Source organism: Shewanella sp. DC2-4, assembly GCF_013248875.1.
Classification (GTDB): Bacteria; Pseudomonadota; Gammaproteobacteria; order Enterobacterales; family Shewanellaceae; genus Shewanella; species Shewanella oncorhynchi.
Genome location: NZ_JABRVR010000002.1, coordinates 1 through 115343, shown reverse-complemented (window position 1 = coordinate 115343; position 115343 = coordinate 1). Strand labels below are relative to the sequence as shown.

The following is a 115343-nucleotide window of genomic DNA, read 5'->3' as shown; positions in this document are numbered from 1 at the left end:
TGGGTGTAGGCTTCGGTGGTGCAGGATTTAATGGTACGGGATTCAGCGAAGCTTCTGTAACAACATTTTTGGTTGCGACAGTGCTAGTCACTGGGGCAAGTGTGTCTGCCACCAGTGACTCATGTTGCTGTAAAGCGCCTCTGTCAGTATTGCCTAGGCTGACGGCTGATTCGGTCACTTGCGAATAACCTACTTCGCCATACCTAATAGACTCAAGAAGAAGGCATATTCTTGGGCTGTGTCTTGGTATTGGCGATAGCGACCACTCTTACCGCCGTGGCCAGCTTCCATATCCACATTGAATAACAACACTTTATCGTCCATCTTGTACCACTTATTCTGTACATCGCGCAGTTTAGCGACCCACTTGGCGGGTTCAAAATACTGCACTTGGGAATCATGCAAACCAGTCGTCACTAACATGTGTGGGTATTCTTGCTCGGTGACATTGTCGTAGGGCGAGTAACTCAACATGTAATCAAAGTAAGTTTTCTCGTTCGGATTGCCCCACTCGTCGTACTCATTGGTCGTCAACGGAATCGACTCGTCCAGCATAGTCGTCACCACATCAACAAAAGGTACATGGGCTGCAAGGGCGAAATACTTGTCCGGCGCTTGGTTAGCAATCGCGCCCATTAGCAAACCACCCGCGCTGCCGCCAGAGGCAACAACCTTGTTTTTGTCGCCATAACCTTGCGCCGTTAATGCCGTTGTTACGTCAATAAAATCATTGAAGGTATTCTGCTTATTCAACAACTTACCATTGTCATACCAAGGGCGACCTAGCATTTCTGAGCCGCGCACATGGGCGATGGCATACACAAAACCGCGGTCAAGCAGACTGATAACGGATGAAGAAAAATCGGGTTCTACTGTGTAACCGTAAGATCCATAACCGTATTGATACAGAGGGTTAGTGCCATCTTTCTTGAATTTATCTTTGCGATACACCAAAGAGACGGGCACTTTCGCACCATCGCGGGCCGTCACAAATATCCGTTCGGCACGATACTGGCTGGCATCGAAGCCGCCTAAGACTTGATCTTGTTTCAATAAATCACGTCTATCGGGATTCACCAGTGAATATTCGTATACGGCTTCTGGCGTCGTTAGGCTGGAGTAAAATATGCGTAACTTATTGCTGTCTTGCTGGGAATTAATCTCTAAACCCATCACATAAGCAGGCTCATCAAAGCTCAACTCGAAGGGCTTTTGACCATTGAGCGGCATCACTTTAATCCGCGTCAGGCCATTTTCACGGGTCTGAATAATCAGATAATCCTTGAGCACTAACTCATCTTCGATACGGGCATTGGAATTATGCGCAACCACTTCTTGCCACTTCGATTTATCCGCCGCATCTTTGATGGCAACTTTCATCAAACGGAAGTTAGTCGCCTGCCAGTTGGTGAGAATGTAATAAGTATCACCCAGCTTAGACACACTGTATTCGTGACCTTCTTCCCGCGCTAACACTGGTTTGAATAAACCTAAAGGCTCGCTGGCATCGAGAATAGACACTTCACTCGTCGTGGTGCTTTCTTGGAACAACACAATTTGCGACTCATCTAAGGTTTTGCCAAGTGAAATATAAAATGAATCGTCTTGTTCTTCATACACTAAGACATCGCTCGATTGCTTAGTGCCCAGCTCGTGGCGATACACTTGATAGCCCAGCAAGGTTTTTAGATCTTTGGCGATATAGAACACATGCTTGTTGTCGTTCGCCCACACTACACGACCTTCGGTATTTTCAAGCACGTCGGTGATCATGTCGCCCGAAGCCAAGTCTTTAAAATAGATGTGATATACACGGCGGCTGAGGACGTCTTCACCAAAGGCCAACATGGTTTCATCTGGGCTCACACTCGCGCCGCCTAAACCATAAAACTCATGGCCCTTAGCTCGCTCGTTAACATCGAGCATCACTTGCTCAACACCATCGGCACCCTTACGGCTGATCAGCGGATATTCGCTGCCCTCTTGGTATCTGTGATAGTAGCTGTGCTGGTGCCATTGGTACGGCACGCTCGACTCATCGGCGACTAAACGCTCGGTTAACTCTTTATAAAGACCATCTTGCAGCGGCTTTAATGGTTTGAAATAAGCAGCGGTATAGCGATTCTCAGCGTTGAGATAGGCCAACACTTTAGGATCTTTGCGCTCATCATCACGCAGCCAATAGTAATCATCGGTACGCGTTACGCCATGTAAAGTCATCACATGGGGAATTTTTTCAGCAACCGGGGCAGGTACTTGCCCTTTGGAGGTCGAACAAGCGGATAACAGCATAGCAATACCTAAAGTGAGTAGCAGAGAGCGCATTTATACGTCCTTGTGACGTCCATAACGACCGTCGAAGAATGCGACGGCAAGTCAATTAGCTTATGTGTTCAGTATGATAGTGGTCAGGTGTGCACTAGCGCAAACATTGAACGCGAGAAGTTGCCATTCGCGGTAAATAAGAGCAACATAACCGCGTTTTTGAGCGCAAATGGCTCAAAAGCAAATTCTCAGGGCGGGGTGAAACTCCCCACCGGCGGTAAATGGGTAACGACTAAGTGATTATTTTGCTGAGCGACACCCAAAGCCCGCGAGCGCCCGAAATCACTTTCGGGGTCAGCAGATCTGGTGCCTTAGATTTTGCCTAGTGCAAAACTGACTATTCCAGAGCCGACGGTAATGGACTGTTTGCTTCAATGGCGACAGTGCTGAGTCCGGATGGAAGAGAATGTAAGACAACACCTTGCGGTATTTAAGTGCAACGCACTTATGTATTGCAGTGTTAGCCTCATGTTTTGCAATAACTTCACCCCAAGTGAAGTGATATTGCTACAGCAAAATCGAGCCTTTTGGTTTGATTACGTTGTATTTCTGCACGCCCTGATTCTGGATATTCCAATGTCGTTTATTTAAGGATATTAACCATGAATCAGTCTTTACTTGCTCCTTTTGGTACTGCTATCGAACGCGTTGAAGCGGGTCTTAATGCCCTGCGTCAAGGCCAAGGTGTGTTAGTTGTCGATGACGAAGATAGAGAAAACGAAGGCGATTTAATTTTCGCTGCCGAGACGCTGACTAACGCTCAAATGGCCATGCTCATCCGTGAATGTAGCGGTATTGTTTGCCTGTGTTTACCCGATGCAAAAGTCAAAGCCCTCGAGTTGCCCCCTATGGTGGAAAACAACTCGAGCCAATACGGCACTGCGTTTACTGTGAGTATTGAAGCTAAAGTCGGTGTGACTACAGGGGTTTCTGCCGCTGACCGCGTGACCACCATTAAAGCGGCGATTGCCGATGGCGCTAAGCCAAGTGATCTCGCTCGTCCTGGCCATGTGTATCCACTTCGCGCCCAACCGGGTGGGGTATTGACCCGCCGTGGTCACACTGAAGGCACTATTGATTTAATGCAACTCGCGGGTTTAAAAGCCGCTGGCGTATTGTGTGAAGTCACTAACACCGATGGCACTATGGCGCGTTTGCCCGAAATTATTGCCTTCGGTGCTCAGCACAATATACCCGTATTAACGATTGAAGATATTGTCGTTTATCGCAAATCATTGCTGGCCAATGTCGGCTAGATAACACGCCAATCGCCTGAATCTAGGGCATTGATTTAAATAGAAGGACGTTTAGCTGCCGCAAACGTCCTTTTTATTTAAGTAGATTTACCGTTAACAATCGCGTTCCACCTAATGCACTAAAAAACCAATGAAAGGTAAAGTTAAACAAGTCATTCTTTCGAATGATGAAATACTGCTTCACATCACAGACAAGGCAAATGCTTGTTTGATAGGTGCTAAATAGGTTAATAAAAATAGTCTCTTAGCATGATATATAACAATTTGCTTAATTTCGTGACCTAGATTAGATATCCATAAACTAAAGGTCGCGGAGACTGGCCGCCTATGTTAAATATCCTCACCCTGTGCCTAGTCCTATTTGTTGTAACTCGGATTCAACGTTATTACGTTGAATTTTCTGCCTAGGTGAACGAGTGGAGTGATCTTTAATGCCGTCAGCGCTACACCATCTCAGTTTGAAGCAAAAGCTCATTCTGTTTTCGTTAGTCCCATTATTAATGATGAGCTTTTTCATTCTGACGCGCATGCATGACTTGATAAAGGAATCACACTCGGCCAAGCACAATCATCTTGCGGTACAAACGACGGTACAAATCACTGAGCTACTCTATCAGTTGCAAAACGAATATGGTCTAAGTACAAATCAGCGACCAACCGATGAAGTGCTATTACAGCAACAAGCGACTAGATCAAAAGCACTCGATGCATTACTGAACAGTGAGCCTTTAGAGCATCTTCTGGAGGCGCTCGACCCTAAAAGTATTGAAGCAAACAAAATGAACGCATTGTTGGATGCACTCAAACTCACAGGCAACAAACTCGCTAACGTTCACCAAAACCACACCGACGAAACACTGAGTCAGTTTACGGAACTCTATAATCAATTCCACACTCAGCTTTTGCAGCTCATCCAGTTATTACAGTTACAAACCAACGAAATCAGTCAGTCCCGTGCCTATACCGATCTATTGAACCTACTTATGGTGCAGGAGTTGGCCGTAAAAGAACGAAGTGCCATCAATCAATTACTGCTCAGCAAATCACTCAATATTAATGATTACCGCACCATAATCTCCTTTATGTATGAATATGAGCGAGCCGTGATACACGCGAGTAATGCATCAATTTCCGATAGAAGGTCCTTACTGCAAAACCTACAAGATTCGCCAGAAAATCAACGCATTCTGCAAATCAGCAAGCAAATTGAACAACAAACTCGCATTAGCGCTCTGGCACAAAATATTAATGCCTACTTAGGTTACGGTGGCTTAATGGGCAGTTTTCAGGACTATTTGCTTAAGGGCGATGAGATTTCACTGCAAAAATTTAATGCAGCACTTGCGACGATTCATCTTAATTTGGATGAACTCAGTCACGAGACTCGTTCTCTGCCCGAATTTAAGGCGGCACTGAAAACCATTGAGGACAGCATAAATCAATACCAATTCAGCATGGTCAAGTTGCAGCAACTGCAGCAGCAAGGTTTGCCGATGACAGAGATCAAAGCCATTGCGCAAGTCCCAGCCAGTGAGGACAAATTAAGCCAAGCGATGAGCCAACTTTTAATGCCGCCACATCCAATTGATAGCCAGGAGTGGTGGGATCTCACCACTCAGCGTATCAATCAACTACATTTGCTGGCGCAAAATATCACCAAGAACATGGCGCAGCAGAGCGAATATCAACAAAACCACACCTTAATCTTACTCGGCTTATACTTATTCTCGGCTTTGTTCACCGCGACCATCACACTTTGGCTTGGACAAAAGATCATCCGCAATTTTATGGATAAGATCACTAAGATTGCCAATGACATGCAGCAAATGGCAGCAGATCCACAGCTCAATATTAATATCCAAGTCTCAGGCACAGATGAACTCGCCCGCATGGCCCGTGCCATGAACCGTATGATTAGCGAACGGCAAAAAGCGAACCATGCCCTAAGCCGCGCTGCAGCTGTGTTTGACTATTCTGCCGAAGGCATAGTGGTGACAGATGCCGACAACCATATTGAACTGGTCAACCCCGCGTTTTGCCACATTACGGGCTATTCATTGGAAGAAGTAAAAGGCCGCAGTCCCTCCCTACTCAGCTCTAGCCGTCATCCTAAGCACTTTTACACCGCCATGTGGGAATCACTACAAAAAGAAGGGAAATGGGAGGGTGAAGTTTGGAATAAACGCAAAGATGGCCAAGTATATCCCGAGTATCTAGCGATCACTGTGGTGCGAAATGAGCAAGGTAAAATAATCCAACATATTGGTTTATTTATGGATATCAGTAAGCGTAAGCAATATGAGCAGGATCTTTGGTATCAGGCCAACTTCGATGGGTTAACTGGGCTGCCTAATCGTAAGCTGTTCAATGAACGACTACAGCACGAAATCCATGTGGCGCAGCATGACTCTCGCAAGCTGGCTATCTTGCTGATTGATTTAGATCAATTCAAATATATCAATGATGTACAAGGACATGCCACTGGCGACTTATTACTTAAAGATGTCGCAAAGCGCTTAGAAGGCATTGCGGGGAAAACCGATTTTATCGCACGTATCGGTGGCGACGAGTTTGTACTTATCTTGCCACGACTGACTAACGAACTCGCCATCGAACACATGGCAACCCGAATCATTGAAACCTTAGGTATGCCGTTTAACTTAAATGACCGCGAGATCCAGATTTCGGCCAGCTTTGGTATTGGCGTCTATCCCGAAGATGGGTTAGATACCGGCTCACTCACCCGCAATACCGAAACCGCCATGTATCAAGCCAAAGACGCAGGGCGGAACAATTTTAAATACTTCACCGCGGGTATGAATCAAGCCATGTTCGCCCGGATGGAGTTAGAACAACGTCTACGCCGTGCCGTGGCACAAAATGAATTTGCCCTGCATTATCAACCTATCGTGGATATGCAAACGGGAAGTGTCTGCAGCGTCGAAGCCCTTATCCGCTGGCAAGATCCCGAGCTTGGGTTGATCCCGCCGGATCAATTTATCCCATTAGCCGAAGAAACCGGACTGATAGAGCCTATGGGCGAATGGGTGCTCAACCAAGCCATGCATGATCTGAGGCAATGGCAGAAAAGTGGCTTAAATATTAATGTCGCGATTAATGTTTCCAGCCGCCAATGTATCAATACACGCGGCATGGGGTTCGACCAAGTGTTGCAAGAGTGCTTCAACCGCCACCACGTCAACCCACGAAATGTGCATATTGAGATCACTGAAAGCATGCTGATGGGCGATGCCAGCCATTGCTTGAGCACGCTCGAGTCTATTCGTCATTTAGGCTCGCAAATCTATATCGATGACTTTGGCACGGGTTATTCTTCCCTGAGTTATCTAAAAAAATTCCCGATTTCAGTGATTAAAATCGACCGCAGCTTTGTGGAAAATGCCCTCGAAAATAACTCGAACGCCAACTTAGTCAAAGCGATTGTCATGATGGGGCAAAGCCTAGAAATGGAGTTAGTTGCTGAAGGCATAGAAACCGAAGCACAGTGGCACTTCCTACGAGATTTAGGTTGTCACTTCGCTCAAGGGTATTTGATCTCCAAACCGCTCCCCTTCAACGAGATCACTCCCTTGCTACGCATCAAGCACACAGCGCTGTTGAATGATGGCTATCAAGATAAATGCGTGAATATCTAAGCTTATAAAAAATAAAACAATAAAGAGCAAAAAAGCAGCCTAGGCTGCTTTTTTGTGGCAAATAAAACGGACTTAAGCCTGTGGTTGGCCTTGGCCGTTCATTATGCTTTCGCCACCCTTAGAGGCTAGCTTAGCTAAATCTTTATCGATAAAGAACAGTGCCTTACCATCTTCGCCCACTAAACGTATCTTATCGACAATCGACTTAAACAGCTTTTCTTCTTCGTGCTGCTCAGCGACATACCATTGTAAGAAGTTAAAGGTTGAGTAATCTTGATTCGAAAATGCGGCATGGGCCAAGGCATTGATCTGACGGGTAATCAGCTGCTCATGCTCATAGGTTAATTCAAACAACGCCAGTAAAGAATCGAACTGTGACTGCGGCGCCGCAATCGCACCTAACAAAGGTAAGCCACCGGTTTCACTCACATACGTGAACAGACGACGCATATGGCCCATTTCTTCATCCGCGTGCTCACGCATAAACTTAGCTGCGCCTTCAAATCCCTGATCTTCACACCACGCACTCATTTGCAGGTATAAATTTGAGGAGAAGAACTCCATATTAATTTGTTCATTCAACTTTTCGATCATAGTTGCAGACAGCATAGTAAATCCTCTTTTGCATTCGAACTGAATCATGGGGGACATTGTCATCAAGGGGGTCGACAAAAGCAACAAAATTTACCTTTGGATTTCTTGCTAAGTTAATGATTCATTGATAAAAATGATTTTCATTTGTTCATCGACTCGCGTTCAACCCTCGAATTAGCGCAGTAAATTGTGTGACTTCTAGCGAGGTTATCGCCCAAAGTGGCAGAAAAAACTGACTGGCCTATCACAGAAACTCACATGCAAATCATAGCCATCCCAGATCACCGTGGCATAATAGCCAGTCATAATCAGGTGGAAATTCATTCAGCGTCATTACGACCCATTGCATATAAGGCAGACCCTAATGTCCGTAACAGCCGATCCTTGTTCGCAACCTAGCTTAATGCATCCAGATCAAGCTATTCCCCTTTTGCTCGAGCAAGTTAGCCCAGTGTCAGACACCGAAGTCGTATTGCTTCCCCATGCCCTTGGCCGCGTCCTAGCAGAAGATTTAGCTTCCTGCATCGATCTGCCGCCCTTTAACAACTCCTCTATGGACGGCTATGCCTTCCGTTTTGTCGACTTAAATACGCAAACCAATCAGACCGCATTGCGCCTTATCGGCAGTTCCTTCGCTGGCCATGGTTTTAAAGGTGAAGCCAAACCTAATACCTGCGTGCGGATCATGACAGGCGCGCCTGTGCCTACAGGTTATGACACAGTGCAAATGCAGGAAGAAGCCGAGGTTGAAGGAGAGATTATTCATATCCGCCACCCTAGGGCGCAAGGCGCCAATGTGCGTTGCCGCGGTGAAGAACTCACCCAAGGCACTAAAGTGCTCAGTGCTGGCATTCAAATTGGTGCCGCCGAACTCGGGGTGTTAGCCACGATTGGCGTTAGCCAAGTGCGAGTTTATCGTCAGCTTAAAGTGGCATTTTTCTCCACTGGCGATGAACTGCGTCCCGTTGGCAGCGAATTAGCCCTAGGACAAATTTACGATTCAAACCGTTACTCGATCCAAGGCTTACTCAGCCGCGCTAATGTGGAATGGCTCGATTTAGGCGTGATTGCCGATGATCCTGAAGCCATACGCCAGGCATTTCGCCATGCTGCCAGCCAAGCCGACATGGTATTAACCTCGGGTGGCGTGTCGGTCGGTGAAGCGGATTTCACTAAACAAATTCTTGATGAGGAAGGCAAAATTACCTTCTGGAAACTCGCCATCAAACCAGGCAAGCCCTTTGCCATGGGCCGTATCGGCAAAGCGATATTCTGTGGTTTACCGGGGAATCCCGTGTCTTCTATGGTAACGTTTTACAAACTCGTTTGGCCAATACTGAACAAGATGCAGGGGTTAACCCCAGTTGCACCTTTGATGTTAGACGCTACGCTCACCACGCCTGTGCGTAAACAACCGGGCCGCGTCGAATATCAACGGGGCATTTTAAGCCGTAATGCACAAGGTAAACTTGAAGTTGCCATTACTGGTAGCCAAGGTTCTGGCATGTTGACTTCGATGAGCTTAGCAAACTGTTTCGTTTTATTGGAGCAATTCCAAGGTGATACTCCCGCTGGCACCCAAGTGACTGTCGAGCCATTTAACAGCGTGCTTTGCTAGGAAAATCCCAATGAATGTGCCAAAAGATATTCTCAGCGACAGCGAACTCTTAAGATACAGCCGCCAAATATCCATCAAGGCTATGGATATCGACGGTCAAGAACGCTTAAAACAAGCCAAAGTGCTGATGATAGGCGCTGGCGGTTTGGGCTGTGCCGCCAGCCAGTACCTCACGGTTGCGGGTATTGGTGAGCTGACACTGGTCGATTTTGATACAGTTGAATTATCCAACTTGCAGCGCCAAGTGCTGCATCAAGATGCCAATGTCGGCCAGCCTAAAGTCGAATCGGCTAAACAGAGCCTCATGCAGCTCAATTCCTTTATTAAGATCAACATTATCAATGCAGTATTAGATGATCATGAGATTGACGCCCTAGTCGCCGATCACGGCCTAGTGCTCGACTGTACCGATAATGTCAGTGTGCGCGAGCAACTTAATCTCAGCTGTTTTAAGCATAAAGTGCCCTTAGTGTCTGCCGCGGCAATTCGGATGGAAGGCATGGTCACTGTGTTCGATTATCACAGCGAAACGCCTTGTTATCATTGCTTTAGCGCCCTATTTGGCGAGCAACAACTGAGCTGCGTTGAATCGGGTATCCTAGCCCCTGTGGTCGGTATGATAGGTTGTTTGCAGGCGGTTGAAGCTATCAAAGTGATTACTGGCATGGGTAAAACCTTAGCGGGACGCATTTTGATGATCGATGCGATGACGATGGAGTTTCGCGAGATGAAGTTACCGAAACAAGCCCGCTGCAATGTTTGTGGCACTGAAAAGGCTTAGGTTGTTCTCGATTGAAAAATGGCTTTATTTACAATAGCTTAATTGCCACCGCTTAATTTGCCGTCATATAGCTCAACACTGATGACGCTTAATGGCCCGTTAAAATAAGGAAATCATAAGGAAAACATATGGATTCGGAAAACAGTGTATTTGACCGCATGACCACAGACGACCCCATAGTTGGCGCAGGTATTTATAACCTCGTTATCGGCCTCACGCTGATTTGGGGTTTTGCCGTTAACTATTGGATGGTCACCAATATCGACCCAGAGGCGATTGCCAGTGTTAATCCTTGGATTTTCTTTATCGGCTATTTCGCCTCCTGTTTCTTTGGGATTTATCTGTTCCAAAAATCGACTAATCCCGTTGTCAGTTTTATTGGCTACAACTTTGTAGTCGTGCCCTTCGGCTTAATTATCAATATGGTGGTCAGTCAATACGATCCCGAATTGGTGACTGAGGCCATTCGTATCACAGGGTTAGTGACCATAGCCATGATGTGCTTAGGCACACTCTTCCCCGCCTTTTTCCAAAAAATTTCCGGCGCACTCACGATTGCTTTATTGCTCGTTATCGTCGTCGAACTGATTGAAGTGTTTATCTTTAATACTCACCACGGCATTTTAGATTGGATAGTCGTGCTGATTTTCTGCGGTTATATTGGTTATGACTGGGGAAGAGCGAATCAAATCCCTAAAACCATAGATAATGCTATCGATAGCGCCGCCGCTTTGTATATGGATATCATCAACTTGTTCCTACGGATCCTGCGGATTTTAGGGCGAAAATAACTCACCAAGGAGTGTCTATGAAAATCAAATTCCTACTTGTTACTGCTCCACTTCTGGCGAGTGTGGTATTAGTCGGATGCAGTGATACTGAACAAGTAAAAATAGCCAATCCCGCCTCTGAGTATTGTGTCTCCATTGGTGGCAAATTAACAATTGAGAAAACCGCTGAAGGTGAACATGGGATCTGCACCTTACCCAGCGGTGAAGCAATTGAAGAGTGGGCGTTATTCCGTCGCGATCATAAGGAAGAAAAGCCGCAGTAACAGTGGCTATTTTTACCTTTAATAAAAACAGGCGCCATTAGCGCCTGTTTTGTTAATAGTACTTAATTGGGTCATACCCAACAGTCTTAACGGGCTAAGTGTTCACCGCGCCAGATTTTGCGCTTAACTGCTGACTGGAAGCTCCACGCTAAAACCCGCGTAATTTTATTGCCCTGCTGCATCTCAATCGTTTTCACAGTATCGACTTTCAACTGCGCTAAGGCTTGATAACAAGGTTTCAGGTTTTCCTTCTTCGACACTAGACTGCTAAACCATAAGCATTGATCTGCAAACATTTGGCTCTCACGGATCATAGTCGCTAGAAACTGTCGTTCACCGCCTTGGCACCAAAGCTCAGCCGCTTGACCGCCGAAATTCAGCTTAGGGGAAGACTTGACCAAGCCACCCCGATTGAGCTGCAGATTATTCACCTTACGCTTTGTACCTTCGCTCGCCTCAGCCATAGAGGCATGAAATGGCGGATTGCACAGGGTTAACGCAAAACATTCTCCGGCTTGAATGATTCCCTTGAAGACCGCCTTGTCATTTGGCTGTAATCGTAAACCTATCTGCCCTTGCAGCACTGGGTTTTGCTCAATAATACTCTGCACATTACTGAGTGAATGGGCATTAATATCCGAGGCGACAAATTGCCAACCGTATACTTGGCAACCCAATATGGGATAAATACCGTTCGCGCCAGTGCCAATATCTAATACCCTAGTTTTATCCAAAGCAAATACATCATCGCCTTCGGCTAGAAGGTCTGCTAAATAATGTAAATAATCGACTCGACCGGGAATAGGAGGACATAACGCTCCATCAGGAATATCCCAAGATTCAATCCCATAATGGTGTTTCAGTAGCGCCGCATTAAGCATCTTAACCGCTAACGGATCGGAAAAATCGACCGATAAAGCCCCATAAGGCGTGGGTCGAACAAAGGCTTTTAGCTTAGGGAATGAACTCATCAGCGCCGGAAAATCATAGCCGTTCAAGTGTACATTTCGAGGATGCAAAGCTTTTTTGATCTCAGCACTGCGCCTGTTTTTGACCGACTTGGCTTTGCCTTTCACCTCAGTTCTAGCCTGCTTTGGTGCTTTAGTTTTTGCATGACCAATGTTGGCTGTACTCGTTAGGCGTTTCGCAGTCACTAATTGGACGGGTTTAACGGCAGGTTTTGACATAATAGCTCTTGTAACGCAATGGGCCGACCTGAGTCAGCCCATGGAATGGGGCAGTAAATTAATCGTACAGATAAGAGGTGAACAATAAGTTTACGATCAAGGGTTTACCAGCTTCTTTGGTGATCAAATTGTTGACCATTTCAAAGCACTCACGACGAATCTCTTCACGACCCGTGAGTGACTTAATCTTCTCTTCCGATTGATTGCCTAACACTTCAACAATTGCGGCTCGTAATAATGGATTATGGAGCTCAATTGTCACTAGATCATCTGGACTCTTTACCATTAACTCAACGCTAATCTTCACAAAACCCAATTTCTTGCGATTAGAAATGTAGTTAGTGACAATTTCGGGTTCGAAACCATAGTAGGCATACTCACCCGTAGGTGGGGTTGCTGCTGCAGGTGCAGCTTCTTTTTCATCGGCCGCATAAACACTGAAAACACTTGTAAACAGGATAAGACAGACTGAGAGTAATTTTTTCATAGCGACTTACGGCTCCCTAAAACAATAATGATAATGGAAGAAACTTCCCAATCTATATAGCCAAACAACCTGAAGATGCAGTATCCGTATCTGGAAGTAGCTTGGGTATATATGCTCGCGTCGCGACATGCTAGACTGCCGACGTTTGTTTATATTGTAACGAGTATTTAATGAATGTGACTAGCTTAAGCTTTCCCTATGGTGAATCTATTCAGTGGTTTTCAGCCGATCTAGCCGACAAACTCCCCAAATCGCCCTTGAAAGAATGGTTGCTTGCCACTGGCAGCCTAACGCAAAAACTCAAAACTTGCTGCGCTCAATTTGAAGTAAAGATACTAGGCGAAGGACTGCATGCTCCCTTAGAGGGCGAATATCCCCAGCAAGGTGCTGTATGGATCCGTGAAGTCTTGCTTTGCCTCGACTCGATACCTTGGGTATTTGCCAGAACCTTAATCCCTGAAAAATTAATGGCCGAGCGCAAAATGGATTTCCTTAGTTTGGGTACTCGCCCCTTAGGTGAATTACTGTTTAGCCAAGATAACTTCATCCCCGGTAGAATCGAAGTGGCCAGTTTCGAAACCTGTAGTCGCCTTGCCCACTTAGCTGAAAGTTTAGATCAAAGTGTCGAACATGCACTCTGGGGACGCCGCCGCTATTTCCATCACGGTGAGCATGAAATGATCGTCAGCGAAATCTTTCTTCCAGCGGCCGAGCAAGCTATCCGTCAGTTGTAAACTTTAGACTTCATCCAAAGCTTAGTCAGATTTTAGCCTCAAGACAGATAAAAAATGCCTCTAGATCAGAGGCATTTTTGTTCGGGTTTCAAACAATCAACTTAGTGGACATTTAACTTAGTGCACATTTAACTGGCGGCGCCAAGTCAATAAGCCAAGGAAAGCAAGGCTTAACCAACCTAAGCTGCCGCCACCTGAACTCTCACTGGCCGGCGGAGTTACTGGAGGCGTAACAGGTGCAACAACCGTTACCGTCGAACTGCTAATCGCCTTAGTATTTTGCGCATCTGTCACTGTAAGCTTCACAGTATAAGTGCCAGCCTTCGCATAGGTATGGGTTGGCGCCGTGACAGTGCTTGTCGTGCCATCACCAAAATCCCAAGCGTAGGTTAATACTCCCATACCACCATCAACGTTACTGGTGAAGTTCACCGCTAATTGACTAACTGTCTTACCAAAACTGACAGTTAACGGCGCTATAGCATCAGAGTTCGCATTAGCAAGACGAATAACCGCAGTACTATTGTTGCTGGCTTGAGATAGTACCTGCATTGTCAACCCTAGCTGCTGCAACACCATACCTGACTGTGGCTGTAGTGGCGCGCTGTAATCAAAACTGTCATCGAACAGGCTGACAGCATCGCGATGATTGTCCTCCAAATAGAAGGTTTGATTTACTGTACTAAAGGCCGCATCACGAATTTGTACGTCGGTAGAGCGAGTGCCAATCATATTTTGGTCAGCATCAATCACGCCAATCAAGCCATGGCCAGCGTGGTCTGAAACGTTATTGTCACTGTAGCTAAAATTTTCTAACCAGAGTAAAACTCCGGGATCAAAGCTTTTTGCTTTCAAACCCGCATCGACACCATTATGGCTACGCAGCTGGATAATATAACGAGACTGAGATTTGGGATCCGGACGAGAATCCTTAATCCGGCTATAGCCGTAAAACGTCATTTTATCCGCGACTTCAGCGTTATCACTATATAACTCAGTGGTATTTTGTTTAATGCTGATGTTATCAATAGCGATCCCTGACTCAGAGGTATAATCATCAGTGACATAGTTGATTTCGACAGCAACAGATTTTCCAGAATATGCTGATAAATCATATTCTAATGTTACCCAAGCATCACGACCTTCCGCCAGAGCAAGCGCAGACGATTCACCAGTGATGATATGACGAGCACTATTCATTGCATTGTTCGACTTAGTGTAATTACCCGCAATGGCCACACCATCCACTTTCACCTGCATGTAGTCATAGTTAGGCTCAATACTCCAACTAGCCTTCATACTCAGAATCAGTTTATCTGTTGTTACGGCAGGTAAATTAACATTAAAATTCATGCTGTTATTCAGCATATTTCCTTGGCCAGAATAGTACTGATAACTGCCCTGATAAGGTGTTTTAAAAGGAATTAACACAAGAGGGAGCGGAATAGAGATCTGATTAACCGCCTGATGATTAACCGCCTCATTCAACGTCACTTCCATGCCTGATTTGGGAATGCTATCTAAGGTGATTTCACGTTCATTCAACCACTTACCTTTGTATCTTTTCTGTAGATAAGATCGAGCATAAGGACTAAAACCACTCGGCTGAGCGCCAGGAATAGCACCAGCCCAACTACCACCAGACATTAAAGACCATAGCCCCACAGGCGAGCCGTCTTTCTTATCATTTTCAGAGGTATCGTACTCATCAGGCAGACCTAGATCATGGCCAAACTCGTGGGTACACACGCCCGTTGCCGCATCGATAGGCTGGATTGTATAACCGAATACTTTTTTGTTCGTACCAGGAAGCGCATAACCATTGGTTGCTTGGTCGACATAATATCGATGCGACCATATCGCACTCGATCCTAGTTTTCCGCCGCCGACCTCTTCGCCTACGCTAGAGTGGAAAATCATCACATGGTCGATAATGCCATCGGGCTCATCGTAATTACCGTTATTGTTCAAATCATTTTGGTCTTCAACATCATAACTCGCCAACTCAGCTGCAGACATATTTGCAACAGCTTGAGATACGGCTTCTTTTACCAATTGTTCGACCTGTGAATCACTACGGGTATCTGGATCATTAACACCATAGTATTCAGCATTTTGCGAGGCGGTATACCAGCCCTTCACATCCCCAGTAAAGGAGAAGGTCTGCCCAGAAACCGCTTGATAATATTGATACCCCGAATCTAACGTCTGCCCCTGTGGACCTTTGAAGCCCGTAGGCGAAAAGAGTAATTGCTTGTAGTGGGACGCAGGATAACTCGGGTAATACATGTCTGTATCCCCCGCTTTTAAGCCATTGTCATCATGTTTTAGATCAGCAAAATCCACTAATACTGTGAGCACTTTAACGGTTTTCTTTACATCCGCATCGGCCTGTAAACGCTGTGCAGGTGAGCGCATCATTTGCGATGACTTAGCTCTTTGTAGACGCGCATGTTCAGCTTCAACTTCGATGCGCGGCGCTTTGGGTTGTGCCAAAGTGGCGCGATGAATATAAGCTTCTATCGCCTCCTGCTTTACGCTATCACTGGCATCGGCGGCCACTTCGCCACGCTTAATCAACCAATATAAAATTCGATCTTTATTAATCACACCCGCATCTGCAGGCGTATGATTCGGAGCGGCAATACTCGCGCCGCTAATCAATGCCAACATCAGTCCAAACGCTGTTACGCCTTTTGTACTTCGCATTTTTAACATCCTTCTGTAACAGCTAACGCCGTTTACGCCATTCTATTTATTGAGACTAGTGTCTCTTTGTATTAAGACAAATTGCCTTTAATTAGTAACCTACTCGGGGTTTATCCGTCTTCAAGTGATAGAGACAGAGTTTTCGACATTAGCAGCACTGCACCTCAGTAACAACTTGATACACCTGTTCGCAGGTAAGATTTGCACTTTTGTCAGCAAATATTCAGCAAACCTCTGTGCTGACTCAATTCCAAGCCAAATCTCAGCCATAAAAAAAACCGCATTAACAACGTTAATACGGTTTCGTTTTGATCAAACTAGATAAAGTTAGCCAGCGGTTTTCAGATAGTTTGAAATACCGTCGAGGAACATTTGCACTGAGATCATGACCAGCACCATACCCATCAAACGCTCGACTGCTGTGAGCCCCTTTTCCCCCAGCACACGGGTGAAAAGTTTATAAAACATTAAGATCACCGCACTCGCCCCCCAAGCTGACACTAACGCTATGGTCCAATCGCCCATACGTGAGCTATCGGTATGCGCCAGTAAAATCAAGGCTGCAAGAATCGATGGGCCAGCCATCAAGGGAATAGCCATAGGCACGATAAAAGGCTCTTCTCCCGCGGCTAATCCAACGACACCACCGGGTTGGGGGAAAATCATCTTAATCGCGATCAAAAACAGAATAATACTGCCTGCAATACTCACAGATTCGGAACGAAGATTTAAGAAACTTAAAATGGCTTCACCCGCATAAAGGAAAGACAACATGATCACTAAGGCGAAAAGTAATTCGCGGATCAGTACCTTACGACGTTTCTTGGGATCGATATGCCGTAGAATCGACGCGAAAATCGGCAAATTCCCCAAAGGGTCCATGATCAGAAACAACATTACCGCAGCAGAAAATATATCCATTTAACGTATCAACACCCAAGCCAACATAAGCCGATATTATATACCCAAACAATCTGAAGATGCAGGATTCAGCGGGAATGTAACGCACTTTAGGCAAGGCGGTTATTTGCGGACCTAGTGGGCTAAGTTAAAAATAACCAACACGGCATAAAGTACGTTACAACCCGCCGGAACGGAGCGCCTAGGGAGCTCCACTTCCGTGTTGCAACAATTCAAAAGGTGGCCGACATTCTGTCATTGATGCGCCTTGAATTGAAGCACCCTAGGCGCTCTGAAACTCATATCTTCAGGTAGCTTGGGTATAGTACCTTTTCTCGAGTTAGATCTGAAAATTTCTCCGCAGAATGGCCAAAGTGAATAAAATTCTCCCCTTCAAAACACAGTATAAAATGTCAGTTGAGTAAATTGCCTGCAAGTCACTGCTCACTTTGCTTTACAGCTGGTATACTATGGCGTTTTTTCAGCAAATTTTCCGTGGAATCCATGCTCTATCTTCTTGCTAGCTGTATCGCACTCTTAATTGGCCCTCTGTTTTATCGCTACTTCTCATCGAGTAGTGGCTTACAAAAGGGGCTCGATGGTTTTATATTCGTCTCATTAGGCGGATTAGTGCTGATCCACATCTTGCCAGAATTACTCGAGCATGGTGGCATGCTTGCGATCGTCTTTGTACTCCTCGGCATCTGGGGGCCTACCGCCAGCGAACGCCTATTTCACCGTTATTCAGAAGTCACCCATAATTTTACGCTTTTCTTGGGTATTGGTGGCTTATTACTGCATACCATCACCGATGGCACCGCTATGGTTTTGGCGCAGCAAGACGATAACTCCATTCTGCTAGCTCTTGGTGTCATACTCCACCAATTACCCGTCGGTTTTGCAGTATGGTGGATACTTAAACCCCATCTCGGAACACGTTGGACACTTATGATCTTTGCAGCCCAGATGCTATTTACAGGCATAGGCTATTTCGCCGGTGAGCAACTACTTCCTTATTTAAATATCGATGACACTGTCTACTTACAAGCCTTTATTACAGGCACAATTCTGCATGTGGTACTACATCAACCCCATGGTCAGCATGAAAGTGATACGCAAGGCAAATATGAATACCAAGCTGGCATAGGTAGTTTGCTCGGCATCGGTTTACTCGTGATGCTGCTATTAATGGATTCAGGCGGCCACGAACATGCCCACCATGATCACAGCACAGAGCAATTAATAACTTGGCTATTAAAGCTCGCACCCGTGTTGCTGCTGAGCTATGGTGCGGCTGCGCTGCGCTTTAAATTAGGTTTGACGCCGCAGGATAGCAGTTTAGCCCGTCGCTGGTTCCAACGCTTAGCTGGGCCTGAAGCCTTAGTGATCACAGCTCTACTTCTTGGTCCTTGGTTAGCATTATTCCAATTGCTTGTAGTGTTTATTCTGAGTGCGTATTTAAGCCATGCTAACGTCACCATTACCGATCCACACACTAAATTACCCAGCAATTCACTGCGTTTCGGCTTTGCTCATTTAGTCGATCGCAGCGCACCTTGGATTTTACTTAGCCTAGTATTAGTGAATTTAATTGGCCACCCTTCAATGCCCTTAAGCAATCCATTGCTACAGGTTGTTGTGCTATTACTTGTATTTTTACCTATGCGTTTCTGCAACTTAGGCGCCGCCGTACTCGCTCTTGCACTGGCTTATAGTGGCTGGAGTCCTATTGCGATTATGATGCCGCTGATTGCAGCACCTGTACTCAACATAGCTCAGCTTAAGTTAATGACATGGACGCAAAGGGCAATATTACTGAGTATTATTGCGCTGAGCTTAGCCGCAGCATTACGCTTGCCACTATGGTTCTCCTTATTTACCTTGCCTGAAGTCGTGAACTTAATTGCTCTACTGATCCTCTCAGGGTTGTTTGCCGCCAGCTTACTGCGCTTAGGTCCACGTAAATTTTTACGCCGCTTAATGCTCAGCAAACCTGCAGTTCATGCGCATAGTCACGCCCATAGCCATTCCCACGAGAATACACATACTCATGAATCTAGCGCTTCGCACACAGACGAGCAGAAACCTGTTGTGACACCTAGTGCCGATAAACATGCACATGAACACGCAAAAACAGATAAGCACTCGCACCACTAACGCTGTTCATTTGTGAGCAGACAGGCTAAGTTAATCTACCTTTGGATTAATTTAGCCTGCTATGTGCATACTATTTGTCGCCATTAATGCCCATCCTAAGTATCCCTTAATCATCTGTGCCAACCGCGATGAGTTTCATCATAGACCAACTGCGCCAGCGCATTTTTGGCCGCCGGAAGAAAACATACTCGCGGGTAAAGATCTGCAGGCCAGTGGCACTTGGTTTGGCATCAATAAACAAGGACAAATCGCAGGCGTAACCAATCTGCGCGTTCCGCAAAAGAACCCTGAAGCCATGCGTAGTCGTGGCGAGCTGATTACTATGACGCTCAACTCAGGGTCGCTCGTGTGCCCTAATTGGCTCGTTGAACATAGCGACAATTATCAGCCGTTCAATCTCATCTTCGGCCAAGGTACTGACTTATATTGTTTTAACAGTATCAATAAAGACACAGTAAAACTTGCCGATGGATTTCATGCCATTAGCAATGGTGCACTCGATGATATTTGGCCGAAAATGGCGAAGGGACAGCAGGCGTTAGAAGCGGCAATCAGCCAGTCCAGCAGTATAGAAGTGCAAGTACTGTTACAACTAATGAAAGACGATTCCCAGCCGCAAGATAATGAGCTGCCTAATACGGGAGTAGGGATCGAGTGGGAACGGCGTTTAGCTGCGATTTATATTCGTCACCCCGACTATGGCACCCGCTCCACCAGCATTCTGCTCGAAGATGCTGAGGGCGGTATGCATTTCACCGAAGTGAGATACGATGGCAAAGGTAGACAGCTTGGACAGCAGGATTTCCATTTAACTCTGCCTGCCGAGCCGCCCACCAAACCAGACTGTTTATTATCGCAAATCTAATTTGAACTGCAGTGCAACACTGAGTGCAAAGGACACGGTTTAATCTGAACTGTGGTCCATGGTGATCACCCAACGATCGTCGATTTTTTCAATCAACAGAGTAAACACGCCCGTTGGGGCATCTTTTATCCGCCGTAAATCCCAGCGCCCAACAACCATAGCGGCGTAATTACTGAGCATTTTGATTTCTTTGATAGTAAACTTCAGTTCACCAAGCGCTTCTTTATTTGGATAATTTTTCTTATAGGCAGCGAGAGTTTCTTCCCAGCCAAAACGAAACTTACCATTAGAGACAAAACGCAGTTGATCACTCTTCCAATAGCCTTGCATATAAGCATCGAGATCACCGCGATTCCAGGCGTCTTCTTGGCCTTTGAGCATCTGCGTAATCTCATCCGTCGGCACCGCATTAACATGACAAGTCAGCAGGAGTAACAGTGCCGCAAAAACACGCTGCCAGATAACCTTGTTTAATAGTCCATTTTTCAACATAGTATCGTTCCCCCACAATCAATCAGGTTAAACTGTACTATACCGAATTCAGTACAGACTATCTTGTTTAAGCCAGTTTAAAATCTAAAAAAGCTGATGATATTATTAATTTTTCGACTCTGGGCACCGAACTATGTTTACACCACTTTGCCGTTGGCTACTTAAAACTTCAGGCTGGCAGATAGAAGGCCAACTGCCCGACTGTGCTAAATACATCATCATAGTTGCACCGCACACTAGTAACTGGGACTTCATTGTCGGCATTTTAGCCCGTGGCGCCCTAGGTATCCGCATTCACTTTCTCGGCAAACACCAACTCTTTATCCCGCCTTGGGGCTGGTTTTTCCGCGCCATTGGCGGCAGTCCGGTGGATCGGCGCAAGAACAACAACTTAGTCGATGCCGCCGTGCAGCTGTTTGAGTCAAAATCCGATTACAAGTTAGCGCTAGCGCCAGAAGGCACCCGCGGCCCAGTGACGCGCTGGAAGTGCGGCTTTTATCATATCGCCAGCAAGGCCCAAGTACCCATCACTCCCGTTGGCTTAGACTTTAGCCGCCGCACTGTCGTTATCCGCACACCACTGCAACCCAGTGACGATATCGTGACCGACATGCAAGAGATTTTGAGCTTCTATCGCACCATTAAAGGCCGTCATCCCAAGGTGATCCCTGATTTTATAGCGAGTGCTAAACATTAACATTTATTCCATTTAGAGCAGCAAATATGCAACCCGAAACCTGGTTACTCTATTTATTTGCCATTGTATTGATTGGGATTTCACCCGGCCCTATCGCTATGTTATCTATGTCCCATGGGATCCACTTCGGCAAGATGCGTAGCATAGCCACAGGCCTTGGCAGTGTTAGCGCCGCTTTAATCTTAATGATGGCGTCAGCGGCAGGATTGGGGGCGATTATTAGCGCCTCAGAATACGGTTTTACCCTGCTCAAATGGTGCGGCGCAGCCTATTTAGTATTTTTAGGTATTAAGCTGTTATTGACGAAAAACCAAGGTCAAACCCTTGAAGTTAGCCCGTCAGAGGGCAAAGGTACGCCTTGGCAGCTTTATAAACAGGCGTTTCTAGTGGGGATCAGTAATCCGAAGGATTTACTGTTTTTTGCCGCCTTGTTTCCGCAATTTCTCAATCTTGCCGCGCCGCAATTACCGCAACTGACCATTCTTGCAGTCACTTGGGCCGTGGTGGATTTTAGCTTTGTGATGATTTATGCCTGCATGGCCAATGTACTTGCGCCCAGCCTAAAGGCGAGCAACAAGCTGCATTGGTTTGACAGAACCAGCGGCGGTGTATTTATCACCTTAGCCGCGATTCTTGTCTCTCGAAACTAAATCGATAATCATCGACAGTCATCGACAGTCATCAAACTAGTCGACCTTAACAGACTTTAAACTGCGAATGTCATTGCCGGTGGGCGCTTGGAACGCCTGCAGACCAAACTCAGGCAATATTGCAAAAACATGGTCGAAGATATCCGCTTGTATCGCCTCATAAAATGCCCAACGAGTATCATTGGTGAAGATATAAATCTCAATCGGTAACCCTTCAGTGGTCGGCGCTAATTGGCGTACCATTAAGGTCATTTCCTTGTGGACTTTATCGTGACGCTGTAGGTATTCCTGCAGATAAGCGCGGAAAGTGCCGACGTTAGTCAAATGGCGGCCGTTCACTTTCATATCGAGATCCGACACTCTGGCATTCGACTCACGAATTTCGTTTATTTTTGCGGGAAAATATTCTTTTAAGCAATTGATCTTACTAAGACGTTCGCGCTCTTCCTCGGTCAAAAACTTTATGCTGTTGATATCGATATTGATCGCGCGTTTGATCCTGCGACCGCCCGACTCAGACATACCCCGCCAGTTGCGAAACGCATCCGACACTAAGGCATATGCAGGGATCATAGTGATGGTTTTGTCCCAGTTGCGCACTTTCACTGTGGTCAGCGAGACTTCTTCTACCGCACCGTCGGCGCCGTATTTATCCATCTGGATCCAGTCGCCTTTACTCACCATACGGTTAGCCGCTAACTGAATGCCCGCCACAAAACCTAAGATAGTGTCGCGGAACACTAACATCACAAAACCCGTTGCCACACCTAAGCCGCTGAGGAAGTACACAGGTGATTGATCGGCCAAGATTGAGATAGAAACGATAATCCCAACAAAGAATAAAAATAGCTTAGTTAACTGTACGAAACTCTTAACAGGCAAGCGCCGACTCACCAGATTCACATCTGAAATTTCATCAACCGCATCCATACCTGCATACATAGCGCGGATAATCAGCACCACTAACCAAATACTCAGTAATCGGTCGACTAGCCCGCTTAGCAGTGGATGCTCAGTCAGCGCGATTGGCACCAATAGATTAAGTACGATAGCGGGCACAAGCATGGCCAGCTTTTCAAGTACCTTATAACGCATGAATACATCGTCCCACGTCGCCTTAGAGCGCAGGATCACCATATTCACCGCACGAATCACCACGCGTCGGACAATAAAATAAGCGATGCTCGCTAACAGTAAGCAAGCAATGACCATAACTGTGGTCGATATTCCATCAGAGGGTTGGCTATCAATCCCAAAGCCCGCTAACCATGCCGAAATTTCGAGCCTTATTTCCTGATCCACAATTTCACTCCAACGTAGGCGCTAGCGCAACAAACCCATACAAAGGTAACTGCCGAGTTGACCTCGGTTAAATGCCACCCTAGAAAACACTCAAATCAAAACACAAAATATTTACAAATACTTATTTTAAAAGAGATTTTAGCATTTTGAATTGACCCCGCACACAGGAAAATGAACAATATTTCCCCTATCCCTAAGGAAACCATCCCATGTGTCGTCATTCATATACGCTAGCCTGTCTTAGCATTGGACTCCTGAGCCTATGCCAACCGCTTCAAGCGGCCGAATATAGCACTTCTAAGCAATTAGTTAGGCCAGATAAATCAGACGAAACTGCCAATGCACCTTATATCGCCCTTATGCTCGATTATATTCCCGCCACAGATAATCTCTATGGCATTACAATCGCCCCCTATCATTTCGATAATAATTACCAACAATGGGGTTATTACCTAGGCTATGCCCGCAGTCGTGAAACCGATATTATCGTGCCAGAACCCGCGGAATCCTATCGCCAAGAAAGCCTCTTCCGCTTAGGCTTAAGCTACAGCTTAACGGCAGATTTAAGCTTTTATGCCGGCGGCAGTGGCTATATCAGCACAGTATCTTACACGAATAACATTTCACCCAAAATTGTCGATGGCAAACCCACATGGGAAGAAGATAAAACGACCCGTTGGGGCGCAGAAGCTGGGTTAAGATATCGAATCACTGAGCACTTCATACTGAGTGCCGGTTATAACTCCAGCACAGAATCCACTATTTTAAGCATAGGTTACGCGGGCTAAGCTCCTAGCGATTGGGCTTGAGCTATTTATTGCGTTAGCTCGGCTCGCGCCTTAGCAAGATCAGCCTCGACTTCGGCGACTTTATTGCGTTTCTTGTTGATTTTATCCATAGAACGACCTTCTTCTATGGCTTTGGCCAATTCGTTTTGGCGCTCGGTGAGTTTTTCCTCTAAAGCCTCAACTTTAGCGACTCGCTCGGCGTATAAGCTATCATCGTCGCAATGGGTTGAAACTTCGTCATAGGCCTTTTCAAGTCCCGCGACTTTATGCTTATTACCTGCCGCTTTTGCTTGGGCAAGTTCGGCACTAATGGCATCTAATTTCGCCGCGCAACCCACTTTCGGTGCTTCAGCAGCCAAAGTGACAGTGCTAAATGCCAATCCAATCACTAAGCCATAAATTCCATGTTTCATCTGCATCTTAATCTCCTGTTACTTTATTCATTGAGCATACCGCTCATGTACACCTATCTAATAGTGCCACAGTCAGCTAGCTCAATCTGTACTAGCGTTAAAATCTCGCCATTAATCCACTTTATTCATCAAAACACGACTTAGACAGTGACTAACATGCGGCAAATTGTTTATGTTAGGGCAGAATATTGACTCAGACGGATATCGGAGCCAGAAAATTAATGCACACTTCATTACGCCTTAGCGCACTTAGCTCATTGTTATTGCTAACATCATCGGTTATGGCGGCCGACGTAGCCAATATCACCCTAGAAAATGGCGCCCAAGTCAGACTCAAAGACGACTTTACCTGGGAATACGTGATCACTGAAACCAAAGCAGCGCCCAATGCCTTAGCCACTGCAGCCGTAGCAAGTGCATCGAGCAATATTGCCAGTGTCCCAAGTGCCGCAGTTACCACTCAAACTGTTGCTGCGCCAGTCACCACCTTGACCGCCACTGCGATTACCCAACCTGAGCTATTAGGCTCAACGGCAAAAGATGGGATCAAAGTCAGCTTTGCTGAAGGTCAATGGAAAGGCGACAAACTCGGACTCAGCTTCGATCTCGCCAGCACCAGCAATGAACACGTTACCTTAGTTGAAGTTGAAGCTAGCTTCTTCGCCGATAATGGTACTTTGCTCAAAACCGAAAAACTCGAAGTGTGGGAAGCCATTTTCCGCATGCCTGAGACCTATCTACGCAAAGGCGAACAGCGTAAAAGCAGCGTCATTTGGGTCGAAGGCATAGATAAATCCCAATGGCAGAAGCAGCTCATTAACCTCAAAATAACCGAAATTAACTCACGCTAACAGGCAAAGAAGTAAGGGATTGCGAACCCGTTTTCAATCCCTTATCAACACTTTTATCAAATGTTATTGCTTTGTAGAGCCTGTGTTCGAGTAGAATGACAACACTTACTCTCCCTTTATTTTGAGCCCACGAGCAAGATGCATAATCTGATATCCAATCCAGCATTGTACCTTGTTGCTACGCTCTGTAGTGTCAGCCCCTTGTGTTATGCCGACACAGTTTTTTTGCTCAATGGCGATAAAATTAGCGGTGAAATTAAAGAGTTTAACGATCAAAATCTCATCATCAACACCAGTTATACCCCTAAAATTACCATTCAACGCAGTGCCATTCTCAGCCTCGAAGTCACAGATACTAGACCTTGGAGTGTCAGTCGTTCCATACAGGACATAAGTATTCAAGCCTCTAATGAACATGGCATGGTATTAATTAATAACCAGCACACTCCCGTGAGTGAGTTGAGATTCTCGCAGCACTATGCAAACTCAGATTGGAATTTTAACGGTAGTGTAGAAACCACACTTGATGTCACCAAAAACAAGAAAAATAGTCAGAAGCTACATATCAAAGGCGATATCACAGCGGAAACCTTGCAATGGCGACATAATATCAAGACCGAAGTGCGCTACGAAACCGAAGATGACGTGACTAAGCGCAACACCCTCGAAGGACATTATTCATTAGACTATCTGCTCAATGAGCATTGGCTGTTACGTCAGGAAGATTTTTATGAAGAAGATAAACTCGGCATCGATAGCCATAGTTATTATGCGGGGCTCGGTCCTGGTTATCGCTTTTGGGGTGCTGGGCGCGATAAATTAGACTTCGTCGTAACCTACAACCATTTTTGGCTTGAACAACAGTCCTTTAAACTAGAACTAAATGCTTGGGCGGCCTCACTTAACTATAAACAATATTGGTTTGGTGGCATTTTAGAGTCCTATGCCGATCTGCAAATTGCCTTCCCAGATATGCCTTCGATTGATTACATCTCAAACTCGACAGTAGGACTTAAATATCTGCTAACTCAGCGGATTTATTTGTCATTTAAATATGACTTCAATGACACTAAAACAGTGATAGGCAATACGAGAGATACCAGCTACACCTTAGGATTAGGGGTTAACTTCTAATCCTGGCTCCCGATACGCTAACCTGTGAGCCATAGGATGTTCATCATTCAATTGCAGTAAATCCCATAAGTTACCGTAGAGATCTTTAAACACAGCGACTGTGCCATAGTCTTGTTCTTGCGGCTCGCGCGCAAACTCCACGCCATCGGCGACCATACGTTGACAATCCCGCCAAAAACCACCGGTATTCAAGAATTTAAACAGGGATATCCAAACAATTTGAGGATTCAGCTAGCTTAGCGAGCAACGGTTTTCCTCGCATTATATCAGCCCCTCGATTGAGGGGCTTTCTATCATTGATTAGAGACTTCCAGCATTATACAGCGGCGCCCAAGCGCACATTGTACGATTGTTACTTACATCAAACAGATTGAAACGACTACAGTTATTGTCATAGTTGTAACTACCAATGTTGATTCTATATTGTCCCAAATGTACATCTTGCAACGACACATGGCGCCCATCCTTTAATAAAGAAAAATGCAAATGTGGCCCAGTTGAACTCCCACCTTCACACAAGGCTGCATTTTTATTATTTGCATAAATGCCCATCACGGTATTCTGGTTTACATATTGACCATTACGCACTGTAATTTGATCCATATGATAATAGTTAGTCGCCCAACCGTTAGCATTTGTCACCCGTACTTGGCAGCGAGACAACACATTGACAGTCCCAGCATGTGCGGAAGCAACCGAATAAGTCGGACTCCCCCATTGTGGCCAATCGTAGGATACATCGATTGATGATAGCGGATAGCCAGACCCAGTATGCGAATGAGCACCATTGGATTGCCATGAATATCCCTGTCGCCAAGGCATTTGCAGCATGTTACTGGGTGGCAGACTACTCGCGGTAATATTCGCCAATGGGACGACTTGTTGCATCGACTGAGTTGAATCAGCTACAAGCGGATTTTTAGCAACTGAACTCATTAACAACTCACGTTCAGTATTGCCAAATAATAATCTAAACTGCTCAATAAATGGGGCCAATCCCAAAGCGTGCTCACCCGTCATAACGGCATGTTGCTGTTGCTGTTGCTCTATCCTACGACCGTTTAACAAAGCCAATAATGCAAAACTCGATGCATTAACTGCGTCGGTGCTTGGCGGGTATAGGCCTTTTAATTGAGACTCTTCATAGGCATAAAAACGTTGTGATAGCTGAGCCAATACATCTTGGAGTTGTTCCTCAAAACCCTGTTTATCCGATAATGTTCCCAAAGGTCGGTTAAGCGCTTCAGCTGTCGGAGACGAAATTAACTGAGATTGCATTTCCATCAAAGTCAGTATGACTTTGGGGTTAATACTATAATATCCAGCCCAATGCGTAATCGCCTCTTCTTTATCGATTAAATTAGGAACATTGACGTAAATAAAGTCAGCTAAATCAAACTGCGATGCATCTACGCCATATAAAAACATCAGATTATTAAATGGCAGTAACACACTAGGCATATCTACCATTTTCATTTCTTCTGCATCAATATGATACTGACTGGTTGGCATATCAGATGCGAACGATGGTAACGCTATTATCGCGGAGACACTTAACGCGCGGCCTATCCATAATGCCGTGCAACGTATTTTAAAAAAATTCATACTTATCAGATTCCTTTAGTAAGTCACTCAGATTAAATATTATTTTCAAATGCCAGCTTGCTTTAGACGTAATGATATTCACAACTAAATTTTTATAGCTAGAGAACATTAAAGAAGCTAAGTGACAATAATCGCCTATGCAAATAAGTGACGTATAAAACTGTCAACAAAAACTGACGCTCATTAATTTAAATGTGAGTTAAATACTAAAGTACGAAAAAAGTGAATGGGTAATTATAAAAACCAAAGAATAATTTATTCGATAGATATTTAATTTTGAATAAAAACATAATGGCATTGGCCGATCCATTATAAAATCTATCCGTTCCACAAGAATAAATTGAAATTTACAGTGAATTCCCAATAAAAATGATCAATAACTGAGAATTTTAAACGAACTTAACAGAGGTAAAACACAAAGAGTATTCCCAGTGTTTGACCCCATTAAATAGCTTGCGCGGTAATTCATACGAAATACTGAATCTTAACTCATTCGCTTAGCCATGACATGATTCGGGTTCAATTGCAGTAAATCCCATAAGTTACCGTAGAGATCTTTAAACACAGCGACTGTGCCATAGTCTTGTTCTTGCGGCTCGCGCGCAAACTCCACGCCATCGGCGACCATACGGCGATAATCACGCCAAAAGTCATCGGTATTTAAAAATAAAAACACCCGCCCACCCGCCTGATTACCGATAAAATCGAACTGCTCAGGCTTAGACGCACGCGCTAACAAGATAGAAGCGCCCTTAGAACCCGGTGGGGCAACAACGACCCAGCGCTTATCTTGCTCGGCTTGATAAGTGTCTTCGACTAATTCGAATTTTAATTTATTCACATAAAAATCAATCGCCTCATCGTAATCTCTTACGACTAAGGCGATATGCACGAGAGCTTGTTTCATGGCGACCTTAAATCAATCCTATTTGGTCACCAGTTTACAGGTCATTTCTGGTGCTTCGTAGCCCCAAACCACTTTCGCTTCGCTTTGATGTTCCCATAGGCTTTCATTGCGGCCTTGATACTTAGCGCCGCTGCCGCTGGGTTGCACAAACATTAATGAAGTACTATCACCATGTTCAGCAATCAGGGTGGCAGGTTCGGTTTTAAAATAAGTCACCACTACTTCGTTAGCTGGATTGCCGTCACAGGCATAAAACACTGGGCCGGCCATGTCGACTAAACGATATTGTGCCTGCAGTTCGGCAATGCGGGTTTGATAGCTAGATTCAATACACGCGTGCTTATCGTCGCTCTTCCAGCATTCATTACGGCCTTTCACCCAACCACGTTGCATCGCCTTTAAAGTAGGAGGTTGTTCATTCTTCGCTTTTTCAAGCGCTTGGCTATAGACCTTAGCTAACTGATTATCAAGTTGGTTCAGCCCCGCATCCTTACAGACCATGTCTTCAATACTGCCAGCATTCACTTTCGTGCAGTCAAAAGAAGGTGCATTAGCCGCCATTACTCCCGCACTTAACGCGCTAACCATCACGCCTGCGGCACAGTACCATTTGAAACCCAATCGATTACTTATCATCTTATTTGTTAACTTAGCCATCTCAATTCCTTTGTATTTCTGTGGTTTGTTTCAACGCTTGCCATAGCTAACCCTATATAGGCTTAACCGAGCCTGACTCAAAGCACTATGCCTTGAAGAACCATGCCTTAAAGTGCACTCATAGTAATGTAATTTACTTTTATCTCGGTTCTAACTTAAGACTTAACCCTCAGCCAATATGCTGCGAAAACACCTAATTCTAGTGCGCTGCGAGGAAAATGCCCAGAGACTAAGAGCCACTTACCAACCTGTGTCCGCCTGCATAATCGGACTCTTTAACGCTAAAAAGCCACAAAATCTTGACGAAATCGACCTACTACAATTTGTGCATAGCTGATTAAACTAATGACAAAACGGTTAATTTTTTGCTTTGCACGCGATAGTGGTTGAATTTTCGAGTAAAATTGACTACTTTCACGCCGTTTGTCTCTTCACAAGGAAAAGGATCAACATGGAACAAGTTATTACCGCAGGGAACGAGAATCCCATTCAAATGACAGATATTGTCTATTCGAAGGAAAAATCGCTGTTCACTCTGTTAGCTATTATTTCTGGGATCGTCTGGGCGGCATTGATCATAGGCACTTTTGGCATGGCGCTGCTCTATGTGTTGATGTTTTTTATTATTTATCTCTTTAGCCACTCCGCCTTTATCAGCTACTTAAAAGGCACGGCTGTCGAAATCAATGCAGAGCAGTTTCCTGAATTACATAAACAATATTTAGCGTGTTGCGAACGTTTAGAAATACGCGAGCCACCACGCGCTTACTTATTGGCAGCCGATGGCATGTTAAACGCACTGGCGACACGCTTCCTCGGTCGCAACTATATAGTGCTGTTTTCATCGATTGTGGATGCGCTTGAGTCAGATAAAGATGCGCTCAACTTCTATATCGGCCACGAGTTAGGCCATATTCGCCGCAATCATATAGGTAAAGCGCCCTTCTTAGTCTTCGCCACTTGGTTACCTTTAGTCGGTGCGGCTTATTCTCGCGCCTGTGAATATACCTGCGATCTCCACGGATTACGTTGCTGCAACAGCTTACGTTCAGCCACAAATGCCGTTGCTGTGTTAGCCGCTGGTGTCGAGCAATGGAAACGTATGAATGTGGATCAATATATCCGCCAAGCCAGTGAGTCGAGTGGTTTTTGGATGTCGCTGCACGAGCTTAATGGCAGCTATCCTTGGTTGACCAAGCGCATGGCGAGAGTCCAAGCCAAAGCACAAGGAGTGGAATATGCACCGCCATCACGCAGTGCATGGGCCTATTTACTCAGCTTCTTTATGCCACGTTTAGGCACAGCGGGCGGTGGATTGATAATCTTCGCTGCGATTATTGGTATTGCTGCAGCTGTCGCGTTGCCAGCGTATAAGGACTATCAAGAGAAGATGGGTGCCGCCACGAGTTATGAGGCGCCAACCACGACCGAAGCCACACCAGCAGCATTGAATGTACCCGATGCGGCACTGGCCATTGACAGTATCGACCAGCAACATCAAGCACTGGCACCGATCACTGACATCTTAGTCGGTTACTATCAAACCAACAAAGCTTGGCCAACCGAATTGGATGTGCTTGGACTCACGGACGAGCAGATTGCGACATTTAATCTGTACACAGATGGCATAGTCGGTTTTATAGGAAGCGAAGCACTCGGGGATTATCAAGGCTATGAAGTCTATCTATCGCCTCAAGTTGATGAGCAAAATAATATCACTTGGGTTTGCAGCAGCAACGGTATTCCGGATGAATATCTGCCAGTAGATTGCCAAGGCTAAGATCAAAAAGCGCTGCAAATGCAGCGCTTTTTAGTTGAGGACGAGTTAGCCCTTTTGAATCGTCATAGTCCAAGCAGCATCGCCCTTCTGGGCAAAGTGGGTCACCTCATGCCCGGCTTCAGCCGCCCAGCGGGGAATATTCTCAGTTGCTTGGCCACAATCGTAATCCAGTACCACTTTATCGCCAGTCTCAAGACTCGCAATTAAGCGTTGTAACTCAATTAAAGGAAAAGGGCATAGCTTACCCGTTGTGTCGAGATACTGTTCCATATACAGCTCCTTTATAAACGTTAAATCTGCGCAAGACGCATTGGCCTCAGTAGCGCAAAATAGTTAAAGCACCAACTGCCAAATAAAATAGCAGGGATAAATAGCCAGCCTTGCCACGACAAATAAGCCGTGCCAACGAGCGCATTACCAAGCATGCAACCTCCGGCAAGCCCGCTCCCCACGCCCATCAACAGGCCACCAACAAACCCAAATAACACCACTTTATGACCTGGGTAGCGCCAGCGCTGCTCAGCACTGCCCTGGGCAGCGATAAAGGCGCCTATAAATAATCCCAAGAGAAAATACCCAGGCCAACTAAAGAACTTAGTGTTACCTGTGGTGACAAGATCCCATAACTGCGCACTCGGGCCACTGATCCCAACACTGCCTACACGGCCACTTTCAAGACTTGCAGGCCATGCAAGTAGCGCCAGTAAACCAATCAGCAAAGCACTTACAAATGGATGCCAGCGCGCTTCAAACAACCAATGAGCTAAACCCGTTTTACGGGGTGCCATCAGTGCAACCGGACGTTTGCGGCGTTTGAGATAACCCAATGCCAACCACAATGTGAGTAATACGAGGACAAGCACGATCACCCAAGGGGAAACGCCCAGAGTTTGATAGAGCGTTTGGTCCTCAAGTTGATGCTGCTTAAAAGGTTTAAGTAGACCTTTCAACTCATCGAGACGCACTAATTTACTGGCAGCAATAAAACCGAGAACGGCCATCACACTGGCAGCCAACCCTTCGGCAGCGCGGTAATAGGCGCCAGTGGAGCAGCTTCCCGCTGCTGCCATACCCACACCAAACAATACACCACCGACTAAGGTTGCCAACCAAGGGAAATGCCCTTCTGGCAATTTAACCCAACCCCATTCGTAAAACAGGAACAGCCCTAGACTTTGGATGCTGATGGCAATCAAAATAGCGATCACCATGGTAAAGTCCCGTTGCAGATAGGTATCGCGAAGCCCGCCCGCCATACAAAATCTACCCCTTTGCATCACAAATCCCATGGCTAAGCCAATACCTAAGCCACTGAGAATAGTCAACATAGTCCTATCCTCAACGCTGGATCAGATAACGAATAGTCGGACCATTCTGCTCAATTTCCAGCACTTTATAACCATGATTTTTAGCGTCGAGGGGAATGTTGTTAATAGACTGCGGGCAGTCACTAATCACCTCGAGAATTTCACCGGGCTTTAACTTTGGCATAGCCTCAAGGGTAGCCACTGCGGGATAAGGGCAAGGTTCACCCACCATATCGAGTTGATAATCTGGAATATATTGAGCCATTACGCCGCCTCCGCTAGCAATTGTTCATCACGCTTCGCCTTACGGGCAAAGAAACGTTTTTCCCACAGCAACATAGCGCCAAAGGAGAGCCCCAGCAGCACATAGGTCAGCAATAATCCGCCTTTATCGCCAAAGCTGGTCAGTAAATTAACTTTGTCCCAGTTCGTTGCTAATGGCTGAGCGATATCATCCCAGTAATACGCCAATAAGGTTGAACCCAACACGTTACCTAAGCCCACCCACCAGAAATGCACTTGACCTTCGACTGCACGATACATCCAACCCGTTTCACAACCACCAGCCAGTACAATACCAAAACCAAACAATAAGCCGCCGATCACCGCATTAGGGCCAGCCCACATGATCTTAGGTGGCACACCCAGTTGCACATAGCTGTAAATGCCTATCGCACTGACCGCCATGCCTAAGATAATCGCCTTCGCCATGTGAGTACGACCAGTGATCCACATATCGCGGAACGCTGAGGTAAAACAGATTTGGGCCCGTTCGATTAATAAACCAAAACCAACACCACAGAGCATAGCAATGCCGAGTTTTGGCGCATTGAACATAGTCAATAACCCCCAACCGACGATGCCTACAAACACCAGCATACCGATACGGAAACGACGTCTAGCTTGGTTTTCGTCCTGCTTGATTGAAGTCGCTTTATTTACCTTTTTCAGTTTTATCGGAATACGGAACATCGGCAGTAAGGTAAATCTTGCACCAAAGTAAGAACCTGCCGCAGTCGCCAAAGCAAAGAACCAAGCATGTAAAGAGAACTGCGGAATACCCGTGAAGAAGGCGGCAAGGTTACAACCCATAGCTAAACGGGCACCAAAGCCAGCAATAATGCCGCCGATCAGTGCCTGAGCAATACGGATACGGCTCTGTGGCATACGCAGTTTGACGTTATTGGCCCAAAGCGCAGCAGCAATACAACCGCCAAACATACCGATAATCATCATGCCGTCGATACGATCTAGAGGAGAGCCCTGCAGACCTATCACTTTGAAATAACCCCAAGTTTCTGGTTCTGCACCTAAAAACTGCAGTAAATGACCACCCCAACGAGTGAATTCCCCAGTAACGGCCCAGAAGGTTCCGGTCAAACCAAAATAGTAAGTAGAAAGGATACCTGCAGCGATAACCGCTGGCATAGGCGCCCAAAAACGGACTAAATATTCTTGTTTAAATTGTTGCCATGTCATGTCATTACCCTAATGAACGAGACTATAAAAAATAAGCGCAATGCGCTTATAACCTGTGTGCCAGAGTGATTTAAGTCGTTCGACAACTTCAATCACAAGTGGCCTCACGCTTAAATGGCTTTAGCTAAGCTGACACACTGCTGCCCCAACAGGCGATAACCGTGGGTGTAAAGCGTTGCCCTGCCATTACGGCAAAAACCGATAAGCGTGATATTGCTTTTCTCTGCTAATTCCAACGCCAGTGAAGTCACGGCGGACATAGCAAACAGAATTTGGATATTGGCACTAGCGGCCTTTTGCACCATCTCAAAACTCGCGCGACTGGTGAGTAACACAGCCACTGGACGCTCCACATTGTGGGCACAAAAAGCACCAATTAGCTTGTCGAGTGCGATATGCCTGCCTATATCCTCATAGGCGGCGATGATCTGTCCTTGATGGTTAAGCCCCATGGCCGCATGAGTGGCGCCCGTCAGCTTAAAATGTTGTTGATTATCTTGAATTTGCCCAAGTGCAACCTGTAAGTGTTCGATATCGAATCTGGCATCTGAGTCCACCCGCATCACAGGCTTGACGGCCTCTTCGAGCTGGGCGATGCCGCACAATCCACAACCTGTGCGCCCTGCCATATTGCGCCTTTGCTGCTTGAGTTCCATAAAGCATCGTTGGTTGATTTCCACTTGGATCAACACACCTTCACTGGTGAACTCGAGCTCCACCCCTTTGATATCATTGATATGGGAAACGATACGTTCAGATAACGTAAAACCAATAGCGAAGGCTTCTAAATCTTGAGGGCTCGCCAACATCACGGTATGCGCTATGCCGTTATAGACCAGTGCAACCCGCACTTCATTAGCTAAGTAGTCAGTCAGCTCAGATGCGTGCCCATGTTCTAACAAGATCACGTTTCTTTCTGTCACCACTTCATGTGAATGATATTCCATAGCGCCCCTTTAAAACTATAAAACCAAATAAAAACAATTAGTTTGATGACAATTTAAGACTTGTATCACAAACCCATAAACTAAATAAGAATCGCCTTGAATCATCTTTACGCATTTTCTACTATCACTAGGTCTTCTATTGGAAGAACGTCGTCTCCGGTGAGGCGTCCGGATTTCAAATCCGGGTAGGGCTGCCAGCAGTCCTGGGTAGGTTCGACTCCTATGTTCTTCCGCCAATTCTCATGGGAAAAAAACAACTCCGCATCCCGAACTTCTCGGCTATTACTGCGATACTTCCTACGGGTAAAACCACTTCTGTCAAAGAACTCAAGCAGTTGAATACTCACCTTACGCCCAAGCCCAACCATATCTTTAAATTCTGCCGTTTCGAGCTTGCCGTGTTCTGCAATATGAGTACGTACTAAGCTGGCGTAGTAACAGATTTGCTCGCTGAGCAAATATCTGTCCTTCACCACAGCAGTAATAAACCCCTGCTGCACCAGCTGGAAACACAACAACCTTAATTTGGCAGGTTCAAGCTCAAGGTATTCGCCCATTTCGGTGACCCATACAGGAGCGGTTTGCTCGGCAAGCCAAGGCGCAAGTGCCTGCCAACAATGCTGCGCCTCAGCATCTAGCACTATTTTGTGCTCGGCCAATTGCAACAGGGCGCCACGCAATACCATGCGTCCCTCTTGGCAAAGCGTGTCGAGCACTTTATTGGCTAATTCGGGCGGCAAAGCGCTATGGCTCATGCGTTGCAGGCGATTACGTCCCAGCCCAAGTTGGTCGGGATGCTGTTGATGGAACTCGCTAAGTAAAGTAATAAACTGTTGTTTTTCTTGCTCAAGTAAACTTGTCGCTATAGCAAATGCCCCAAAACGAACTAAACCCGCTTGGGCTAACAGCATTGCCAGCCCTTCGTCGGTTAATTGCCAACGCCACGCGATTTCATCAAGCTCTAGCGCCTGAGTTTGGCCGAGTAAAGCCACCACATGGGCAGGATTATCCAAGCGTGCTAATTGCAGTAATCTCGCGACTCGTTCAGGTGTACGTTTCTTACGATTAGGGACTTTCAGCGCCAACACTCGCCCCGCACCTAAAGTCTGTTTACCTCCAATGTGTCGCAGGACAATTCGATCGTCTTGGCATAGGAGTAGTGGCTTTTCGAGTACCAACTCAGCCAGACAGAAGCCTTCTTCATCAGCTTCATTTAAAAGGGAAACTCGACCTAAAGTATGATCGGCGCCATGGTGACAGTGGACATTTTGCCAATGCACTAATGAATCACGGCCTAAAAAATCGAAGGCTCGAATGTGCACTACAGGGCGGCTACAGAGCTCGGCTTGAGGCAAACTGCTCAGCCAATCGCCACGCTCTGGCTCCCTATGGTTATCGACACCCGTTAAATTGAGTGCTACGCGTGTACCTGTGACAGCCCTTTGTGCTTCTTGTCCCTGACAATGTATGCCTCGCACTCTGAGTTTGGCCTTTTGCCCTGAGCTAAAAAGACTATCCCCCACACATACGCTGCCGCTGATCACTGTGCCAGTCACGACACAACCCGCACCTTTAACACTAAAGGCGCGATCGAGCGTCATCCTAAAGCTGCTGGCATCCTCCGCCCGCTTTGACTCTTGCTCACCTAAATCAAGAATATGCGCCTTCAGCGCCGCCACGCCATGAGATGCTAAGTCGGCGGTGCCATTCGCCGACACTTCAAAAACACCACTGGCCTCAATGCCATACTCGGCGAGCAAAGTGAGCCCATCGGCGACAAGCTGTGCCGCCGTGCCACTATCAACTAAATCCCGCTTAGTTAGCACTAAGGTCAAACTGTGCAACGGTAAGAGCGCAAGAATTTGCAGATGCTCACGGGTTTGCGGCATTACGCCATCGTCACAGGCCATCACCAACAGGGCGTGTCGAGCATGACTCACGCCCACCAGCATGTTGTTGATAAATTTTTCGTGGCCGGGCACATCAATAAAAGCAAGCCGCGAACCATCTCGAAGTGGCATAAACGCATAGCCAAGATCGATCGTCATACCACGGCGTTTTTCCTCCGGCAGACGATCGGTATTCATCCCAGTCAAAGCGCGAATAAGCGTACTCTTGCCATGATCGACATGACCCGCAGTAACAATGATCACAACTGCACACCTAAAGTGCTCAACTCGGCGAGGAGTTCGGCTTCACTATCAAGACCGCGCAGATCTAACCTGAGTTGGTCTTGGCTCATGCGACCTATGATAGGCCGTGCCGCCTGCTTAAAATGTTGCTCTAATAGGCTTAAACTGCCGCCATTCAGTGCGGTAAAACACAACGCCACTGAGGGTAAAAAAGTATCGGGCTGCGAGCCACTGCCGACCTGTGTTTGGCACTCGACTAACTCAATGCGATAACAAGGTTCAAAGTGTGGAACCAAAGCTTGCTGTAAGCGACGACCAATCTGCCATAACGTCTCTTGGCTACGGGCAAATTTCGCCATAATAGGCAGCTCAATGTCTAAGGTTTCAGGGTTAAGATAGTGGATCAATGTCGCTTCTAACGCCGCCAAAATCAGCTTATCGCAACGCAGGGCGCGCTTTAGTGGATGACTCTGTAACTTCTTAATCAGCGACTGTTTGCCAACGATCAAACCAGACTGAGGGCCACCCAATAGTTTGTCGCCGGAAAAACTGACTAGATCAACCCCATCGACTAGCATGGCTTGGGGCGTAGGTTCTTGCTTTAGACCAAAGCGGCGCAGATCCGTCAGTGAACCACTACCAAGATCCGAAATGAGTGATATGCCACGCTCACGGCATAACTGACCCAGCCTTGCCTCCTCCACTGCGGCAGTAAAGCCACTGATATGATAATTACTGGTGTGGACCTTCATTATCGCAGCGGTATTTTCAGTAATGGCCTGCTCATAATCCTTAAGGTGAGTCCGATTGGTGCTGCCGACCTCGACTAAGGTGCAACCCGCTTGGCGCATAATGTCAGGGATGCGAAACGCGCCGCCAATTTCCACCAACTCACCACGGGAGACTATGACTTCTTTCCCCGCAGCCACCGCTGACAGCATCAACAACACAGCTGCGGCATTGTTATTCACGACACAACAAGCCTCGGCACCCGTTAAGCGCTGGATTAAAGCACTGATCGCATTATCCCTGTGACCACGTTCACCAGCCGCAAGCTCAAACTCCAGCGGTGTTGGGTAGCGCATAACAGAAGTCACGGCTCGAATTGCCGCTTCTGACTGCTGCGCTCGGCCAAGGTTGGTATGCAATATGGTGCCAGTGAGATTCCACACGGGTTTTAAGCTGTGGCTGTAATCGTTAGACAGTTGATCAACCAAACATCTGTGCAATTGCGCAAGCTCGCCACACCATGTCGGCAAACAGTGCTCGCGGCCGATTAAGCTGCGCGCCGCCTTTAACTGGGTATCCAGTGCGGCCTTTACTGCCGCTTTGCCGTAGGACTGCTGCAATACCACAAAACTAGGCTCTGCAAGTAGGCTATCCATTGAAGGCAAAGCTCGGTACAGAACTTGTAGTGTTTCAGGTGCTTGGGTCATCATCTGTGTCATTTTGTTTATATTATTGCCATTGGTTTATAAAAAGCAGGAAGGGATCAGCAACCCGACTCCCTCCCGCATTTGTTTAAGCTATGTGGCTTACGTGGTTTCGTGGGCCAGTAGCAGTGGGTTCAGTGTTGTTGCCCCAAAGCCCTTAGCATTTAGCTCACTGTCTAACATCAAGGTTGCGAGATCATCTGCCGCCACATCCATAGAAGGCGAGTTTTCGACGAACATCATCTTGGTATAGCCATGACATTCATCGCAGCTTTCGATCCGCACTTGAGCCTTGGCATCATCTAGCGACCAAATCGTCATCTCTTTGTCCTGACCGCAACTGGTGCAATGGGCGCGAATGTAATGCCATTCGCTCTCGCACAGACTGCAATGCAAGTAGCGCAAACCAGCTCGGGGCTGATCGACAATCACACTCGCCACTGGATGACATCCACACACGGGACACATACTCTGCTGCGCCACCTTGCACGGATCCATCCGCTTGATGACCATAGGTGCCCAATGCGACCAATAAACGCCCATCGCTGCCCAGATGAATAAGCTAAAACGGGCAGGCACTTCACTGACATGCCCTTGGCGTAGTGAACGCCCCCAAGAACTCAGTTGCTCGGGCGATTGCTGCATCAGCAAACGCACTATCCGAGCTATGGATTCATCCACCTGCGGCAACAAATCACTTAACAGTTGCTGTAGCAGTCCCTGCCAATAGCTATCTGCCTCTGAGCCCAACAGGGAAAGCGGAGTCGCCTCATCTTCCCCCCAAGCGAGAAGCTTACCGAAGTCAGCCTCCTGCGCTAACCTGGCCTGTATAGAGACCAAACGGCGACAAAGCTCAAAGTAATCAGCCAGCGGCGAGTCCTTGGCCAATGACAGCAAACGCTGCGCCCTTCTGTGATACACAGCTTGGGGATCTGCCGCTTTTAACGGTTTAAGTTCCAGCGGCGATTCGCTGCCTTGGGCCAGAGGTATCTCGGCTGTATGACTCATTAATGTTTCTCCACGTCCGAATGTTCATCCAACATCACAGGGTGATGTTTGCGGCACCAAGCCTTAGAGACTTTGCCGTAAAGCATGCCCTTAACCGACCCTTCCACCCATGTCGCCATCCAAAAATGTACCATCACAAAAATCAACATGATGAGCGCACAAATGGCGTGCAACAGAATGGCCCAACCCACCACAGTGGCTGAGAAATAGGGCGCAAAGTAAGGCTGCCACATGATGATTCCCGTCACCGTTAAAGTGATAGATGTCAGCACGAAGGCGCGAAACAATACCTTTTGCCCAGGGTTGTAATGGCCGATAGGCGGGATTTTCTCCTCGTTCTCGAACATCACATCCTTAATGGCGAGCATCCAAGCGAGGTCGTGCTTTTCCCATTTGTTGTGTTTGTAGTAACGCACCAACATCAACATCAAAGGTAAGCACATCATCAAGCCAGCAATGGGATGAATAAACTTCGCCAATTGCGGTGTGCCCGCTATCGCCCCCAGCCATTGAAACGACGGATAGAAGAAGGAAAAGCCAGTGAGAAATGTCACTAGGCCAACCGCCACAATGAACCAATGACAGATGCGATCGAACAGCTTGTGACGCACTATCATTTCTTGCTTATCATGCTTGCTCATTTGTCGGCCCCCTCTTCCTGCTTAGCCTCTTCCTCTGGCGGTTGATAACCCGGTTGGTCTTCTTCAACTATGTTGCGACCGACGGTGATCTTATGCAGACAAGCGACGGCGGCAGTGGCAAGAATGCCCATAGTGCCTAAAGGTTTGACCCAGTCCTGCCACAGAGTGAGTGACAGTGGGATCTGCGGGTTATCAGGCATGTTGTAGCTTTCGGGCTGATTGATATCGTGTAATATCATCATCATACCAGTGCCACCTACACCCTCAGGGTTATACAGTCCTGCCTTAGCAAAGCCCTTTTCCTTCAGTTCTTCGACCCGTTTTTGCGAGTAGAACAACATGTCCTCACGGGTGCCAAAACGCAGCGCCCCTGTGGTACAGGACTTAACGCAGGAAGGTTCCAATCCCACAGCCAAACGGTCAGAGCACATAGTGCACTTGTAGGCCTTGTTATCCTTAGGATCGATTTTGGGCACATCAAAGGGACAAGCACTGGCGCAATAACCGCAGCCGATACATTTGTCCGAATCGAAGTCCACCACACCATTGGCGTGCTGGATAATCGCGCCAGAGGTCGAACAGGCCGTTAAGCAGGCAGGGTCGGCACAGTGCATACAGGCCGAGTGGGTAAATTGCCAACGCAGCTTGTTGCTTTCCATCACCTCATGGAACTCCATCAGGGTCCAACATTGGCCCGATAGCGACATAGGGTTTTGGTAACTGCCTTGGAAAGTACCTACCTCTTCCCGTAAATCATTCCACTCAGAACACGCCACTTGGCAGGCTTTACAGCCATTACACTTAGTGGCGTCGAACAGCTTGGCGACCTTTTCTGACGAATTACGCCCCTTTGCCGCAGGCGTCACCGCTGAAGTACCGGAGCGGCGGATAATGTCTTGTGATGCCATAATCAGATCCCCTCCGCTTTAGTGATGTTAACCAAAAATGCTTTGAACTCAGGCACCTGTGTATTTGCATCCCCCACTTCCGTGGTGAGTACGTTACAGGAGTAACTCTTACGAGTGAGTGCATTATGGCTGCCGTGACGGGGTAACCCGACGGTATGGACTAACTGGCCATTTACCTTTAACGGCTGTAGCCGTTTAGTCACTAAGGCTTTGGTTTCAATGCTGCCGCGTTTAGAGCTGACAGTGACCCAATCCCCATTGGCGATACCTTTTTCTGCCGCTAACATTTCATCGATTTCGACGAAGGTTTCAGGCATAGAAATCGCAGCTAAACGAGCATGCGTAGACCAGAAGTTAAAGTGTTCAGTTACACAGTAAGTAGTTGCCACATAAGGGAAGTCCTTATGGGAACCTAAGGTTTCCTTCACACCCGGTAACATACGTACCGCAGGGTTACTGGTGACCTTGTGTAACGGGTTCAATCCAATAGGCGACTCCATCGGCTCGTAGTGCTCAGGGAACGGACCTTCGGCCAATAATTTAAGGGCGAAGAAACGACCCACACCTTCGGGTTGCATGATGAAGGGGCCAGCGGATTCCTGTGGTGTTAACTTCATATTGAAGTCGCCCACATCGATACCGTGCCACTTACCGTCAACCCACTCGACGATAGTGCGTTTTGGATCCCAAGGTTTGCCGTTGATATCGCAAGAAGCGCGGTTATACAGCACACGACGGTTTGCTGGCCAAGCAAATGCCCAACCCGGAGTAATACCTTTACCCGAAGGATCATGGTTGTCACGGCGAGCCATCAAGTTGCCTTCTTCGGTCCAAGAACCCGCATAAATCCAACAGGCGCTGGCGGTACTACCATCGGCTTTCAGTTCAGCAAAACTACTGAGCTGACGTTGAGTCACGAGATCCTTACCGTTAAGCTCGCGAGCGATTTCTTCAGCGTGCGGTGAGTGAGGATTGTGGTAATTCCAGCTCATCGCATGTACAGGCTCAGGCAACTTACCGCCCTCTTGTTTGTACAGTTCACGCATTGCCATTAAGACGCCAGAGAGAATCTCAGCATCTGGCTTAGCTTCACCCGGCGGGTTAGCCCCCTTCCAATGCCACTGTATCCAACGGCCAGAGTTGACGATGGAACCTTCTTCCTCGGCAAAACATGTCGTAGGTAAACGGAACACTTCCGTCATAATTTCAGCGGGATTGACTTCATTGAAGCCATCGGCATTTTGCCAGAAGGTTGCGGTTTCCGTTGCCAAGGCATCCAACACCACCATGTACTTAAGATTACTCAAGGCTTTGAGTACCTTATTACGGTTTGGCATAGAGTTAATGGCGTTAACACCTTGGATAATGTAGCCATTCACTTCGCCGTGGAAAGCCATATCTAAGTGTTTAGTAAAGTCGTACTGCTTGTCCCATTTCGGCAACCAGTCATAACCAAAGTCATTTTCAACCGTAGCGTTATCGCCCCAAAAGCTCTTCATTTGTGAAACAAAGAATTTAGGGTAATTTTGCCAATAGTTGGTTTGACCCGGACGCAGAGCGACAGGGGTATAGTTGTGGAGATAGGTTTTAAGATTAATGTCTTTTTCGTTCGGCAACTTGAGGTAACCGGGCAAGCTTTGACACAATAAACCCATATCGGTCGCGCCTTGCACGTTCGAGTGTCCGCGCAGAGCGTTAACACCACCGCCCAACACCCCAATGTTACCCAGCAGCAACTGCACCATGGCCATAGAGCGAATGTTCTGCGCCCCTTTACTGTGGTGAGTCCAACCTAAGGCATACATAAAGGTCGCGGCTCTATCGTGGGTATGAGTGCTACCAATTTGTTGGCAAACGATCTCATAGTCCGCAATCGGCGTACCGGTAATATTGCTTACTGTTTCAAAGTCATAGCGTTCTACATGTTGCTTCATTAAGTTCCACACACAGCGTGGATGTTCGAAGCTAGGATCGATTTTCGCGTAACCCTGTTCGTCTAACTCGTAGTACCAAGACTCTTTATTGTAGCTATCTGTTTCTTCATCGAAACCGCTGAACAGACCTTCACTAAAAGAGAAGTCTTCGCGCACTATGTAACTGGCATTGGTATAAGCCTTCACATAGTCGTAGTTCACTTGTTTAGTTTCAATAAGATAGCGGATCACTCCGAGCAGGAAGGCGATATCTGTACCCGAGCGGATCGGCGCATAGTAATCGGCCACAGCGGCGCTACGGGTGAAGCGAGGATCGACCACCAAAAGTTTAGCGTTGTTATGTTGCATAGCTTCTGTAACCCAGCCGAATCCGACAGGGTGAGCCTCTGCAGCATTACCGCCCATAATAATGATCAAATTAGAGTTTTTAATATCGATCCAGTGGTTGGTCATGGCACCACGTCCAAATGTCGGAGCAAGACTTGCTACCGTTGGAGAGTGTCAGTTACGCGCAATAGTATCGATTGCAACTAGGCCCAGTGCCCGTGCAAATTTCTGGGTGATATAGCCGCCTTCATTCGGCATCGCCGACGAGGTCATCATCCCAGTGCTAAGCCAACGGTTAACCGTCATCCCAGCAGAATTCTTTTCAATCAAGTTAGCATCACGGTCATTCTTCATCAGACGGGCGATGCGTTGGTAAGCTTCAGTCCAGCTGATACGAGTCCATTCATTACTGCCTGGCGCACGGTACTCAGGATATTTAAGACGATTAGGGCTGTTCACATAATCTACTAGACCAGCACCCTTAGGACACAAGGCCCCGCGGTTAACTGGATGGTCTGCATCCCCTTCGATATGGAAAATACTTTGTTCGGCGTTTTTGCCGTTACTTCCTTTGCTGTACATCAGCAATCCGCAACCCACTGAGCAATAGCAGCAGTTATTGCGGGTTTCTTTCGCGCTAATGAGTTTGAATTCTCGAACGGCCGCATAGGCCTTTTCGGACATCAATCCCAACGCTGAAATTGCTGAGGTGGCAGCTCCGGCAGCACACAGTCTAAAAAACTGGCGTCTGTTCATTGCGTCCTCTCACACTCTTGTCGTTATGAGTCTAGTGGTTGCTGTGGTAAAAATGGCAACCGATTGAGTGAGTCCTACTAAAGACCACACTTAATTTAAGATTATCCCCAAAGAAGAAATAGATAACAAATAATGACATGAGATCAAGATCCCAAATAAACAACCACAGAACTTAACTCCAAAAAACATTTCAAATAAAGCACCAAAGACCAATAAATGATAATAAAAGCACAATTTAAGGAATTAAAAACCAATAAACCACAAAAGACATTTTGTCCAACATGGCAACCCCATATTGTCCCACATCATATGGTTGTGGTTATTAAAAATGATTACATGCATTCAAATATGCATAATGATGGCGGATAAAAACACAAAGGTAACGGTTTCTAGAGGGATAGATAGCCACAAAAACTGACAATGTAAAGATTAGGGTAAAAAGTGCAGAGTCTGCGGTGTTAAACACACCAAAATGGCAAAGACAAAGATCGAGGAAAAGCAGATAAAAACCAAAGAAAAAGGCACAAGCAATCTGCCTGCACCTTAAATTTTGCCTTTTAACGCTTATTTTTAGCACATTGAGGTGCAAAATCTGGGCGCGATAACAAAAGCGCCTCAGTGCAGCCTATTCCCGCGGAGTAAACACCTGTTCAACCATTAAACTAAAACAAACGCCTAAAAGCTGGCTAGCGTTCCTGCAGGCAGATAAGTGTTAAAGCTCGCTGTATACAACAAATCGGTCGCGGCTTCGATATCTGGCGCGAAGTATCTGTCTTTATCGTAATAGGCGACGACTTCACGCAATTCGGCTTTAGCCTTAGCCACTGCAGCACTTGGGGCTAAAGGAGCGCGAAAATCTAAACCCTGAGCCGCCGCTAACAATTCAATTGCCAGTACACCACGGGTATTTTCGCTCATATCGCGCAAGCGGCGGGCAGCAAAGGTCGCCATAGAAACATGATCTTCTTGGTTAGCCGATGTTGGCAAGCTGTCAACTGATGCCGGATGTGCGTAGGTTTTGTTCTCGGACGCCAATGCCGCCGCCGTCACTTGGGCGATCATAAAGCCTGAGTTAACGCCACCGTTTTTCACTAGGAAAGGGGGTAATTTCGACAGGCTAGAATCGATTAGCAGTGCAATACGACGCTCGGCAATGGAGCCCAGTTCAGCAATTGCAATCGCCAGATTATCCGCCGCCATAGCCACGGGTTCGGCGTGGAAGTTACCGCCAGAAATGATATCGCCCGTGTCTTGGAACACCAGTGGATTATCGGTTACGCCATTGGCCTCAGTGCCTAACACATCAGCCGCGTGACGAATTTGGGTCAAGCAAGCACCCAGCACCTGTGGCTGACAGCGCAGTGAGTAAGGATCTTGCACCTTTTCACAGTTAGCATGACTTAAGCTTATCTCAGACTCTTCACCCAGTAGATGACGGAAGACCATGGCCGAATCGATTTGACCTTTCTGACCACGCGCCGCATGGATGCGAGGATCAAACGGGCTACGACTGCCCATAGCGGCTTCGACGCTCATGGCACCGATCACAGAACTTGCTGCGAACAAGTCTTCGGCGTGGAATAACCCTTCCAGCGCCAGCGCTGTCGACGCTTGAGTGCCGTTCAACAGGGCCAGCCCTTCTTTGGCCGCTAAATCGATTGGCTTGAGACCAGCGATTTCTAAACCTTCGGCGGCAGAAATTAACTCGCCTCGATAGCTCATTTCGCCTTCACCCAGCATAGGCAAACACATGTGCGCCAGTGGCGCTAAGTCACCCGAGGCGCCGACTGAACCTTTTTCTGGCACGCAGGGATAAACTTCGGCGTTTACTAAACTGATTAAGAAGTTAATCACTTCTAAACGAATGCCCGAGAAGCCGCGGCTTAATGAGTTGATTTTTAAAACCATCATCAAACGCACTGTGGCATCTTGCATGTATTGACCTGTACCTGCGGCATGTGACAACACGATTGAGCGTTGCAGCAATTGCAGATCTTCGGGCGCTATCTTGGTATTGGCCAACAAGCCAAAGCCCGTGTTGATGCCATAAACGGTGCGGCCTTCATCCAACACTTTCTGCACGATTTGCGCACTGGTGTTGATATCAGTAATCGCCTCTGGTGCGAGTTCCAGTGTCAACTTATGACGGCTGATTTCGCGCAATTGCGCTAGGCTCAAGCTGCCCGGCGTTAACACTAAGTGATTCACAGATTTCATATTTTTAGCTCCAAGCTTTTAGTTATTATTGTTATTGAGTCGTTAGCATCGGCTAGTCTTGCATAGGTAAATCGAGGCCCTGCTCCTTGGCGCAGTTTTCCGCAATCTCGTAGCCCGCATCGGCATGACGCATCACGCCTGTCGCTGGGTCGTTCCACAGCACGCGGCCAACACGTTTTGCCGCCGCATCTGTGCCGTCACACACAATGACCACACCCGAATGTTGGCTAAAGCCCATGCCGACGCCGCCGCCGTGGTGCAAAGACACCCAAGTTGCACCGCTAGCGGTGTTGAGTAGTGCATTCAGCAATGGCCAATCGGATACTGCATCTGAGCCGTCCAGCAGAGATTCAGTTTCCCGGTTCGGGCTAGCCACGGAGCCAGAATCTAAGTGGTCGCGACCAATTACCACGGGCGCCGACAACTCGCCATTTTTGACCATTTCGTTGAAAGCTAACGCCAAGCGAGCGCGATCTTTTAAGCCAACCCAGCAAATACGTGCTGGCAGACCTTGGAAGGCGATACGCTCGCGCGCCATGTCTAACCAATTGTGCAGGTGTGGATTATCTGGGATCAGTTCTTTGACTTTAGCGTCGGTTTTGTAGATATCTTCGGGATCGCCAGATAACGCCACCCAGCGGAACGGGCCAATGCCTTCACAGAACAGTGGGCGAATATAAGCAGGTACAAAACCAGGGAAATCAAAAGCATTTTCAACGCCCATTTCAAACGCCATTTGGCGAATGTTGTTACCGTAATCGAGCGTGGCTGCACCCGCGGTTTGCAGGTCGAGCATGGCTTGTACTTGCACCGCCATCGAGGCTTTCGCCGCTTTCACTACGCCCGCTTCATCAGTTTTACGCATGGCCGCAGCCTCAGCCATAGTCCAACCCTGCGGCAGATAACCGTTTAATGGGTCGTGTGCAGAGGTTTGGTCGGTCACGACATCTGGGGTAACGCCGCGTTTAACTAATTCAGCAAACACATCGGCGGCGTTCGCTAATAAGCCCACTGATACTGGCTTGCCAGCTTGGTTCGCTGCTTCAATCATGCCTAATGCTTCATCGAGCGAAGTGGCTTTTTTGTCAACATAGCGAGTACGCAGACGGAAATCGATGCGGGTCTCGTCGACTTCACAGGCTAACACTGAGAAGCCAGCCATAGTGCCCGCCAGCGTTTGTGCGCCGCCCATGCCGCCTAACCCGCCAGTGAGGATCCACTTGCCTTTAGAGATACCCTCAAAGTGCTGTTTTGCGACCGACACAAAGGTCTCGTAGGTGCCTTGAACTATGCCTTGAGTACCAATGTAGATCCAAGAACCCGCCGTCATCTGGCCGTACATAGCCAAACCTAGCTTATCTAACTCGTTGAAATGCTCCCAGTTCGCCCAGTGTGGCACTAGGTTTGAGTTAGCAATCAGCACGCGCGGTGCATCAGCATGGGTGCGAAATACGCCCACAGGTTTGCCCGATTGCACTAATAAGGTTTCGTCGTCTTCGAGGCGTTGTAAGACTTCGATGATTTTGTCATAACAATCCCAATCGCGGGCGGCGCGGCCAATACCACCATAGACGACCAAGTCTTCTGGGCGCTCGGCGACATCTGGATGTAAGTTGTTCATTAACATACGCATTGGCGCTTCTGTGAGCCAACTCTTACAGCTTAATTGTGTGCCATGCGGTGCAATAATACGGCGGCTTGGGTCGTGGCGCTTATCCATTGAATTTTCCTCTTTCAACCTGTGGTGCTAACTCGTATTCGCTAAGTCGCTAATACGGGTTAGCACTATTGTTTTTATTGTGTTTTTATCTTTTAACTTATAAGGGTGCAGCTATTTAAGTTACTGATTTACATCTGTTGATCACGCCACTGGCGTTACTTACTAAAAGTTAAGTGGCCGCCGAGTTTAAAGCGGCTACCTGGGTGAACTAATTTTGCGAAACTCACGACGCCTTGGCGTGACCAAGTGCGGCGTAAAATCTGTAAACAGGGCTCAGTGGCGGGGATTTCGAGCCTTTGCTGTAATTCTTCACTGGCGATAATCGCTTCAATCGTGTGATGCGCCTCGGTCAGCGGTGCCACTTGGGACAAATATTCGTGGGGTGTCTGCTGGGTAAAATCCTGCAATAAATAATCGGGCACCAACTCGGGATTCACATAACGCTCTTCAACTTGCAACGGTAAGCCCTGCTCGCAATGCACTAAGATCGAATGGAAGACTGTCGCACCGTGCTCAAGCCCAAGGGAAATTGCGATACTCGTACTCGCCACGACTTGTTCTAACACCCATTGCTGCACGCTATAGCCGTGGCCGCGGTCTTTTATCTCATCGGCAATATTGCGGATCGCCAACATAGACGACTGGGATTTACACCCAGCGACGAAGGTGCCTAGCCCTTGAGAACGCTCAAGCACACCGCTATCCGTCAGTTCGGTTAACGCACGTCGCGCCGTCATTCGGCTGCAGGTAAACAAATCGGCAAGCTGGTTCTCAGAAGGCACGCGAGCATGCTCTTCCCACTCACCCGACTCGATAGAGGAGATAATGTATTGCTTAATTTCTGCAAACTTAGGAGTAGCCAAAACATTTCCTCAATATAAAGCGCTAGAATCTAGGTGCTATTCACTCTTTCAAACGTTCAAAATTGCGGCTACAATCCTAGCTTGTATATACAAGCAAATACAAGCCAGCTCACATAAATTTAATAAAACGTTAATCACTTGGTTAACATCTGCCAGCACAGCGAGGGGAATACATGTCTTGGGATCAGGTTTGGATAGATGTTAACTTAGCCACAATGGACCCTTCCGTATCAGCACCTTATGGTGCGATCACCAACGCGGCCATCGCAGTAAAAGATGGCAAAATTGCTTGGCTTGGCCCCCGCAGCGAACTGCCCGCCTTCGATGTTTTGTCAATTCCCGTTTACAGGGGCAAAGGCGGTTGGATCACCCCAGGATTAATTGACGCCCACACCCACTTAATCTTTGCCGGTAATCGCGCCAATGAATTTGAGTTACGCCTACAGGGCGCCAGTTACGAAGACATTGCTCGTGCAGGTGGCGGCATTATTTCGACCGTTAAGGCCTGCCGCGAAGCGGATGAAGCAGAATTATTTGAACTCGGCCGCCAACGCTTAAACGCGCTCGCCAAAGAAGGAGTTACTACGGTTGAGATCAAATCGGGTTACGGCTTAGATACTGAAACTGAATTGAAAATCCTGCGTGTCGCCCGCGAGCTCGGCAAACATCACCACGTAGATGTGAAGACCACATTCCTTGGCGCCCATGCAATTCCGCCTGAGTATAAAGACAATAGCGACGGCTATGTCGACTTAATTATCAATAAGATGCTACCCGCAGTGATCGCCGAAAATCTTGCCGATGCAGTGGATGTGTTCTGCGAGAATATCGCCTTTAACCTTGAGCAAACAGAACGCGTACTCAGCGCAGCCAAAGCAGCGGGATTAGAGATTAAGCTCCATGCCGAGCAGTTAACTAATATGGGTGGCAGCGCACTAGCCGCACGTCTTGGTGCTAAGTCTGTGGATCATATCGAATATTTAGATGAGGCAGGCGTTAAAGCCTTAAGTGAAAGCGGCACCTGCGCCGTACTGCTGCCAGGCGCGTTTTACTTTTTGCGGGAAACCCAAAAACCACCTATCGATTTATTGCGCCAATACGGCGTACCTATGGTGCTCGCCAGCGATTTCAACCCAGGTTCATCCCCCATTTGCTCAACCCTGTTAATGCTGAATATGGGCTGCACCTTGTTCCGCTTAACGCCAGAAGAAGCCTTAAAAGGCCTCACCTTAAATGCCGCCAAGGCACTCGGGATTGAAGATAACGTCGGCAGTTTAGTCATTGGCAAACAGGCCGATTTTTGTCTGTGGGATATCGCCACGCCTGCGCAGTTGGCCTACAGCTACGGCGTCAATCCCTGCAAAGATGTGGTGAAGAATGGCAAGCTAGTTCACCAGTAGCCTAAATGCATCAATAATAGGTGCATCAGCAGCAAAAACGGCATAAGCGAAAGGTTAGATAAGGTCGCTAAATCAAACTTGGCGACCTTATCTTGATTTAAACACTGGCCCCATTTTCTAACTGTTCATCTTCTTGTTTTACCAGTTTATGCTCACCTTCGTTACAACCTATTTTCCAATAGCTCGAGGTATAAAAATGGCTCTTAAGCAATGAATGCGCTTGCTTAAAGTATCTTCTTAGCGCGCGCATGCTATTAAATTCACAGGCAATCCATACGGCGGGCTCGCCAGCAAGCCAAGGTAATTGGGCAATTCGCTCGACCAAAGGACGGCCTTCGGGATCGGCTTCAGGATTGATCACCCAACGCAACTCGACATGTTCAGGATGCACTAAAGGTTGAATATCTGCTTCACTTAGCACTTCTATCACAGCGTAACCCACGGCATTGTTTGGTAATTTTGCCAGATTCACGCTAATTGCGGGTAAGGCTGTCATATCACCTGCGAGTAAAAACCAATCCGCCTCAAAGTTGATCAGTTTTTTAAGTCCGGGTCCGCCAATTTGAATGAGTTCGCCCACCTGCACCGTTTTCGCCCAACTCGATGCGGGGCCGTCAGTATCGTGCAGCACAAAATCCACATCGATTTCATCATCGCGTTGCTGGCGGATAGTGTAAGTTCGCATTAATGGACGCTCACCCGCTTGTGGGAATAACAACTTGATATAGGCACTCTCTTGATCGACAGGAAATCCAGCCAATCCCGCACCGCCTAAGGTGATGCGTAACATATGCGGAGTGATATAAGTCGCGCGGATCACTTCTAGCTCACGTGGTGCAGGTTTATTCATTATGATTTTCTCCTATGGCGTGTTCTTCCGTTAAGCGCAACTCAATGGCTCCGTTTCCAGCCGTATCTTTTGGCTTACTAGATGGTCTTTTTTGAGTAAGGCAATCAGTTTCACTTTTGGCGGCAGCGGCATCATCCACACTTTTACTGATCCTATTGGCAAGTTTAATAAAAGTATCAACTTCGTCTGAACTGAGCGCCTGCGTCATGCGCGCCACGGTTTTACGTTCTGATGCATTGATCTGAGTCATGATCTTTTCCCCCTCAGCCGTGGGTCGCAGTAACTGGCTGCGGCCATCCTTAGGGTTATCGATTTTAGTGATCAACCCGCTCTGCTGTAGCTCATTAAGAACACGGGTAATTTGTGCTTTATCCCGCTGCATACGCAGGGCGATAGACTGGGCTGTCGATTCAGGATTGCGACACACGCCCTTCAAGGCTCGGATATGAGTGACAGGTAAATCAATCTCTTGTGCAGCAATATCACTACGCAATTGCTTTTTGTAGGCATGCACTAATCTGTGCAAAGTTTCACTGAGTGACAATGACGACATAGAAGGCTCTCGATATAGTTGACTGTATCAACAATATCGAGATTAGTTGATTGTGTCAACTAAGTAACCCTGTACTGAGTGTGCGGCAATGTGCAAATAATCAGAAAATGATTAAGCACTGGCTTTCCAGTGACGCGCCATAAACTCATCCTTGAGGGCTCGACCGTAACATCCCTGTCACGAACGGTCCCTTACATGCCAGTGCTTAATCTCATCAACTCCCGCGCATATTAACGATCTAATTTAGCCATTAGCATTATGCAATTTACGTTTCAGGAAACTGCGCCGCCATCACAAACTCGTTATGTTGATAATGTGGCATCATCAAGATGGCTTGAATCAGTTCTTAAGGAATTTGATTCATTTTAGGGTAAAAAAATGCCCTCCAATACCCGATAACAGGGCTTAAGGGCATGTTTTGGCGGTGTGATGAATCAGTCTGGGGTTGAGTGATTCACTGACATGAACCAGAAAACTTAGTGAATCAATCCGCCAGCTCTTGCGATCCCTACAATACCAATCAAAATCCAAAAACCATTGAGTAACGTGTAAGCGGCATCTTTGCGTAAAGCGGCACACCATGTTAGCAAAACAGCATCTATCGTGTTGAAAATCCAAACAAACATAAAAGGACTTTCAGGGCCAAGCCAACTGACAAGTGAGAAACTAAATATGCGCATTAGAACACCAACCATTTCAAAGGTCCGCATGTTTGCGTTCAAGAATGCATTAAATTTTTTATAAGACAATTTATTACTACTCTTTTATTTATAAGCAAATTCTTATCATGTAGAACGACATATAAGAACGACTGTTACCAACGCAACCCCTTTGACACGGGTAAATTGCGTGAAATTTTAGTATGTAAACCAGACGAGGTAAATCTGATTCACGGATTTTAACGAGGCAAACATGTATACGCAGGTCTTACCTAGATTAATCACCAAGTTTACATCTCAATATTTTGATTTTTATCCACAAAAAAATCAAAATATTGAATAAACAACAAAACATAGACAGGCTTAATCTGCGATATTGTGCGCTTCTGGGATAAGTAATTTATTTATAATGTCGACTCACTAGAACATGTTAAATATTAAACATAAGAATAGGATAGAAGGTATCACCATCAGCACACTCACTGCCGAATATACCCAACCCAATGTTTAAAATAGTGAAAGATTGCGATACCAATAAAATTGGCGACGATACTAAATCGAGTGAACCAACTTAACGAGCTATCTATTATTACACTTTGAAGAAAGCTCAATGACAAACGACCCGACATAGGCGCAGCTCGGAAACTTGAAATAATCAATGTATTTATTGCTTTATGGATAATAACAACTGACTCACCAGCTCAAAACATTGCACGAATGACTAACCGTCAACCTGAAACGCTGCTAAATTACAGTCCTACACTCGCACGATTAAGGAAGCTGCATGCTCAATCCTGAACACAGTTACTGGCATGACACGCTTAAAGCCATTCGTCGCTGCGGTAGAAAACTCATTGAATTTGAACTGTTATTCACCTTAGTGTCGGCGGGTATTATCGTCCCGTCTTTTGGTTGGTTACTGCGCCATCTGATTGCCAAAACGGGCAATGTCACCATCACCAATTACGACTTAATCGCCTTTGCCATGTCTCCCTATGGCTTGCTGTTTATGGTCATTACTCTATTCAGCAGCTTTACCGTGTTTTTTACCCAACGTGCTGGAGTCACGATTCTCGCAGCATCTGGCTTATACGATATTCCCATTGGCCCAGTGCGGGCGCTGATTTTCGCAACTGCGCGCTTACCCGTATTTATTCGCCTTGGTAGCATTTATGCGGCTTGCTTATTGCTGCTCAGCGTACCTTTTATCGGGTTAGGATATCTGATTTTCAGCGTGTTTCTACAGGGACACGACATCAATTACTACTTGTATTTCAAGCCTATAGACTGGTATCTCGCCTTAACGAGTATGGCGTTCTTAGCGATAATCTATGTCCTTGTTGCCTTATATCTGTGGGCCAAAGCGGCCTTTTCACTGACGATTATTGTGAGTGAAACGACCGATGCTTTGACGGCACTCAAACGTAGTTGGCAATTAAGCGCAGGCAATGAACACCCGATTATGTGGCACGCTGCGGGTTGGTGGTTGAGGATAGGTGCTTTGGTGTATCCCTTAATGCTGCTGATCTCCTGGGGTGCCGATAGCTTACTCGATAGGGTTACGCTGACACTTTCGACAGAATTAGCCATATTGGCCCTCGTCTCCGCACTGATTTTTATGCTCAGCGCGGCATGGTCCTTACTCGGAATGTTTGGAGAAGCCTTTATCATATTGCTGTTATACCGCCAACTGGGAGAAAAACCCGCAGTGTTAGAACGCCTTGGGCGACAAACGGTAAAAAGAACGTCTGAACTGTCGATTTATACGATAAGCGGGGTGTTGATCGGCACTTTTTTAATCATGTTGGGGTTAGGGGTATATGCCCTCAATAGTGAACCACAAAGGGATGACATCCTGATTACTGCCCACCGTGCTGGCGCTGCTAGGGCACCAGAAAATACCCTTGCGGCTTTGCGTTTAGCGATTGCAGAAAAGGCGGATTATGCCGAAATCGATGTGCAAACGGCATCCGATGGCACCTTAATGGTATTGCACGATGCTGATTTAATGCGCATAGCGGGCGATCCAAGGCGAGTTGCTAACCTCAGTGCGAGTGAAATACAACAGCTTGATGCAGGGAGTTGGCACAGTGCCGCCTTTGCAGGTGAATCCGTACCAACACTACTAGAGATGCTTAATGAGGCACGCAACAAAATCGGTTTGAACATTGAGCTTAAATATAATCAAGCCGATCCCAGCTTAGCGCAGGCCGTTGTCGCCTTATTGCAACAAGAGAAAATGACACAACAAGTGGTGATTACATCGCTCGAAGCAAGAGCCATTGAAGAAGTTCAACGACTCGACCCTTCCATTCACACTGGCCTTATCGTCACTCAATCCATTGGCGATCCCATTAAGGCGAATACACAATTCTTAGCGGTCAATCAATCGATTACTAACGAAAAGTTTATCGCCCGTGCACACAAAGGAGGTAAGCAAGTGCATGTATGGACTGTTAATAATCCACGGCAAATGCTGCGCATGTTGGCGCTGGGAGCCGATGTACTCATTACCGACTATCCGCAGGAAGCAGTGGAAATCCGAGAACAGTGGCTCGCGTTATCCCCTGTTGAACAAACGGCACTGCGCCTACGCTATGTTCTGTAAATTCTGCTTATTTACTAGGCCTCGCCTCGAAGCGCTTAGCTCTGCGTTGGAGCAACCAAAAGAGGCTGAGCACCCCAAATGAAGCGGCTAAAGTGGTCAGCGTGAGTGCAAGAAATCCGGCCACCCAAGTTAAAACAACATCATTCACTCGGAGTTTAGATTCAAGCAACGACAAGTCATTAAGTCGCAAATAAACCGACAAGGTATAGTTCAAGTGGATGATGGCTAAATAGTGCTATTTAACTGAAAAATAGTGATTTTTAGTCAGAGTCACACAGCCCATTGTTTGGTTGGCGGTGTAGAAAGGTAAAGCCAATGACTAAGTTTGAAGTCAGCCACTTTGAGGTACTGGCAACAAAGCGCAAAGTGTCATCGTCACTTTTCTAAGTGTTCGCAATGATTATCTGAATCTGGGGTAAATTCTTGCAAGGTTTCAACAGGGCCATGAAACAACTTGCCAAGCTCAGCGATGGTCATAGTTTTTAGCCGAAAAAGCATCATTACCCCATACTCTTTATCTACAAAAGAGTGCACGCCAAACGACACGACTGCAGTAATAATAGAAATGGGGGATATTAAAAAGCAGTTCGACACTCATCTGAGTTCTTCTTGGGCGCGGCATAGCAAGTCCTCCACATCAAGACTTTTGTTGAGTCGAGGATCCTAAATAATGCGATTTAAGCTGAGTAGCTCGATTTTCGGCGCGGACACAGTCAGATAACTGCGCACACATAAAAAACCCCGCAACAAAGGCGGGGTCAACAATAGAAAGCTGCCAGCGACTAAAACTGTAATTTGCCAGCAGTTAACAAGATCAAAAATGCCACTGAATACCGACAGCGGTCAGATTACTGACTTGTGGTGATGTCTGATAGCTACCATAACTAAGCTGAACGGACCATTGTTCTGACAAGGTCCAGCTTAGACCCGCGGTGTAGGCAGCTTGCCAATTTTGCTGCGAGCGTGATTCAGCAGCAGTATCAAATAACTGCTGCCGCTGCATTAAATACCAGCCACCAGCAGTGCCAAACACGGACACCGGGCCAGCCAGAGGATAAGACAAGCGCACCGCCAATGTTGGACCATAACCTGAACCGCTGACCAGTCGTGCAACATCAGGCAACTCAGTCTGTTGCAACACACCAGGCAGGCGCACCGTTAACTCACCAGCATCCAACCAACCGCCTTCCAGCGCCAGGTATGTATTTAACTGATAGCCCCCATGCAGTTGCCAGGCCAGCCGCTGCTCCTGCTCCGCGCTGAATTGCTGACCTTGTAACTGAAAACGGCTGTCGGTATCCATCTGACCAACAGTCGCACGCAGATATATCTTATCCAGCGCCATGGGCTCTGCGACCACAGGTGCAGAACCCGCCACTAGCAACAGCAGTCCTACCCGACGCCGCAGCACCAATGCCAACAAACCTACCAAAGACCACCAGCCGGTGCTGCCACCCGCAGTGTTATAGACTTTATCGGTCCGTACTACCTGCGCCAGTACTCCTGGATCAACAATGACACCATTGGCTTTACCATCAGCATCATTTGGACCGCCATCTTCAATAATAAGCCGCACACATTCATCCTTCGCAGTTAAACCCGGTGTCCACACCACATCTGACACCAACGGACAACGGCCTTCACTATTTTTGCCTGCACTAAACAACTGATTACGGCTGTTTTGCACAAAATCAAACCAGCGGCCATTGTGATGTTTACGCCAGACACTTTCAGTATTGATCTGACGGCCTTGCGGCAACGGGATCACAACAGGCACACTTTCACCCTGATTATTCAGGTTTCGGATCTCAAAATCGACCAACTGGCTTTGTTGCTGGTAGCCTTGATCAGGTAAAGCGCCGTCATTCAACGCCACGCCAAACTGGCCACTGGCCCAGGAACTGGCCTCACTTTGTTGACCCAGCGTCAGTTGATATTGCGCCGGAATTTCCAAATAACTAACGCCTGCTTCGGCCGGGGTACAGCTACTGACTCGGCCATTCTGGTCCTGTTCAACTTTTGGACAAAGCGGTAACCGGCCAGGCTGGGCAGTGAATAAATTCGCTGCCGCTGGCAAACCGCTCTGGTCAAGCTCGCTGCCACAATGATCATGCGCGCAACCAGCCACCACCAACAACACCAGATCCGTTTCCAGAGTTTGATTATTGTCAGTCGCTTGCAGCTTAAACTGATAACGGCCTTGTAACTTGGCAGGATCCAGCATCATCACATCAGCTTCCACCACAGCAGCGACAGCTAACTCGCCTAACTCCCAGCGATAATCCAGCACTTTGTCGTGACTATTGCCAGCCTGCAACCTGATCAAACCAGCTTCCTGCCTGACGGCATAACCAGATAAACCGTCCTGTTCTATGCTGACCTGCAACGCAGCAGTGCTGGCCATAGCACCAGTCTGCAGTTGATGGATCGCCGGAGTGCCCAAAACCGCATTGCCTGAACTGACTGCGGTCAGCTTGATCGTGGCATTATTACTGGTTTGTTCCGATAATTGATAACTGCGACGCCGCTCGTCCTGCAGATCAATCAACAGCTTCTCTTCGCTAAGCTGAACGCCTTCAGCGCTAAACTCTACCGTCACCGGATAGCTGATCGCTTCATCACTGAGCCAAATACTGATTTTGGCTGCCGTTTGCTGTGCAACCTGTTGTGAGGCGGCAGTAAAAGCAACAAATGGATGCACTTCCAGCGTCAGTATCTGAATTTGCTGGCTTTGTTCATCCTGCAACTGCAACTGATAACGACCGGTTTGCTGACTGCTAAAGATAAATTCAGTGGCGGAAACCGCCTTGAAGAGAGTGCTGACTTGTTCTGGCGATAGCTGCTGCAGCTGGTTCGCTCGCAACACCTCACCACCCAACCAGCGGAACTGGCCACTGCCTCCGCTGACAGTTACCGCAACAGACTGATTGGCAGTGACCAGATTCGTCTGGACGGCTGCTTGCACCGCAAAAGCAGCGAAACTTTGCAATTCGACTATACAATCTGCCGTAATGGCGGCAGTGTGGATGGTTTGTTGTCGCAGCACAGCACCGCAACCATGCACTTGCAGATAAAGCGCCGGATCGGTTTGCGTCAAACTAAACACCGCAGATTGGCCATGGGGAATTGCTTGTTGCGCTGGGCTGATCGTCACCCCTGCGACCGTATTGACACTGACCTGATACAGACGATCTTTATACTGGGCCTTTACCGTTAAGGCGGCAGTGATTTTGCTAAAGTCCGCATCCCAGCCAGTGAAGGTATAACCTTCCCGCTCTGGTGCCGTTGGTGCAGTCGCAGCCCGGCCATGAGTAATTTGCTGGGTCGATAACACCTGACCTTCGGCATCGACAAAGCTTACGACATACACATTCTGGCTGTATTGCGCTGTCACTGTTAAAGCTGATGTCACTTTAGCAAAACTGACATCCCAACCGGTGAAAGTATACCCTTCCCGCGCTGGCACAGCTGGCGCTGTTGCCGACTGACCATGAGTAATTTGCTGGGTCGATAACGACTGACCTTCGGCATCGACAAAGCTTACGACATACACATTCTGACTGTATTGCGCTGTCACTGTTAAAGCTGAAGTGATATTAGCAAAACTGACATCCCAACCGGTGAAAGTATACCCTTCCCGCGCTGGCACAGCTGGCGCTGTTGCCGACTGACCATGAGTAATTTGCTGGGTCGATAACGACTGACCTTCGGCATCGACAAAGCTTACGACATACACATTCTGACTGTATTGCGCTGTCACTGTTAAAGCTGAAGTGATATTAGCAAAACTGACATCCCAACCGGTGAAGGTATACCCTTCCCGCGCTGGCACAGCTGGTGCTGTCGCCGCTTGACCATGAGTAATTTGCTGGGTCGATAATGGCTGACCTTCAGCATCAACAAAGCTTACGACATACACACTCTGGCTGTATTGCGCCGTCACGGTTAAAGCTGAAGTGATATTAGCAAAACTGACATCCCAACCAGTGAAGGTATACCCTTCCCGCGTCGGCACAGCTGGCGCTGTCGCCGCTTGGCCATGAATGATTTTCTGGGTCGATAATAACTGACCTTCGGCATCAACAAAGCTTACGACATAAACATTCTGGCTGTATTGCGCCGTCACTGTTAAAGCTGAAGTGATATTAGCAAAACTGACATCCCAACCGGTGAAAGTATACCCTTCCCGCGCTGGCACAGCTGGCGCTGTTGCCGCTCGGCCATGAGTAATTTGCTGGGTTGATAACAACTGACCTTCAGCATCAACAAAGCTGACGACATACACATTCTGGCTGTATTGCGCCGTCACTGTTAAAGCTGAAGTGATATTAGCAAAACTGACATCCCAACCGTTGAAGGTATACCCTTCCCGCGTCGGCACAGCTGGCGCTATCGCCGCTTGACCATGAATGATTTGCTGGATCGATAATGGCTTGCCATCGGCATCGATAAAACTAACCTGGTAAGCAGGAGCAGTCACCTGAATAGAAAATGGCGCCAATGACGCACTCAATAAACCATCACTGACGCTGATTTTTATAGTGCTATAGTCACCAACTGCATCAAAACCAGGATTACCAGATAGACTGCCAGTGGCTGTATCAAAGGTTGCCCATGCTGGTTTATTGACAATTGAAAATGTAAGTTTATCTCCCTGAGCATCGAATGCTGTTGGGGTAAAACTATACAAACTGCCTGCAGACACCGCTGTTGCTGGCTTACCTGAAATAGTCGGCGCTGTATTGACTGGTTTAAAAATAATACCAAAACCTTTTAAATAAACTTCGGCGCCCTGATTAAACTTAATCGATAATTCGCCTGTATACCCATGGGCAGCGTCCAAACTCAGTCCATTAGTCCCGGGCTCAATCGTAAAATTTTCATGAAAAATTTCAGTATTATCTTTGTCCAGAGAGGTAACAGTAGCAACGAGCGGCTTATTTGCTTTGTTAACTAACATAATATTTTTCGGGGTAAATGTGGCCCTGAGATTTCTGATGAGAAATCCAGTTGTATTGAACGCATTTGAATGACTCACCAACCCTTCTTCATTGATTGCACAATAACCGCCTGGTCCCGATAGCGCCAAAATTAAAACCCCGCCGCCCGGGATCGAAGGATAAAAACCGCTGGAACAGTAACCGTTTACGGCGGCCGGACCTTGAAAAAGGTAACTATCAGGCAACAGCATGATTAATTTACTGTCTTTGCCAATGTTGTAATCAGCTAAAGTGTAAACGTCGTTTGCCATTTTAGTTTGCTTAAAAAACAAAGCATAACTGTCAGACGGATAACCTTCTTTATCTTCAATTTTAGCTTTCACATTTTCAGTTGTGTCAGACCCTTCCACATCTAGCGTAATAGTTTTGCCAGCCGGCGTTTCAACAAAAATTTGCATCGCCCAGCCGGGCCATGCGGTCAGGGCAATACACAAAATAGCTAACTGCAAGAGGCGAATCATATCTGCTCCATAGCAAAGTAATAATCAGTGGTGAGTCATTCACCAGAATAAAAAATCGCCGGATGCTAACATGTTGGTTCCAATTTCTGAACAAAAAGGCCAGATGCTGTGTAACGTCATGTAACAGCTGTCGATGATGTAGCAATCGGGAAAGTAGAAAAGTAACGGCAGCGCTGATTTGTTATTAAACCCGCAATAGGTACGAAAGTTACCCTATGATTCCTCACTAAACAGGGTAAAATAGCTAGGTTGTAGTAGTCAGAGATGCCGATTGAAGGCATTCCAGGTGTGGTAATGTTGGATCCGCTCGCGCATTCGTTAGCTTCGGTCATGGTGACTTTGGCCTGTGCTTTATTTATCTGGCCGTTATATCTGCTGAATAAAGATTTTGCTGGCCCGAAACAGTGGGCGATTGGCAATAGCCTGCTGCCGCTAGGGTTGTTATTACTCAGTACTCAAAGCAAGACACCGGTTTGGCTGGGAGTGGTGTTAGCCAACCATATTTTGCTGGCCGCAGTGTTAGCCATTTTATGGGGCACCCGCTTATTCTTCGGCTACCAGCGCAACAAAAGCTTGTTAACCGTACTCACGCTCAGCTTTAGCCTGACTTTTTTGTATTTCACCTATATCACGCCTTATACCGATGGCCGCATTATCCTGGTCAGTCTGATGTTTTCCCTTTGTAGCTTGCTGAGTATCCGGGTGCTGAGAGCCAAGCAAAAAACAGGGTTTTCGTTAGGAGTCAAACTGTTTCAGGCGGTCCTGATGTTATTAATCATGCTGATGAGCTATCGTATTGCATATATCCTGTTGGTCGGTGACTTAGGCGGCATCTTTCGCCTCAACCTGTTAAATGTGGCGGTGGCGGCTTTATCATATTTTGTGGTCTATGGTTTGACACTGAGTTATTTTCTGCTCTGTTCCGAACGACGCATTCAGATGTTGGATACTTTACAACAGCAAAGCAAAGCCGAAGCCGCGTTAAAAAGCCGCTTTCTGGCGTCATTGAGCCACGAATTACGCACCCCGTTAAATGCCATTGTCGGCAAAGCACAACTGATGAAATTGCGGCAACAGGATCAGCAATTACAGCAGGACTGCAGCATTATTATTGACGCAGGCATGGCATTATCGACGATGGCGCAACAAGTGCTGGAGCATGCCAGTCTGGAGCATGGTCAGGTGCAAATCCAATCAAAGGACACCTTATTAATTCCCTGGTTGCACAGTATCGTCGACAGTATGCAGCCACTGGCGCAATCACGGCAATTACACTTGAGTTTGCAAACAGAACAGCTGAGTTCGCAGCAAATCTATAGTTTTGATCAGGGCAAAGTACGGCAGGTGCTAATCAATTTGCTGGGGAATGCCATTAAATATACTGATCATGGCTTTGTCCGGCTGCAGGTGCAACTGACGGATCAGACCGGACCACAACACAGCATCCACTTTGCGGTCGAAGACAGTGGTATTGGCATCAACCCTGACGACCAGCGCGATATTCTAACGCCTTTTATCCGGGCTTCGCAGCAGGAACTGCGGGAAGGTACTGGCCTGGGTTTATCTTTATGTCAAAAAGCACTGCAGTTATTGGGGGCGGAATTAAAATTTACCAGCCAGCCCAGTGTTGGCAGCTGTTTTTACTTTCAGTTGCCGCTGACACCGATCAGCGCTTCGGATTCCATAGCGACAGTCGCCAGCAGTACCATACCACCTCTGCATATTTTGCTGGTAGAAGATGTTGAATTAAATCAGCAGATCATTAAAGCACTGCTACAACACGATGGTCATCTGGTTTTGGTGGCCGCCACTGCGGCAGAAGCGCTTGGTCTCTGTCAGCAACACAGCTTTGAGCTGATATTGCTAGATATGAATCTGCCAGACAGTGATGGCCTGAGTTTGTTCCGTCAGTTGCAACAACAGCTGGCTGGCCCCCTGCTAAGCACACTGCCACCTGTGCTGGCATTAACCGCCGATACCAGCCGGCAATTGCAGCAGGATTGTTTGGCTGCAGGCATTAAACAAGTGCTGACTAAGCCGGTAGAGCTGGCACAGTTACAACAAAGTATTCGTCAATTGTTGCCCTGGCCGTTAATAGCCAACAGCCTGACCTTTCAAAGTTTCGCCTGTTATTTACCGGCGCAACTGGTGCAACAAAAATTAGCCGGGCTGGCTGCCGAATTACAGCAGCAGATCAGCCAGTGGCCCAGTTTGCATGGCGCTGAACTGCAGGCCAATCTGCATCAATTGCGTGGTATGGCAGCTACTTTGGGATTGGAATTGCTGGCGGAGCGGCTGGCAGCACTAGAAACCCAGCTCAGTCGAGTGTCCGCATCACAACAGCCATTAAGTCAGCTTGCCAGCCGCAGTGCGCAGTTGCTACGGCAAAAAATCGAAGGAGTGCGGCATGACTGAACAAATCCGGGTGTTGTTGGTTGAAGACGACGAATGGCTTGGGTTGGCGCTCAGTGCCTTCCTGCAACAACAAGGTTTCCAGGTCAGCCTGGCACATTCGCTGGCTGCCGCCATGTCCATGTTGTCACAACCAGATTTACGACTGCTGATCGCCGATGTGCAATTACCGGATGGTTGTGGTATTGAACTGTGCCGCCAGCTATGCAAACCCCACATCGGTAAAATTTTGATCTCGTCCAACGCGTCGGAACAAAGCCGGGTGCAAGGGCTGGGCGCTGGTGCTGATGACTACATTTGCAAGCCGGTATTTCCGCAGGAGTTATTGCTTCGCATCCAGGGTTTATTGCGTCGCTTGCCGCCGCACGCTGTGACTGTACCCGATCTGCGGTTTTTACAGTTCCGGCTTAATCTGGAAAATCGTCAGCTGTGCTATCAACAGCATGCACTGCAATTGAGTGAAAACGAGCAACAGTTGCTGATTAAACTGATTGCCCATCAGGGAAAAATTATCAGCCGAACAGAATTAGCGCTGGCATTGGGTGAAACAGATACTTATCTGGCAGGCCGGGCACTGGATATTGCCATCAGCCGGTTGCGGAAAAAGTTAGTGCAGCTGAGTGGTCAAGCGGAAGAACTGCTGGTGACTTACCGTAATCAGGGCTACTTATTAGTGCAGGAATGGCCGGAAGCAGGCATCAAAGAAGGAACAGCACGCTAAACCAGTCGTGCTGCTACGATAGCGCTTAAATCAGCTTATTTTTTGATTTTGACCGGTCTTTGCCAACCGCTGATATGCTGTTGTTTGGTCCGTGCGACCACCAATTCGTCGGCAGCGACGTCATGTGTCACCACAGAGCCAGCGCCACCAGTGAACTGTTGGAACCAAAAAACACACCATCTTCAATCGTGGTCTGGAATTTGTTGGCGCCATCGTAGTTACAGGTGATAGTGCCAACACCGACATTCACTTTACTGCCGATCACCGCATCCCCCAGATAAGTCAGATGATTGGCTTTAGAACCTTGGCCTAACACGGTTTTTTTCAGTTCAACAAAGTTACCGACATGGCTGGATGGGCAGTAGCGATTTCAACGCCATCCCGATGTGCCATCGCAATAATATCGGTTAGATAAAACTCACCCTAGGCATTGTTATTTTGCAAATTCGCCAGCCAATGTTTCAGCTGTTTGCCCGGCACCGCCATAATGCAAAATTATATCGACACCGCACCTTATATGTACAACATTGTCGATGGTCAAAAAGTACCAGCTTCCCCAACAGAAGCCACACATAGAGATTATTCCAGTAAAAATATTGGCATGCTCTATTCGAGCGGTATCGAAGCAGAATTAACCTATCAATACAACAGTCTTGATCTATTTGCTAATTACAGCAAAGTGAAAATGGATGTCGAGGGCATGCTCAACTTTTACCTTGGCACTATTGAAGATATTCGCCAGCCCTATAACAGTGCTCCACAAGATAAAATCAATCTTGGGATCAGCTGGCAGCTGATCTCAGCATTACGACTGCCATGGATATGACCCGTCTTCCGGAGGCTCAGCTCAAAAGAGGAATGGATGCAGAAGGCTATCAACTTCACAGCGTATATCTCACATATCAAGCCCCTTGGTTAGCGAGCCTAGAACTCAGGATGAGACTTACTCGGTTTGGCCTGATGATGAAGAAAAAACCTTACCGGGACGTAACTACAAACTGGCCCTCAGCTATCAATTCTAGAACATACATCAACGAACACTCTCTATTGACTAAATTGTAAATTCACAAAATCAAGGCCATTGAAAACAACTTTAATGGCCTTATTTTTTGGTCTTCTCAATTTTTTAGCTCAACCTCGCCTCGGAGCGCTTAGCTCTGCGTTGAAGCAACCAAAAGAGGCTTAACACCCCAAATGAAGCGGCTAAAGTGGTCAGCGTTAGTGCAAAACCTTTGAATGAAAACAGGTTTAAAGTAAAACCATCTAATACCAGTACCGCCAAGCCAAGGGGCATTTGGATAAGCACAGCGGTAAACCAATCGAAGGGAAGTTTAGGAAAGATCCTGTGGTAAGCATAAAGCACTAAACCTGCAAGCAATATCAGCAAACTCGCATCATGAGCCGCCAACAAAAGATACTCCACACTGTTATGCGAGATGTGAGGCACCGCACTCAACATGTCCAACATATAACCCGCGCTGGCGACCAATGAGAAGCTGATAAAACTCAATAAGGCTAATAGGATACCAAAGCCAAGTGCGGGTAAATATTTCATGTAAGGTCTCTCTATTCGCAGGTGAAATATGCTGTCTCGTCTCCCGAAAACCACAGCATGCAAGGTATAAAGGAGTAAAGAGACATTAACTACAATAGCAGCCTAAATTTCCCTTAGCTATTAAGACCATAGTCTTATGTCTACCACAAACTTGTGCGCAATAAACGAGATGAAATCCAGTATCAAGTTAGTGTTTTCTCGGATAATCAGTGGATAAGCTTTTAAAATTACTAGATTAATCAAATTTCAATCTTATCGCTTAGTGATATCACCCACAATTTGCCCATGTGTTTGGGTGAAATAGACTAGCCAATTTCACCAATAACGCTTAGGATCGGAGTTGCATTTTTTAGCCAACATATTGTGGAGTATCAAAACATTATGGGTATCAGAGCCATAGTCGTAGACACAGCAGGCACCACGACAGACCTAAACTTTATCCAAGATGTACTATTCCCCTATTCTGTCAAAGCCTTGCCAGACTTTTTAGAACAGAACCAACACAATGTATTGGTTGAAAACTGTATTTGTGACACTAAAGATATCGCCCTAGAGCCCGAGGCTGACTTAGCGCGTGTAACTGAGATCCTGCAACAGTGGGTCAACGAAGACCGTAAAGCTACGCCACTTAAAACCTTACAAGGGTTAATTTGGAAACAAGGCTATGCCCACGGTGAATTTAAGGGCCATATCTTCCCGGACTTTATTGAAGCGGTGAAACGTTTTAGCGCACAAAACCTGCGTATTTACAGCTTTTCATCCGGCTCTGTCGACGCGCAAAAACTGTTGTTCGGCCACAGTGACGGCGGCGATTTAACTGAAATGTTTAACGGCCATTTCGACACCCGCACGGGCAACAAATTAGATAAGCAGGCTTACTGCAATATCCTCAACACTATCAGTTTAAGCCCCAAACAAGTACTGTTTGTGTCTGATGTTATTGAAGAATTAAAAGCTGCCGACGCTGCGGGCATGATGACCTGCCAAATGGTTCGCGACAGCAAGCAACGCACTGGCGAGTTCCGCAAAATCAGCAGCTTCGATGAGCTGCTGATTGAATAATGCGATTATTGAATAACGTGATGGTTGTTGAATAACACGATAGCCGACTCAGTCAGCTCAAGCTGATTTAGCCTATAAAACGAAAGCGACCTTGTGGTCGCTTTTTTATTAATTGACTCAATTACCCTTCACCGCCAGCGGAAACGCAGCCGAGATACATTTTTCCACCTCAAAACGATAACCATAATCCGCATTCTTATCGGGTGTGATCAACAAAATCTCGTAATCATTTAATTCAATCACATTCGACTCGGCAGGCTTTTTACAACGCGAGCGGCCATTGGCTTCAAGTGAAAATGCGAACGTAGCTAGCCATTGCCGCACTAAGTACTGATATTGAGTTCGCACCGAGGCGTAGGCCTTTTTGCGATCTTCCTCTTCCAGCTCGTCGTCATCATTACTATTCTCAGCCTTGCTCGATTTATCGCTTTCAGAGTCAAGAGCAGTCTGAGTTAGCTCTACAATCGGTACCGTCAGCACATCGGTCGCATCCGGCAACCGTCCCGATTTAGGCTCGCGAGGCGCATGCTTAGCGGCTTCTTGGGGAGAGGTAATAAAGTTGCCAAACGAGGTTTCAATGCGAGTCTCTAAATCAATTAACAGGCTCAAGTGATACAAAACCACAGTCGCTAGCACGATACGGATCAAAAAAGTCGTTTTACGGAATGAAGTATGCGAGGTAAGCCGTAACGATTTGACACCTAAAGGTTTAAGCAAAAAGATCAATATTAAATAGATAGGAATAATCAACTGTAATGCCAGCAGCACGATCGCGCTTACCATCAAAAACCAAGCGGGCATATAGAGTAAAATCGCTAAGTTATGGGTGTAATTGAGATCGCTTGCTGAGACCCCAACCACTTCGTTGACTATCGCGCCAGACCAGCCCAAAGCAAAGTTGGCAATCATCGCATAAAACAGCAACAACACAGCTTTGCCCGCCAAACTGTGCCAAACCCGCTCGAACACAGGCCAAAACTCGATGGCCATAGCGATTACGGCAATCACAGCGACCAACCCCATTAACTCGCTACTAAAAGCCAAGATCAAAGCAATAAGATACAGCTTTTGCGCAAAGGATAACTTAGCAACCCCTAGGATAAGACAGCGCCAGAACTTGCCCAAACCTAAACGGATGTCACTCAGTGATGGTAAGCTGAGCTTTCGCAAGTACTGGCGAGCAGATTCAATGTAACCGATTAAATTCATTATTCTTTTACATTCCATTGAAATAGTAAGACGGGCAACATTTGCCACTGTAATGTGCAAAGCACAGTGTTGGCAACTGTGCCACTCAATCTCGGTATATTGGTCACTTTGGCTATCTCTAGCCAAAGTCGAACGTTCTGTTTAGAGTCGAATGAAAGCTCTGCAACACCCCATCGCCCGTTTAAATCCAACTAAAATGAACTTGAGAGAGGAAATCAAAGCGGCCTTATGGTCACTTTTGCAAATCGATAAACCTGACTCAGGACTAACTAAACGACGCTTAACTCCCGCTCAGAAAATACGGTTTTAGCGACAAACATGCCATTAAGTGCAGCAGGAAAGCCAGCATAAACCGACATTTGCAATATCACCTCAACAATTTCCTGCGGCGTACAACCCACATTCAATGCGCCATTAATATGTACGTTTAACTGTGGCTGGCAATGCCCTAGCGCCGTGAGTGCGGCAACTGTCGCTAGCTCCCGCGTCTTAAGGTCGAGCCCTTCACGCTGATAAATATCCCCAAAAGGATATTCAATAATGTACTTGCCTAAGTCAGGGCAAATATCGGCAAGACTGCGGATGACTTTCTCCCCCGCCTCACCGTCGATTTCAGTCAGTTTAGCGAGGCCCTGCACATATCTTTGATTACTCATTTTTAGCTCCTGTTGGATTAAATCACAGCAAGCAGCCTAAACCTTAGAGTTAACTCTAAGTCAATGGTTCATTGATGGATGACACAGGCAATGCGGATCAGTAAAACTAACCCTCTGTTTAACTCGCCGACTAGAGGCACAAGCAAGCAAATAGAAAAGTAAATAATATTAGCTTTTTAGCATTTAACCACAAATGTTAGCGACTGAGCTTAGCCACTAAAAATGAGTTTGGTAATAGTGAATTTTTTGCTTAAGAGCAGCCAAATGCTCCTGCTCTTGGCGAATACGCTCAGCCAATTGTGTTGCATGTTGCTCGAGCAACTGCTGTCGCTGGCCAGCGGTTGCATCGCCTTGGACACGCAGCTCGGCATAGGTCAATATCTGCTTTAACGGCATGCCCGTTTCTTTTAAGCGATTGATAAACCCAATCCATTCCGCTTCTTTCGCAGCATAATCACGATGCCCGCTGCCATTTCGAACGACAGACTGCAGTAGGCCAATTTTCTCGTAATATCTGAGCGTATGCGCCGACAGCCCTGTGAGTGCAGCAAACTGACCTATATTCATAATCTAACGATCCGCAGGATGATTAACGCCATCATTCGTGGGCACATTTTCGAGATCGAATGGGTTAACCCCTTCGAGGCAACCAATGTTGTAACCATACTCATGGGGATTGGAACGCCGCTGGTGATGGGTGTAAATACCGCAGATAGAGCAGAAGTAGTGTTTGGCAGTTTTGGTATTGAATTCATAGAGTTTCAGCATATCCTCACCCTTGAGGATCTTAATCCCCGCCAGCGGCACAGAGCCAACCATTGCGCCCTTACGACGACAGATAGAGCAATCGCAACGGCGTGGATTTTCGATGCCATTAGGCAATGACAACTCCAATACCACGGCACCGCAATGGCAAGACGCTCTGTGTTTTGGCTGAATAAGAGTATTGCCCACTTGTTTAATCACACCCCACTCCTTGTTTCGCTAGATTCTATAAACCTAAATTCCCCAGCCGCTGCACCAACGCCCGCCATTGTTGCAATTGCGGCTCCTTAGCACACATCACTGGCCCCAACATATTGGACTTAGCCCGCTTAAAACCACTAAAAACTAAGGTGGCGGTATCAAGCTGTTTCAGCGCGGGAGCGCCTTGAAACCACTTGTAATACCAAGGCGGCGTGTCCATAGTCATGATAATTCGCGAAGTTTTATGGCGCAGCAACTTAGCGGGTATCAATTTACCTTTCTCATATTGAAATGCAAATCCAGATAAAAATGTCCTATCGATTAAGCCTTTAAACTTAGCAGGAATACCGCCCCACCAAATCGGTGTGATAATCACCACATGCTCCGCCCACTGGATATTCGCTTGAAACGCTAGCAAATCGGCTTCGAGTGGCTGAGGTTGACGATAACCATAGATCAGATTCGGGTCAAAATTCAGCTCAGCTAGTTTGACGATTCTCACTGAGTGTTTATCTGCCGCCGCTTTGGCATAGGTTTCAGCCAGATGCTCACAAAAACTCTGCGCCTTAGGATTACCACAGATCACTAAAATCTTTTTTGCCACGATGAAACGCCATAACAGTCAATGTGGCAAATAGCATAAACTCTGCCCCTAAGGGGAGAGTCAAGACCTAAGGTAACAGCTGCGATTCACAGGAGGTGAGCCCATCAATACAGGCATCTAACTGAGTGACTTTATGTTCTAACTCACTTATCTGGCGTAAAAAATCTGCTTTTATACCCAACAAAAAAGCCTGCACTGTGGCTAACTGAGCATGCTTATCGCCTTGTTCGAGTAAATCTTTTAGTTGGACAAGCTTAATACCGAGGGCTTTGGCCTCTTTGATCAGCAACAATAGCCTAATATCCGCCGCACTATAAATGCGATAACGCCCCTGACGTGCGGGAGTGTCGATAAGCCCCCACTCCTCATACAAGCGAATCGCTTTTATCGACAGCCCTGTTTGCTTTGCCGCTTGTCCAATATACATAGCTCAACCTACCCCTTTAAAGACATTACTCATATCTGCATTGCTTGCCATTATCAGCCACAGTATCAGCTTAGGCCAAGACTTGTCGCAGCAATCTTATGCTGCTAGTCTGGCCGCTTAAACGAGCGTTTTAACTTGGGATATTTATCATGGGATTTAAACAACAGTTGCAAGAAGGTGTACAAGAACAGGCAATGGAAAAGTTTCTCGCACAGCACCCCATAGTCACAGAAATCCCCGTTGCATGGGGCGAAATGGATGCCCTACAACACGTAAATAATGTGGTGTATTTCCGCTATTTTGAAACGGCACGTATCGACTTTTTCAATCGCCTCTTCCCGCTAGATACCCTGTATAAATCCGGCATTGGCCCCGTAATCAGCGAAAATCAGGCTCGCTATAAACGCCCAGTGACTTTCCCCGATACTTTATTGGTAAGTGTCAGTATTAGCGATATTCACAGCGATAGATTTACCATGCATTATCAGGCTTTTAGTAAACAGCAGCAGGCAGTAACGACGTTAGGTACTTCAGTCGCGGTGATGTTTAACTTTAAAACGGGCAAAAAAGCCGAGTTACCGGCAGAACTGCTGGCGATTCTCAAACAGCACGAAGTCGCTTAAGCTATTCAAATCGATAACGAATTGCCAGCACACTTTAGGCCATACCTTGAGGGAAGCATGTATGTCAGATAACGAAAATATCGAGATCGCCATTGAACATCAACAGGATAGACAGCGTTTTATTATCCCTGTCGACGGCTATGAAGCCGTATTGGAATACCGATTATCAGGCAAGGATATCGATTTCAGCCGCACCTTTGTCCCCAACGAGCTGCGCGGTAAAGGCCTTGCCGAACGCTTAGTGCGCCACGGCTTAAAGTGGGCCAAAGGCCAAGACTTTACTATCAAAGCCAGCTGCTGGTATGTACAGAAGTTTTTGAAAAACTAAATCCAATAAACAGGGTAATGGCGCTTGGGATCGGTGGAGAGGTTATTGACCACCAGCGCGACCAGTAAGAGTAATACTGAGCCGAGGAACACTGGCATTAACGCGTAAAGAAAGCCGAGTTGATGCACGTTTTCACCGCCAATCACGGCAATCAATGCCGTTGCGCCGCCTGGAGGATGAAGAGTGCGAGTCAGGTACATGAATGCGATAGACAGGGATACCGCTAAGGCGCTCGCCAGCACCACATAATCGCCACACACTTGGTACACTGCGACCCCAATTAAGGCCGATAACACACTGCCACCAATCAAGTTACGCGGCTGAGAAAACTCCGCCAGCGGTGCACCGTACACTAGCACAGCCGACGCGCCGAACGAGCCAATGACAAACATAGTGTCGACGAGGTTTTCACTCATATAATTTGCGAGACTCGCGACCAAGTAAATGCCACAGAAAGCCCCAATCCATGACCACACAATCTTTTTAAGTGGCTGTCTTGGTGGACAAATGTCCTTCGATCGCATGCGGGTAAAATAGAATCTCATGGTTAATCCGAACCGATAAAAATTAAGCGATACAGACAAGTGATCTGCATCACAGTTAGCGGGCCGACAAATTAACCCTTCAGCAGCGCAATTGCAATTACGCTGACCGAAAGAGTAAGCAGACTAAGCACTTTCACCATTCAGATTAGCGAGCATTTCGCGGATATCTTCAGGAATCGGGCGGCTTTTTTCACTGCTGTAATCGTAATGTACGAGTGTGGTTTTCACTTCGGCGGTCTTGTTGCCCGCTTGCCAACAGGTTTGGGTCAGCTCGAAGCTGCTATTACCGATACGGCTGACATAGGTTTTTACTGTGACACTCTTGCCATAGTAAGTCGGCGCGATAAATGCCACGGTAAACCCCGCGACGATTAAGTTCCACTGATGTAAATCCAGCTCAGGATTAAAAATCTCAAAGATTGGCGTGCGCGCCGCTTCACACCATACGGGGATAACAGTGTTGTTGATATGACCTAGGCCGTCGGTTTCAGTAAATCTTGGATTGATTTCGAGACTGTATTCTGTGGCTGACATGCAAACTTCCTTTTTATTATTTTATGAATGGAAGAGCGTGGTGATTATCGCAATGAAACCACACCACCAAACTCATCCATTATCCTAAGCCAAACAGGTTCTAGCCACTAGCCCAAACCAGCATTTTAAAACTGGCAACTCGCCGTTTCTGGGGTTTGCTTGCCGTTAGCATCGTACTTTTTAAGGCATCCAGCCTTACCCATATCATACATTTTCTCGTATTCTAACTTGCCATTTTTATAAGACTTATACACCCCATGAGTTTTTGGGTTCTCTAAGTGATAAATCTTACGGCCCTTAGTAATATGTGAGTAATCGGCAAAACCCGGCTCTTCGGAATAGATAACACCGTTAATGTAGCGCTTGTGGATCACATGCTGTTCATCGATACGCAGCATTTCATTCGCGATCTTGCCATTCATGTCGTAACACACTTTATCCACGGCATAATTGCTATCGAGGTCTTCAATACAACTCACGGCACCATTATCAAAGTACTCCCGCTGTATACCGCAGCGCGCAATGGCGTTATCCCAGTAGTAAGGTTCACCGTTCCACATTTCGCCTTCTTGCTGGCAGTAGTTCCACAGGCTTCTTAATTGCCCATTAGGATAGAAACTATAATGGGGGCCAGAGACACGGTTATTCACTTGGTGACCATATCGGGAGAGTGAGTAACCACCATCAGTGGAATAACTGATACTTGGGCCGTATTCCTTACCCGCTTTGTACGTTTTTAAATTTAATAAACGGCCATTTGAATCAAACTGATATTCTTTATCTACAGCGCCATTGGTGTAATAAGCCAATTTATACAGGGAGCCGCTGCTATGATACTCGCGTTGCTCACCGTGTTTTATCGATGAAATTGCTTCATTTTTGCCATTAATCACCCCTTCACAATCATCTGAGTAGGGATTCTCACGCATAATACATTCATCGTGCGAAGGCTTAAGCGTCACCGCTTCATTGAACTTATAACTCGTTAGTTCAGTCAGCTCACCGTTCTGGGGATTAAAGCGCATTTGCTGACCATCCAACTCTCCTTGGCGGTAGTTAGCGATATCCACCACGACATTCGGACTTGAATACCAAATACTCTGACCATTAAGGCGACCCTGCTCATAATGACGGGTATTAAACATCAGATTATTTTTGTCGAATGATTTAGACTCTCCTTGACGTAAGCCATTGACATAGTTCACTTCGGTACGAGTCCCATCTTCGGCTTTAAATACCCAAGGGCCAGTGCGTTTTCCTGCAAGATAGGCGCCTTCACCTACTTGATCACGGAAATGTCCGCTCGTCACTTTATCGACCCAAGCGCCTTGCTTCACACCCTTTTGATATTGGCCTTTGCTGCCATCAGCCTCAAGCCACTCGCCATCTTTTACGCCATTAAGATAAATACCTTTTGCCACTAATCGCTTATCGCCTTCTGCACTGGAGTCATAATCGGGCTCATAGACTTCGTAGGGGCCGTCGAGCACATCCTGATTGTAATGGGCAAAACCAAAGTTATCGGCCTCATCGAACATCGACTGTGCAATCCATTTACCTTGCTTTTTACCGTCAAGATATTCGCCTTCCCAATAAATGGCTTGGTTCTCTGTCTCCATCCACTTACCGACTTTTTTGCCCTGTTTGTAGTTACCAGAGTAAACCACGCTACCATTGCGACCATCGTAGGCCGCATACGGGCCATCAAGCACGCCTTGGGCATAATGACTTTCACTGGCAAGCCCTGCCCAAGTGCTCCCCATGCCCATACTCATAAAATCGTAGGATGGGCCAGTTTTAGGGATCACGGCACCACCACTTTTAAGCCAATCAAAGTCATCGGCCTCAAAGGCCACGCTCACCAATACAAAACTGCCGTCTTCTTCGCTATAACCACTGCGATCAAAGGTGGTCACAAGGCTATATTGATGCTCATTACCTTGGGCATCTTTATCTTTACGAGTCAGTGGATAACGTAATTTATATTCGACGGCGGTCTTCACATCGACGGGTGAACCTTCGGAATTACGATAACCCACTAAGGTCGGCTTGAGCTTAGTAGAACCATCGACAATCGCTTTAATGGCGGGATCTTCAATCGCGTCAACATCATAGGTCATACGGTATTGTTGCGGCGGAATTTGGCTTAGTACTTTACGAACGCTACCCACGGTAAACGAGGTTAAGGTTGGTGCCACGTCATCGAGCACAACCTGTAGACGGGGGAGTTTTGTGAGATCATCCCCTTCAAAACCATAGCCCCGTAAATGCTGACCATCGGCATCTTTAAGCATGACAACCACTTCTTTGGTGCCACCTTTATCAAAATCGAGGTAAAAAACCGCAACCACTTCAGCAGAACCATAATCATCAAGACGCACGCCGGGCGCATCGCCATAGAGCATTTCGCCCCACACTTTATGATCTTTTTGATAGAAATTGAGCCATTGCCCGTTAGGCAAGTCCACTGGGCCATGGACGATTTTGTCGTAATCCTCAGCGTCAGCTGCAGGAATGACAGTTAAAGAAGATAACAACACCGCACTCGCTGCAGTGAATAAACTACGAATCGAAAGTTCCATTTAACTACACCTTTTATACCGACGCCTCGCGCCTCATGCGCACCAGTAAACGGGGCGAATTTTAAGCGAAGAAAAGCACTTCAGGAAGTAGTAGATAAAAAAAAGGCCGCTTCTGCGGCCTTTAGCAACAACAAGTTAACAATTAGTTGTTGTACATAGCATTTATTTCATGGGCATATTTATGGTAAATCATCTTGCGGCGCAGCTTGAGCGTTGGGGTGATTAAACCCGCTTCCATCGAAAACGCTTCAGGCAACAGAGTGAACTTTTTAATCTGTTCAAAACCGGCCAACTCATGCTGTAACTGCTTTAAGCGTTGCTCAAAATGCTCAACCACATGACTATGGCGCAGCAATTCTAAAGGTGACTCATACTTCAGCCCTTTGTCCTTCGCCCACGCTTCCAGTGACTCAAACGCTGGCACAATCAAAGCGGTCACATAATTACGCGCATCGGCAATAATCGCCACTTGCTCGATAAAAGGACAACAGCCAACGGCGCCCTCAACCCTTTGCGGCGCGATATATTTACCGTTGGAGGTCTTCATCAATTCTTTAATACGATCGGTAATAAATAAATTGCCGTTCGCATCGAAACGCCCTGCATCACCGGTTTTTAACCAACCATCTTCAAACGCAGCGGCGGTATCTTCAGGACGATTGTAATAGCCCCGCATCACAGTCGCGCCGCGGACTAAAATCTCATCGTCCTTACCTAGCTTAATTTCGGTTTCCAGCAAAGGTTGTCCATTGGAACCCGGCACTCGATTACCTAAGGTATTGCAGGTCACAGTCGCGTTAGTTTCTGTCATACCGTACCCACAAAGTACTGGAATATTAATCGCATGGAAGAAACTACCGACATTCACATCTAAGGCTGCGCCACCGCAAGGCATAAACTTCAAACGGCCACCGAGCACGGCTTGCAGCTTGCTATACACCAGCTTGTGCGCCAAACGCCATTGCAGCGACAACCACAATCCGCCCTTAGCACGACCTTGGCCGACTTCGAACTGACGTTGGCCAACGCGCATCGCCCATGCAAACAACTTCTTACGACCGTCGGCTGATTTGGCAACTTTATCTTGTACGGCGCTATACACTTTTTCGAGGAAACGCGGCACCACACACAAGGTATGTGGACGCACGGCGCTAATCGCCTCTTTCACTCTTTGGGTATTTTGCAGATAGACGTTATGGCCGCCACGGCACAAGACGTAGAAACTCCAACTGCGCTCAAACACATGGCTCAAGGGCAAAAATGCCAAAGACACATCGCCAGAATGGAAGGCCAGTTTTTGATCGTGCTGGCGTATGGTAGACGCCATATTACGGTAATCCAGCATCACGCCCTTAGGATCGCCCGTCGTGCCGGAGGTATAAATTAAGGTCAGTAAATCATCAAGATTTGCAGCGTGTAAACGCTGATTAAGCTCGGCTTCTTGCTCAATGTTTAACTGAGTGTCACCCGCCAGTAGGGTATCTAGATGCCAATGCTGATTGGCCTTATCGGCAGCGAGTGTCACGCTGGCATCGAATACAATCACATGCTCTAGGCTTGGGCATAAGGCTTGCAACTCACACGCCATGGCGTATTGCTTAGCATCGTCAACAAAAATCACTTTAGCGGTGGCGTCGTTTACGATAAAGCTCGCCTGTTCGACGGTACTGGTGGGATAAATTGGCACCACAACGGCGCGAGTTTTGAGAGTGCCGACATCGGCACAAGTCCACTGCGGGCAGTTTTGCGCCAGAATAACGCAACGGTCTTGCACTTGTACGCCAAGTTCGATCAACACTTGTGCAATTTTACTGCTGATTTGGTCGAAGGCTTGCCAACTCACCTGATACCAAGGAGCGGCCATTTCAAAACCTTCCAGCGCTACTGCGTCTTTTAAAGACTCGCTCTGCTGCTGTAGTAGTCGAATAACATGATATTGATCGAGAGACATAAGAGACTCACCTTTTTAGCTTACAAGTGTACCGCTTTTGCAGCATTCTACCTGAAGGCCAAATAAAAACTAAGAGTTTTTGCTCTAATGTTGTGCAAATGTCGCCCAAATCACGCTGTAAATAGCCTTTAGCGACGTACCACTCTTAGTTTCACTTACTTGCCAGAGCGAACAAAATTTAATCTCGAAACGTCAACATGCCCTCATAACATCGCCCTTCCAGAGGGTTTTCTTGCCCCAAATCAGCACCGCTTGCCCAAGCAGTATTAAGAGTAGATCCCATAACAACCAATTAGTTAAATTGCCGCCATCACTTAAAGACGTAAGGCTGATGGACACCCACAGGGAATGCCCCGCGACGACCATCATAGTGAGCGTGATATGCAAAACTCGGCGACACATACAGCCAAAACCTAACGTCAAGGCGCAGGCCCAGTAAGTACTCAACACGAGATGACCCACTAACTGCATATTCAGATCACCATTGAGCCAGCCCAACAGCAAACTACACGCCAGCATAATGCCGACGACCACATTCAGGAGTCTTTGCTGTCCAAGGCAAAATGCCGCTATGAGTCCTTTTCGACCATCAAACCCTGGCATCAACAATAAGGTTTCTGTCGAGCGCGAGCGTTGCACTCGGCTCCAATGCACCAGCGAACAACTAATCACACTGAACTGCGCCAAAAACAATAATACAGGGATATTCAAATGAAATTGATGCGACAACAGCCCAAGCACTAAGGCTAATATAGGCAGTAATAACAATAGAATGGTGAGCATAGGGCCGATAAAAAAATTGGTGGGATGCAAATAACGCTCGAAGCGACTCAAGATACGCATCGATTGCAGATTCGGCAGCCAAAACCACCCCATTTCGAGACCATTGAGATATACCGTCCTCGCCTCAGCGCGCCAAGGTAAAACACCGCATGCACGCGCAATCAGCATACCTAAAATCAGCAGGGCAATAGCACTTAGCCAAAGGGGAATGTGCTCTGCAATCAATGGGATAAACGGCATTAAGACAAAAAGTAAAAACGAAGCATAAAACCACTGAGTACTGAGTAAACAAAGCCAAATAAAAGTTAAACTCATCACCAAAGCCAGCACTAAGCTCGCTAGGCTAGCCGTCAAACCTAAAGCCCAACAGAACAAGACACCTATGCCAAAAACGCTAGCTAAAACAGTGACACTTTGAATGTAGATATGGCGACGATAATGGGGAATTAACTGTGCGCATTCATTCGCCATCAGACGTATGAGTTGCCATGCAACCGCCGCCGAGCTTGAGATAATCCCCATAGAAAACAACAGTTCAGCACTGTCATTTTTACCATAAACCGCGGCGATACAAGCTAAGATCACCCCCAGTATAGCCGTACCTAAAAAGCTCACACTGCCGATATCAAAACACCAAAAGCGCAGCATGCCCTTGAAAGGATTCATTCGCTGGCTCGTTCTTTTGCCCTTCGCGACTTGTATCTGCTTATGGTGCGCCACACTCATCTGTGTAGCTCCATAAACAGTTGCTCCAAGTTTAAAGCTTCATTCTTTAACACACATGATATTGACGCGCTGTGCTCACCTAAATCCACCAGCACCGAATCGCCAACACGGCTCAGCACTGTAATTGACTCGGGCAAAACAGTTTCGGGCGCGAGTGTTAACAAACGCACTTCTTCACGCAGGGCATCGATTTCCTTAAACAGCACTAACTCACCCTGTTTAATCAATGCCACATGGCTGGCAACTCGCTCTAAATCAGAGGTGATATGGGATGAAAACAGCACTGCAGATCCAGATTCGAGGGCAAGATCGAACAAATCGACCATAAACTTGCGCCGGACTATAGGGTCGAGGCTGGCAACGGGCTCATCAAGGATTAACAACTCAGGGCGATAGGCCATCGCCATAATTAACGCTAATGATTGCCTTTGCCCAACCGATAAACGCTGCACCTGTTGGGTCACATCTAACTCGAAACGTACCAACCAATCTTGCTCTAATTGCATGTCCCAATTGGGATAAAAGCTGCGGTGTAAATCGAGGGCGCGTTCAATAGTAAAACCTTCATAACCAAAAGGTTGCTGCGGTACATAACCTAAACGCTCCTTTGCCTTTGAGGTTAAGTTTTCGGGCGTTTCGCCTAAAGTAACAATACTGCCAGAATCCGGTGTGAGCACACCCAAGGCGCAGCGCATTAGGGTCGATTTACCCGCCCCCATTTTGCCCCAATAACCCCACCACCATACCCGCCGACAAAGTTAACGATAAATCCTTAAGCGCCCACTTTTCGCCCGCGCCTTTACCGCGAAAGACTTTATTCACTCGGTTAAATTCAAGTATTGGCGTGCGCTTTGGGTCCATCGAATTTCATCCTTTTTATTCTATTTATCGGTACATTACTTTCTAATCTTGCCAGCGCTCATTTAGCCGTTGCAGCAACTCGGGCAAGCTGACACCTAACTGCTTTGCCTGCGACAACAGAGCATAGATCTGGGGTTCGAGCAGACTAATACCCGATGCCATAGTCTCAGTTCGCAACGCAACTTTTGTCGCTTGGCCGCGGCGACGTTCGAGCCAACCTTGGTCAACCAGCTGTTGAATGGCGCGGGAAACTGTCATGGGATTTACCGCTAAATGCTCGGCAATCTGGCGCACTGAAGGTAATACGTCTTCCACTTGCAGTTGACCGCCCACAATTAAACGCACGACTTGTTCGTGTAATTGTTTGTAAATGGGTTCACCACTGCTGGGGTTGACATTTAAAAGTTCTAACATTAGCCTTTACACACTGTATTAATACATTGATACACCGATACACTGGTATTTAAATTAACACACTCGTCCTGAAATGCAAAAAGGAAAGCGCGCATGATATATAGCATGACACACAGGAAGTTAAGCAACACAGTTCAACGCCTTGTGCCAACTCAGCCACGGCATGGCACGACTAATGCCACATGGCGCGCGCGTACTTTGAGAATGAGCGCACTCATACTGGCAATGGCAAGTACGGCGACGTGGGCGAGTGATGTGAAAAGCCAAGAGACACAAGCGACGGCTGATATAGCTAGGAACATGGCGAATGACAACGAAACTTGTTATGTGGAAGGCGTTTCCGATCGTCTAAACTGCGGTTTTGTGACTGTGCCAGAAAACCCTAACAAACCCGATGGCAAACAGATCCAAGTGCATTACGTTGTTTTGCCTGCGGTGAAAAATGCCAACCATGAAGAAGCCTTGCTGGCGATTGCAGGCGGCCCAGGACAATCGGCCATAGAGAACGCGGCAGGTTTCGATGCCATGCTGAGCAAAGTCCGCCAACAGCGGGATATTTTACTGATTGATCAAAGGGGCACTGGCCGTTCGAATGTGCTGGCCTGCGATGAAGGGGCTCAATCTCCGCTATCCTTCGATGACGATAATGTCGATACCTTAGCCGAAACGCAAAAATGCTTAGCCAAAATTGATGCCGACGTGACTCAATATGGCAGCCTCAATGCGATTAAAGACTTCGAAGCCGTGCGAGCGCACTTAGGCTATAAAAAACTGCATATTTACGGCATCTCCTACGGCACTCGCATGGCGCAACTTTACATGCGTTTATATCCAGAGCACTTAGCCACAGTGACCTTAGACGGCATAGTGCCCATGCAGCAAAGCGTATTAGAAATTGGCTCGGCGATTGATCGTGGCTTCGACTTATTATTTAAGGATTGCCAAGCAACCGCCGCCTGTAACAGCCAATTTCCCCAGTTAAAGGCAGACTTTGAGCGAGTCGACGCTAAGCTCGCCACTGGCCCTGTGATGGAAAACGTTTACGATCCCGTCACGGGCGAAAAAACCATGTTGACCATGACGCGCGGTAAATTCTCTGGTTCGATCCGCATGGCGCTGTATCAAGCCAATGTGCGCGCCCTCTTGCCACATGCGATTCATCAAGCATCGAAAAACAACTTCCAACCTATACTCGGCCTCTATGCCCTCACCCTAGACAATGCCGGCATGGCGATGGGCATGCACGCATCTGTGGTCTGTGGCGAAGATATGCACCGCATTACCCCAACCATGCGCGAGCAGGCCAAAAAATCCTTTATGGGCAGAACCATGCTCGAAGGCTTAGAGGCGACTTGTTCAATATGGAAAGTCCCTGCAGTCGATAACAGCTTTAGCGAGCCCATTAACAGTAACATTCCGACCTTGTTGTTATCCGGCGAAATCGACCCCGCCACCCCACCAAGCTGGGGCGAGTTAGCCATGGAAAAACTCACTAATGCCAAGCACTTTGTCGCTCCTTATGCGACCCACGGTGTGGCCTATCAATCCTGCGCCAATAACCTGATTGCCGATCTCGTCCGCTCGGGCTCAGTCAACGATCTCGACGGCGAATGTTTGAACAAAGATGTGCGCCGCAGCTTTTATTTAAATGCCAGCTCGGTGGAACCGCTTAATGCGACCAGCACAAAAACCACGACAACAGATGATCACGCCAGCACTGGAGCTAAGGAATAAGCCATGATTAAAGTATCCCATCTTTCCAAGCGCATCGGTGACGTGCAGGCGCTGAATGACTTAAGTTTCGTCGCACAAAACGGCCAAATCACAGGATTACTCGGCCCGAACGGGGCAGGTAAAACGACCTGTTTACGCACGATTTTTGGCCTGCTAAAACCCGATAACGGCAAGGCTGAAATCGAAGGCATAGATGTCGCCATCGACCCTATTGGCGCTAAGCAGCAACTCGGGCTATTCCCCGACCCTTTTGGTCTGTATGAACGCTTAACACCACGGGAATACATTCGCTATTTTGCCGAGCTAAGCGGCTTATCACCCAAGGAGGCCAAGGAGGCCACCAGCCAAGTGATTGCGAAATTGCGCCTCGAAGACATTAGCGATCGCCGCTGCAAAGGCTTTTCCCAAGGACAAAGAATGAAAACCGCCCTCGCACAGGCAATCGTCCACAGCCCGAGCAATATTATCCTCGACGAGCCGACCCGTGGGCTGGATGTGATGAGCACTCGCCTACTGCGTGACATCCTTATCGATCTTAAAAATCAAGGACATTGCGTGCTGTTCTCTAGCCATGTAATGCAAGAAGTCGCCGCGCTGTGTGACCAAGTGATCGTCATGGCCCAAGGCAGAGTCGTCGCCATTGGTAGCCCAACAGAGCTTTGCATTCAAACAGGCAAAGACTCGCTCGAAGAAGCCTTTATTCAACTTATCGGCACGGATGAAGGGATAGCGGCATGATGACTCAAACTAACAACAATGCAGGCAGCATCAATGATGTACAAGCTCAGATAGATAAGATCATGGATAAGGGAATGACAGCATGAATAAAATAATCGCTATGGTTCGTAAAGAACTCATCGATGCCGCCCGCGATAAGCGCTCTGTAATGGCTGGTCTCTACTATGCCATAGGTACGCCGCTGATCATGTGCGGCCTATTTATGGTGTTAATTGGCCAGCTAACCAGTCCTGATGATTTGAAAATCACCATTAAAAATCCCGATAAAGCACCGGATTTAGTAAGGTTTTTATCGAATAAAGGCATCACTCAAGGCGCAGCCGATGGCTCTGACGCCAAAGACCTTAAAGCAATAGAACTGATCATCAGCACCGACTATGCCGCGCAAATGAACCAAGGCAAAAGCGCTGAGATCACTATCGTGGCCGATAACTCTGAGGAGAAACTGCAGAACTCTATTCGCAGACTCGAGAAACAACTGCAGGCCTACAGTGCTGAAATGGGCAGTTTACGTTTAATCGCCCGCGGTATTGACCCGCGCGTGGTGCAACCGCTTAAGGTGAATGTGCAAGACAAAGCCACCACAGACTCTAAGGGCGGGATGATCTTAGGTATCGCCATTTTTACTATGATTTACTCGGTATTTATCTCGGGGATGAACCTAGCTATCGACACCAGTGCCGGTGAGCGCGAACGCAACTCCTTGGCGCTGCTACTGAGCCATCCGCTGACCACACGCCAATTGGTGTTGTCAAAAATTATTGCGGTGAGCCTGTTCGCCCTGCTCGGTTTAGTACTGATCTTGCTGGTGTCTAAAATCGCCTACGCCTTTGTGCCATGGCAGGAATTAGGCTTTAGCGTCAACATCACCACAGAATTTATGGCACTGATGTTAGTGGTCGGCATCCCCGTCGCGTTAATGGCCGCTTGTCTGCAACTGTTTGTGTCTTTTATGGCGAAAACCTTTAAGGAAGCTCAGTCCTATCTGACTATGGTGCTATTTGTGCCCTTAGCCCTGTCGATGGCCGCCAGTTACAACATAGCGCCAGATATGCTGCAGTGGTTGCCCGTCTCGGGTCAGCAACAGGCATTAATGGACTTTATCAAAGGTAAAGACTTGCCCATGTTGCAGTTACTGGTTTCGACCTTAGGCACACTCGCCATTGCGATATTGCTCGCCTTTGGCATGGAAAGGTCGCTCAAGAGTGAGAAAGTGATCTTCGGTTTATAGGGCGCTTCGATTGATAAACTTAAACCGACAAACTTGAGGGCGATAACTAAGTCGCTCCCAAGTTGAAAACCTCAATAGCTACGGGAGTTTGTTATGGAAAACGAATTTGTCTTAATGGTGATTATGATCACCTTCATTATTGGCCTCAGCGCCACTGAAATGTTTAAACACTATCTAAAGGCGCGCCAACTTGGAGTGGGCACCGCAGACAATAGGCACCTTGAGGACAAAGTGACTCAACTCAACCTACAAAACCAAGCACTAATCGAGCGAGTACAAATACTTGAAAAAATAGTGACAGAGCCAGAGTACGAGCTAAAGCAGCAGATTAATCAGTTATGAACCCTAAGCTCCTCAAACAACAAAGCCACTGGATTTTCAGTGGCTTTGTTTTTACAGGCTTGATAGCAAGATTACTTAGCCTTTGGCCTGAATGGTTTGATAACCGACTCATTGCACTCTAAATACGGGCCTTTCATCAAATCGATACAGTAAGGGATAGCGGGGAACACGGCATCTAAACATTCGCGAATCGATTTTGGTTTGCCGGGCAAATTCACAATCAATGAATCGCCACGTAACCCTGCGGTTTGACGAGACAAAATGGCGGTAGGCACAAATTTTAATGACTCGGCGCGCATCAACTCACCGAAGCCTGGCATCATGCGATCGCAGACGGCTTCTGTCGCTTCTGGGGTGACATCGCGTTTCGCAGGGCCAGTGCCGCCCGTAGTGACAATCAAACAGCAATCCTGCTTGTCGGCCATCTTGATCAGCGTCGCTTCAATCACATCCTGCTCATCGGGGATCACTTGATAAATCGGCTCCCACTCGCTGGTGAGATAGTCGTTGAGCGTGTCGATAATCGCCTTGCCTGAGATATCTTCATAAATTCCCGCGCTGGCGCGATCACTGACCGTCACAATACCGATTTTTGCTTTGCTCATAGGAAATCCCCAATGATGTTGAAATGAAACATGCCGAAGTGAAAATTGTCGACATCAAGCATGGAAGAAGCCGCGACAGCTTCGACCTTAAGCCGCAGCTAAAATAGCATAAATGCCTAACCAATGGAGCGACTAAAACGTGATGAGGTTCTCGCAACACCGTTTAAACACTCGGAATTTAAAAATTGTTCATTGATGACAAACGCCTTCCCCAAAGCAAAGCAGCATTGGGCCGATAAAAACATGCCATAAAGGGAGATTGGCTCAGGCACTCTCACTGCAAGTTGAGCCGTTCAAAAGATAAAAACGATCAAAGGGTTAAATCCGCCGTGCATTCCAATACTTAGACGCCCAATAACTGTTATGCAGGCTCGAAATCTTCACCCCTTGGCTAGTGGAAACATGTAGAAAATTATCGCCTCCTACATAAATGCCGACATGGTGTGTGCTCCAGCCCGTCTTGAAAAATACCAAGTCACCCTTGCGCAGTTGATTTCTCGGCACCGGTTTACCTAAGGCTTGTTGCTCTTCGACTGTGCGCGGTAAGGTCATACCCAACATCTTCTGATAGGCGACAGACACAAAGGCCGAGCAATCTATGCCACGCTTAGTGCCACCACCAAGGCGATAAGGTACTCCGCGCCATTCAGAATGCAGTTCGGAGATATTACTATCATTCCAAACCGTGGCGGGTTCAACTTGCTTTACCACAGGCTTAGGTTCTGGCGCGCTAGCACAAGCGCCAAGGCCTAAGGCTAAGATAACTATCAGTAATCGTTTCATAGCTTCAAACTCATTGCAGGCAGATTTCACAGTAACGTAATTTTGAGTTTTTATCAGGTAAATTCAGGGCGGCTGGGGATCAAAACGCCCCAACACCCGCGCACTCTAGCAGACTAATATAACCTAAAGCTTAAAACTATAACGCCGTCCACAATAAACGCACACCCACCAGCACCATTAAAATCAAGATGATGCGTTTAAATAACCTATCATCAATTTTATCTTGAATGAACAAACCTAACTTTACCCCTAACCATGCAAGCGGCACCAATAACAGAGAAACGATAATATTCTCTTGATTGATCTGCCCAAGCAAACTGTAAGGAACAAGTTTAACCAGATTCACCACCGCAAAAAACACCACGGCAGTGGCTAAAAACTCTGCCTTGGCCAAGCGCAACGGCAACAAATAAGCGTTGAGTGGCGGCCCACCCGCATGGGCAACAAAGCTCGTAAAGCCGGCGATTAAGCCACATAAGCGCCCAACCAAAGGTGAAGGTGATGCTTGAGTTTTATCCCCAAGGATCAAGCCATACAAACCAAAACCTAAGGACACACAGCCTAGAATCGCCCGTAAGTAATCTTCGTTTAATCGATCGAACAACCAATAGGCTATGACTATGCCCACTACCGCCGCGGGCAATAGTATCCATAAATGACGCGGATTATGTTGCCCCCACCAGGAACGAACACTTAAAAAATCCATATAAATCAGCAGTGGTAACATGACTGCCGCCGCTGTAGCAGGGCTAATGGCCAGCGCCAATAGTGGGACAGTTAAGCCGCCCACGCCACCCGCAAAACCGGATTTAGAAATCCCAGTAATCAAGACTGCGGGTATCGCCACCAACCAAAAAAGAGAGTCCGTTAACATCAACACATCCTGAATAACGCTTTATGGCTATCAAGTTACCTGTTGTTGGTGTGATAAAAAAGAGGCAGCACTGAGCTAACATCAAAAGTGCAATCACATAGATAAGTCAGTGAGCCTTAAATGAATAACAACCTCGCCCATAAAACACGGGATAAAAAGTAAAAAATCCGCAGTCATTTGGCTGCGGATTTTTTGTGTTAGCTTTTGGCTAAAGAGGAAAAGCTTAGCTTACGCCTATGCAGATTCAGCCGTCATATTCACTAAGCGAGGTGTACTCTTAGTCGCTCTCTTAGCTGACGCTGGAGTTTTGGGCTCTGGCATACGAATGGTTAATGACATCACTAACGCCACCACCAGCAGTACTAAAATCACGTTAAAGGTTGCAATAAAGCCACCAAATAACGAGGCGACAATCGAACCAATAATGCTGCCGATACCGAAACCTAAGTAGATAACCCCATAGTTTTTAGTCAGGTTATTCAGACCGAAGAAGTCGCTCACCAATGATGGATAAACAGTGATAGTGCCACCAAAACTAAAGGCAACGCAGGCGACCGCAACGAAGAACAGGTTAGCATTCAAAGGAATGAACAACAGTAACACCATACCGACTAAGGTGATGATCTGCGCCAGCGAAATAACCCGAATGCGGGGGATTTTGTCCGACAGTATACCCAGCACTAAACGACCACTGAGGTTCGCCATAGCAATCACAGCAACAGCATTGGCGGCGACCAGTACAGGCAAGTCGACCATCTTCTCGCCGATATCTTTCGCTACACCAATCACATACAAACCACTCATACAGGCCGACAGGAACATCAGCGCCAGCATCCAGTATTGCGGCTTACGCATGGCTTCTGCGAGGGTGAAGTCGCGGCTTTCGGCTTGCTGACTTGCAGCTGATTGTGCAGGCGCATCTTTCATCAACATACCGCCACACAAGACCAACGCCATGGCGATCAGGCCCCACAGTTGGAAGGTGGTTTCAAGGCCAGTGTTTTCGAGTAATAGCACGTTAATGTATTTAAATCCGAGGCTACCTAGACCATAAGCGCCAATCGCTAACGCCGAAATCAGCCCTTTGCGTTCGGGGAACCACTTCACGCAGTTAGACAAGGTCATCAAGTAGCCAGTGCCATCGGCAAAGCCCACTAAAATCCCTGCGCACAGGTAAAGCATCATCAAGTTGCTGGCTTGGGCAGTGAGTAAGAATCCAACGCCGAGTAACAGGCCTGCGCCTAAGGTGACATTACGTACGCCAAAACGTTCCTGTAATTTGCCCGCCATGGAAGATGCCACGGCCAAAGACAAACTCAGCAAACCAAACACAAACGCCACTTGGCTGACGGGTTCGTCGAGCTTAACGGCCAACTGCGCATTGAACAGGCTCCAAGTGTAAACTGAGCCGAGTGCAAACTGGGTGATAATAGTACCAACTAAGGTCAGGTACCGAGTACGGTTCATCTCTTTAGTCATGATGCATCTCGCTTTAGGGGATCAGGAATTGAGTCCACTATAAGAGAGATGCGATTCGCGCCGATCAATTAAGGCATGAAATACAGATCTGCAGGAATGAATGACAATTACAGCCTCATCAACTGTCGAAAAGCCTTAATATTACTACGGCTAACGGGCACCTCGAACGACAAATCATGCAAGCGGATCAGGTAAGTACTATTGAACCAAGGCACGATTTCGCGGATCTTGTTGATATTGACGCAATAGGAACGGTGACAGCGGAAAAAACCTTCAGCAGGCAAACGACTCACAAACTCACTGATAGTCATCTGCATCACATAACGGTCGGTGCGGGTGTACACATAAGTGAGTTTTTCATCGGCCTCGGCATAATAAATTTGCTCGCAGGGCGTGACGATAATCCGCTCACCTTTGACTAAATTCACGGTTCGACTGGTATTACTCGCGGCCTCATGTTGTGGCTTTGGTGCTTGTCGTCCCACCTGTTCAATCTTCTGCAATAAGCTGATGATCCGCGGTTCATTGTAGGGCTTGAGAATATAATCGAAGGCTTCGAGCTCAAATGCTTCTACTGCAAATTCTTTATAGGCAGTGACAAACACCACATGGGGAGGATGGGTCGATTTATGCAGATTCTTCGCCAACAAAAGGCCATCGATGGACGGTATTTGGATATCCAAAAACACCACATCGACCTCGTGATCCTGCAAATATTTAAAGGCCTCTAAGCCATCCTCGAAGCTAGCCACTATGTCTATCTCACTGTGGCTCTTCACTAAATACTCTAGCTCCTCACGGGCAAGATATTCATCTTCAACTATGATGGCTTTTAACATACTTGCGCCTCATTATCCGGTAAGTAAAAACTGACTTCAGTCCCCGGCTCGAGCCGTTTAAGCTGCAAACCTTCGCCGTACAATAACTTCACTCTCTGGTGCACATTCATCAGCCCAATACTGCTGCTTTCTACACGGCCAGCAGCTACGCCATCAATCACCTCTTGGCGGATCCCATAGCCAGTATCGCGCACAGCGACGCGAATGCCTGCATCGAGTTTTTTCACTTCTATCGTCACTCTGCCCGGTGCACTGCGCGGCTGAATGCCGTGCAAAATGGCGTTTTCCACCAGCGGCTGTAACAAGAGGCAAGGTACACAAAAATGCACATCGTCGACATCGAAGATCACTTCAAGCTTGTCGCCAAAACGCGCCTGCTCAATCGCCACATAATCACGGACTTGTTTCACTTCTTCTTGGATATCAATCAGCTCATCGCCTTTAGCCAAGTTATAGCGCAGATAATCGGCCAAATTAGCAATCAACTGTCGCGCCTGCTGTGGCCGAATACGGATCAAAGAAGAAATCGCATTGAGGGCATTAAATAAAAAATGTGGATTAATCTTGCTCTGCAACGCCGTAAACTCCGCCTTGCGGGTCATCTCTTGCAGTTGCTCGATACGCGACACTTCCATCTGGGTCGAAATCAGCTGCGACAAACCCACAGCCATCTCCCGCAACGAGCTAGTGATACGATAGGTATTGCGATAGTAAATCTTCAGCGTGCCACTCACAGTGCCATTTTCGCGCAGCGGAATTATGATGACCGAATGAAAGTCCGATAAATGATATTGGCGTAAGTCGTTGTTAATAATGTTTTGATCTTGCTCTATCGCCCTTTGAGTCATTTCGCTAATCGCTTGATGACCATCGACCTCGTAGTAATCTTTGCCAACGCCCATATAGGCCAACACATCGCGAGTATCGGTAATAGCCACAGCATCGGCATGGATTTCATTGCGGATCACAGCGCAAACTTGCTCTAAGGCATGGCGGTCAATCTTGCGGAAAAAGGGTAAGGTTTTATTGGCAATATCCAGCGCGAGCTTGGCCTGCTTAGCGGCAATCAACTCTTTCTCATCGTCGAGATCCTGCACTAACTTGATAATCAGTCCGATACACACAGTACCCGCAATCATGGGATAGGCAATATGACTCACAATCTCAACGCCCACCTCGTGTGGCTCTGTCAGCAACCAAATCAACAACATGGTCAGCGTTTCGCACAACATGCCCGCCGCAATGCCATAAATCCACAACTTAGATTTGGGACATTTGTAATAAATCCACGTCGCCATAAGGCCGGCAATAATGCTAGCGATTAAACACGGAATAGAGGTATCGCCATCCATATCAATCAAATATCTATGCAGCCCCGACAGCACGCCCGCAGGAATACCAACCCAAGGGCCAAATAGAATCCCGCCAGAAATAATTGCGATAATACGCACGTTGACCAACGCGCCTTCAACCTCAATGCCGGTATAAGTACTAAATACCGCAAATAAGCAAAATATCGCCGCCACAGAAACCAACTCTGCGGGGGTATGATTACGCTTTTGGAATAAACGCTGAAACGGTCGAGTGCGAGTTAAAAAGAACAAGGTCATCAGCATCAAGGCCGCCCGTTCAAATACCGCCAGTAACATCATTTGATTTTCGAGCACGCTTTCTCCTTGATCTATCACGCTGAATCACAGCCCAACGTTATATTTACCAATGATATATTTATGAGTGTTAAGCCTGTACGCTGAATGGATTAGGGTGGAGACAGGCTTTGCCGCCAACACAAGCTCCCATAAAAGATAGACTCGATTTTGCAGATCCAACGTAAGACATGGATGATAAAAATCACCGAGCCCCAAACTTGTCAAACACTCGTATTTAGGCTCGAGTAAAACATCAAACGCTAATGCCCACATAAATACAGGCTTGCTAAAGTAAAGGACAGATAAAAGTCCCATTCACGCGGGCTCAGTCACACATTCGTACTTGAATTAGGCTATCAAAGTGTATCGAAGGGCAATTTGAAGATCCTAAAACACGTTAAGTTAACCACTAAAAAGTGCAGTTGCCCTCTATCAGGTCACTGCCACAATTTGCAAAATCGACTGGAATACCCGAAGCTAAAACCTTCGGCTCGAATGCAAGATGAGATCACCCCCATGCGAGATTCTAGGTTCACACTTAGCAGCACTGAACCGAGCCAAACTGAACTGAGCATGCCCTAGTAATGGAATAAGGAGCGAACATGAGTGAACTACAAGCACAGTTTTATGGTGGCCCTAAGGAATGTCCTATTGAAAATGGCCGCATTCAAGCTCAACGGATTGCCCCCAAAATCAGTGATGTCGGCGGCATACCTGTCGCACGGGCTATTCCACAAAAAGAGCGCCGCCTTATCGGCCCTTGGTGCTTTCTCGACCATATTGGCCCAATCACCGACGGCCCGCAGTTAAACGTCGGCCAACATCCACACATTGGATTGCAAACCTTTACTTGGATGCTCGAAGGCGAAATCATGCACAGGGACAGCCTCGGCAGTGCTCAAGTGATCCGCCCAAAACAAGTTAACCTGATGACAGCCGGACACGGCATAGCCCACACCGAAGAGTCGATAGCGGGTCATCACACTATGCACGCAGCCCAACTATGGATAGCCTTACCACTAAAGCACAAAGATACCACTCCGAGATTCGATCACTATCCCGAGCTACCGGCTTGGCACGAGTCAGGCGTCGAATTCACCCTACTGATTGGCAGTTGGCATCATAAACAGGCGCCCACATTACACTTCTCACCTATCGTTGCCATAGATCTGTTTGCCGCCCATGACGCTGAACTCACTCTGAATCTCGACCCTAGTTTCGAATATGCCCTCATGCCACTGGAAGGCCGCTTCCAAATCGAGGATGACAGTTTTGATAATAACCACCTCGCCTACCTTGGCATGCTACGCGAAACCATCACCATAAAACTCGAAGCGGGTTGTCGCATACTGCTGATTGGCGGCGCGCCATTGGCTGATCCTGTCAGCATTTGGTGGAACTTTGTTGGCCATAGCAAAGATGAAATAGTCAAAGCACAGGCAGATTGGGAAGCCGAAGATCCCCGCTTCGCCGCTGTTACTGGCTATAGTGGCAAACGCTTAGTGCCCCCACCAATACCTTGGTGATGCTTAGCTCAATGACGGGCAACTCAATGACAGGCAGGTAAATAATTCAGGGTTAGTGGTTGGATAGGCGCTTTGGCATCATACGTAATGGCCTGCGCCAGGGTTAAGGCTTACAACATGAGTGTATGCGGTAAGCCTTATCATTCACCCAAAGTGTAATGTGAACAAGCTCGACTGGCCTAAGCTAAGTGCAAGCTAAGCCACTCACAAGGTTACAAAATTTACGACATTTTTACGCGCTATCTTAAAATGCCTTTGCTAAAGTACAGGCACTTTCTTTATATGCGTCTTTCTATTCATGACTTCATCCATAGCGGCTCCCATGACACAATACTGGCGTTCGCACCCGACTTTATTTACCTTCATAGTACTAGTGACGGCCATTTTCAGCAGCGCCTTTATCGATCACTTTTCAAACTCGACTATCGCCGTACTGCTGATTTTACAATTGGCCGTAGTGGCCGTAGCCCTACAATGCAACGCCAACTTAGCCTATTTTGCGGCAGTATTTGAGGCGACCAGCTTTAATTTTCTATTTACCACACCACGTTATTCACTCCAGATGTTTAATCTTGAGGACATTCTCAATCTCAGTGTGTTTCTGCTTGTCGCCCTCACCACCAGCAAATTAGCCGAACACTATCGACGTCAGCAAGATGCTCTCGAACAAGCTCAGTTACGCAACAGTATTTTGCTGTCAGTTTCCCACGATTTACGCACCCCACTCGCCACTATCATAGGCACGCTCACCACCTTAAAGGAATACATGCCTAAGCTCAGCCCAGACCAAAAGGATGAGCTGATTGATAGCGCGGCGGCCGAAAGCCATCGCCTGCACCAATATATCGAAAACCTGCTGCAAGCCACTAAGTTACAACACGGCGCACTCAAGTTTAGCTTGAGTGAAGACGCCATAATGAATGTATTGCACCAAGCTATTGCCCGTTTTCCAGCCACGCAGCCGCGTATTATCATCAAGAGTGACGCCGATCTACCGTCACTGATGATCTGCAGTTCATTGATTGAGCAAGCTATTTTTAATGTATTGGATAATGCGCTGCGCTATTCGCCTTCTGATAAGCAAGTCATAGTAAAGGCGTATCAGCAGGGCGATGCATTATTGTTAGATATCCAAGATGAGGGTCTTGGCATAGAACCCGCTCAAGCGCAGGCAATTTTTGAACTCTTTTATCGCCAGCATCCCTCAACCGATAGCGGCTCGGGCCTTGGGCTTGCTGTTGCTAAGGGCATAATTACCGCCCATGGTGGCCAGATCAGCGCCGAACCTGTCGCTCATGGCAGCCTTATTCGTATCGCATTGCCGATAAAAAAGGGAGAGGAATAAATGGCTTATAAGGTGCTGGTCGTCGATGACGAAGCGCAAATCCACACTTTTATGCGGATATCGTTAGAAGCGGAAGGATTCGAATATCATGGCGCCGCCTCGATTGCGTCAGCCCTAGCGCAATATCATGCGCAGCAGCCACACGTGTTAGTGCTCGATCTTGGCCTACCCGATGGTGATGGCATCAGCTTGCTGCAAACCCTACGTCAGAGTGACAAAGTGCCGGTGCTTATCTTAACCGCCCGCGATCAAGAGGAAGAAAAAATTCGTCTTTTGGAAGCTGGCGCCAATGACTATCTCAGCAAGCCATTTGGGATTAGGGAGTTAATCGCTCGCATCAAGGTTTTAGTCCGCGACTTAGTCGATGAACCGCCATTAAGTGATTTACTGCAGTTTGGCGCACTTAAGTTGCAAAAAAGTACCCACCAGCTTTGGCTCGATCAGCAAGAAATCGCCTTAACCAAAAAGGAGTTTGCCCTGATGGAGACCTTAATGTCTCACCCTGGTCAGCTCGTTAAACAAACTGAATTACTGCGGGATATTTGGGGTAAAACCCATCAAGAAGACAGTCATTATCTGCGGATCTTAGTCAGTCAGTTACGTAAAAAACTCAATGACAGCAGCGAGCAGCAGCTCATAAAGACAGAAGCGGGCCTAGGTTATCGCTTAACAAACAATAGATAAGCATCTGTTATAAATTAGAAAAGGATATTTTAATGGCACATTTTACCGTTATTGGCTTAGGGCGATTTGGTGTCGCCGCTAGCCTAGAATTGATCCACTTAGGCCACACGGTCACTGGCGTGGATAGTGACCCTAAAATGGTGGAAAAATACGTAGAAGACCTAACCGAAGCGGTTATTTGTGATTGTTCCGACGAAGCCGCACTACGTGAGCTAGATCTCGCAAACAGTGAAGCCGTACTGGTCGCAATTGGCGAAGATATGCAATCAAGTTTGCTGTGCACCTTGGCACTGAAAAATCTGGGAGTAGAAGTCATTTGGGTCAAGGCCAGCACTAAAGCGCATCACACTATCGTCTCTAAACTCGGCGTCGCCCGCATCATACATCCAGAGGAAGAAATGGGCATACGTGTTGCCCAGTCACTCAACTATCCTATGGTAAACAATTTCCTGCCGATTGGTGATGGTCTCTATGTGGTCGAAATCCATATCAAGTCTCACCTTGATCAAACCACTGTCAGCCAACTCCTCGGCGCTGCACAGGATGATGTTAAAGATGATGTAAAAAGCAATGTGATACGTAATCCTAAAGGCAAAGTCGCCGCCATTATGGTTAAGCGGGATCTGACGGTTTTCAGCAAAATTGATAGTCAATTTATCCTGCAAACGAATGACGCCTTACTGCTCTGCGGTAGCCGTACTGAGCTCAAATACCTAGCGCCAAGGTTGGTGTAACTTGGTTCAATGGCATCCCTCCATCATGGCGATTGAGCATAAACCCAAATCGAGTAAAAAGTTGTTAGGCGCACCGCCCTTTATCCTAAGCGTGAGCTTTGCATTGTTGATCATCTTAGGCACTTGCTTACTCAAACTGCCGATAGCAACCGAATCGTCTATTACTTGGCTACAAAGTCTGTTCACGGCCACCTCGGCGGTAACAGTGACAGGACTTGTCGTTGTCGATACTGGCACTGTCTTTACGCCCTTTGGGCAAATCGTCATAGCGCTGTTAATTCAATGCGGTGGACTTGGGCTGATGACCTTTGCCATTGTCACCTTGATCGCCATTGGCGGCAGAATTGGTTTTTTACACCAAACAGTCGCAAAAGAGGCTTTTAATCAAACAGATACATCGACTCTAGTGTCAACAGCAAAATCAGTGTTAGTGCTTTCTCTGCTGGTTGAAGCCGTAGGCATGGCCATTCTTTCAGTGTACTGGAGTCAGGAACTTGGTTGGCAAACCAGCTTATTCCACGGTTTTTTCTACACCATCAGCGCCTTTAACAACGCAGGTTTTGCCCTCAGTGCCGACAGCCTAATGCCCTATGTTGCCGATCCTGTCATTAATCTCACCATCACGGGCCTGCTCATCATAGGTGGCCTTGGATTCTCGGTGTGGATAGACCTCAAGCGCAACAAGCGTTGGTCAAAACTCAGCGTTTACAGCCGCATGATGATCACAGGCACTATGATTATCAACGCCGTCGCCGTAATTGCGATTTACTTTATTGAGTACAACAACCCCAATACCTTGGCGCCCTTAAGCGAACTCGGGAAATGGTTAGCCTCATGGTTTCAAGCCGTGACACCGCGCACCGCAGGCTTTAATACGCTAGCAATTGACCAACTCGAAGATGGTACAACACTACTCATGCTGGTATTGATGTTTATTGGCGGCGGCTCACTAAGTACCGCCAGCGGTATTAAAGTCGTCACCTTTATGGTGCTCATCTTGGCAACTTATGGCTATTTACGCCGCGATGAAGCCATTTATATGTTTAAGCGCGAGATCCCCAAAGACACTGTCAGCAAAGCCTTGGCACTAACCATGATCTCCATTGGTGTCACTTGGCTAGCCATCTTCGCACTGGTATTAAGTGAAAACGCACCGTTAATTGATATCGTCTTTGAGGCCGTATCGGCACTGGGCACAGTCGGTTTGTCCCGCGGTTTGACAGGCAACTTAACCACTCTAGGCCAAGCCATCATCATTTTTATAATGTTCATGGGTCGCCTAGGCCCACTCGTACTCGCCTACTTCCTCGCCAGCCCAAGGACCAAGAAACTGCGCTATGCAGAAACTAAACTGGCGATTGGGTAAAGGTTATTGGTGTGTGATACAACAAATTTACAGACTATCAGAGGTTTGTAACGCTGAGCCTGCGAGGTAATTGAGTTGGCTCTGAAAGCGCTGAATTATAGGCGAGCCATGGTATTTGCTCGACGACACGCAGCTAGCCCATCCGTGGATGCTCGACCGCCCCGTCCATGGGGCGGACGGTCGTCTCACTAATCACCATGGCTCTCCTGTTTAACATCGGTGTAGCCCGTTTGTTTTAAAGAAGATATGTGACTCGTTTTTGGACAGAAATGTGTTGGAAAGTAGTGTTTGGGGAGCAGTAACTTCAGTTGTTAGAAGTTTAGCGTTTACGGGTATCCACTCGCACAGGCTTGCCATGGCATTCGCTCGTCGACTCGCAGCAAGTCCGTCCTTGGATGCTCGACCGCCCCGTCCATGGGGCGGACGGTCGTCTCGCCAATCACCATTGCTCACCTTTTGGGCACTAGTGTAACCAGTCTGTATGAAGGAGATACCCAGCACGCTTTGGGACGTGCGACGTGAAGTCGTATGAAGCGCTGTTCACCGCTTAACGAGTGAACCTTCTGTATCACCAGATGAACCTAGGAGCCTGAATAAAGTAGCGGCTCTGACAATGTAACGAAGATTAGTCTTTGACCAATCGGGATATAAACCGCGAGGGGATGATCCTCCTGATAACCACAAATCGGGTGAGTGCTAGGTAGTCAGTATGATGAATGTAAGTGAATCCGCGTAAGGTGCGTCATGCGATGAAACAGCGGAAGTGGTTAACACGCTGTAGCCAAAAGGCACGAGAGTCGGAAAGAGATTGTCCCATGCTCTTTCGTGATCATTGTACTCTCCGCACCATAGCGGGCATCTAACCTGACATTGCGCGACATACGGAACACGGTAAGCCTGTATCGCTCCCTCTGGGAAAGCCAATATAGCCGATGGCGGTGCAGGTATAGGATGTTGGAGAAAGCAAAGGCTGCATTGTAACGATGCAGATACAGACAACTGTCTGGCACGAAAGTGAGCCCACTTCCGACTGGTCTCCCGTTGCGAGAGAATTTGAAGAACTTTATTCAAGGTGAAACGCAAATGATGATTTCGCATGAAATCAGTGCCTCCCCTGACAGCAACCCGTGGAAATCCATTGACTGGAAGGCCGCTGAGTCGCTTGTATTAAAGCTTCAGATGCGTATTGCAAAGGCAACAAGAGAAGGTAAACAAGGCAAGGTGAAAGCCCTGCAATGGATACTGACTCACTCTCGCTCAGCAAAACTCCTTGCTGTTAAACGAGTGTCGAAAAACAAAGGCAGTAAGACGCCTGGAATAGACGGCATTATCTGGAACACAGATGCACGCCGCATGAAAGCAGTCAATCAATTGAGCAGAAAAGCTTATCAAGCCAAGCCGCTCAAGCGTATCTACATCCCTAAGAAAAACGGCAAGCTCAGACCTCTCGGTATCCCGTGCATGATAGACAGAGCGCAACAAGCACTCCACCTTCTTGCACTAGAGCCCGTGTCAGAAACACTTGCCGACCCTAACAGCTATGGGTTTAGACCAAACCGCAGTACTGCTGACGCTGTCGATCAGTGCTTTAAGTGTCTGGCTCTAAAGACATCAGCCCAATGGGTTCTCGAAGGTGATATCAAAGCCTGTTTTGACAAGATCGGTCATCAATGGCTTCTTGATAACATCGCCGTAGATAAGCGGATGTTGGAACAATGGTTAAAGTCTGGCTTTATGGATAAAGGGCTGTTTTATCGTACCGACGAGGGTACACCGCAAGGCGGGATCATCTCACCAACCTTGATGTTAATGACTCTTGCAGGCCTTGAGCAGCACATAAAATCCACCGCCCTCAAAAAAGGGGACTAGAGCCAACTTTATTGGGTACGCCGACGATTTCGTCGTCACTTGTGCTTCAAAGGAAGTGCTGGAGAACGATATCAAACCGTTGATTACTGACTTCTTAGCAGAAAGAGGCTTAACACTATCCGAAGAGAAAACGCATATCACTCACATCAACGATGGCTTTGACTTTTTAGGTTTTAACCATAGGAAGTACAAAGGAAAACTGCTCATTAAACCGAGTAAATCCAATACGTTGATGTTCTTAAGTCATCTGCGTGAACTCATCAAAAAGCACGTAACCCTACCCGTGAACGATCTTATCAAACTGATAAATCCGAAACTTAGGGGATGGTCGAATTACTATCGACACTGCGTCGCGAAACAGGTGTTTGGATATGTAGGCCACAAGCTATTCCTTGCGTTATGGCACTGGGCTAAAAGGCGTCATCCAACCAAATCTAAAACTTGGATCGCCCTTAAATACTTCGTCAATCGAAAAGGCCAGTGGCAATTTCACGGTTGGCAGAAGCTCTTGGGTATGGATTGCCAGTTCAATCTCTTCCAAATAGCCAAAGTGCCTATCGAGAGACATGTGAAAATCCGAAGTTCAGCAACACCATTTGACCCTCAATACCAAGCATACTTGGCGAAGAGAAAGTCCAAAAGGCTAGCTCGCAGCTCTTGGAACGAACCTGCTCTGACTGCTTTATAAGTTGCTGGGTATCAAACGATGCTTTTGTGGAGGCTTGAGCCGTATGCAGTGAAAGTTGCACGTACGGTTCTTAGGGAGACGGCACTTGGTAACAAGTGTCGTCCACCCGACAACAATTAGTTTCGTAAAATCGAACATCAGTAATTAATGAATAACTTCAGGTATGGCAAATCGGTTATTTCCACGACCAAATCTTATTGCACTGCTCAATCATTATATGTATGTAAATAACTCCGCCCTCAAATCTGAAGGTTCCACCTCCGAACCCAAAAATAACTTTATTTGCTCAATATAGTCTTTATTAGTACCTACAACATATCGATGACACTGATTATATGTCGCCATTGCTAAGTAAGTTGTAAAAAGCGGGTCTAGGTTCATAGCGTGATTTTGAACTGGCGAAAAGGTGATCAACTGATTATTCGATAAAGGCATAATAAACTTAGACTTAAATGCAAACATCTGAGTCAAATCGTCAAAGAGTAGCGGGTTATCTCCCGTTAAAAAGTTGTTCCAACCTCCGTATTCTGGCGAAACATGATGGACTTTCCATGATTCATAGTCACTATCATTTACCCTAAAATCAAACGTTAATAGAGGCAGCATAAAGCTACGAAAGTAATGCCTGAACCCTGAGTCATTTTCTAATGCGTTTTTGATTTGATCACAATCGCCAATATTGACCCCATTCAGTGTAATTCTGTCTCCAAACCGTGTTAAGTCTAGAGTTTTAATGTACTGCTCTACAAAGGGATCTAACAAAGGCATTCGCCAAAATTGAAACGCTACAAATACCTTTAGAAGATAAATGCCTTCTTTGGATATTAGTTCTTTCGCCAACAGGCCCTTGCGAACTAAATCAAAAAATTGCCCCAATGGTGCTTCAATTGTCCCGTAGAGCTTTTCTAGTGCATCAGTTTGCACACCTCGATGTGTGATTGTATTCCTATGTTTTTCGAATAATATTGTTCGAGGTGTTTGCTTATCTTTCTTGAATGATTCCAACTTTTTATCAAATACTTGAATACGACCAGACTCAGCAATAAAGCCTCGTAAATACAATTGTGGGACATAGTGATGATTAATTGAACTCAAAACTTACCTCATACATATAACACTTTCTATACCGCGCTAAGCCGCTCTTTGCATTGATATAATGCGGCCTTTCGTTTAAGTCTTCAACAGAAAATCAATAACTTAGTGAGGGTGTTAAAAAGTTAGGATGCACTGTGAGTGCATAATTTCTGAACGTGCTGAGTTTGGATAACTTTTTGTAGGGCAAAAGTTCATTAACAGAATGTGTATGAGCTTCGACTCTAAACCATAAAGGGGCAAAAGCTTTTAGCCAGATGAACAGTTCAATGGTCGTAAAGATTGGCATTGTGGCAACTGTGACCGTTGGCGGCATGGATGCCGCCGTCGAGCCCTCAGGGATGAGTTTATGGCGTGTCACAGTGGAAACAATGACAATTCATCCTGTACACCTGACGACAAACTTATCTAGTTTTGGGGCAATATCTTTTAGCCAGATGAACAGTTCAGTGGTCGTTAAGATTGCCACTGTTGCAACAGTGATTGTTGGCGGCATGGATGCTCATTCACATCTATGTGATCGCAACATTCGATTCTTGTAATCAAGAGTCATATACAGCAGATTTTGCTGTCGAGCCTATAGGGCTACTTCTTGTGAAATAAAAGGGCGGCGTGTCACTGGGGAAGCAGTGGCAATGTATATAACGCAATATACGATTCAGCCGCCTTGCTGATTTAGCTAGAAGATTGGCTTTGATGAGTTCAAACAGTCAGGGTTTTAAACTCATTACTCTTGCAAGTTAGAGACTAAACCGCTTGTCCTGCAGCCACGCCAGATGCCCAGGCCCATTGAAAATTAAACCCGCCTAACCAACCACTTACATCCATGACTTCACCGATAAAGTAGAGTCCGGCGACTTTGCTGGCTTCCATGGTTTTGGAAGACAGCTCATTACTATCAACGCCGCCTAACGTCACTTCGGCGGTGCGGTAGCCTTCGGTGCCGTTCATCAATACTGTCCAGTGGTGTATATCATCCACCAGTGTTGCGCGCTCGGCGTGCACTAGCTGATTTAACGCTTTATTCAACAGGGCTTCATCGAATAACACTTCCACCAGCCGTTTAGGCAACCATTGGCTGAGGGTGTTGCGCAGGCTTTGTTTTGGATGTGCGGCGAGCTGTTGCTCTAGCAATTGCGCCAAATCCATATTCGGCAAAAGATCGATTTCTATGGTTTCGCCCGCTTTCCAATAGTTGGAAATCTGCAAAATTGCGGGGCCAGATAAGCCACGGTGAGTGAATAGCAGCGCTTCGCTAAATGCAGTGCCATCTTTGGCGGTAATGCGGCTCGGCACTGCGATGCCAGACAAAGGCTCGAAACGAATTTTATCTTCACTGTGCCATGTAAAAGGCACCAGACCCGCGTGAGTTGGCAATACTTTGAGGCCAAACTGCTCGGCCAGTTGATAACCGTAAGGCGTGGCGCCGAGTTTAGGCATGGATAAGCCGCCCGTGGCGATAACCAGTGAGTCGCAGCTCAGTTCGCCGTTAGAGGTGTTGAGCTCAAAGCGCCCTGCTTCGGTCTTTTTAACGGCCAGAATATCGGTGCGCAGCTTAATGGTCACGCCCGCCCATTCACACTCGGTCAATAGCATAGTGACTATCTCTTTAGCCGAGTCATTGCAAAACAGTTGGCCGTGATCGCGTTCATGGTATTCAATGCCGTGACGCTCGACCATTTCAATAAACTGCTGCGACGTATAACGCGCGAGTGCCGACTTAACAAAGTGGGGATTGCCACAGAGGAAGTTAGCGGGCTCGACTTTAAGGTTGGTAAAGTTACAACGCCCGCCGCCGCTGATGAGGATTTTACGCCCAGCTTGCTTGGCATTGTCGAGTACGAGAACATCACGGCCTCGGTAACCTGCGGTCGCTGCACACATCAATCCCGCGGCGCCGGCTCCGATAATAATGACATCATGATGTTTCACGCTCTTACTCCACACAGATAAATTGATTGGTATTGGCTGCCAACGGGCAATTTGATGACTTGCGAACCTTTAGCAAGTAAGTCATGCAACAGCTAAACGGAGCAAAGATAAGCTCAAACGTTAGGCACAAAAAAGGGCGCTATTTTAGCACCCTTTCTTTTATTCGGCATTACAGCATCATCACGGCTCGCGGTTTATTGCGTAGGCGTTTCTGATTTCTTTTCTCTGCTGAGCAGCTCTTTAGCAGCATCAACCGGCGCTTTGCCTTGATACAATACTTGGTAGATCTGCTCAGTGATCGGCATTTCAACCCCGAGGCGTTTCGCAAGTGTAAACACTTCTTTGGTATTGCGATAACCTTCAACCACTTGGCCAATTTCAGCCTGTGCTGTCATCACATCGCTGCCTTTACCTAAGGCTAAACCGAAACGACGGTTACGGGATTGGTTGTCGGTACAGGTCAACACTAAGTCGCCTAACCCCGCCATGCCCATAAAAGTGGCCGCATTGGCACCTAAGGCTTCGCCTAAACGCGTCAATTCGACTAAACCACGGGTAATCAAGGCTGTTCTGGCATTGGCACCAAAGCCGATACCGTCGGACATGCCCGCGCCAATCGCGATCACGTTCTTTACCGCGCCGCCAAGTTGCAGTCCGGTAAAGTCGTCGTTGGCGTAAACCCGCAAACGTTTAGGGCTGTGTAACAGCTCGACGAGATCATTAGTGAACGTAGGACAAGTGCCCGCAACCGAAATGGCCGTAGGTAAACCCATGGCGAGTTCTTTCGCGAAGGTCGGCCCAGATAACACCGCCAGCGGATATTGCTCACCTAACACATCACGTGCCACATCTTGCAGCAAACGTCCGGTTTCAGGCTCGAGCCCTTTCGTTGCCCATACGATGCGCGCATCGCTACGGAGTAACGGTTTAGCTTGCTCAAGCACAGTACCAAACACATGGCTTGGCACGACCACTAACACATTGTTGCTGGCGGCTAAGGCTTTAGCTAAATCGGCTTCGATCTGTAAACAATCAGGAAACGCAATACCAGGCAAAAACGCTTGGTTGCACTTGTCTTGAGCGAGCGTTTGCATGTGGACAGGATCGTGTCCCCATAACAAGGTCTTATGACCGTTGCTGGCTAAAGAAATGGCAAGGGCGGAGCCATAAGAGCCCGCCCCTAATACCGTGATATCGGCAGAGTTTTTCATGTAATTAAGCGTTAGCTTCTTCGGCAGCTGGTGCAGTCGCAGCAGCTTGACGTTGTTGCACGTATTGGGCAAACAGCGCGTCGAAGTTAACAGGTGCTAAGTTCAGTTGTGGGAAAGTACCACGACCAACTAAGCTGCCCACGGTTTCGCGAGCATATGGGAATAGGATGTTAGGGCAGTATGCACCTAATGAATGGGCCAATTGTGGCTCAGTCAAACCAGTGATAGAGAAGATACCGGCTTGTTGTACTTCACATAGGAAAGCGGTATCGCCACCGTTTTGTGCCGTCACAGTTAAAGACAGGACAACTTCATACACATCGTCAGCTAATTTAGCGCTGCGCGTGTCTAAATCTAACTTAACTTCTGGGTTCCATTCTTTTTGGAATACCGCTGGGCTGTTAGGCGTTTCGAAAGACACATCTTTAGTATAAACACGTTGGATGTTGAATTGTGGGGCTTGTTGTTCGTTGTTTGCTACTTCAGCCATAATTTCCTACCTATCCTATCAATGTTGTATCGGCTTTTCGTTGAAAGCCAATTATTATTTGAAAGCCAATTACTATTTGAACGTAAATTGGCTCGGGGCTTATGTTACTCAAGGCCTATATCAGATCTCAGTATCATCCCAACTTGTACCCATATTCGGGTATCGATCGAACCAGTCTAAAAACTTACATTAAGCCCTTAGCGACCGTAGGATCAGTATGCCAAACAATGATGACTTTATTACTGCACTATCCCGTGGATTGAGTGCAGCTTAAATCATAACTGCCGCCGACAACTTATCTTTTGCTTTTTGAAACAGGCATATTTGCTGCCTGCCATTCACCCATACCACCTTTCAAGTTGTACAGGTTTTCAAAACCTTGCTTACTCAAAAGCTGAGCGGCTTGAGACGAGGTCATGCCAGCATTGCATACCAATATAATGGGACTGGCTTTATACTTTTCAAGGGCTGATATCTGATTATTTTTAATATCGGCGAGCGTAACGTTAAGTGCATCAACAATATGGCCCTTGCGGAACTCGTCATTCGAGCGCACATCAACCACTTTAGCATCCTGTCTATTCACCATAATCGTTAATTCTTGATGAGAAATACTTTTGATTTTTGACATGCTCGATTTGATGATACTCGCGACAAGCACAACAAATAATCCCACCCAAGCCAGACTGAGCATTGAGTGAGCTTTAAAAAATTCGATATATTCTTGCATGATGATTGCCCGCATAAATGGCGAAAATTCGATAAGGGCACAGAGTATACCGATTGCCTTGGCAGAATGCAGCAGTTTAGTCACAGTTCGAGATCGCACTTTTAGTGCAATTGACTCTGTACTTGTCACAAGCCACTCACAGAATCGGGCGAATTAGTGATTCGATGACCTTAATCGGGGTAAAGCGCTTTTTCATACCCCGCTAACGTAGTAATATTTGACCAATTTCAGATTTCTATCGCTTCTATAAAACTTAAAGGTATCACTATGACGACAGCTAAACGTCCGCTCGCGTTGTTGATCCTCGATGGCTGGGGCTACCGTGAAAACACGCATAATAATGCGATTTTCCACGCCAAGACTCCGGTACTCGACCGTCTCAACGCTAAATATCCCCATAGTTTGATTTCAGGTTCTGGCTTAGATGTTGGCTTACCTGATGGCCAGATGGGAAATTCTGAAGTTGGCCATATTAACTTAGGCTCTGGCCGTGTAGTTTATCAAGAACTCACTCGTATCAGTAAAGCCATTGCAGATCATGAGTTTGAAAAAAATCCTGCACTATGTGATGCGGTAGACTCAGCCATCAAAGCTGGCGGAGCTGTGCACATTATGGGCTTGCTTTCCCCCGGTGGCGTCCACAGCCATGAAGAGCATATCGAAGCTATGTGTCGTATGGCCGTTGCGCGCGGTGCAACTCAGGTTTATCTGCACGCTTTCCTCGACGGACGCGATACGCCACCGCGCAGCGCTAAGGGTAGCTTGAGCCATTTTGATGATCTGTTTACTACATTAGGCCATGGCCGTATCGCATCGATTATTGGTCGTTACTTTGCTATGGACAGGGATAATCGTTGGGATCGCGTGTCGCAAGCCTACGATTTAATCACCCAAGGCAAGTCAAAATTCCAATACGACAATGCCGTTACAGCATTGGAAGCGGCTTACGAACGTAACGAAAACGACGAATTCGTTTCTTCATCGGCGATCACAGATGCCAACGGTCAAGTTGCGACCTTAAAAGACGGCGATGCCCTGATTTTTATGAACTTCCGTGCTGACCGCGCCCGTCAAATCACCCGTAGCTTTATTCACCCAGACTTCGATGGTTTCGAACGCGCTGTTATGCCGAAAATGCACTTCGTCACTTTGACTGAGTATGCTGGCGACATCACAGCACCTATCGCTTATCCATCTGAAAACTTAGTGAATACTTTAGGTGAAGTGCTGCAGAAACAAGGTCGTACTCAGCTGCGTATCTCTGAAACTGAGAAATACGCCCATGTGACTTTCTTCTTTAACGGCGGTAAAGAAGAGCCATTCGAGGGAGAAGATCGCATCCTAATCAACTCGCCTAAAGTGGCAACTTACGATCTACAGCCTGAGATGAGTTCAGCTGAGCTGACTGACAAGTTAGTTGCAGCAATTGAATCAACCAAGTACGACGTGATCATCTGTAACTACCCCAATGGTGACATGGTTGGCCACACGGGTAATTTCGATGCCGCCGTTAAAGCTTGTGAAGCTGTCGACGCTTGTATCGGCCGTGTGGTTGATGCGCTGGCGAAAGTGGGCGGAGAATGTATTATTACCGCCGACCACGGCAATGCCGAGCAAATGACCGACGAAACCACAGGTCAGGCTCACACGGCCCACACCAGTGAACTTGTGCCTTTCGTCTTTGTTGGACGCGATGCGACCATAGATGAAGGTGGTAAACTCAGCGATGTTGCACCTACCATCTTGACCTTGATCGGCGAAGCCATTCCAGCTGAGATGACGGGCAAACCCTTAATCCACATAAAAGAGTAACCGTTACCTAGTGAGCACTCGACTCCTTGTTAAAGCCAGCATTATTGCTGGCTTTATGATGTTATCTTTCTCGGCACACGCTTCTGATTTGGAGAAGCGTAAGTCCGAGTTAAAATCAATCCAAACGCAAATAAATCAACAACAAAGCGCATTAAAAACCACCAGTAAACAAAGAGAAAAACTGCTGTCATTGCTGCGTAGCGATGAAGAAGCGATTGCGTCAGCTGCCAAAAAAGTCAACAGCACCAAAAATAGCTTAGCGCAAATCGACACTAAACTTGCCGAGCTAAAACAACGTCAAGATGAGTTAGAAACGCTTAAAGTGACTCAACAACAAACACTGTCGAAACAGCTGTCGAGCGCCTATCTTGCCGGTAATCACGATTACACTAAGATGATGCTTAATCAGCAAAGTCCCGCCACTATCGAGCGTATGTTGGCTTATTACCAATACCTCAATAAAGCGCGGATGAAGTCGATCAACGAATTAAAGCAAACCTTGACCGAGCTAGATGAGATCAAGGTGTCGCAAACGAGTAAGCAAAAGCAATTAACGAAACTCGTGGCCGAACAACAAGTACAAGCTAAACGTTTGAGCCAAGAGCAAGATCAGCGTCAACTGACCATCAAAGAGCTGCAACGCACCTTAAATTCTAAGGGTGCAGAGCTCGAACAGTTGCAAATTGAAGAGGCCAGCTTAAAGCGTGTCGTTGAACAAGCGCTGCGGGCCATGAAAGATAACCCCTCGATGGAAGGCTTTGGTAAACAAAGTGGCAAACTTAAATGGCCGACAAAAGGTCGTGTGAGTGCTAGCTTTGGTAGCCAACGCTCCGGTCAAGTAGTATGGAAAGGCACTATGTTGTCTGCACCAGAAGGGCAAAATATTCGAGCCGTTTCAGGTGGTAAAGTCATTTATGCCGACTGGTTACGCGGTTTTGGTCTTGTTATGGTCATCGATCACGGTAAAGGTTATATGAGTCTTTACGGTCACGCTCAAACCCTACTAAAAAGCCCTGGTGAGATGGTAAAAAGCGGTGAAGCGATTGCTTTAGTCGGACGTTCAGGTGGACAGAGCGAGCCTGGCCTATACTTTGAAATAAGGCACAAAGGGCAAGCCGTCGATCCAGCGAAATACTGTCGCTAATCAAAACGGTCCCCTTATCACAGGGGACCGTTATGAAATACATGATCCGCTATATCAGTTGCGTTGGATTAGGTCTCACTTTAGGCCTATCCATCAGCCTCTCCAGCCAAGAGAACGCGAAATCCTACCGCGACAACTTTGACTATCCATTACTACAAGATGTACTTGAAACGGTTGAAACTTACTATATCAAAACTGTTCCCAAAGAAGAGCTCGTGCAGGCCGCCATCAAAGGCATTTTTGAACATCTCGACCCCTATTCCAGCTTCTTGAATCATCAAGAATTACTCGATCTTAAAGATTCGAATCGCGGCGAGTATTTTGGTTTCGGTTTCGAAGTCGCGGCCCAAAAAGACCACATCAGCATCATAGCCCCCTTTGCCCATTCTCCCGCAGAGCAAGCGGGAATACGTGCGGGCGATATTATTATTAAACTTAACGACACCCTGGCGACTGAAACGAATCTAGCCGATATCCTTACTGAAATAAAAAGACATAGTCTCAATAATCAAAGTATTAACTTAGAGCTAAAACACAGTAATGACGATGCCACCTTTAAAGTGTCACTCAAGCCAAGCAATATCACTATAGAGTCGGTCAGCACTCAACTGCTTGATGGCAATATTGGCTATGTCAGATTAAGCAACTTCCAAGAAAACTCTACCGAAGATATGGTGCGCTCGCTCAGCCAATGGCAAAACAAACCACTCACAGGACTTATCTTAGATCTACGTAATAATCCCGGCGGCCTACTCGACCAAGCGGTTAAAATTGCGGATCTATTTCTCGCCAAAGGACGCATAGTCTCGACCTCTGGCCGCTTCTTCGACGCCAACTCTGACTACTATGCCTCACCGCAAACCATGCTGACTAACGTGCCTATGCTAGTGTTAATCAACAAAGGCTCGGCCTCTGCATCCGAAGTTCTCGCCGCCGCATTACAAGAAAATGGTCGTGCCAAACTCTTAGGTGAGACCAGTTTTGGCAAAGGTACAGTACAAAGCCTGATCCCCATCTTAGAAGATGGTAACGCGATTAAACTCACAATTGCCCAGTACAATACTCCTAGAGGTGAAAATATTCATAACATAGGGATCATCCCTGACATAAAAATTGCCGCCGAAACTGGTTCCGGCGTTGGTAATTTAGCTATAATCGACGCCCTATCAGCCCATGCATCACTGGCCCAAGATCATCAAGTGACCTCTGCCATTGCATGGATACAGCACCATGACGAATAAGAAGAAATTGTGCGCTTACTTTATTCCTTGGCCCTATTGGCCCTAAGCATTTCTCAAAGCTATGCAGCCCAGCTTGCACTCATTATTGATGACATAGGTTATCGTCATACAGATAAAGCCGTACTGGCACTGCCCAATACAGTAACACTCGCTGTATTACCCCATACCCCACTTGGCAAAGAACTCGCTAACGCAGGACACCAAAAAGGCCACGAAATTATGCTACATCTTCCCATGCAGGCGCTTAATGGTAAGACATTAGGGCTGGGGGGGTTAACCAATACGATGACTGAGGCACAAATTCGCACCAGTGTTATTGATGCGATTAACAGCGTTCCCTTTGCCAAAGGTGCCAATAACCACATGGGGAGTCTATTAACTCAACTAGACGATCCCATGCTCTGGGTCATGGAAACACTCAAACAAAAGCAGCTGTATTTTGTCGATAGTATGACAACACGATTCACTAAGGCAGGGGATAACGCAGATAAGCTAGGCATTCCTTTACTAAAACGCCAACTGTTTCTAGACAATGATACTAGTGCCAATGCACTCGAGAGACAATTTAACTTAATGATAAGTCAGGCACATACCCAAGGTAGCTTGGTGGCGATTGCCCATCCTTATCCAGAAACTATGCGCTTCTTAGAGGCTAACCTACACAGACTTAAAACCGAGGGGATTGATCTAGTGCCAGCATCGAGTTTGCTCCCCATCGGTATTGCACTTAAAAGTGGTACTAATCCAGTTGCAGCACTGAAATAGAAAAGTCTGGCAGCAAGGCGACTAACTCATCACGGTTACTCACAATATCCAGCAAAGTATATTGATCCAGCACATTCAAATAAGCTTCAACAGCCTGGGCTAACACGCCTTTAAGCTTACATGCTGGTGTAAATCGGCAGTAAGGTTTGCTGCAATCAATCGGGGCGAGTGAGTTTTCTAATACTCGAACTAACTGGCCTAGGTTAATCTCACTCGCAGGCTTACCCAAACGGAAACCGCCCATCTTACCGCGGATGGTTTCAAGGTAACCCATCTTGCCTAAATGATGCACTATCTTAGAGACATGATTTGGTGACAGATCAAATACCTGCGTAATTTCAGCAATCCTAAATAAAGTTGTTCTATCTGGCTGAACCGCTAAATACATCAGGGTACGAACGCCAAAATCGGTATAACGAGTTAACTGCATATTTCACCTGTCAGCGATAAACTTAATGAGAGGTCTGAGATTCGAGTTGGGTAATCAACCAAAGCGCCTCTTCGTTCGAATGACCACAAACATCTTCAGATGCATCGAAATCACTACAAACCGCAGGACGATCAGGCGAGCCGAAAATCAAACATAAATTGGCATCGCTCAATTGCACACAACGCTCACCCGCCGCCTTACCCTTTGGCATACCCGGAATACTGCTGCTTATTGAAGGCGCAATACAACAAGCACCACACCCAAGACGACAATTCATTTTCGTTACTCATGAAAGACATAAAGCATTATACCGTTTAATTTGTCCGAGATCAGTGTCACAGGTCAATACTGCCAAGTCGCGCACAGGAGGTTTTCAGAACGTGAAAGAAACAATATTGATAAAGTGGAATAAAGATCGGCAAAAAGTAGGTTTTGATTTTTAACATTGAAGCGAAAGCTTCATATTCTGATAAGGATTTCATCTACATGATGCCCGACTATGACGATAACCACATACTTCGAGCCCGAAGCATGTGCGTCACTGACACGAATTATCCACGACACCATAACGAAAAAAGCCTCATCTTTCGATGAGGCTTATCTCTTAATGTTGGCGGAGCGGACGGGACTCGAACCCGCGACCCCCGGCGTGACAGGCCGGTATTCTAACCAACTGAACTACCGCTCCTTTAGCTTAACGTCTACACGTTAACCTAAATTAGGCGCTTGGCGATGACCTACTCTCACATGGGGAGACCCCACACTACCATCGGCGCGTTTGCGTTTCACTTCTGAGTTCGGGATGGGATCAGGTGGTTCCACAAGGCTATTGTCACCAAGCAAATTCTGTTTATTACCGTGTCCATCTCTGGCTCACGTTAATAATAATTCGGAAAGCTGATTTTCTGTTGAGTCTTTAACTTTATCAAGTATCTGTATTCTGTCTAAGGCTTTTCGTACGACCTCCATGGAAGGAGGAAGTGCTAGAAAATGTCTGGAACATTTTCAGTAAAACCCATCTGGGTTGTATGGTTAAGCCTCTCGAGTCATTAGTACATGTTAGCTCAACGCCTCACAACGCTTACACACCATGCCTATCAACGTCCTAGTCTCGAACGGCTCTTTAGAGGAATTAAATTCCTAGGGATGACTCATCTTAGGGCTCGCTTCCCGCTTAGATGCTTTCAGCGGTTATCGATTCCGAACGTAGCTACCGGGCAATGCCATTGGCATGACAACCCGAACACCAGCGGTTCGTCCACTCCGGTCCTCTCGTACTAGGAGCAGCTCCCTTCAATCATCCAACGCCCACGGCAGATAGGGACCGAACTGTCTCACGACGTTCTGAACCCAGCTCGCGTACCACTTTAAATGGCGAACAGCCATACCCTTGGGACCGACTTCAGCCCCAGGATGTGATGAGCCGACATCGAGGTGCCAAACACCGCCGTCGATATGAACTCTTGGGCGGTATCAGCCTGTTATCCCCGGAGTACCTTTTATCCGTTGAGCGATGGCCCTTCCATTCAGAACCACCGGATCACTATGACCTACTTTTCGTACCTGCTCGACGTGTATGTCTCGCAGTTAAGCTGGCTTATGCCATTGCACTAACCGTACGATGTCCGACCGTACTTAGCCAACCTTCGTGCTCCTCCGTTACTCTTTGGGAGGAGACCGCCCCAGTCAAACTACCCACCAGGCACTGTCCCTAATCCCGATAAGGGACCTAGGTTAGAACATCAAAACTACAAGGGTGGTATTTCAAGGACGACTCCATCATGACTGGCGTCACAACTTCAAAGTCTCCCACCTATCCTACACATGTAGGTTCAATGTTCAGTGCCAAGCTATAGTAAAGGTTCACGGGGTCTTTCCGTCTAGCCGCGGGTATACGGCATCTTCACCGCAATTTCAACTTCACTGAGTCTCGGCTGGAGACAGCGTGGCCATCATTACGCCATTCGTGCAGGTCGGAACTTACCCGACAAGGAATTTCGCTACCTTAGGACCGTTATAGTTACGGCCGCCGTTTACCGGGGCTTCGATCATGAGCTTCTCTTGCGATAACCCAATCAATTAACCTTCCGGCACCGGGCAGGCGTCACACCGTATACTTCCTCTTGCGAGTTTGCACAGTGCTGTGTTTTTGATAAACAGTTGCAGCCACCCTGGTATCTGCGACTCCCGTCAGCTTAGAGAGCAAGTCTCATCACCAACAGGAGCGTACCTTCTCCCGAAGTTACGGTACCATTTTGCCTAGTTCCTTCAGCCGAGTTCTCTCAAGCGCCTTGGTATTCTCTACCCGACCACCTGTGTCGGTTTGGGTACGATTCCCACTAACCTGAAGCTTAGAAGATTTTCCTGGAAGCATGGCATCAACTACTTCAGTCCCTTAGGACCTCGTCATCAGCTCTCAGTGTGTACATTAAAGTACGTGTCCCCGGATTTGCCTAAGAACACCACCTACCACCTTAAACGCGGACTACCAACGCCGCGCTAGCCTAGCCTTCTCCGTCTCTCCATCGCAGTTAGCGGAAGTACAGAAATATTAATCTGTTTCCCATCGATTACGCCTTTCGGCCTCACCTTAGGGGTCGACTCACCCTGCCCCGATTAACGTTGGACAGGAACCCTTGGTCTTTCGGCGAGGGGGTTTTCACCCCCTTTATCGTTACTCATGTCAGCATTCGCACTTCTGATACCTCCAGCGTGGGTTACCCCTTCACCTTCAACGGCTTACAGAACGCTCCTCTACCGCGCACAGTAAACTGTGCACCCGTAGCTTCGGTGACTAGCTTAGCCCCGTTACATCTTCCGCGCAGGCCGACTCGACTAGTGAGCTATTACGCTTTCTTTAAATGATGGCTGCTTCTAAGCCAACATCCTAGCTGTCTAAGCCTTCCCACATCGTTTCCCACTTAGCTAGTACTTTGGGACCTTAGCTGACGGTCTGGGTTGTTTCCCTTTTTGACGACGGACGTTAGCACCCGCCGTCTGTCTCCCGAGTAGTACTCATTGGTATTCGGAGTTTGCAAAGGGTTGGTAAGTCGGGATGACCCCCTAGCCTTAACAGTGCTCTACCCCCAATGGTATTCGCTCGAGGCGCTACCTAAATAGCTTTCGAGGAGAACCAGATATCTCCCGGTTTGATTGGCCTTTCACCCCCCAGCCACAAGTCATCCGCTAATTTTTTCAACATTAGTCGGTTCGGTCCTCCAGTTGATGTTACTCAACCTTCAACCTGCCCATGGCTAGATCACCGGGTTTCGGGTCTACACCTTGCAACTAAACGCGCAGTTAACACTCGGTTTCCCTACGGCTCCGCTATTCGCTTAACCTCGCTACAAAATGTAAGTCGCTGACCCATTATACAAAAGGTACGCAGTCACGGTCTCAAGAACCGCTCCCACTGCTTGTACGTATACGGTTTTAGGTTCTATTTCACTCCCCTCACAGGGGTTCTTTTCGCCTTTCCCTCACGGTACTGGTTCACTATCGGTCAGTCAGGAGTATTTAGCCTTGGAGGATGGTCCCCCCATATTCAAACAGGATGTCACGTGTCCCGCCTTACTCGTTTTCATCAATGGTTAGTTTTCATGTACGGGGCTATCACCCTGTGCCGCTGCGCTTTCCAACGCATTCCACTAACACCCCACTGACTTAAGGGCTAATCCCCGTTCGCTCGCCGCTACTAGGGGAATCTCGGTTGATTTCTTTTCCTAAGGGTACTTAGATGTTTCAGTTCCCCTCGTTCGCCTCGCAACACTATGTATTCATGTTGCGATAACAGCTTATGCTGCTGGGTTCCCCCATTCGGACATCGTTAGCTCAAATGCTTGTTACTAGCTCGCCAACGCTTTTCGCAAGTTACTACGTCCTTCATCGCCTCTGACTGCCAAGGCATCCACCGTATACGCTTAGTCGCTTAACCATACAACCCAAATGAGTTTCACTCACCTGAGTCGCATTGCGACCAGCTTGGTTTTACTTGTCTCACTTCTGACCAAAGAAGTGGACGCGCCTTAGACGTAAACTATTCAATAAAGAATAATTTACTTTTGAATATTCAAGACACTTAATAAAGTGTTTGAGAACTCATGTTCAATGCTTTCGCATTAAACGTTTTGTAATTAATCACATGACAGACTCATGCAATTAAATACTATCAGCTTTCCAAATTGTTAAAGAACAATGCGTACCGGCTCGCGGCGCATTTAGCTCTGACTTCTCCTAAGAGAAGCTAAACAAGCAATCTGTGTGAACACTCAACAAACATTAAGTTAGTCGTATAGGTAAGGAGGTGATCCAGCCCCAGGTTCCCCTAGGGCTACCTTGTTACGACTTCACCCCAGTCATGAACCACAAAGTGGTGAGCGCCCCCCCGAAGGTTAAGCTACCCACTTCTTTTGCAGCCCACTCCCATGGTGTGACGGGCGGTGTGTACAAGGCCCGGGAACGTATTCACCGTGGCATTCTGATCCACGATTACTAGCGATTCCGACTTCATGGAGTCGAGTTGCAGACTCCAATCCGGACTACGACGAGCTTTGTGAGATTAGCTCCACCTCGCGGCTTTGCAACCCTCTGTACTCGCCATTGTAGCACGTGTGTAGCCCTACTCGTAAGGGCCATGATGACTTGACGTCGTCCCCACCTTCCTCCGGTTTATCACCGGCAGTCTCCCTAGAGTTCCCACCATTACGTGCTGGCAAATAAGGATAGGGGTTGCGCTCGTTGCGGGACTTAACCCAACATTTCACAACACGAGCTGACGACAGCCATGCAGCACCTGTCTCACGGTTCCCGAAGGCACTAAGCTATCTCTAGCGAATTCCGTGGATGTCAAGAGTAGGTAAGGTTCTTCGCGTTGCATCGAATTAAACCACATGCTCCACCGCTTGTGCGGGCCCCCCGTCAATTCATTTGAGTTTTAACCTTGCGGCCGTACTCCCCGGTGCGGTCTACTTAATGCGTTAGCTTGAGAGCCCAGTGTTCAAGACACCAAACTCCGAGTAGACATCGTTTACGGCGTGGACTACCAGGGTATCTAATCCTGTTTGCTCCCCACGCTTTCGTGCATGAGCGTCAGTCTTTGTCCAAGGGGCCGCCTTCGCCACCGGTATTCCTCCAGATCTCTACGCATTTCACCGCTACACCTGGAATTCTACCCCCCTCTACAAGACTCTAGTTCGCCAGTTCGAAATGCTATTCCTAGGTTGAGCCCAGGGCTTTCACATCTCGCTTAACAAACCGCCTGCGCACGCTTTACGCCCAGTAATTCCGATTAACGCTCGGACCCTCCGTATTACCGCGGCTGCTGGCACGGAGTTAGCCGGTCCTTCTTCTGTAGGTAACGTCACAGATATAGCGTATTAAACTACATCCTTTCCTCCCTACTGAAAGTGCTTTACAACCCGAAGGCCTTCTTCACACACGCGGCATGGCTGCATCAGGGTTTCCCCCATTGTGCAATATTCCCCACTGCTGCCTCCCGTAGGAGTCTGGGCCGTGTCTCAGTCCCAGTGTGGCTGATCATCCTCTCAGAACAGCTAGGGATCGTCGCCTTGGTGAGCCATTACCTCACCAACTAGCTAATCCCACCTAGGTTCATCCAATCGCGGAAGGCCCGAAGGTCCCCTCCTTTCCCCCGTAGGGCGTATGCGGTATTAGCAGTCGTTTCCAACTGTTATCCCCCTCGACTGGGCAGATCCCTAGGCATTACTCACCCGTCCGCCGCTCGCCACCTCAGGAGTAAACTCCCTTGTGCTGCCGCTCGACTTGCATGTGTTAGGCCTGCCGCCAGCGTTCAATCTGAGCCATGATCAAACTCTTCAATTAAAGTTTTGTTGCTTCCGTCTTGCGACTTCAGCGGCTCAATGAATTCTGATTTTTTGTTTCTCGCTAAAAGAAACAAACTGTACATATTACTATGAACACTCATTGTTACATTGATTTAAATTTTTGACTGCCAACCCGAAGGTTAAGCAGTTTCGATTAACTCAACACCTGTGAGTGTCCACACAGATTTCTTGTTTTATCTTGTTAAAGAGCGTTGACCACATACCGTTGCCGGCGGGTCGTGCTGATGCTTCATCAGCTCAGGGTCGTGCATTTTACGCATTTCCCGTTTCGCGTCAAGGAGTTTTTTTACAACTTCTTGCTGCGCTTGAATTAAGTGCTTAAAAGCGACTCAATTCAACCTAACTCGTCAGGCTGCTTAACGCTGTCTGCCGTGTCAGTGGATGC

General features: G+C 47.2%; 94 protein-coding genes, 2 tRNA genes, 3 rRNA genes, 5 pseudogenes and 1 riboswitch (1 of these 105 running past the window's edge). Of the genes and pseudogenes, 39 read left to right on the top strand and 65 right to left on the bottom strand.

The window, feature by feature from the left end; genetic code table 11:
• Both HQQ92_RS01000 and HQQ92_RS00995 read right to left on the bottom strand, forming a co-directional pair.
• Window positions 1-178, bottom strand: partial view of a GIY-YIG nuclease family protein gene (locus HQQ92_RS01000; protein WP_173242555.1) — the 5' end (the start) only. Its footprint begins 281 nt before the window's first position; the window shows 178 of its 459 coding nt (coding positions 1-178); the start codon lies at window positions 176-178; its stop codon lies off the left edge, out of view.
• Window positions 179-189: 11 nt separating this feature from the next.
• A complete protein-coding gene (locus HQQ92_RS00995) occupies window positions 190-2325 on the bottom strand; it encodes a S9 family peptidase (protein ID WP_173242552.1) in 2136 nt (711 codons plus the stop codon).
• Between the two features lie 180 nt (window positions 2326-2505).
• Window positions 2506-2737: riboswitch (FMN riboswitch) on the top strand.
• A gap of 190 nt (window positions 2738-2927) precedes the next feature.
• Between HQQ92_RS00995 and ribB the strand changes: the two genes are divergently transcribed.
• Window positions 2928-3581 (top strand): 3,4-dihydroxy-2-butanone-4-phosphate synthase, encoded by a 654-nt coding sequence (gene ribB / locus HQQ92_RS00990; RefSeq protein WP_105250977.1) that lies wholly within the window; start codon window positions 2928-2930, stop codon window positions 3579-3581.
• A 431-nt stretch (window positions 3582-4012) separates the two neighbouring features.
• The gene (locus tag HQQ92_RS00985; protein WP_173242550.1) at window positions 4013-7237 is read left to right on the top strand and encodes an EAL domain-containing protein; all 3225 of its coding nucleotides are present in this window, start codon (window positions 4013-4015) and stop codon (window positions 7235-7237) included.
• 72 nt (window positions 7238-7309) lie between these two features.
• Here the strand turns inward: HQQ92_RS00985 and ftnA are convergent, their stop codons facing one another.
• On the bottom strand, window positions 7310-7846 hold the full coding sequence (ftnA, locus tag HQQ92_RS00980; protein ID WP_105250975.1) for a non-heme ferritin: 537 nt from the start codon (window positions 7844-7846) through the stop codon (window positions 7310-7312).
• Between the two features lie 349 nt (window positions 7847-8195).
• Here ftnA and glp point away from each other — a divergent pair, with 349 nt between their 5' ends.
• The 4 genes from glp (at window position 8196) to HQQ92_RS00960 (ending at window position 11284) form a co-directional block, all read left to right on the top strand.
• Window positions 8196-9449, top strand: coding sequence for a gephyrin-like molybdotransferase Glp (glp, locus tag HQQ92_RS00975; protein WP_173242548.1), 1254 nt, complete (start codon window positions 8196-8198; stop codon window positions 9447-9449).
• A gap of 10 nt (window positions 9450-9459) precedes the next feature.
• Window positions 9460-10230: a molybdopterin-synthase adenylyltransferase MoeB gene (gene moeB, locus HQQ92_RS00970; RefSeq protein ID WP_173242546.1), complete on the top strand. Its 771-nt coding sequence runs from the start codon at window positions 9460-9462 to the stop codon at window positions 10228-10230.
• A 128-nt stretch (window positions 10231-10358) separates the two neighbouring features.
• A complete protein-coding gene (locus tag HQQ92_RS00965) occupies window positions 10359-11021 on the top strand; it encodes a Bax inhibitor-1 family protein (protein WP_168826929.1) in 663 nt (220 codons plus the stop codon).
• A 17-nt stretch (window positions 11022-11038) separates the two neighbouring features.
• The gene (locus tag HQQ92_RS00960) at window positions 11039-11284 is read left to right on the top strand and encodes a DUF333 domain-containing protein (RefSeq protein ID WP_131525670.1); all 246 of its coding nucleotides are present in this window, start codon (window positions 11039-11041) and stop codon (window positions 11282-11284) included.
• An 86-nt stretch (window positions 11285-11370) separates the two neighbouring features.
• On the opposite strand, the gene rlmF is transcribed toward HQQ92_RS00960, so the two are convergent.
• The gene (gene rlmF / locus HQQ92_RS00955) at window positions 11371-12471 is read right to left on the bottom strand and encodes a 23S rRNA (adenine(1618)-N(6))-methyltransferase RlmF (RefSeq protein ID WP_173242544.1); all 1101 of its coding nucleotides are present in this window, start codon (window positions 12469-12471) and stop codon (window positions 11371-11373) included.
• Window positions 12472-12529: 58 nt separating this feature from the next.
• A complete protein-coding gene (locus tag HQQ92_RS00950; protein ID WP_105250969.1) occupies window positions 12530-12958 on the bottom strand; it encodes a flagellar basal body-associated protein FliL in 429 nt (142 codons plus the stop codon).
• Between the two features lie 170 nt (window positions 12959-13128).
• On the opposite strand from HQQ92_RS00950, the gene HQQ92_RS00945 reads away from it, so the two are divergent.
• Window positions 13129-13692, top strand: a complete 564-nt coding sequence (locus tag HQQ92_RS00945; RefSeq protein WP_131525672.1) for a chorismate lyase — start codon at window positions 13129-13131, stop codon at window positions 13690-13692.
• Window positions 13693-13809: 117 nt separating this feature from the next.
• On the opposite strand, the gene HQQ92_RS00940 is transcribed toward HQQ92_RS00945, so the two are convergent.
• Together HQQ92_RS00940 and HQQ92_RS00935 are read right to left on the bottom strand one after the other, a co-directional pair.
• Window positions 13810-16401 carry an immune inhibitor A domain-containing protein gene (locus HQQ92_RS00940; protein WP_173242542.1) on the bottom strand — a complete coding sequence of 864 codons (2592 nt, stop codon included), beginning with the start codon at window positions 16399-16401 and terminating at the stop codon, window positions 13810-13812.
• 327 nt (window positions 16402-16728) lie between these two features.
• Window positions 16729-17322: a YhgN family NAAT transporter gene (locus HQQ92_RS00935; protein ID WP_173242540.1), complete on the bottom strand. Its 594-nt coding sequence runs from the start codon at window positions 17320-17322 to the stop codon at window positions 16729-16731.
• A gap of 483 nt (window positions 17323-17805) precedes the next feature.
• On the opposite strand from HQQ92_RS00935, the gene HQQ92_RS00930 reads away from it, so the two are divergent.
• Together HQQ92_RS00930 and HQQ92_RS00925 are read left to right on the top strand one after the other, a co-directional pair.
• Window positions 17806-19458, top strand: coding sequence for a metal transporter (locus HQQ92_RS00930; RefSeq protein ID WP_173248532.1), 1653 nt, complete (start codon window positions 17806-17808; stop codon window positions 19456-19458).
• Window positions 19459-19519: 61 nt separating this feature from the next.
• Window positions 19520-20323: an NRDE family protein gene (locus HQQ92_RS00925; protein WP_173242537.1), complete on the top strand. Its 804-nt coding sequence runs from the start codon at window positions 19520-19522 to the stop codon at window positions 20321-20323.
• Between the two features lie 39 nt (window positions 20324-20362).
• Here the strand turns inward: HQQ92_RS00925 and HQQ92_RS00920 are convergent, their stop codons facing one another.
• Complete coding sequence (locus HQQ92_RS00920; RefSeq protein ID WP_105250965.1) at window positions 20363-20815, bottom strand: DUF4440 domain-containing protein; 453 nt, start codon at window positions 20813-20815, stop codon at window positions 20363-20365.
• Between the two features lie 133 nt (window positions 20816-20948).
• Here HQQ92_RS00920 and HQQ92_RS00915 point away from each other — a divergent pair, with 133 nt between their 5' ends.
• Both HQQ92_RS00915 and HQQ92_RS00910 read left to right on the top strand, forming a co-directional pair.
• Window positions 20949-21512, top strand: coding sequence for a lysophospholipid acyltransferase family protein (locus HQQ92_RS00915; protein ID WP_113941259.1), 564 nt, complete (start codon window positions 20949-20951; stop codon window positions 21510-21512).
• A 26-nt stretch (window positions 21513-21538) separates the two neighbouring features.
• Window positions 21539-22162: a LysE family translocator gene (locus HQQ92_RS00910; RefSeq protein WP_173242535.1), complete on the top strand. Its 624-nt coding sequence runs from the start codon at window positions 21539-21541 to the stop codon at window positions 22160-22162.
• A 36-nt stretch (window positions 22163-22198) separates the two neighbouring features.
• Here the strand turns inward: HQQ92_RS00910 and HQQ92_RS00905 are convergent, their stop codons facing one another.
• Window positions 22199-23464: a mechanosensitive ion channel family protein gene (locus HQQ92_RS00905; protein ID WP_173242533.1), complete on the bottom strand. Its 1266-nt coding sequence runs from the start codon at window positions 23462-23464 to the stop codon at window positions 22199-22201.
• A 209-nt stretch (window positions 23465-23673) separates the two neighbouring features.
• Here HQQ92_RS00905 and HQQ92_RS00900 point away from each other — a divergent pair, with 209 nt between their 5' ends.
• Window positions 23674-24252, top strand: coding sequence for a hypothetical protein (locus tag HQQ92_RS00900; RefSeq protein WP_105250961.1), 579 nt, complete (start codon window positions 23674-23676; stop codon window positions 24250-24252).
• Between the two features lie 26 nt (window positions 24253-24278).
• Here HQQ92_RS00900 and HQQ92_RS00895 read toward each other — a convergent pair whose 3' ends face one another.
• Window positions 24279-24671: a DUF1090 domain-containing protein gene (locus tag HQQ92_RS00895; RefSeq protein WP_105250960.1), complete on the bottom strand. Its 393-nt coding sequence runs from the start codon at window positions 24669-24671 to the stop codon at window positions 24279-24281.
• A 215-nt stretch (window positions 24672-24886) separates the two neighbouring features.
• Between HQQ92_RS00895 and HQQ92_RS00890 the strand changes: the two genes are divergently transcribed.
• Window positions 24887-25516, top strand: coding sequence for a DUF3157 family protein (locus tag HQQ92_RS00890; protein WP_105250959.1), 630 nt, complete (start codon window positions 24887-24889; stop codon window positions 25514-25516).
• A gap of 138 nt (window positions 25517-25654) precedes the next feature.
• Window positions 25655-26650, top strand: coding sequence for a DUF481 domain-containing protein (locus HQQ92_RS00885; RefSeq protein WP_105250958.1), 996 nt, complete (start codon window positions 25655-25657; stop codon window positions 26648-26650).
• On the opposite strand, the pseudogene HQQ92_RS00880 reads toward HQQ92_RS00885, so the two are convergent.
• The 4 genes and pseudogenes from HQQ92_RS00880 to HQQ92_RS00865 all read right to left on the bottom strand — a co-directional run.
• Window positions 26633-26854: pseudogene (locus tag HQQ92_RS00880) on the bottom strand (VOC family protein); the annotation flags it as partial. The gene HQQ92_RS00885 and the pseudogene HQQ92_RS00880 sit on opposite strands and share 18 nt — an antisense overlap.
• Window positions 26855-26950: 96 nt before the next feature.
• Window positions 26951-28255: a M23 family metallopeptidase gene (locus HQQ92_RS00875; protein ID WP_173242531.1), complete on the bottom strand. Its 1305-nt coding sequence runs from the start codon at window positions 28253-28255 to the stop codon at window positions 26951-26953.
• A gap of 484 nt (window positions 28256-28739) precedes the next feature.
• The gene (locus HQQ92_RS00870; RefSeq protein ID WP_006083714.1) at window positions 28740-29162 is read right to left on the bottom strand and encodes a VOC family protein; all 423 of its coding nucleotides are present in this window, start codon (window positions 29160-29162) and stop codon (window positions 28740-28742) included.
• An 18-nt stretch (window positions 29163-29180) separates the two neighbouring features.
• Window positions 29181-29819 (bottom strand): MliC family protein, encoded by a 639-nt coding sequence (locus tag HQQ92_RS00865; RefSeq protein ID WP_173242529.1) that lies wholly within the window; start codon window positions 29817-29819, stop codon window positions 29181-29183.
• Between the two features lie 451 nt (window positions 29820-30270).
• On the opposite strand from HQQ92_RS00865, the gene HQQ92_RS00860 reads away from it, so the two are divergent.
• Window positions 30271-31599 carry a M48 family metallopeptidase gene (locus tag HQQ92_RS00860; protein ID WP_173242527.1) on the top strand — a complete coding sequence of 443 codons (1329 nt, stop codon included), beginning with the start codon at window positions 30271-30273 and terminating at the stop codon, window positions 31597-31599.
• A gap of 45 nt (window positions 31600-31644) precedes the next feature.
• On the opposite strand, the gene HQQ92_RS00855 is transcribed toward HQQ92_RS00860, so the two are convergent.
• The 5 genes from HQQ92_RS00855 to fdhD all read right to left on the bottom strand — a co-directional run bounded on the left by HQQ92_RS00855 (window position 31645) and on the right by fdhD (window position 35332).
• Window positions 31645-31869 (bottom strand): sulfurtransferase TusA family protein, encoded by a 225-nt coding sequence (locus HQQ92_RS00855; protein ID WP_107946198.1) that lies wholly within the window; start codon window positions 31867-31869, stop codon window positions 31645-31647.
• A gap of 20 nt (window positions 31870-31889) precedes the next feature.
• Window positions 31890-32927, bottom strand: a complete 1038-nt coding sequence (locus HQQ92_RS00850; protein WP_173242525.1) for a YeeE/YedE family protein — start codon at window positions 32925-32927, stop codon at window positions 31890-31892.
• A gap of 10 nt (window positions 32928-32937) precedes the next feature.
• Window positions 32938-33171 (bottom strand): sulfurtransferase-like selenium metabolism protein YedF, encoded by a 234-nt coding sequence (gene yedF, locus HQQ92_RS00845; protein ID WP_107946196.1) that lies wholly within the window; start codon window positions 33169-33171, stop codon window positions 32938-32940.
• Window positions 33171-34385 carry a selenium metabolism membrane protein YedE/FdhT gene (yedE, locus tag HQQ92_RS00840; RefSeq protein ID WP_107946195.1) on the bottom strand — a complete coding sequence of 405 codons (1215 nt, stop codon included), beginning with the start codon at window positions 34383-34385 and terminating at the stop codon, window positions 33171-33173. The genes yedF and yedE overlap by 1 nt, the downstream gene beginning before the upstream one ends.
• A 110-nt stretch (window positions 34386-34495) precedes the next feature.
• Window positions 34496-35332 carry a formate dehydrogenase accessory sulfurtransferase FdhD gene (fdhD, locus tag HQQ92_RS00835; protein WP_173242523.1) on the bottom strand — a complete coding sequence of 279 codons (837 nt, stop codon included), beginning with the start codon at window positions 35330-35332 and terminating at the stop codon, window positions 34496-34498.
• Between the two features lie 141 nt (window positions 35333-35473).
• On the opposite strand from fdhD, the gene HQQ92_RS00830 reads away from it, so the two are divergent.
• Window positions 35474-35568, top strand: a tRNA-Sec gene (locus tag HQQ92_RS00830).
• 69 nt (window positions 35569-35637) lie between these two features.
• On the opposite strand, the pseudogene selB reads toward HQQ92_RS00830, so the two are convergent.
• The 9 genes and pseudogenes from selB to hutC form a co-directional block, all read right to left on the bottom strand.
• Window positions 35638-37485, bottom strand: a pseudogene (gene selB, locus HQQ92_RS23985) (selenocysteine-specific translation elongation factor); the annotation flags it as partial.
• Window positions 37482-38903: an L-seryl-tRNA(Sec) selenium transferase gene (selA, locus tag HQQ92_RS00820; protein ID WP_173248530.1), complete on the bottom strand. Its 1422-nt coding sequence runs from the start codon at window positions 38901-38903 to the stop codon at window positions 37482-37484. The gene selA and the pseudogene selB, both read right to left, overlap by 4 nt.
• Before the next feature lie 96 nt (window positions 38904-38999).
• Window positions 39000-39905 (bottom strand): formate dehydrogenase accessory protein FdhE, encoded by a 906-nt coding sequence (gene fdhE, locus HQQ92_RS00815; protein ID WP_173242521.1) that lies wholly within the window; start codon window positions 39903-39905, stop codon window positions 39000-39002.
• Window positions 39905-40546, bottom strand: a complete 642-nt coding sequence (locus tag HQQ92_RS00810) for a formate dehydrogenase subunit gamma (RefSeq protein WP_105250947.1) — start codon at window positions 40544-40546, stop codon at window positions 39905-39907. Before HQQ92_RS00810 ends, fdhE begins: the two co-directional genes overlap by 1 nt.
• Window positions 40543-41454: a formate dehydrogenase subunit beta gene (gene fdxH, locus HQQ92_RS00805; protein ID WP_168826883.1), complete on the bottom strand. Its 912-nt coding sequence runs from the start codon at window positions 41452-41454 to the stop codon at window positions 40543-40545. The genes HQQ92_RS00810 and fdxH overlap by 4 nt, the downstream gene beginning before the upstream one ends.
• A 2-nt stretch (window positions 41455-41456) precedes the next feature.
• Window positions 41457-44471 carry a formate dehydrogenase-N subunit alpha gene (fdnG, locus tag HQQ92_RS00800; RefSeq protein WP_158683032.1) on the bottom strand — a complete coding sequence of 1005 codons (3015 nt, stop codon included), beginning with the start codon at window positions 44469-44471 and terminating at the stop codon, window positions 41457-41459.
• A gap of 675 nt (window positions 44472-45146) precedes the next feature.
• Window positions 45147-46688, bottom strand: coding sequence for a histidine ammonia-lyase (gene hutH / locus HQQ92_RS00795; RefSeq protein ID WP_173242519.1), 1542 nt, complete (start codon window positions 46686-46688; stop codon window positions 45147-45149).
• Between the two features lie 52 nt (window positions 46689-46740).
• Complete coding sequence (gene hutU / locus HQQ92_RS00790) at window positions 46741-48408, bottom strand: urocanate hydratase (RefSeq protein WP_173242517.1); 1668 nt, start codon at window positions 48406-48408, stop codon at window positions 46741-46743.
• 155 nt (window positions 48409-48563) lie between these two features.
• Complete coding sequence (hutC, locus tag HQQ92_RS00785) at window positions 48564-49271, bottom strand: histidine utilization repressor (protein WP_011791225.1); 708 nt, start codon at window positions 49269-49271, stop codon at window positions 48564-48566.
• A 173-nt stretch (window positions 49272-49444) separates the two neighbouring features.
• On the opposite strand from hutC, the gene hutI reads away from it, so the two are divergent.
• A complete protein-coding gene (hutI, locus tag HQQ92_RS00780) occupies window positions 49445-50671 on the top strand; it encodes an imidazolonepropionase (protein ID WP_173242515.1) in 1227 nt (408 codons plus the stop codon).
• Between the two features lie 97 nt (window positions 50672-50768).
• Here the strand turns inward: hutI and HQQ92_RS00775 are convergent, their stop codons facing one another.
• The 3 genes from HQQ92_RS00775 to HQQ92_RS00765 all read right to left on the bottom strand — a co-directional run bounded on the left by HQQ92_RS00775 (window position 50769) and on the right by HQQ92_RS00765 (window position 52823).
• Entirely contained in the window at window positions 50769-51521 is a 753-nt protein-coding gene (locus HQQ92_RS00775) for a siderophore-interacting protein (protein WP_173242513.1), read from the bottom strand.
• Window positions 51514-52074: a MarR family winged helix-turn-helix transcriptional regulator gene (locus tag HQQ92_RS00770; RefSeq protein ID WP_173242511.1), complete on the bottom strand. Its 561-nt coding sequence runs from the start codon at window positions 52072-52074 to the stop codon at window positions 51514-51516. Before HQQ92_RS00770 ends, HQQ92_RS00775 begins: the two co-directional genes overlap by 8 nt.
• 476 nt (window positions 52075-52550) lie before the next feature.
• The gene (locus HQQ92_RS00765) at window positions 52551-52823 is read right to left on the bottom strand and encodes a hypothetical protein (RefSeq protein WP_014610083.1); all 273 of its coding nucleotides are present in this window, start codon (window positions 52821-52823) and stop codon (window positions 52551-52553) included.
• Window positions 52824-53517: 694 nt separating this feature from the next.
• On the opposite strand from HQQ92_RS00765, the gene HQQ92_RS00760 reads away from it, so the two are divergent.
• Window positions 53518-55341, top strand: a complete 1824-nt coding sequence (locus HQQ92_RS00760) for a glycerophosphodiester phosphodiesterase (RefSeq protein WP_173242509.1) — start codon at window positions 53518-53520, stop codon at window positions 55339-55341.
• Window positions 55342-55716: 375 nt separating this feature from the next.
• Here the strand turns inward: HQQ92_RS00760 and HQQ92_RS23845 are convergent, their stop codons facing one another.
• Both HQQ92_RS23845 and HQQ92_RS00755 read right to left on the bottom strand, forming a co-directional pair.
• A complete protein-coding gene (locus tag HQQ92_RS23845; protein ID WP_276572377.1) occupies window positions 55717-55842 on the bottom strand; it encodes a hypothetical protein in 126 nt (41 codons plus the stop codon).
• Window positions 55843-56155: 313 nt separating this feature from the next.
• A complete protein-coding gene (locus HQQ92_RS00755; RefSeq protein WP_173242507.1) occupies window positions 56156-60802 on the bottom strand; it encodes an InlB B-repeat-containing protein in 4647 nt (1548 codons plus the stop codon).
• 294 nt (window positions 60803-61096) lie between these two features.
• Between HQQ92_RS00755 and HQQ92_RS00750 the strand changes: the two genes are divergently transcribed.
• Complete coding sequence (locus HQQ92_RS00750) at window positions 61097-63217, top strand: ATP-binding protein (protein ID WP_173242505.1); 2121 nt, start codon at window positions 61097-61099, stop codon at window positions 63215-63217.
• Window positions 63210-63935, top strand: a complete 726-nt coding sequence (locus HQQ92_RS00745; protein ID WP_173242503.1) for a response regulator transcription factor — start codon at window positions 63210-63212, stop codon at window positions 63933-63935. Before HQQ92_RS00750 ends, HQQ92_RS00745 begins: the two co-directional genes overlap by 8 nt.
• Before the next feature lie 35 nt (window positions 63936-63970).
• On the opposite strand, the pseudogene glmU reads toward HQQ92_RS00745, so the two are convergent.
• Window positions 63971-64287: pseudogene (glmU, locus tag HQQ92_RS00740) on the bottom strand (bifunctional UDP-N-acetylglucosamine diphosphorylase/glucosamine-1-phosphate N-acetyltransferase GlmU); the annotation flags it as partial.
• 135 nt (window positions 64288-64422) lie between these two features.
• Between glmU and HQQ92_RS23655 the strand changes: the two are divergent.
• Window positions 64423-64761, top strand: a complete 339-nt coding sequence (locus HQQ92_RS23655) for a TonB-dependent receptor domain-containing protein (RefSeq protein ID WP_309247071.1) — start codon at window positions 64423-64425, stop codon at window positions 64759-64761.
• 300 nt (window positions 64762-65061) lie between these two features.
• Here HQQ92_RS23655 and HQQ92_RS00730 read toward each other — a convergent pair whose 3' ends face one another.
• A complete protein-coding gene (locus HQQ92_RS00730; protein ID WP_173242501.1) occupies window positions 65062-65490 on the bottom strand; it encodes a hypothetical protein in 429 nt (142 codons plus the stop codon).
• Window positions 65491-65871: 381 nt separating this feature from the next.
• Between HQQ92_RS00730 and mtnC the strand changes: the two genes are divergently transcribed.
• Window positions 65872-66552, top strand: a complete 681-nt coding sequence (mtnC, locus tag HQQ92_RS00725) for an acireductone synthase (RefSeq protein ID WP_105253037.1) — start codon at window positions 65872-65874, stop codon at window positions 66550-66552.
• A gap of 117 nt (window positions 66553-66669) precedes the next feature.
• On the opposite strand, the gene HQQ92_RS00720 is transcribed toward mtnC, so the two are convergent.
• The 6 genes from HQQ92_RS00720 to HQQ92_RS00695 all read right to left on the bottom strand — a co-directional run bounded on the left by HQQ92_RS00720 (window position 66670) and on the right by HQQ92_RS00695 (window position 70414).
• Window positions 66670-67761 carry a hypothetical protein gene (locus tag HQQ92_RS00720; protein ID WP_173242499.1) on the bottom strand — a complete coding sequence of 364 codons (1092 nt, stop codon included), beginning with the start codon at window positions 67759-67761 and terminating at the stop codon, window positions 66670-66672.
• A gap of 269 nt (window positions 67762-68030) precedes the next feature.
• Complete coding sequence (locus HQQ92_RS00715; RefSeq protein ID WP_105250934.1) at window positions 68031-68417, bottom strand: carboxymuconolactone decarboxylase family protein; 387 nt, start codon at window positions 68415-68417, stop codon at window positions 68031-68033.
• A gap of 216 nt (window positions 68418-68633) precedes the next feature.
• The gene (locus HQQ92_RS00710; RefSeq protein WP_113941230.1) at window positions 68634-68984 is read right to left on the bottom strand and encodes a MerR family transcriptional regulator; all 351 of its coding nucleotides are present in this window, start codon (window positions 68982-68984) and stop codon (window positions 68634-68636) included.
• Between the two features lie 3 nt (window positions 68985-68987).
• Window positions 68988-69383 carry a GFA family protein gene (locus tag HQQ92_RS00705; protein ID WP_113941229.1) on the bottom strand — a complete coding sequence of 132 codons (396 nt, stop codon included), beginning with the start codon at window positions 69381-69383 and terminating at the stop codon, window positions 68988-68990.
• Between the two features lie 25 nt (window positions 69384-69408).
• A complete protein-coding gene (locus HQQ92_RS00700) occupies window positions 69409-69987 on the bottom strand; it encodes an NAD(P)H-dependent oxidoreductase (RefSeq protein WP_173242497.1) in 579 nt (192 codons plus the stop codon).
• 67 nt (window positions 69988-70054) lie between these two features.
• Entirely contained in the window at window positions 70055-70414 is a 360-nt protein-coding gene (locus tag HQQ92_RS00695) for a MerR family transcriptional regulator (RefSeq protein ID WP_105250930.1), read from the bottom strand.
• 194 nt (window positions 70415-70608) lie between these two features.
• Between HQQ92_RS00695 and HQQ92_RS00690 the strand changes: the two genes are divergently transcribed.
• Both HQQ92_RS00690 and HQQ92_RS00685 read left to right on the top strand, forming a co-directional pair.
• The gene (locus HQQ92_RS00690) at window positions 70609-71037 is read left to right on the top strand and encodes a thioesterase family protein (protein ID WP_173248526.1); all 429 of its coding nucleotides are present in this window, start codon (window positions 70609-70611) and stop codon (window positions 71035-71037) included.
• Window positions 71038-71098: 61 nt separating this feature from the next.
• Window positions 71099-71365, top strand: coding sequence for a GNAT family N-acetyltransferase (locus tag HQQ92_RS00685; RefSeq protein WP_173242495.1), 267 nt, complete (start codon window positions 71099-71101; stop codon window positions 71363-71365).
• Here HQQ92_RS00685 and HQQ92_RS00680 read toward each other — a convergent pair.
• The 7 genes and pseudogenes from HQQ92_RS00680 to HQQ92_RS00650 all read right to left on the bottom strand — a co-directional run bounded on the left by HQQ92_RS00680 (window position 71362) and on the right by HQQ92_RS00650 (window position 79761).
• A complete protein-coding gene (locus tag HQQ92_RS00680; protein ID WP_105250927.1) occupies window positions 71362-71910 on the bottom strand; it encodes an HPP family protein in 549 nt (182 codons plus the stop codon). The two genes, HQQ92_RS00685 and HQQ92_RS00680, sit on opposite strands and share 4 nt — an antisense overlap.
• A gap of 123 nt (window positions 71911-72033) precedes the next feature.
• Window positions 72034-72444: a thioesterase family protein gene (locus HQQ92_RS00675; RefSeq protein WP_168826862.1), complete on the bottom strand. Its 411-nt coding sequence runs from the start codon at window positions 72442-72444 to the stop codon at window positions 72034-72036.
• Window positions 72445-72569: 125 nt separating this feature from the next.
• Window positions 72570-75026: a toxin-antitoxin system YwqK family antitoxin gene (locus tag HQQ92_RS00670; RefSeq protein WP_173242492.1), complete on the bottom strand. Its 2457-nt coding sequence runs from the start codon at window positions 75024-75026 to the stop codon at window positions 72570-72572.
• Window positions 75027-75168: 142 nt separating this feature from the next.
• Entirely contained in the window at window positions 75169-76977 is a 1809-nt protein-coding gene (locus HQQ92_RS00665; RefSeq protein WP_173242490.1) for a long-chain fatty acid--CoA ligase, read from the bottom strand.
• 192 nt (window positions 76978-77169) lie between these two features.
• The gene (locus HQQ92_RS00660; protein WP_173242487.1) at window positions 77170-78486 is read right to left on the bottom strand and encodes an ABC transporter permease; all 1317 of its coding nucleotides are present in this window, start codon (window positions 78484-78486) and stop codon (window positions 77170-77172) included.
• A pseudogene (locus HQQ92_RS00655) lies at window positions 78483-79347 on the bottom strand (ABC transporter ATP-binding protein). Before HQQ92_RS00655 ends, HQQ92_RS00660 begins: the two are co-directional and overlap by 4 nt.
• A gap of 42 nt (window positions 79348-79389) precedes the next feature.
• Window positions 79390-79761, bottom strand: a complete 372-nt coding sequence (locus HQQ92_RS00650; RefSeq protein ID WP_173242485.1) for a GntR family transcriptional regulator — start codon at window positions 79759-79761, stop codon at window positions 79390-79392.
• Window positions 79762-79854: 93 nt separating this feature from the next.
• On the opposite strand from HQQ92_RS00650, the gene HQQ92_RS00645 reads away from it, so the two are divergent.
• The 4 genes from HQQ92_RS00645 to HQQ92_RS00630 all read left to right on the top strand — a co-directional run bounded on the left by HQQ92_RS00645 (window position 79855) and on the right by HQQ92_RS00630 (window position 83806).
• Window positions 79855-81495: an alpha/beta hydrolase gene (locus tag HQQ92_RS00645; RefSeq protein WP_173242483.1), complete on the top strand. Its 1641-nt coding sequence runs from the start codon at window positions 79855-79857 to the stop codon at window positions 81493-81495.
• Between the two features lie 3 nt (window positions 81496-81498).
• Complete coding sequence (locus HQQ92_RS00640) at window positions 81499-82233, top strand: ATP-binding cassette domain-containing protein (protein WP_173242482.1); 735 nt, start codon at window positions 81499-81501, stop codon at window positions 82231-82233.
• Between the two features lie 82 nt (window positions 82234-82315).
• Entirely contained in the window at window positions 82316-83464 is a 1149-nt protein-coding gene (locus HQQ92_RS00635; protein ID WP_173242481.1) for an ABC transporter permease, read from the top strand.
• Between the two features lie 93 nt (window positions 83465-83557).
• Window positions 83558-83806, top strand: a complete 249-nt coding sequence (locus tag HQQ92_RS00630; protein WP_173242480.1) for a hypothetical protein — start codon at window positions 83558-83560, stop codon at window positions 83804-83806.
• Window positions 83807-83877: 71 nt separating this feature from the next.
• Here the strand turns inward: HQQ92_RS00630 and mog are convergent, their stop codons facing one another.
• The 6 genes from mog to HQQ92_RS00600 all read right to left on the bottom strand — a co-directional run bounded on the left by mog (window position 83878) and on the right by HQQ92_RS00600 (window position 90053).
• The gene (gene mog, locus HQQ92_RS00625) at window positions 83878-84411 is read right to left on the bottom strand and encodes a molybdopterin adenylyltransferase (RefSeq protein ID WP_173242479.1); all 534 of its coding nucleotides are present in this window, start codon (window positions 84409-84411) and stop codon (window positions 83878-83880) included.
• A 318-nt stretch (window positions 84412-84729) separates the two neighbouring features.
• Window positions 84730-85194: an NlpC/P60 family protein gene (locus HQQ92_RS00620; RefSeq protein ID WP_105250911.1), complete on the bottom strand. Its 465-nt coding sequence runs from the start codon at window positions 85192-85194 to the stop codon at window positions 84730-84732.
• A gap of 136 nt (window positions 85195-85330) precedes the next feature.
• The gene (locus HQQ92_RS00615) at window positions 85331-86068 is read right to left on the bottom strand and encodes a sulfite exporter TauE/SafE family protein (RefSeq protein WP_173242478.1); all 738 of its coding nucleotides are present in this window, start codon (window positions 86066-86068) and stop codon (window positions 85331-85333) included.
• Window positions 86069-86302: 234 nt separating this feature from the next.
• Window positions 86303-87547 carry an MFS transporter gene (locus HQQ92_RS00610; RefSeq protein WP_105250909.1) on the bottom strand — a complete coding sequence of 415 codons (1245 nt, stop codon included), beginning with the start codon at window positions 87545-87547 and terminating at the stop codon, window positions 86303-86305.
• A gap of 107 nt (window positions 87548-87654) precedes the next feature.
• Window positions 87655-88386, bottom strand: coding sequence for a LytTR family DNA-binding domain-containing protein (locus tag HQQ92_RS00605; protein ID WP_105250908.1), 732 nt, complete (start codon window positions 88384-88386; stop codon window positions 87655-87657).
• Window positions 88380-90053: a sensor histidine kinase gene (locus HQQ92_RS00600; RefSeq protein ID WP_173242477.1), complete on the bottom strand. Its 1674-nt coding sequence runs from the start codon at window positions 90051-90053 to the stop codon at window positions 88380-88382. Before HQQ92_RS00600 ends, HQQ92_RS00605 begins: the two co-directional genes overlap by 7 nt.
• Window positions 90054-90637: 584 nt before the next feature.
• Here HQQ92_RS00600 and HQQ92_RS00595 point away from each other — a divergent pair.
• The 6 genes and pseudogenes from HQQ92_RS00595 (at window position 90638) to ltrA (ending at window position 98247) form a co-directional block, all read left to right on the top strand.
• Window positions 90638-91561, top strand: a complete 924-nt coding sequence (locus HQQ92_RS00595) for a pirin family protein (RefSeq protein WP_173242476.1) — start codon at window positions 90638-90640, stop codon at window positions 91559-91561.
• 298 nt (window positions 91562-91859) lie between these two features.
• Entirely contained in the window at window positions 91860-92906 is a 1047-nt protein-coding gene (locus HQQ92_RS00590) for an ATP-binding protein (RefSeq protein WP_113941211.1), read from the top strand.
• A complete protein-coding gene (locus HQQ92_RS00585; RefSeq protein ID WP_131524531.1) occupies window positions 92907-93590 on the top strand; it encodes a response regulator transcription factor in 684 nt (227 codons plus the stop codon).
• A gap of 32 nt (window positions 93591-93622) precedes the next feature.
• Window positions 93623-94324 carry a TrkA family potassium uptake protein gene (locus HQQ92_RS00580; protein WP_173242474.1) on the top strand — a complete coding sequence of 234 codons (702 nt, stop codon included), beginning with the start codon at window positions 93623-93625 and terminating at the stop codon, window positions 94322-94324.
• A gap of 1 nt (window position 94325) precedes the next feature.
• Entirely contained in the window at window positions 94326-95690 is a 1365-nt protein-coding gene (locus HQQ92_RS00575) for a TrkH family potassium uptake protein (protein ID WP_173242472.1), read from the top strand.
• Between the two features lie 1083 nt (window positions 95691-96773).
• Window positions 96774-98247, top strand: a pseudogene (ltrA, locus tag HQQ92_RS23920) (group II intron reverse transcriptase/maturase).
• A 213-nt stretch (window positions 98248-98460) separates the two neighbouring features.
• Here the strand turns inward: ltrA and HQQ92_RS00565 are convergent.
• Complete coding sequence (locus tag HQQ92_RS00565) at window positions 98461-99342, bottom strand: DUF4238 domain-containing protein (RefSeq protein WP_173242470.1); 882 nt, start codon at window positions 99340-99342, stop codon at window positions 98461-98463.
• A 266-nt stretch (window positions 99343-99608) separates the two neighbouring features.
• Between HQQ92_RS00565 and HQQ92_RS00560 the strand changes: the two genes are divergently transcribed.
• The gene (locus HQQ92_RS00560; RefSeq protein ID WP_251073441.1) at window positions 99609-99881 is read left to right on the top strand and encodes a hypothetical protein; all 273 of its coding nucleotides are present in this window, start codon (window positions 99609-99611) and stop codon (window positions 99879-99881) included.
• Between the two features lie 205 nt (window positions 99882-100086).
• Here the strand turns inward: HQQ92_RS00560 and HQQ92_RS00555 are convergent, their stop codons facing one another.
• The 4 genes from HQQ92_RS00555 to HQQ92_RS00540 form a co-directional block, all read right to left on the bottom strand.
• Entirely contained in the window at window positions 100087-101271 is a 1185-nt protein-coding gene (locus tag HQQ92_RS00555) for an NAD(P)/FAD-dependent oxidoreductase (RefSeq protein WP_173242466.1), read from the bottom strand.
• 194 nt (window positions 101272-101465) lie between these two features.
• Window positions 101466-102482 (bottom strand): NAD(P)H-dependent glycerol-3-phosphate dehydrogenase, encoded by a 1017-nt coding sequence (gene gpsA, locus HQQ92_RS00550; RefSeq protein ID WP_173242464.1) that lies wholly within the window; start codon window positions 102480-102482, stop codon window positions 101466-101468.
• 4 nt (window positions 102483-102486) lie between these two features.
• The gene (gene secB, locus HQQ92_RS00545) at window positions 102487-102972 is read right to left on the bottom strand and encodes a protein-export chaperone SecB (protein WP_006083777.1); all 486 of its coding nucleotides are present in this window, start codon (window positions 102970-102972) and stop codon (window positions 102487-102489) included.
• A 295-nt stretch (window positions 102973-103267) separates the two neighbouring features.
• Window positions 103268-103702 (bottom strand): rhodanese-like domain-containing protein, encoded by a 435-nt coding sequence (locus HQQ92_RS00540; RefSeq protein ID WP_105253030.1) that lies wholly within the window; start codon window positions 103700-103702, stop codon window positions 103268-103270.
• A 267-nt stretch (window positions 103703-103969) separates the two neighbouring features.
• Here HQQ92_RS00540 and gpmM point away from each other — a divergent pair, with 267 nt between their 5' ends.
• From gpmM to HQQ92_RS00520, 4 genes are read left to right on the top strand one after another with little or no spacing between them, the layout of a single operon-like run.
• Window positions 103970-105514, top strand: a complete 1545-nt coding sequence (gene gpmM, locus HQQ92_RS00535) for a 2,3-bisphosphoglycerate-independent phosphoglycerate mutase (protein ID WP_105250842.1) — start codon at window positions 103970-103972, stop codon at window positions 105512-105514.
• A gap of 10 nt (window positions 105515-105524) precedes the next feature.
• The gene (locus tag HQQ92_RS00530; protein WP_113941204.1) at window positions 105525-106658 is read left to right on the top strand and encodes a murein hydrolase activator EnvC; all 1134 of its coding nucleotides are present in this window, start codon (window positions 105525-105527) and stop codon (window positions 106656-106658) included.
• Between the two features lie 32 nt (window positions 106659-106690).
• Window positions 106691-107899 carry a S41 family peptidase gene (locus tag HQQ92_RS00525; protein ID WP_105250840.1) on the top strand — a complete coding sequence of 403 codons (1209 nt, stop codon included), beginning with the start codon at window positions 106691-106693 and terminating at the stop codon, window positions 107897-107899.
• 9 nt (window positions 107900-107908) lie between these two features.
• The gene (locus HQQ92_RS00520; RefSeq protein ID WP_173242462.1) at window positions 107909-108664 is read left to right on the top strand and encodes a divergent polysaccharide deacetylase family protein; all 756 of its coding nucleotides are present in this window, start codon (window positions 107909-107911) and stop codon (window positions 108662-108664) included.
• On the opposite strand, the gene HQQ92_RS00515 is transcribed toward HQQ92_RS00520, so the two are convergent.
• The 6 genes from HQQ92_RS00515 to HQQ92_RS00490 all read right to left on the bottom strand — a co-directional run bounded on the left by HQQ92_RS00515 (window position 108639) and on the right by HQQ92_RS00490 (window position 114935).
• A complete protein-coding gene (locus HQQ92_RS00515; protein ID WP_105250838.1) occupies window positions 108639-109094 on the bottom strand; it encodes an Rrf2 family transcriptional regulator in 456 nt (151 codons plus the stop codon). The two genes, HQQ92_RS00520 and HQQ92_RS00515, sit on opposite strands and share 26 nt — an antisense overlap.
• Window positions 109095-109116: 22 nt before the next feature.
• Window positions 109117-109371 (bottom strand): YkgJ family cysteine cluster protein, encoded by a 255-nt coding sequence (locus tag HQQ92_RS00510; protein WP_173242460.1) that lies wholly within the window; start codon window positions 109369-109371, stop codon window positions 109117-109119.
• A 334-nt stretch (window positions 109372-109705) separates the two neighbouring features.
• Window positions 109706-109782: transfer RNA gene (locus HQQ92_RS00505), tRNA-Asp, on the bottom strand.
• 36 nt (window positions 109783-109818) lie between these two features.
• Window positions 109819-109934: ribosomal RNA gene (gene rrf, locus HQQ92_RS00500) — 5S ribosomal RNA — on the bottom strand.
• A gap of 188 nt (window positions 109935-110122) precedes the next feature.
• Window positions 110123-113028, bottom strand: a 23S ribosomal RNA gene (locus HQQ92_RS00495).
• A 362-nt stretch (window positions 113029-113390) separates the two neighbouring features.
• A 16S ribosomal RNA gene (locus HQQ92_RS00490) occupies window positions 113391-114935 on the bottom strand.
• The 16S, 23S and 5S rRNA genes sit together here with 1 tRNA gene alongside, the layout of an rRNA operon.
• Window positions 114936-115343 lie beyond the last annotated feature (408 nt).

Bases quoted from the DNA above. Each gene is read 5' to 3' on its own strand.
- hutH (WP_173242519.1), bottom strand. From the start codon at position 46,688: ATGAAATCTGTGAATCACTTAGTGTTAACGCCGGGCAGCTTGAGCCTA.
- ftnA (WP_105250975.1), bottom strand. From the start codon at position 7,846: ATGCTGTCTGCAACTATGATCGAAAAGTTGAATGAACAAATTAATATG.
- HQQ92_RS00890 (WP_105250959.1), top strand. From the start codon at position 24,887: ATGCACACTTCATTACGCCTTAGCGCACTTAGCTCATTGTTATTGCTA.
- HQQ92_RS23655 (WP_309247071.1), top strand. From the start codon at position 64,423: ATGCAAAATTATATCGACACCGCACCTTATATGTACAACATTGTCGAT.
- HQQ92_RS00945 (WP_131525672.1), top strand. From the start codon at position 13,129: ATGAATGTGACTAGCTTAAGCTTTCCCTATGGTGAATCTATTCAGTGG.
- glp (WP_173242548.1), top strand. From the start codon at position 8,196: ATGTCCGTAACAGCCGATCCTTGTTCGCAACCTAGCTTAATGCATCCA.
- HQQ92_RS00745 (WP_173242503.1), top strand. From the start codon at position 63,210: ATGACTGAACAAATCCGGGTGTTGTTGGTTGAAGACGACGAATGGCTT.
- HQQ92_RS00750 (WP_173242505.1), top strand. From the start codon at position 61,097: ATGTTGGATCCGCTCGCGCATTCGTTAGCTTCGGTCATGGTGACTTTG.
- secB (WP_006083777.1), bottom strand. From the start codon at position 102,972: ATGGCTGAAGTAGCAAACAACGAACAACAAGCCCCACAATTCAACATC.
- mtnC (WP_105253037.1), top strand. From the start codon at position 65,872: ATGGGTATCAGAGCCATAGTCGTAGACACAGCAGGCACCACGACAGAC.
- HQQ92_RS00900 (WP_105250961.1), top strand. From the start codon at position 23,674: ATGTGTCGTCATTCATATACGCTAGCCTGTCTTAGCATTGGACTCCTG.
- HQQ92_RS00935 (WP_173242540.1), bottom strand. From the start codon at position 17,322: ATGGATATATTTTCTGCTGCGGTAATGTTGTTTCTGATCATGGACCCT.
- moeB (WP_173242546.1), top strand. From the start codon at position 9,460: ATGAATGTGCCAAAAGATATTCTCAGCGACAGCGAACTCTTAAGATAC.
- HQQ92_RS00885 (WP_105250958.1), top strand. From the start codon at position 25,655: ATGCATAATCTGATATCCAATCCAGCATTGTACCTTGTTGCTACGCTC.
- HQQ92_RS00950 (WP_105250969.1), bottom strand. From the start codon at position 12,958: ATGAAAAAATTACTCTCAGTCTGTCTTATCCTGTTTACAAGTGTTTTC.
- HQQ92_RS00670 (WP_173242492.1), bottom strand. From the start codon at position 75,026: ATGGAACTTTCGATTCGTAGTTTATTCACTGCAGCGAGTGCGGTGTTG.
- HQQ92_RS00875 (WP_173242531.1), bottom strand. From the start codon at position 28,255: ATGAATTTTTTTAAAATACGTTGCACGGCATTATGGATAGGCCGCGCG.
- HQQ92_RS00910 (WP_173242535.1), top strand. From the start codon at position 21,539: ATGCAACCCGAAACCTGGTTACTCTATTTATTTGCCATTGTATTGATT.
- HQQ92_RS00855 (WP_107946198.1), bottom strand. From the start codon at position 31,869: ATGGAACAGTATCTCGACACAACGGGTAAGCTATGCCCTTTTCCTTTA.
- selA (WP_173248530.1), bottom strand. From the start codon at position 38,903: ATGATGACCCAAGCACCTGAAACACTACAAGTTCTGTACCGAGCTTTG.
- HQQ92_RS00645 (WP_173242483.1), top strand. From the start codon at position 79,855: ATGATATATAGCATGACACACAGGAAGTTAAGCAACACAGTTCAACGC.
- fdxH (WP_168826883.1), bottom strand. From the start codon at position 41,454: ATGGCATCACAAGACATTATCCGCCGCTCCGGTACTTCAGCGGTGACG.
- HQQ92_RS00870 (WP_006083714.1), bottom strand. From the start codon at position 29,162: ATGAAACAAGCTCTCGTGCATATCGCCTTAGTCGTAAGAGATTACGAT.
- hutU (WP_173242517.1), bottom strand. From the start codon at position 48,408: ATGGATAAGCGCCACGACCCAAGCCGCCGTATTATTGCACCGCATGGC.
- HQQ92_RS00680 (WP_105250927.1), bottom strand. From the start codon at position 71,910: ATGAGATTCTATTTTACCCGCATGCGATCGAAGGACATTTGTCCACCA.
- HQQ92_RS00540 (WP_105253030.1), bottom strand. From the start codon at position 103,702: ATGCAAGAATATATCGAATTTTTTAAAGCTCACTCAATGCTCAGTCTG.
- HQQ92_RS00860 (WP_173242527.1), top strand. From the start codon at position 30,271: ATGGAACAAGTTATTACCGCAGGGAACGAGAATCCCATTCAAATGACA.
- HQQ92_RS00620 (WP_105250911.1), bottom strand. From the start codon at position 85,194: ATGAAACGATTACTGATAGTTATCTTAGCCTTAGGCCTTGGCGCTTGT.
- HQQ92_RS23845 (WP_276572377.1), bottom strand. From the start codon at position 55,842: ATGATGCTTTTTCGGCTAAAAACTATGACCATCGCTGAGCTTGGCAAG.
- gpsA (WP_173242464.1), bottom strand. From the start codon at position 102,482: ATGAAAAACTCTGCCGATATCACGGTATTAGGGGCGGGCTCTTATGGC.
- HQQ92_RS00940 (WP_173242542.1), bottom strand. From the start codon at position 16,401: ATGCGAAGTACAAAAGGCGTAACAGCGTTTGGACTGATGTTGGCATTG.
- HQQ92_RS00675 (WP_168826862.1), bottom strand. From the start codon at position 72,444: ATGTCAGCCACAGAATACAGTCTCGAAATCAATCCAAGATTTACTGAA.
- HQQ92_RS00690 (WP_173248526.1), top strand. From the start codon at position 70,609: ATGGAAAAGTTTCTCGCACAGCACCCCATAGTCACAGAAATCCCCGTT.
- HQQ92_RS00755 (WP_173242507.1), bottom strand. From the start codon at position 60,802: ATGATTCGCCTCTTGCAGTTAGCTATTTTGTGTATTGCCCTGACCGCA.
- hutI (WP_173242515.1), top strand. From the start codon at position 49,445: ATGTCTTGGGATCAGGTTTGGATAGATGTTAACTTAGCCACAATGGAC.
- HQQ92_RS00595 (WP_173242476.1), top strand. From the start codon at position 90,638: ATGAGTGAACTACAAGCACAGTTTTATGGTGGCCCTAAGGAATGTCCT.
- HQQ92_RS00695 (WP_105250930.1), bottom strand. From the start codon at position 70,414: ATGTATATTGGACAAGCGGCAAAGCAAACAGGGCTGTCGATAAAAGCG.
- HQQ92_RS00850 (WP_173242525.1), bottom strand. From the start codon at position 32,927: ATGTTGACTATTCTCAGTGGCTTAGGTATTGGCTTAGCCATGGGATTT.
- rlmF (WP_173242544.1), bottom strand. From the start codon at position 12,471: ATGTCAAAACCTGCCGTTAAACCCGTCCAATTAGTGACTGCGAAACGC.
- HQQ92_RS00685 (WP_173242495.1), top strand. From the start codon at position 71,099: ATGTCAGATAACGAAAATATCGAGATCGCCATTGAACATCAACAGGAT.
- HQQ92_RS00660 (WP_173242487.1), bottom strand. From the start codon at position 78,486: ATGAGTGTGGCGCACCATAAGCAGATACAAGTCGCGAAGGGCAAAAGA.
- HQQ92_RS00810 (WP_105250947.1), bottom strand. From the start codon at position 40,546: ATGAGCAAGCATGATAAGCAAGAAATGATAGTGCGTCACAAGCTGTTC.
- mog (WP_173242479.1), bottom strand. From the start codon at position 84,411: ATGAGCAAAGCAAAAATCGGTATTGTGACGGTCAGTGATCGCGCCAGC.
- HQQ92_RS00720 (WP_173242499.1), bottom strand. From the start codon at position 67,761: ATGAATTTAATCGGTTACATTGAATCTGCTCGCCAGTACTTGCGAAAG.
- HQQ92_RS00930 (WP_173248532.1), top strand. From the start codon at position 17,806: ATGCTCTATCTTCTTGCTAGCTGTATCGCACTCTTAATTGGCCCTCTG.
- ribB (WP_105250977.1), top strand. From the start codon at position 2,928: ATGAATCAGTCTTTACTTGCTCCTTTTGGTACTGCTATCGAACGCGTT.
- HQQ92_RS00590 (WP_113941211.1), top strand. From the start codon at position 91,860: ATGACTTCATCCATAGCGGCTCCCATGACACAATACTGGCGTTCGCAC.
- HQQ92_RS00585 (WP_131524531.1), top strand. From the start codon at position 92,907: ATGGCTTATAAGGTGCTGGTCGTCGATGACGAAGCGCAAATCCACACT.
- HQQ92_RS00775 (WP_173242513.1), bottom strand. From the start codon at position 51,521: ATGAATAAACCTGCACCACGTGAGCTAGAAGTGATCCGCGCGACTTAT.
- HQQ92_RS00770 (WP_173242511.1), bottom strand. From the start codon at position 52,074: ATGTCGTCATTGTCACTCAGTGAAACTTTGCACAGATTAGTGCATGCC.
- HQQ92_RS00965 (WP_168826929.1), top strand. From the start codon at position 10,359: ATGGATTCGGAAAACAGTGTATTTGACCGCATGACCACAGACGACCCC.
- HQQ92_RS00920 (WP_105250965.1), bottom strand. From the start codon at position 20,815: ATGTTGAAAAATGGACTATTAAACAAGGTTATCTGGCAGCGTGTTTTT.
- HQQ92_RS00665 (WP_173242490.1), bottom strand. From the start codon at position 76,977: ATGTCTCTCGATCAATATCATGTTATTCGACTACTACAGCAGCAGAGC.
- HQQ92_RS00865 (WP_173242529.1), bottom strand. From the start codon at position 29,819: ATGGCTAAGTTAACAAATAAGATGATAAGTAATCGATTGGGTTTCAAA.
- HQQ92_RS00710 (WP_113941230.1), bottom strand. From the start codon at position 68,984: ATGAATATAGGTCAGTTTGCTGCACTCACAGGGCTGTCGGCGCATACG.
- HQQ92_RS00515 (WP_105250838.1), bottom strand. From the start codon at position 109,094: ATGCAGTTAACTCGTTATACCGATTTTGGCGTTCGTACCCTGATGTAT.
- HQQ92_RS00895 (WP_105250960.1), bottom strand. From the start codon at position 24,671: ATGCAGATGAAACATGGAATTTATGGCTTAGTGATTGGATTGGCATTT.
- HQQ92_RS00760 (WP_173242509.1), top strand. From the start codon at position 53,518: ATGCTCAATCCTGAACACAGTTACTGGCATGACACGCTTAAAGCCATT.
- HQQ92_RS00635 (WP_173242481.1), top strand. From the start codon at position 82,316: ATGAATAAAATAATCGCTATGGTTCGTAAAGAACTCATCGATGCCGCC.
- gpmM (WP_105250842.1), top strand. From the start codon at position 103,970: ATGACGACAGCTAAACGTCCGCTCGCGTTGTTGATCCTCGATGGCTGG.
- HQQ92_RS00715 (WP_105250934.1), bottom strand. From the start codon at position 68,417: ATGAGTAATCAAAGATATGTGCAGGGCCTCGCTAAACTGACTGAAATC.
- HQQ92_RS00510 (WP_173242460.1), bottom strand. From the start codon at position 109,371: ATGAATTGTCGTCTTGGGTGTGGTGCTTGTTGTATTGCGCCTTCAATA.
- HQQ92_RS00915 (WP_113941259.1), top strand. From the start codon at position 20,949: ATGTTTACACCACTTTGCCGTTGGCTACTTAAAACTTCAGGCTGGCAG.
- HQQ92_RS00640 (WP_173242482.1), top strand. From the start codon at position 81,499: ATGATTAAAGTATCCCATCTTTCCAAGCGCATCGGTGACGTGCAGGCG.
- yedF (WP_107946196.1), bottom strand. From the start codon at position 33,171: ATGGCTCAATATATTCCAGATTATCAACTCGATATGGTGGGTGAACCT.
- fdhD (WP_173242523.1), bottom strand. From the start codon at position 35,332: ATGGAATATCATTCACATGAAGTGGTGACAGAAAGAAACGTGATCTTG.
- HQQ92_RS00560 (WP_251073441.1), top strand. From the start codon at position 99,609: ATGGTCGTAAAGATTGGCATTGTGGCAACTGTGACCGTTGGCGGCATG.
- HQQ92_RS00650 (WP_173242485.1), bottom strand. From the start codon at position 79,761: ATGTTAGAACTTTTAAATGTCAACCCCAGCAGTGGTGAACCCATTTAC.
- HQQ92_RS00615 (WP_173242478.1), bottom strand. From the start codon at position 86,068: ATGTTAACGGACTCTCTTTTTTGGTTGGTGGCGATACCCGCAGTCTTG.
- HQQ92_RS00925 (WP_173242537.1), top strand. From the start codon at position 19,520: ATGTGCATACTATTTGTCGCCATTAATGCCCATCCTAAGTATCCCTTA.
- yedE (WP_107946195.1), bottom strand. From the start codon at position 34,385: ATGACATGGCAACAATTTAAACAAGAATATTTAGTCCGTTTTTGGGCG.
- HQQ92_RS00580 (WP_173242474.1), top strand. From the start codon at position 93,623: ATGGCACATTTTACCGTTATTGGCTTAGGGCGATTTGGTGTCGCCGCT.
- HQQ92_RS00610 (WP_105250909.1), bottom strand. From the start codon at position 87,547: ATGACTAAAGAGATGAACCGTACTCGGTACCTGACCTTAGTTGGTACT.
- fdhE (WP_173242521.1), bottom strand. From the start codon at position 39,905: ATGAGTCATACAGCCGAGATACCTCTGGCCCAAGGCAGCGAATCGCCG.
- HQQ92_RS00525 (WP_105250840.1), top strand. From the start codon at position 106,691: ATGAAATACATGATCCGCTATATCAGTTGCGTTGGATTAGGTCTCACT.
- HQQ92_RS00630 (WP_173242480.1), top strand. From the start codon at position 83,558: ATGGAAAACGAATTTGTCTTAATGGTGATTATGATCACCTTCATTATT.
- HQQ92_RS00985 (WP_173242550.1), top strand. From the start codon at position 4,013: ATGCCGTCAGCGCTACACCATCTCAGTTTGAAGCAAAAGCTCATTCTG.
- HQQ92_RS00960 (WP_131525670.1), top strand. From the start codon at position 11,039: ATGAAAATCAAATTCCTACTTGTTACTGCTCCACTTCTGGCGAGTGTG.
- HQQ92_RS00730 (WP_173242501.1), bottom strand. From the start codon at position 65,490: ATGAAATATTTACCCGCACTTGGCTTTGGTATCCTATTAGCCTTATTG.
- HQQ92_RS00605 (WP_105250908.1), bottom strand. From the start codon at position 88,386: ATGTTAAAAGCCATCATAGTTGAAGATGAATATCTTGCCCGTGAGGAG.
- HQQ92_RS00995 (WP_173242552.1), bottom strand. From the start codon at position 2,325: ATGCGCTCTCTGCTACTCACTTTAGGTATTGCTATGCTGTTATCCGCT.